The sequence below is a fragment of the Billgrantia montanilacus genome, assembly GCF_003336675.1.
Taxonomy (GTDB): domain Bacteria; phylum Pseudomonadota; class Gammaproteobacteria; order Pseudomonadales; family Halomonadaceae; genus Halomonas; species Halomonas montanilacus.
This window is the reverse complement of the sequence record NZ_QPII01000009.1, coordinates 1-115,343: the sequence shown is the minus strand read 5'-3', so window position 1 is coordinate 115,343 and position 115,343 is coordinate 1. Positions and strand designations below refer to the sequence as shown.

Annotated in this window: 103 protein-coding genes (1 of these 103 running past the window's edge); 63 read left to right on the top strand and 40 right to left on the bottom strand. The window is 64.7% G+C overall.

All coding sequences use genetic code 11. The features are described 5' to 3' along the window. The 7 genes from typA to DU505_RS13285 form a co-directional block, all read left to right on the top strand. A protein-coding gene (typA, locus tag DU505_RS13315; RefSeq protein WP_114479479.1) for a translational GTPase TypA crosses the window boundary here: on the top strand, nt 1-1,660 show its 3' portion. It extends 188 nt beyond the left edge of the window; only the last 1,660 of its 1,848 coding nucleotides appear in the window; its start codon lies off the left edge, out of view; it ends in the stop codon at nt 1,658-1,660. Nucleotides 1,661-1,828: 168 nt separating this feature from the next. After that, nucleotides 1,829-2,155 carry a hypothetical protein gene (locus DU505_RS13310; RefSeq protein ID WP_114479478.1) on the top strand — a complete coding sequence of 109 codons (327 nt, stop codon included), beginning with the start codon at nt 1,829-1,831 and terminating at the stop codon, nt 2,153-2,155. 173 nt (nt 2,156-2,328) lie between these two features. Beyond that, nucleotides 2,329-3,774 (top strand): sodium-dependent transporter, encoded by a 1,446-nt coding sequence (locus DU505_RS13305; protein ID WP_114479477.1) that lies wholly within the window; start codon nt 2,329-2,331, stop codon nt 3,772-3,774. A gap of 134 nt (nt 3,775-3,908) precedes the next feature. Continuing rightward, nucleotides 3,909-4,679 carry an ABC transporter ATP-binding protein gene (locus tag DU505_RS13300; protein WP_114479476.1) on the top strand — a complete coding sequence of 257 codons (771 nt, stop codon included), beginning with the start codon at nt 3,909-3,911 and terminating at the stop codon, nt 4,677-4,679. A 115-nt stretch (nt 4,680-4,794) separates the two neighbouring features. Further along, nucleotides 4,795-5,499 (top strand): ABC transporter ATP-binding protein, encoded by a 705-nt coding sequence (locus DU505_RS13295; RefSeq protein WP_114479475.1) that lies wholly within the window; start codon nt 4,795-4,797, stop codon nt 5,497-5,499. A gap of 27 nt (nt 5,500-5,526) precedes the next feature. Further along, a complete protein-coding gene (locus DU505_RS13290) occupies nt 5,527-6,531 on the top strand; it encodes a branched-chain amino acid ABC transporter permease (protein WP_114479474.1) in 1,005 nt (334 codons plus the stop codon). Continuing rightward, nucleotides 6,531-7,832: a branched-chain amino acid ABC transporter permease gene (locus tag DU505_RS13285; RefSeq protein ID WP_114479473.1), complete on the top strand. Its 1,302-nt coding sequence runs from the start codon at nt 6,531-6,533 to the stop codon at nt 7,830-7,832. Before DU505_RS13290 ends, DU505_RS13285 begins: the two co-directional genes overlap by 1 nt. 90 nt (nt 7,833-7,922) lie before the next feature. On the opposite strand, the gene DU505_RS13280 is transcribed toward DU505_RS13285, so the two are convergent. Continuing rightward, complete coding sequence (locus tag DU505_RS13280; RefSeq protein ID WP_114479472.1) at nt 7,923-9,128, bottom strand: ABC transporter substrate-binding protein; 1,206 nt, start codon at nt 9,126-9,128, stop codon at nt 7,923-7,925. 238 nt (nt 9,129-9,366) lie between these two features. Here DU505_RS13280 and DU505_RS13275 point away from each other — a divergent pair, with 238 nt between their 5' ends. Next, the gene (locus tag DU505_RS13275; RefSeq protein WP_114479471.1) at nt 9,367-10,140 is read left to right on the top strand and encodes a dienelactone hydrolase family protein; all 774 of its coding nucleotides are present in this window, start codon (nt 9,367-9,369) and stop codon (nt 10,138-10,140) included. Beyond that, entirely contained in the window at nt 10,137-11,201 is a 1,065-nt protein-coding gene (locus DU505_RS13270) for a C45 family autoproteolytic acyltransferase/hydrolase (protein ID WP_114479470.1), read from the top strand. The genes DU505_RS13275 and DU505_RS13270 overlap by 4 nt, the downstream gene beginning before the upstream one ends. 88 nt (nt 11,202-11,289) lie before the next feature. Here the strand turns inward: DU505_RS13270 and DU505_RS13265 are convergent, their stop codons facing one another. After that, complete coding sequence (locus DU505_RS13265) at nt 11,290-11,547, bottom strand: hypothetical protein (RefSeq protein WP_114479469.1); 258 nt, start codon at nt 11,545-11,547, stop codon at nt 11,290-11,292. A 186-nt stretch (nt 11,548-11,733) separates the two neighbouring features. Between DU505_RS13265 and DU505_RS13260 the strand changes: the two genes are divergently transcribed. Beyond that, nucleotides 11,734-12,099, top strand: coding sequence for a DUF6746 family protein (locus DU505_RS13260; protein WP_114479468.1), 366 nt, complete (start codon nt 11,734-11,736; stop codon nt 12,097-12,099). Nucleotides 12,100-12,128: 29 nt separating this feature from the next. Here DU505_RS13260 and DU505_RS13255 read toward each other — a convergent pair whose 3' ends face one another. Continuing rightward, on the bottom strand, nt 12,129-12,719 hold the full coding sequence (locus tag DU505_RS13255) for a DUF4202 domain-containing protein (RefSeq protein WP_114479467.1): 591 nt from the start codon (nt 12,717-12,719) through the stop codon (nt 12,129-12,131). Between the two features lie 159 nt (nt 12,720-12,878). On the opposite strand from DU505_RS13255, the gene DU505_RS13250 reads away from it, so the two are divergent. After that, on the top strand, nt 12,879-13,271 hold the full coding sequence (locus tag DU505_RS13250; RefSeq protein ID WP_114479466.1) for a DUF6746 family protein: 393 nt from the start codon (nt 12,879-12,881) through the stop codon (nt 13,269-13,271). 127 nt (nt 13,272-13,398) lie between these two features. On the opposite strand, the gene DU505_RS13245 is transcribed toward DU505_RS13250, so the two are convergent. After that, nucleotides 13,399-14,622 carry a YbfB/YjiJ family MFS transporter gene (locus DU505_RS13245; RefSeq protein WP_181872825.1) on the bottom strand — a complete coding sequence of 408 codons (1,224 nt, stop codon included), beginning with the start codon at nt 14,620-14,622 and terminating at the stop codon, nt 13,399-13,401. A 408-nt stretch (nt 14,623-15,030) separates the two neighbouring features. Here DU505_RS13245 and DU505_RS13240 point away from each other — a divergent pair, with 408 nt between their 5' ends. Then, nucleotides 15,031-16,041, top strand: a complete 1,011-nt coding sequence (locus DU505_RS13240) for an aldo/keto reductase (protein ID WP_114479465.1) — start codon at nt 15,031-15,033, stop codon at nt 16,039-16,041. 31 nt (nt 16,042-16,072) lie between these two features. On the opposite strand, the gene DU505_RS13235 is transcribed toward DU505_RS13240, so the two are convergent. Together DU505_RS13235 and DU505_RS13230 are read right to left on the bottom strand one after the other, a co-directional pair. Next, a complete protein-coding gene (locus tag DU505_RS13235; protein WP_114479464.1) occupies nt 16,073-16,666 on the bottom strand; it encodes a malonic semialdehyde reductase in 594 nt (197 codons plus the stop codon). Between the two features lie 62 nt (nt 16,667-16,728). Beyond that, complete coding sequence (locus DU505_RS13230; RefSeq protein ID WP_181872824.1) at nt 16,729-17,763, bottom strand: LacI family DNA-binding transcriptional regulator; 1,035 nt, start codon at nt 17,761-17,763, stop codon at nt 16,729-16,731. A 109-nt stretch (nt 17,764-17,872) separates the two neighbouring features. On the opposite strand from DU505_RS13230, the gene DU505_RS13225 reads away from it, so the two are divergent. The 17 genes from DU505_RS13225 (at nt 17,873) to DU505_RS13150 (ending at nt 36,179) form a co-directional block, all read left to right on the top strand. Continuing rightward, complete coding sequence (locus tag DU505_RS13225) at nt 17,873-18,877, top strand: TRAP transporter substrate-binding protein (RefSeq protein WP_114479462.1); 1,005 nt, start codon at nt 17,873-17,875, stop codon at nt 18,875-18,877. Nucleotides 18,878-18,880: 3 nt separating this feature from the next. Next, entirely contained in the window at nt 18,881-19,378 is a 498-nt protein-coding gene (locus tag DU505_RS13220; RefSeq protein WP_114479461.1) for a TRAP transporter small permease, read from the top strand. Further along, the gene (locus tag DU505_RS13215; RefSeq protein WP_114479460.1) at nt 19,375-20,652 is read left to right on the top strand and encodes a TRAP transporter large permease; all 1,278 of its coding nucleotides are present in this window, start codon (nt 19,375-19,377) and stop codon (nt 20,650-20,652) included. The genes DU505_RS13220 and DU505_RS13215 overlap by 4 nt, the downstream gene beginning before the upstream one ends. 6 nt (nt 20,653-20,658) lie before the next feature. Beyond that, entirely contained in the window at nt 20,659-21,204 is a 546-nt protein-coding gene (locus DU505_RS13210) for a VOC family protein (protein ID WP_114479459.1), read from the top strand. After that, entirely contained in the window at nt 21,201-22,448 is a 1,248-nt protein-coding gene (locus tag DU505_RS13205) for a RuBisCO large subunit C-terminal-like domain-containing protein (protein WP_114479458.1), read from the top strand. The genes DU505_RS13210 and DU505_RS13205 overlap by 4 nt, the downstream gene beginning before the upstream one ends. A 2-nt stretch (nt 22,449-22,450) precedes the next feature. Beyond that, on the top strand, nt 22,451-23,662 hold the full coding sequence (locus DU505_RS13200; RefSeq protein ID WP_114479457.1) for a four-carbon acid sugar kinase family protein: 1,212 nt from the start codon (nt 22,451-22,453) through the stop codon (nt 23,660-23,662). 89 nt (nt 23,663-23,751) lie between these two features. Continuing rightward, complete coding sequence (locus tag DU505_RS13195) at nt 23,752-24,420, top strand: hypothetical protein (RefSeq protein ID WP_114479551.1); 669 nt, start codon at nt 23,752-23,754, stop codon at nt 24,418-24,420. A 147-nt stretch (nt 24,421-24,567) separates the two neighbouring features. Continuing rightward, nucleotides 24,568-25,455: a metal ABC transporter permease gene (locus DU505_RS13190; protein WP_114479456.1), complete on the top strand. Its 888-nt coding sequence runs from the start codon at nt 24,568-24,570 to the stop codon at nt 25,453-25,455. A gap of 74 nt (nt 25,456-25,529) precedes the next feature. Continuing rightward, nucleotides 25,530-25,685 (top strand): hypothetical protein, encoded by a 156-nt coding sequence (locus tag DU505_RS22590; RefSeq protein WP_181872823.1) that lies wholly within the window; start codon nt 25,530-25,532, stop codon nt 25,683-25,685. Further along, the gene (locus DU505_RS13185; RefSeq protein WP_114479455.1) at nt 25,685-26,422 is read left to right on the top strand and encodes a metal ABC transporter ATP-binding protein; all 738 of its coding nucleotides are present in this window, start codon (nt 25,685-25,687) and stop codon (nt 26,420-26,422) included. The genes DU505_RS22590 and DU505_RS13185 overlap by 1 nt, the downstream gene beginning before the upstream one ends. Continuing rightward, nucleotides 26,416-27,306, top strand: a complete 891-nt coding sequence (locus DU505_RS13180) for a metal ABC transporter permease (RefSeq protein ID WP_114479454.1) — start codon at nt 26,416-26,418, stop codon at nt 27,304-27,306. The genes DU505_RS13185 and DU505_RS13180 overlap by 7 nt, the downstream gene beginning before the upstream one ends. 41 nt (nt 27,307-27,347) lie before the next feature. Then, nucleotides 27,348-28,514: a metal ABC transporter solute-binding protein, Zn/Mn family gene (locus DU505_RS13175; RefSeq protein WP_114479453.1), complete on the top strand. Its 1,167-nt coding sequence runs from the start codon at nt 27,348-27,350 to the stop codon at nt 28,512-28,514. Nucleotides 28,515-29,050: 536 nt separating this feature from the next. Then, nucleotides 29,051-30,274: an ABC transporter substrate-binding protein gene (locus DU505_RS13170; protein ID WP_114479452.1), complete on the top strand. Its 1,224-nt coding sequence runs from the start codon at nt 29,051-29,053 to the stop codon at nt 30,272-30,274. 213 nt (nt 30,275-30,487) lie between these two features. Beyond that, on the top strand, nt 30,488-32,056 hold the full coding sequence (locus tag DU505_RS13165) for a fatty acyl-CoA synthetase (protein WP_220250714.1): 1,569 nt from the start codon (nt 30,488-30,490) through the stop codon (nt 32,054-32,056). Between the two features lie 2 nt (nt 32,057-32,058). After that, nucleotides 32,059-33,219, top strand: a complete 1,161-nt coding sequence (locus DU505_RS13160) for an acyl-CoA dehydrogenase family protein (RefSeq protein WP_114479450.1) — start codon at nt 32,059-32,061, stop codon at nt 33,217-33,219. Between the two features lie 36 nt (nt 33,220-33,255). Then, a complete protein-coding gene (gene bktB / locus DU505_RS13155) occupies nt 33,256-34,446 on the top strand; it encodes a beta-ketothiolase BktB (protein ID WP_114479449.1) in 1,191 nt (396 codons plus the stop codon). 80 nt (nt 34,447-34,526) lie between these two features. Beyond that, nucleotides 34,527-36,179 carry a fatty acid--CoA ligase gene (locus DU505_RS13150; RefSeq protein ID WP_114479448.1) on the top strand — a complete coding sequence of 551 codons (1,653 nt, stop codon included), beginning with the start codon at nt 34,527-34,529 and terminating at the stop codon, nt 36,177-36,179. 20 nt (nt 36,180-36,199) lie between these two features. On the opposite strand, the gene DU505_RS13145 is transcribed toward DU505_RS13150, so the two are convergent. Then, nucleotides 36,200-37,219, bottom strand: a complete 1,020-nt coding sequence (locus tag DU505_RS13145) for an AraC family transcriptional regulator (protein ID WP_114479447.1) — start codon at nt 37,217-37,219, stop codon at nt 36,200-36,202. 123 nt (nt 37,220-37,342) lie between these two features. Between DU505_RS13145 and DU505_RS13140 the strand changes: the two genes are divergently transcribed. From DU505_RS13140 to DU505_RS13115, 6 genes are all read left to right on the top strand, one after another. Then, a complete protein-coding gene (locus tag DU505_RS13140; protein ID WP_114479446.1) occupies nt 37,343-38,026 on the top strand; it encodes an ABC transporter ATP-binding protein in 684 nt (227 codons plus the stop codon). After that, nucleotides 38,026-40,527, top strand: coding sequence for an FtsX-like permease family protein (locus DU505_RS13135; protein WP_114479445.1), 2,502 nt, complete (start codon nt 38,026-38,028; stop codon nt 40,525-40,527). Before DU505_RS13140 ends, DU505_RS13135 begins: the two co-directional genes overlap by 1 nt. Beyond that, nucleotides 40,524-41,726, top strand: coding sequence for a lipocalin-like domain-containing protein (locus DU505_RS13130; RefSeq protein ID WP_114479444.1), 1,203 nt, complete (start codon nt 40,524-40,526; stop codon nt 41,724-41,726). Before DU505_RS13135 ends, DU505_RS13130 begins: the two co-directional genes overlap by 4 nt. A 19-nt stretch (nt 41,727-41,745) precedes the next feature. Beyond that, the gene (locus DU505_RS13125) at nt 41,746-42,645 is read left to right on the top strand and encodes a LysR family transcriptional regulator (RefSeq protein ID WP_114479443.1); all 900 of its coding nucleotides are present in this window, start codon (nt 41,746-41,748) and stop codon (nt 42,643-42,645) included. A gap of 135 nt (nt 42,646-42,780) precedes the next feature. Then, on the top strand, nt 42,781-43,203 hold the full coding sequence (locus DU505_RS13120) for a DoxX family protein (protein ID WP_114479442.1): 423 nt from the start codon (nt 42,781-42,783) through the stop codon (nt 43,201-43,203). Nucleotides 43,204-43,267: 64 nt separating this feature from the next. Next, complete coding sequence (locus tag DU505_RS13115; protein WP_114479441.1) at nt 43,268-44,005, top strand: DODA-type extradiol aromatic ring-opening family dioxygenase; 738 nt, start codon at nt 43,268-43,270, stop codon at nt 44,003-44,005. Between the two features lie 90 nt (nt 44,006-44,095). Here DU505_RS13115 and gloA read toward each other — a convergent pair whose 3' ends face one another. Then, complete coding sequence (gene gloA, locus DU505_RS13110; RefSeq protein WP_114479440.1) at nt 44,096-44,644, bottom strand: lactoylglutathione lyase; 549 nt, start codon at nt 44,642-44,644, stop codon at nt 44,096-44,098. 301 nt (nt 44,645-44,945) lie between these two features. On the opposite strand from gloA, the gene DU505_RS13105 reads away from it, so the two are divergent. Together DU505_RS13105 and thiE are read left to right on the top strand one after the other, a co-directional pair. Then, nucleotides 44,946-45,377, top strand: coding sequence for a C40 family peptidase (locus tag DU505_RS13105; protein WP_245947943.1), 432 nt, complete (start codon nt 44,946-44,948; stop codon nt 45,375-45,377). Between the two features lie 56 nt (nt 45,378-45,433). Continuing rightward, the gene (thiE, locus tag DU505_RS13100) at nt 45,434-46,048 is read left to right on the top strand and encodes a thiamine phosphate synthase (protein ID WP_114479549.1); all 615 of its coding nucleotides are present in this window, start codon (nt 45,434-45,436) and stop codon (nt 46,046-46,048) included. A 337-nt stretch (nt 46,049-46,385) separates the two neighbouring features. Here thiE and mntR read toward each other — a convergent pair whose 3' ends face one another. After that, complete coding sequence (mntR, locus tag DU505_RS13095) at nt 46,386-46,868, bottom strand: manganese-binding transcriptional regulator MntR (protein WP_114479548.1); 483 nt, start codon at nt 46,866-46,868, stop codon at nt 46,386-46,388. 165 nt (nt 46,869-47,033) lie between these two features. On the opposite strand from mntR, the gene DU505_RS13090 reads away from it, so the two are divergent. From DU505_RS13090 to DU505_RS13080, 3 genes are read left to right on the top strand one after another with little or no spacing between them, the layout of a single operon-like run. Further along, complete coding sequence (locus DU505_RS13090; protein ID WP_114479439.1) at nt 47,034-47,963, top strand: metal ABC transporter solute-binding protein, Zn/Mn family; 930 nt, start codon at nt 47,034-47,036, stop codon at nt 47,961-47,963. Further along, on the top strand, nt 47,956-48,744 hold the full coding sequence (locus tag DU505_RS13085) for a metal ABC transporter ATP-binding protein (protein WP_114479547.1): 789 nt from the start codon (nt 47,956-47,958) through the stop codon (nt 48,742-48,744). Before DU505_RS13090 ends, DU505_RS13085 begins: the two co-directional genes overlap by 8 nt. A 43-nt stretch (nt 48,745-48,787) precedes the next feature. Beyond that, nucleotides 48,788-49,660: a metal ABC transporter permease gene (locus DU505_RS13080; protein ID WP_181872826.1), complete on the top strand. Its 873-nt coding sequence runs from the start codon at nt 48,788-48,790 to the stop codon at nt 49,658-49,660. On the opposite strand, the gene DU505_RS13075 is transcribed toward DU505_RS13080, so the two are convergent. Then, nucleotides 49,657-50,532 carry a DMT family transporter gene (locus tag DU505_RS13075; protein WP_114479437.1) on the bottom strand — a complete coding sequence of 292 codons (876 nt, stop codon included), beginning with the start codon at nt 50,530-50,532 and terminating at the stop codon, nt 49,657-49,659. The two genes, DU505_RS13080 and DU505_RS13075, sit on opposite strands and share 4 nt — an antisense overlap. Before the next feature lie 419 nt (nt 50,533-50,951). Between DU505_RS13075 and DU505_RS13070 the strand changes: the two genes are divergently transcribed. The 5 genes from DU505_RS13070 to DU505_RS13050 are packed head-to-tail and all read left to right on the top strand — an operon-like array spanning nt 50,952 to nt 56,475. Then, nucleotides 50,952-51,596, top strand: a complete 645-nt coding sequence (locus DU505_RS13070; RefSeq protein WP_114479436.1) for a DUF1826 domain-containing protein — start codon at nt 50,952-50,954, stop codon at nt 51,594-51,596. 55 nt (nt 51,597-51,651) lie between these two features. Continuing rightward, a complete protein-coding gene (locus DU505_RS13065; RefSeq protein ID WP_114479435.1) occupies nt 51,652-53,238 on the top strand; it encodes an ABC transporter substrate-binding protein in 1,587 nt (528 codons plus the stop codon). Beyond that, nucleotides 53,235-54,218, top strand: a complete 984-nt coding sequence (locus DU505_RS13060) for an ABC transporter permease (RefSeq protein ID WP_220250706.1) — start codon at nt 53,235-53,237, stop codon at nt 54,216-54,218. The genes DU505_RS13065 and DU505_RS13060 overlap by 4 nt, the downstream gene beginning before the upstream one ends. Further along, a complete protein-coding gene (locus DU505_RS13055) occupies nt 54,215-55,042 on the top strand; it encodes an ABC transporter permease (RefSeq protein WP_114479434.1) in 828 nt (275 codons plus the stop codon). Before DU505_RS13060 ends, DU505_RS13055 begins: the two co-directional genes overlap by 4 nt. Beyond that, a complete protein-coding gene (locus tag DU505_RS13050) occupies nt 55,039-56,475 on the top strand; it encodes an ABC transporter ATP-binding protein (protein ID WP_114479433.1) in 1,437 nt (478 codons plus the stop codon). The genes DU505_RS13055 and DU505_RS13050 overlap by 4 nt, the downstream gene beginning before the upstream one ends. 85 nt (nt 56,476-56,560) lie before the next feature. On the opposite strand, the gene DU505_RS13045 is transcribed toward DU505_RS13050, so the two are convergent. From DU505_RS13045 to dksA, 3 genes are all read right to left on the bottom strand, one after another. Then, the gene (locus DU505_RS13045) at nt 56,561-57,880 is read right to left on the bottom strand and encodes a D-alanyl-D-alanine carboxypeptidase (protein ID WP_114479432.1); all 1,320 of its coding nucleotides are present in this window, start codon (nt 57,878-57,880) and stop codon (nt 56,561-56,563) included. 176 nt (nt 57,881-58,056) lie between these two features. Next, nucleotides 58,057-59,277: a zinc metallochaperone GTPase ZigA gene (zigA, locus tag DU505_RS13040; protein WP_114479431.1), complete on the bottom strand. Its 1,221-nt coding sequence runs from the start codon at nt 59,275-59,277 to the stop codon at nt 58,057-58,059. Further along, entirely contained in the window at nt 59,277-59,705 is a 429-nt protein-coding gene (gene dksA / locus DU505_RS13035) for an RNA polymerase-binding protein DksA (RefSeq protein ID WP_114479430.1), read from the bottom strand. Before dksA ends, zigA begins: the two co-directional genes overlap by 1 nt. A gap of 283 nt (nt 59,706-59,988) precedes the next feature. Here dksA and DU505_RS13030 point away from each other — a divergent pair, with 283 nt between their 5' ends. The 7 genes from DU505_RS13030 to DU505_RS13000 all read left to right on the top strand — a co-directional run bounded on the left by DU505_RS13030 (nt 59,989) and on the right by DU505_RS13000 (nt 70,755). Next, entirely contained in the window at nt 59,989-60,507 is a 519-nt protein-coding gene (locus tag DU505_RS13030) for an Hcp family type VI secretion system effector (RefSeq protein WP_066448323.1), read from the top strand. A gap of 239 nt (nt 60,508-60,746) precedes the next feature. Beyond that, complete coding sequence (locus DU505_RS13025) at nt 60,747-62,948, top strand: type VI secretion system Vgr family protein (protein WP_114479429.1); 2,202 nt, start codon at nt 60,747-60,749, stop codon at nt 62,946-62,948. After that, nucleotides 62,945-63,820, top strand: coding sequence for a DUF4123 domain-containing protein (locus tag DU505_RS13020; protein WP_114479428.1), 876 nt, complete (start codon nt 62,945-62,947; stop codon nt 63,818-63,820). The genes DU505_RS13025 and DU505_RS13020 overlap by 4 nt, the downstream gene beginning before the upstream one ends. Further along, nucleotides 63,817-67,437: a toxin VasX gene (locus tag DU505_RS13015; protein ID WP_114479427.1), complete on the top strand. Its 3,621-nt coding sequence runs from the start codon at nt 63,817-63,819 to the stop codon at nt 67,435-67,437. Before DU505_RS13020 ends, DU505_RS13015 begins: the two co-directional genes overlap by 4 nt. A gap of 154 nt (nt 67,438-67,591) precedes the next feature. After that, on the top strand, nt 67,592-68,440 hold the full coding sequence (locus DU505_RS13010; protein WP_220250691.1) for a YihY/virulence factor BrkB family protein: 849 nt from the start codon (nt 67,592-67,594) through the stop codon (nt 68,438-68,440). Nucleotides 68,441-69,048: 608 nt separating this feature from the next. Continuing rightward, a protein-coding gene (locus DU505_RS13005; RefSeq protein WP_114479425.1) for an IS3 family transposase occupies nt 69,049-70,229 on the top strand; the annotation gives its coding sequence in 2 pieces (ribosomal slippage) (nt 69,049-69,345 and nt 69,348-70,229; 1,179 coding nt in all). Between the two features lie 97 nt (nt 70,230-70,326). Beyond that, nucleotides 70,327-70,755 (top strand): hypothetical protein, encoded by a 429-nt coding sequence (locus tag DU505_RS13000; protein WP_114479424.1) that lies wholly within the window; start codon nt 70,327-70,329, stop codon nt 70,753-70,755. 33 nt (nt 70,756-70,788) lie between these two features. On the opposite strand, the gene DU505_RS12995 is transcribed toward DU505_RS13000, so the two are convergent. From DU505_RS12995 to DU505_RS12980, 4 genes are all read right to left on the bottom strand, one after another. Then, entirely contained in the window at nt 70,789-71,592 is an 804-nt protein-coding gene (locus DU505_RS12995) for an ABC transporter ATP-binding protein (protein WP_114479423.1), read from the bottom strand. Next, nucleotides 71,589-72,722, bottom strand: a complete 1,134-nt coding sequence (locus DU505_RS12990; RefSeq protein WP_114479422.1) for a FecCD family ABC transporter permease — start codon at nt 72,720-72,722, stop codon at nt 71,589-71,591. The genes DU505_RS12995 and DU505_RS12990 overlap by 4 nt, the downstream gene beginning before the upstream one ends. Nucleotides 72,723-72,899: 177 nt before the next feature. Next, on the bottom strand, nt 72,900-73,868 hold the full coding sequence (locus DU505_RS12985) for a FecCD family ABC transporter permease (RefSeq protein WP_114479545.1): 969 nt from the start codon (nt 73,866-73,868) through the stop codon (nt 72,900-72,902). Nucleotides 73,869-73,921: 53 nt separating this feature from the next. After that, on the bottom strand, nt 73,922-74,857 hold the full coding sequence (locus tag DU505_RS12980; RefSeq protein WP_422667028.1) for an ABC transporter substrate-binding protein: 936 nt from the start codon (nt 74,855-74,857) through the stop codon (nt 73,922-73,924). Nucleotides 74,858-75,110: 253 nt separating this feature from the next. On the opposite strand from DU505_RS12980, the gene DU505_RS12975 reads away from it, so the two are divergent. Further along, nucleotides 75,111-76,103, top strand: a complete 993-nt coding sequence (locus tag DU505_RS12975) for a LysR family transcriptional regulator (protein WP_114479421.1) — start codon at nt 75,111-75,113, stop codon at nt 76,101-76,103. A gap of 81 nt (nt 76,104-76,184) precedes the next feature. Further along, nucleotides 76,185-78,377, top strand: coding sequence for a TonB-dependent receptor domain-containing protein (locus DU505_RS12970; protein WP_114479420.1), 2,193 nt, complete (start codon nt 76,185-76,187; stop codon nt 78,375-78,377). 55 nt (nt 78,378-78,432) lie between these two features. Here the strand turns inward: DU505_RS12970 and DU505_RS12965 are convergent, their stop codons facing one another. From DU505_RS12965 to DU505_RS12935, 7 genes are all read right to left on the bottom strand, one after another. Next, nucleotides 78,433-78,867, bottom strand: a complete 435-nt coding sequence (locus tag DU505_RS12965) for a hypothetical protein (RefSeq protein WP_114479419.1) — start codon at nt 78,865-78,867, stop codon at nt 78,433-78,435. Between the two features lie 87 nt (nt 78,868-78,954). Then, nucleotides 78,955-79,716: a sulfite exporter TauE/SafE family protein gene (locus DU505_RS12960; RefSeq protein WP_114479418.1), complete on the bottom strand. Its 762-nt coding sequence runs from the start codon at nt 79,714-79,716 to the stop codon at nt 78,955-78,957. A gap of 13 nt (nt 79,717-79,729) precedes the next feature. Then, nucleotides 79,730-80,779, bottom strand: a complete 1,050-nt coding sequence (locus DU505_RS12955; RefSeq protein ID WP_114479417.1) for an ABC transporter ATP-binding protein — start codon at nt 80,777-80,779, stop codon at nt 79,730-79,732. Next, the gene (locus DU505_RS12950) at nt 80,769-81,899 is read right to left on the bottom strand and encodes an ABC transporter ATP-binding protein (protein ID WP_245947939.1); all 1,131 of its coding nucleotides are present in this window, start codon (nt 81,897-81,899) and stop codon (nt 80,769-80,771) included. The genes DU505_RS12955 and DU505_RS12950 overlap by 11 nt, the downstream gene beginning before the upstream one ends. After that, the gene (locus DU505_RS12945) at nt 81,871-82,836 is read right to left on the bottom strand and encodes an ABC transporter permease (RefSeq protein WP_114479415.1); all 966 of its coding nucleotides are present in this window, start codon (nt 82,834-82,836) and stop codon (nt 81,871-81,873) included. Before DU505_RS12945 ends, DU505_RS12950 begins: the two co-directional genes overlap by 29 nt. Then, complete coding sequence (locus tag DU505_RS12940; protein WP_114479414.1) at nt 82,833-83,813, bottom strand: ABC transporter permease; 981 nt, start codon at nt 83,811-83,813, stop codon at nt 82,833-82,835. Before DU505_RS12940 ends, DU505_RS12945 begins: the two co-directional genes overlap by 4 nt. 203 nt (nt 83,814-84,016) lie before the next feature. Continuing rightward, nucleotides 84,017-85,597, bottom strand: coding sequence for an ABC transporter substrate-binding protein (locus DU505_RS12935; RefSeq protein ID WP_114479413.1), 1,581 nt, complete (start codon nt 85,595-85,597; stop codon nt 84,017-84,019). A gap of 217 nt (nt 85,598-85,814) precedes the next feature. Here DU505_RS12935 and DU505_RS12930 point away from each other — a divergent pair, with 217 nt between their 5' ends. From DU505_RS12930 to DU505_RS12920, 3 genes are all read left to right on the top strand, one after another. Beyond that, the gene (locus DU505_RS12930) at nt 85,815-86,273 is read left to right on the top strand and encodes a thioesterase family protein (RefSeq protein WP_114479412.1); all 459 of its coding nucleotides are present in this window, start codon (nt 85,815-85,817) and stop codon (nt 86,271-86,273) included. A 152-nt stretch (nt 86,274-86,425) separates the two neighbouring features. Then, complete coding sequence (locus DU505_RS12925; RefSeq protein WP_114479411.1) at nt 86,426-88,477, top strand: NADH:flavin oxidoreductase; 2,052 nt, start codon at nt 86,426-86,428, stop codon at nt 88,475-88,477. 33 nt (nt 88,478-88,510) lie between these two features. Next, nucleotides 88,511-89,179, top strand: a complete 669-nt coding sequence (locus DU505_RS12920) for a TetR/AcrR family transcriptional regulator (protein WP_114479410.1) — start codon at nt 88,511-88,513, stop codon at nt 89,177-89,179. Here DU505_RS12920 and DU505_RS12915 read toward each other — a convergent pair. The 11 genes from DU505_RS12915 to DU505_RS12865 form a co-directional block, all read right to left on the bottom strand. Then, nucleotides 89,148-91,205: a prolyl oligopeptidase family serine peptidase gene (locus DU505_RS12915; protein WP_281271460.1), complete on the bottom strand. Its 2,058-nt coding sequence runs from the start codon at nt 91,203-91,205 to the stop codon at nt 89,148-89,150. The two genes, DU505_RS12920 and DU505_RS12915, sit on opposite strands and share 32 nt — an antisense overlap. Nucleotides 91,206-91,280: 75 nt before the next feature. Beyond that, nucleotides 91,281-91,685: a putative zinc-binding protein gene (locus tag DU505_RS12910; protein ID WP_114479408.1), complete on the bottom strand. Its 405-nt coding sequence runs from the start codon at nt 91,683-91,685 to the stop codon at nt 91,281-91,283. A gap of 43 nt (nt 91,686-91,728) precedes the next feature. Further along, on the bottom strand, nt 91,729-92,472 hold the full coding sequence (locus DU505_RS12905) for a Crp/Fnr family transcriptional regulator (RefSeq protein ID WP_114479407.1): 744 nt from the start codon (nt 92,470-92,472) through the stop codon (nt 91,729-91,731). Beyond that, nucleotides 92,432-93,673 (bottom strand): molybdopterin molybdotransferase MoeA, encoded by a 1,242-nt coding sequence (locus DU505_RS12900; protein ID WP_114479406.1) that lies wholly within the window; start codon nt 93,671-93,673, stop codon nt 92,432-92,434. Before DU505_RS12900 ends, DU505_RS12905 begins: the two co-directional genes overlap by 41 nt. Beyond that, entirely contained in the window at nt 93,670-94,254 is a 585-nt protein-coding gene (gene moaB, locus DU505_RS12895) for a molybdenum cofactor biosynthesis protein B (RefSeq protein WP_114479405.1), read from the bottom strand. The genes DU505_RS12900 and moaB overlap by 4 nt, the downstream gene beginning before the upstream one ends. Before the next feature lie 10 nt (nt 94,255-94,264). Further along, the gene (locus tag DU505_RS12890; protein WP_114479404.1) at nt 94,265-95,086 is read right to left on the bottom strand and encodes a peptidylprolyl isomerase; all 822 of its coding nucleotides are present in this window, start codon (nt 95,084-95,086) and stop codon (nt 94,265-94,267) included. Nucleotides 95,087-95,377: 291 nt separating this feature from the next. Further along, entirely contained in the window at nt 95,378-96,070 is a 693-nt protein-coding gene (narI, locus tag DU505_RS12885) for a respiratory nitrate reductase subunit gamma (RefSeq protein ID WP_114479403.1), read from the bottom strand. Nucleotides 96,071-96,083: 13 nt separating this feature from the next. Further along, the gene (narJ, locus tag DU505_RS12880; RefSeq protein ID WP_114479402.1) at nt 96,084-96,866 is read right to left on the bottom strand and encodes a nitrate reductase molybdenum cofactor assembly chaperone; all 783 of its coding nucleotides are present in this window, start codon (nt 96,864-96,866) and stop codon (nt 96,084-96,086) included. Beyond that, nucleotides 96,859-98,436 carry a nitrate reductase subunit beta gene (gene narH / locus DU505_RS12875; RefSeq protein WP_114479401.1) on the bottom strand — a complete coding sequence of 526 codons (1,578 nt, stop codon included), beginning with the start codon at nt 98,434-98,436 and terminating at the stop codon, nt 96,859-96,861. Before narH ends, narJ begins: the two co-directional genes overlap by 8 nt. Further along, nucleotides 98,433-102,197: a nitrate reductase subunit alpha gene (locus DU505_RS12870; protein ID WP_114479400.1), complete on the bottom strand. Its 3,765-nt coding sequence runs from the start codon at nt 102,195-102,197 to the stop codon at nt 98,433-98,435. The genes narH and DU505_RS12870 overlap by 4 nt, the downstream gene beginning before the upstream one ends. A gap of 207 nt (nt 102,198-102,404) precedes the next feature. Further along, on the bottom strand, nt 102,405-103,682 hold the full coding sequence (locus tag DU505_RS12865; RefSeq protein ID WP_114479399.1) for an MFS transporter: 1,278 nt from the start codon (nt 103,680-103,682) through the stop codon (nt 102,405-102,407). A 182-nt stretch (nt 103,683-103,864) separates the two neighbouring features. On the opposite strand from DU505_RS12865, the gene DU505_RS12860 reads away from it, so the two are divergent. From DU505_RS12860 to DU505_RS12835, 6 genes are all read left to right on the top strand, one after another. Then, on the top strand, nt 103,865-105,757 hold the full coding sequence (locus tag DU505_RS12860) for a histidine kinase (RefSeq protein ID WP_114479398.1): 1,893 nt from the start codon (nt 103,865-103,867) through the stop codon (nt 105,755-105,757). 5 nt (nt 105,758-105,762) lie between these two features. Continuing rightward, the gene (narL, locus tag DU505_RS12855) at nt 105,763-106,431 is read left to right on the top strand and encodes a two-component system response regulator NarL (RefSeq protein ID WP_114479397.1); all 669 of its coding nucleotides are present in this window, start codon (nt 105,763-105,765) and stop codon (nt 106,429-106,431) included. Between the two features lie 286 nt (nt 106,432-106,717). Beyond that, on the top strand, nt 106,718-108,352 hold the full coding sequence (locus tag DU505_RS12850; RefSeq protein ID WP_114479396.1) for an MFS transporter: 1,635 nt from the start codon (nt 106,718-106,720) through the stop codon (nt 108,350-108,352). 69 nt (nt 108,353-108,421) lie between these two features. After that, on the top strand, nt 108,422-108,880 hold the full coding sequence (locus DU505_RS12845; RefSeq protein WP_114479395.1) for a universal stress protein: 459 nt from the start codon (nt 108,422-108,424) through the stop codon (nt 108,878-108,880). Nucleotides 108,881-108,953: 73 nt separating this feature from the next. Then, nucleotides 108,954-110,462, top strand: coding sequence for an MFS transporter (locus tag DU505_RS12840; protein ID WP_114479394.1), 1,509 nt, complete (start codon nt 108,954-108,956; stop codon nt 110,460-110,462). A gap of 103 nt (nt 110,463-110,565) precedes the next feature. Beyond that, complete coding sequence (locus DU505_RS12835; protein WP_114479393.1) at nt 110,566-111,849, top strand: MFS transporter; 1,284 nt, start codon at nt 110,566-110,568, stop codon at nt 111,847-111,849. 128 nt (nt 111,850-111,977) lie between these two features. On the opposite strand, the gene DU505_RS12830 is transcribed toward DU505_RS12835, so the two are convergent. The 5 genes from DU505_RS12830 to DU505_RS23115 form a co-directional block, all read right to left on the bottom strand. After that, nucleotides 111,978-112,397, bottom strand: coding sequence for a hypothetical protein (locus DU505_RS12830; RefSeq protein ID WP_147273080.1), 420 nt, complete (start codon nt 112,395-112,397; stop codon nt 111,978-111,980). Continuing rightward, nucleotides 112,372-112,590, bottom strand: coding sequence for a hypothetical protein (locus DU505_RS12825; protein WP_147273079.1), 219 nt, complete (start codon nt 112,588-112,590; stop codon nt 112,372-112,374). The genes DU505_RS12830 and DU505_RS12825 overlap by 26 nt, the downstream gene beginning before the upstream one ends. A gap of 496 nt (nt 112,591-113,086) precedes the next feature. Next, nucleotides 113,087-113,389 (bottom strand): hypothetical protein, encoded by a 303-nt coding sequence (locus DU505_RS22375; RefSeq protein ID WP_147273078.1) that lies wholly within the window; start codon nt 113,387-113,389, stop codon nt 113,087-113,089. Nucleotides 113,390-113,851: 462 nt separating this feature from the next. Continuing rightward, nucleotides 113,852-115,249, bottom strand: a complete 1,398-nt coding sequence (locus DU505_RS12820; protein ID WP_114479390.1) for a DUF637 domain-containing protein — start codon at nt 115,247-115,249, stop codon at nt 113,852-113,854. 1 nt (nt 115,250) lies between these two features. Then, complete coding sequence (locus DU505_RS23115) at nt 115,251-115,343, bottom strand: integrase core domain-containing protein (protein WP_422667005.1); 93 nt, start codon at nt 115,341-115,343, stop codon at nt 115,251-115,253.

The following is a 115,343-nucleotide window of genomic DNA, read 5'->3' as shown; positions in this document are numbered from 1 at the left end:
CCTGGCCAAGAACACCGCGATTCGCTGGCAGGCGCCCAATGCCGATCAGGTCTACCACATCAATATCGTGGACACGCCGGGGCACGCCGACTTCGGTGGCGAGGTCGAGCGCGTCATGTCCATGGTCGACTCGGTACTGCTGCTGGTGGACGCCGTCGACGGCCCCATGCCCCAGACCCGCTTCGTGACCCAGAAGGCCTTCGCCCAGGGTCTCAAGCCGATCGTGGTGGTCAACAAGATCGACCGCCCCGGCGCGCGCCCCGATTGGGTCATCGACCAGATCTTCGACCTGTTCGACAACCTTGGCGCCACCGATGAGCAGCTCGACTTCCCGATCATCTACTGCTCGGCGCTCAACGGCATCGCCGGCCTGGACCCGGAAGAGCTGGCCGACGACATGACGCCGATGCTGCAATCCATCGTCGACATCGTCGAACCACCCAAGGTCGAACTGGACGGCCCGTTCCAGATGCAGATCTCGGCACTCGACTACAACAGCTATGTCGGCGTCATCGGCCTTGGCCGCATCAAGCGCGGCAGCGTGCGCCCCAACCAGCAGATCACCGTGATCAGCACCGACGGCACCACCCGCAAGGGCAAGATCGGCCAGGTGATGACCCACATGGGCCTGGAGCGCGTACAGACCGAGCAGGCCGATGCCGGCGATATCGTCTGCATCACGGGCATCGACAACCTGTCGATCTCCGACACCCTGTGCGACCAGGCCGCCGTCGAGGCACTGCCGCCGCTGTCGGTGGACGAGCCCACGGTCTCCATGACCTTCCAGGTCAACGACTCGCCATTCGCCGGCCGCGACGGCAAGTACGTCACCAGCCGCAACATCAAGGAGCGTCTCGACCAGGAGCTGATCCACAATGTGGCGCTGCGCGTCGAGCCGGGCGAAACCCCCGAGAAGTTCAAGGTGTCCGGCCGCGGCGAGCTGCACCTGTCGGTGCTGATCGAGACCATGCGCCGCGAGGGCTTCGAGCTGGCTGTCGGCCGCCCCGAGGTGATCATCAAGGAGATCGACGGCGTCAAGCAGGAGCCGTACGAAGAGGTGATCATCGACTGCGAGGAGCAGCACCAGGGCGCCGTCATGGAGGAGCTCGGCTATCGCAAGGGCGAGCTGACCAACATGAACCCCGACGGCAAGGGCCGTGTGCGCCTGGACTTCATGATTCCGGCACGGGGCCTGATCGGCTTCCGCGGCCAGTTCCTGACCCTGACCTCGGGCACCGGCATCCTCACCAGCCGCTTCGACCACTACGGCCCGCTGAAGCCCGATGCCTCCATCGAGCGGCGCAACGGCGTGCTGGTCTCCATGGTCGACGGCAAGGCCCTGGCCTATGCGCTCTATGCCCTGCAGGAGCGCGGCAAGCTGATCATCGACCACGCCACCGAGGTCTATGAAGGCATGCTGGTCGGCATCAACAACCGCGCCAGCGACATGGTGGTCAACCCCACCAAGGGCAAGAAGCTCGACAACATGCGCTCCACCGGCAACGACGAGAACATCGTCCTCACCCCGCCGGTGAAATTCTCGCTGGAGCAGGCCATCGAGTTTCTCGACTCCGACGAGCTGGTCGAGATCACGCCCAACCATATTCGCCTGCGCAAGAAATTCCTCAAGGAAAACGAGCGCAAGCGCGCCAAGAAGTAAGCGCTACTCGCCCAGTCCAACGACACCCGCCCCTTCGGCGGGTGTCGTTGTATGGTGCGAGCGACTTGGCCGTCGTCATGGCAACTCACGCGCGATTTGCATAGAGTGCTGTGCTTCTCCACGGCCATGGCTACCCTTGGAGACATCACCACTCAAGGAGAGACGATCATGCACAGACACGTGGAATGGGACGACCCCGGCAGCGCCAGCGTGGAACGGCACTTCGAGCAACACCCCACCGGGCGCTCCGACCCCGGGCCCGGCGACATTCTCTCGGCCCGCTACCAGGGGCTGGTGGTGCGGATCCGGGTCGACGCCTATGTCGACGGCACCAGCATCGGCGAGGTCGTGGCGTTGATCGAACCCGGTACCGGCGCGCGGCGCAAGCTGGCCGGCAAGCTGGCCAAGGGCGACATCGTGCGGCTGCCGGACGCAAGCCGCGCCTTCGAGCCCACCGGCGGCGAAAAGGCCGATGAGGACGAGGACCACACATGATCGGCAGCCCCCGTCATCAGCCGGGGCCAACGCAACCTTAACGCAACACCTCTGGCCAGAACGCTGGGTTCTGTCGCACAGTGTACGCGCCGTCCAGCGCCCATCTACCGGTGCGGTGACGGACGGCCATCAAAGACGGCCCACAAGGCCATGACCCGATCCTCGGAACCGCAATGAGCACGCACAACGTCTGGACACACAAGGGCACCTTCCTGCTGGCCGCGGTCGGCTCGGCAGTGGGTCTCGGCAATCTATGGCGCTTTCCCTACCTGGCCGGCGAAAACGGCGGCGGTGCCTTCATCCTCGTTTATGCGCTGACCATCTTTGCCGTCGGTATTCCCATCCTGATCGGCGAGACCATGCTCGGCCGTGCCAGCCGACGCAGCCCCATCATGGGCATGCGTCACCTGACCAGGACGCACAACACGTCGCGAGCCTGGGAATCCATCGGCTGGCTGGGCGCCGCCTCGGCCTTCCTGATCCTGAGCTTCTACTCGGTCATCGCCGGCTGGGCGATCCACTACACGGGGCAGATGTTCACCGGCTCGCTGGTCGGCGCCGACGCCGACACCATCGCTGCCAGCTTCGACGCCCTGCTCGCCTCCCCGGGGCTGCTCACCCTCTACCACACCCTGTTCATCATCGCCTCGGGGCTGATCGTCGGCATGGGAATCCACAGGGGCCTCGAAAACGGTCTGCGCATCATGATGCCGTCGCTGTTCGTCATCCTGCTGGTGGTGCTTGGCTACGGCATCGCCAATGGTGACTTCGGGGCCGCGGTCAGCTTCCTGTTCACCTTCGATATCGGCGCCCTGAGCCTCGAAGGCTGGCTCCAGGCGATGGGCCAGTCGTTCTTCACCCTGAGCCTCGGCATGGGCGCGATCATGGCCTACGGCGCCTACATGTCCAGCGAGGTTTCGCTGACCCGCACCGCCTTTGCCATCGCCATCGTCGACACCGCCGTGGCCATGGTTGCCGGCCTTGCCATCTTCTCGCTGGTGTTCGGCGCCGGCCTCGATGCCGCCGCCGGCCCCGGGCTGATGTTCGTGTCACTGCCGCTGGCGTTCGCCGAGATGCCGTTCGGCGCCCTGGTGGGCGGGGTCTTCTTCATCCTGGTGCTGGGTGCGGCGATCAGTTCCTCGATCTCGTTGATCGAGCCGGTGGCCGCCTTCCTGGTCGAGCGCTTCGACATGACTCGCCCCCAGGCGGTATTCGGCATGGTGACGGCAAGCTGGGCCATGGGCCTCCTCACGGTCGTGAGCTTCAATATCTGGGCCGAGGGGACGATCTTCCATGCCCTGTTCGGCCGCAGCGCCTTCGACTTCATCGAGCTGCTGACCAATATCTTCATGCCGCTGGGCGGGCTGTTGATCGCACTGTTCGCCGGCTGGGCGTTGACCCACTCCGAGGTCATGAAAGAGATGCGCACCAGCGAGACATGGTTCACTATCTGGCGCTTCCTGGTGCGCTTCGTGGCGCCGGCGGCGGTGGCCTTCGTCTTCCTGCGGAGCATTCCGCAGATCGAAGGCTACCTGATCCCCACCGTGGGCGCCCTGGTGATCGTCGGCGCCTTTGCCGCCGGCCGCACTTTCCTGGCCGACAGCACCCAGGAGACGTAACGCAGGCAGCCGCCGCCCTCGAGGCGGCGGCCTCACTATTCAGTGTGTCACTGCAAGCTGCCCTCGGGCGCTGCGGGGCACCATAACAAGACTCCGGCAGCCATCGGACTCCGGATAAACGGGGCGCAACCAACATGCCAGCCATTATCGACGTCAGGCACGTCCACAAGGCCTTCGGTGGCCTGAGAGTCATCAACGACTGCTCCATACAGGTGGAAGAAGGCTCCATCACCGGGCTGATCGGCCCCAATGGGGCCGGCAAGTCCACCCTGTTCAACATCATCGCCGGCGCCCTGCCGCTGGACAGCGGCCAGGTCCTGCTCGACGGCGAGGACATCACCAACCGTCCGGCCAACGAGCTGTTCCACAAGGGGCTGCTGCGCACCTTCCAGATCGCCCACGAATTCTCCCAGATGACCGCGCTGGAGAACCTGATGATGGTGCCGCCCCAGCAGGCCGGCGAGAGCCTCTTCAGCGCCTGGCTGAAGCCGGGGATGGTACGCGGCCAGGAGGCCGATGTGCGCCGACGTGCCCTGGAGGTGATCGACTTCATCGGCCTGCATCACGTGCGCAACGAGCTGGCCGGCAACCTCTCCGGCGGTCAGAAGAAACTCCTCGAACTCGGCCGAACCATGATGACCAATGCCCGGGTGGTGCTGCTCGACGAGATCGCCGCCGGGGTCAACCGCACCCTGCTGGGCGACCTGATCAGCAATATCGAGCGGCTCAATCGAGAGATGGGCTACACCTTCCTGGTCATCGAGCACGACATGGACATGATCGCCCGGCTGTGCGACCCGGTGATCGTGCTGGCCCAGGGCAGTGTGATGGTCGAGGGCAGCATCGAGGAAATCCAGAACAACCCGCAGGTGATCGAGGCCTACTTTGGTTCCAACGTAGCCTGAGGGGTTCAAACGTCGCCTGAGTGGTGCCGCGGCGCCTGAACCACTGCCCATCCCGCCTGGTTACAGCAAGATGGGTTACAAGAAGAACAGCAACGACTAGCGCAGAGAATCCAAGATGCCACTACTCGAAGCACGCGATGTGCACGGCGGCTATGGCGGCATGAACATCCTCAACGGGGTGAACATGACCATCGAAGCCGACGAGATCGGCGTGATCGTCGGCCCCAACGGAGCCGGCAAGTCGACCATGCTCAAGGCCATTTTTGGCCTGCTTACCGTCAACCAGGGCGAGATCCTGCTGCGCGGGGAGCCGATCCATAACCTGCCGCCCAACAAGCTGGTGCAGAAGGGCATGGGGTTCATTCCCCAGGAGAAGAACGTCTTCCCCAGCCTCACGGTGAAGGAAAACCTGGAGATGGGGGCCTTCCTCAAGCCGAACAACGTCAAGCGCATGCTCGACAAGGTCTACGGTTTCTTCCCGCCGCTGTACGAGAAGCGCCATCAGCCCGCCGGCGAACTCTCCGGCGGCCAGCGCCAGATGGTGGCCATGGGCCGGGCGCTGATGGCAGAACCCGAGGTACTGCTGCTCGACGAGCCCACCGCTGGCCTCTCCCCGCTCTACATGAACGAGATCTTCGAGCGGGTGAAGGAGATCAATGCCGCCGGTGTCGGCATCCTGATGGTGGAGCAGAACGCCAAGCAGGCGCTCGCCATCGCCGACAAGGGCTTTGTACTGGCCGCCGGCCAGAACCGTTTCACCGATACCGGCGCAGCGCTGCTAGCCGACCCGGACGTCGCCAAGAGCTTCCTCGGCGGCTAGCCCAGCCAGTACCTGGAGAACAATGACGTGAATGAACTGGTTTTCTTCATCAACAACGTGGTGGTCGCCGGCAGCGTGACCGGCTCGATCTACGCCATCGGTGCCATCGGCGTGACGCTGGTGTTCAGCATCATGCGCTTCGCCCACTTCGCCCATGCCGACATGATGACCTTCGGCGCCTTCATGGTGCTGCTGCTGACCATGGCCTTCCCGGGGGTCGGTGCTGCGGTCGGCCTGCCCACCGCGGTGGTCATGCTGCCGCTGGCCATGGCGCTTACCGCGCTGCTGGCCGTGGGAATCGACAAGGCCTTCTACAAGCCGCTGCGGGCCCACGGAGTCAAGCCCATCGTGCTGGTCATCGCGTCCCTTGGTGTCACGCTGATCCTGCAGGGCCTGATTCGCCTGTTCGCCGGCACCAGTTCCCAGAGCCTCTATATCGCCGAGCGCAAGGAGATCTACCGGCTTGACCTGCCCTTCGAACTGGCCACGCGCCCTGTCATCGTCACCGAGCCGCAGGTCATCCTCTTCATCCTCACCATCGCCTCGGTCGTGGGGCTGCACCTGTTCCTCAACCGCTCGCGGCTGGGCAAGGCGATGCGTGCCATGTCCGACAACCCGGACCTGGCCCGCGCCTCGGGCATCAACACCAACACCATCGTGGCGGTGACCTGGGTGATCGCCGGCGGGCTGGCGGCCATTGCCGGCACCCTGCTGTCGCTGGATGTCACCTTCAAGCCCGACCTCAGCTTCTTCCTGCTGCTGCCGATCTTCGCCGCGGCCATCGTCGGCGGCGTGGGCCACCCCTACGGCGCCATCGCCGGTGGCTTCGTGGTCGGTTTCGCCGAGACCCTGGCAGTGTTCAACTGGACGGTGCTGCTTCGCCCGATCCAGCACCAATTCCCGGCGTGGCTGGAACTGCCCCACAACCTCGCCTTCGTCGGCACCGAGTACAAGATCGTGGTGCCCTTCTTCATCCTGGTGGCCATCCTGGTGTGGCGCCCCACCGGCCTGTTCAAGGGTAAGGTGATCTGATGACTACGAATCGTCCCGACACCGTAGCCGCGCCGTCGCGTTTCCCGATGCGCGAGGTCGTTCTCTTCGCCGCCCTGCTGGTGGCCATCCTGGGTGTCTATGGCGTCATGGGCACCGCCTACAGCACCCGCATGCTGGTGGAGGCCTCCTGCTACGCCATCCTGGCCCTGGGCCTCACCATCCAGTGGGGCTATGCCGGTCAGTTCAATGCCGGCGTCATGGGCTTCGTCGCCATCGGCGGCTTCGCCGCAATGTTCTTCAGCGTGCCGGTCAACGACGACTTCTGGGGCACCGAGCTGCCCGGCGAGCTGGGCCGTGTGCTGCTCTATCTAGTGGCCTCGATCGTGCTGGTGGTTGGCGCCACCCGGCTCGATCGCATCGGCGTGCCGAAGAGGCTGCGCACGGTCATCGCCGTGATCCTGGCGGTGGTGCTCTATCTGGTCGTCATCAGCATGCTGCGCGGGGTCACCAGCGAGATCCAGTCCCGGGCCGGCTTCGTCGGCGGCCTGGGCCTGCCGGCCTGGACCGGCTGGATCGTCGGCGGCGCGCTGGCCGGCGGCATCGGCTATTACATCGGGCGTATCTGCCTGGGCCTGCGCAGCGACTACCTGGCCATTGCCACCCTGGGCATCGCCGAGATCATCAAGGCGTTCCTCAAGAACTCCGACTGGCTGACCCGTGGCACCGCCACCGTCTCGCCGCTGCCCTGGCCCACACCTGGGCCTGCCGAGCTGGGCTTCACCCTGGCCCGGGCGATTTACCTGTCGGTCACGGCGGTGATGATCGCGGTCATCTTCTTCCTGCTGCACCGTGCCTACCATGCCCCCTGGGGCCGCATGATCCGCGCTATCCGCGACAACGAGGTCTCAGCCGCGGCCATGGGCAAGGACATCAACAAGCGGCGCCTGGAGATCTTCGTGCTGGGCTGTGTCCTGATGGGCATCGGCGGCGGCGCGCTGGCCTCGTTCAACAGCCTGTTCGACCCCCAGGGCTACCTGCCGCTCAACCACACCTTCCTGGTGCTGGTGATGGTGATCCTCGGCGGCCCCGGCAACAACCTGGGCACCATCTTCGGCGCCGTGGCGGTCTATATCATCTGGCTGATGTCGGAGCCACTGGCGCTGTTCCTGATGAACCTGGCGGTAATGTTCGGCGAAGGCGTTTTCGGCTGGGATGCCCCCGCCAACCTCTCCAGCCGGGCACTTCAGGCGCGTGTGCTGGTGATCGGCCTGTTGATCACCCTGGTACTGCGCTTCGCCCCGCAGGGGTTGTTGCCAGAGAAGGTCAAGCACCACGGATAGAAACACTGATTTATTGCTGCGCTCGATATCCAATGAAAAAGCCCCGAGGAGAGTATCCCTCGGGGCTTTTCGCTGTGCCTTGCTAGCGTCTTAGAGGTCGACCTGCCCCTTGCCGACGAAGGCGCCGTCTTCCACCACCATCTCGACCACGACGCCCGGCACGTCGCCGGCCTCGTCGAACTCGTGACGGCCGGACGCGCCCTCGTAGTTGATCTCGGTACCGGCGGCGATCAGCTCCACGGCCTTCTCCCACTCGCCGGGCAGGATCACTTCGCCGGGCTCGCTGGAAACGCTGCGCAGTGCCTCGGAAAGCCCTTCACGCTCGGCGCTGCCGTTCTGCTCGATGGCCAGCGCCAGCAGGAAGGCGGCGTCGTAGGCCTGGGCGGCGAAGACCGCACTGGGGTCGAAGCCCGCTTCCTCGGCGGCCTGGTTGAAGAGCTCGGTACCCGGCAGGTCCGGGCTGCCCGGGCGCGTGGCGATCATGCCCTCGAGGACATCGGCACCCACCGCCTCGACCAGCGAAGACCCCACCATACCGTCGGCGCCGGCGTACTGGGTGAACATGCCACTCTCGTAGGCCTGACGCAGCACGGTCTGGCCGGAGCCATCGGCGTAGGCCAGCACCACCAGTGTCTCGGCCCCGCTGCCGGAGAGCGAGCCCAGCTCGGAGCGGTAGTCGGCGCGGCCATCCTCGTGGGCCAGGTTCTCGGCGACGACACCGCCGCCGGCCTCGAAGGCCGCGACGAAGGCATCGGCCAGGCCGCGACCGTAGTCGTTGTTGACGAAGGTCACCGCGACCTCATCGAAGCCCTTTTCGAGCATCAGCTTGGCCAGGATCTCGCCCTGGAAAGCGTCCGACGGTACGGTACGGAACACCAGGTCGTTGTCGTCCAGCTCGGAGACCGCCGGCGCCGTGGAGGCCGGTGACACCATCACCACGCCGCCGGGGATGCCGGCATTGTTGGCCGCCGCAATGGTCGCCCCGGTACACAGCGCCCCCACGATGGCGGTGACTTCTTCGGTGTTGACCATGCGGTCCGCCGCATTGGAGGCCGCCGAGGCGTCGCTGCAGGTGGTATCCGCATTGGGCATCGACAGGGTCTGGCCGCCCAGGATGCCGCCCTGGTCATTGATCTGCTGGACCGCCAGCTGGGCACCCTCGAAGATCGGCGGCGTCAGACTCTCGATCGGGCCCGTGAAGCCCCCCAGAAAACCGATCTTCACTTCAGCCTGCGCCGCACCGACGAATGCCAGGCTGGATGCTGCAACGGCCATCGCCAAAACGCGTTTTTTCATGGTTGTTCTTCTCACTCTGGTTGCGAAAAAAGTGCACCCCCTAAATCTGGAAGGATCGGCGCCAAAACACAAGCCTTACTGCCAACGTTAGCGACAATCGATATGCGGCCAACCCCCTGATCACAAGGGCGAATTGCCACCTGCTCGAGAGGGCACAATTCAACGTTGGCGGCACGTCGTCCCTTGGCGTGCCTATACTGAAGGGTCCGAACCATGCCCACCCGACAGGAGCCTTCCCATGTGGCCCGCACCCTCTTCCCTCCTGGCAGGCAGCCTGCCGCTACTGGTCGGCCTTGGCCTTGCCACCAGCGCCCACGCCTTCACCCCGTCCGGCAGCGATATCGTCTATGACGTCGACGACGAAAGCTTCGAAGGCTATCTCGCCACTGCCGACGGCGAATCCCGCGGCACGGTACTGATCATCCATGACTGGAACGGCCTGGACGACTACGAACGCCAGCGCGCCGACATGCTCGCCGCCGAGGGCTACGACGCCTTCGCCGTCGACCTCTTCGGCCAGGGCAACCGACCCGAGTCGACCGAGGACCGCCAGGCCGCCACCCGTGCGCTCTACAGCGACCGCGAACGCATGCGTAGCCTGACCCTGGCCGGCCTGGCCGAAGCGCGGGAGCAGGGTGCCGCCGAGACGAGCGTGATCATGGGCTACTGCTTCGGTGGCGCCGTGGCCCTGGAGATCGCCCGCTCCGGCGAGGCCGACGCGGTCGCCGGCTACACCAGCTTTCACGGCAGCCTCGGCACACCGGAAGAGCAGACGTGGCCCGCCGACGTCCCCCAGCTGCTGATCGCCCACGGCGGTGCCGACAGCTCCGTCACCATGGGCGATGTCGCCACCCTGACCGAAGAGCTGGAGGCCGTCGAGGCCACCTACGAGATCCAGGTTTACTCCGGTGCACCCCACGGTTTCACCGTGTTCGGCGACGACCGCTACCAGGAACGCGCCGACGAACGCTCCTGGGCCGCCTTCCTGGTCCTGCTCGAGGAGGTGCTGTGACCCAGCCCAGCCACGCCCTGGCCGTGACCCGGCTCTCGGGCAGCCGGCATGACATCGGCACTGGCCATGGCCGCATTCATGCCCGGCTCATTCAGCACAGCCTGGCGGTCTACGCCCAGCTGTTTCACGACTTCGTCGGTATCCGCTGGCAAGAGGCCCGCCAGGAAGCCGTGCGCTTCCAGGCCATGATCGAGCGGGGATTTCCCGCCATCCTCGAGGAGATGGCGGGCATCGCCGAAGGCGCCGGGGTCGATGTCACCGACATTCTCACCCTCAACTGCCGCAGCGAGATCGCGCTGACCCGCGCCAGCGGCGGCTGCTCGGCCTTCTCGCTACAGAGACAGGGCCGCCAGTGGCTGGCCCAGAACTGGGACTGGCGCACCGACCAGCTGCACAACGTGGTGGTCCTGCATATCGAAGGTCCCGGCACCGTGCCGCTGGTCAGCGTCGGCGAAGCGGGCATGGTCGGCAAGGTGGGCATGAACGCCAACGGTATCGGTGTATGCCTCAACGCCATCCGCTCGCAGACCTGCGGCGACGGGCTGCCGATCCACGTGGCGCTGCGCAAGATACTGGAAAGCCCCGACTGGGAGAGCGCCCTGGACGTGGCCCGTAACGACCGGGTCTGCTCACCGGCCCACTTCCTGCTCGCCGCAGGCGACGGCCGGGCCATGGGGCTAGAGGTGCAGCCCGGCGAGCCCGGCCGGCTCACACCGCAGGACGGCATCGTCACCCACACCAACCATCTCTACGCCGACGGCTGCCAGGTCCAGGACTTCCCCCGCATCGACTCGCAGCCCCGGCTGCAGCGGCTCGACACCCTGCTGCACGACGAGCTGGCCGCCGACAGCGACGTGGACGAGGCCACCCTGTTCGACATCCTCAGCGACCACCACAACGCCCCGCTGTCGATCTGCCGCCACTTCAACCCCGACCAGCCGCCCGACGAACGCATGGAAACCCTGTTCGCCGTGGTCATGGACCTGGGCGAACGCCGCCTGACCCTGCGCCACGGCAAGCCCTGCGAAACCACCGATAGCCTGACCCTTTCCCTGGCCTGACCCACCCACTCGAGAGACCATCTTGCAGCGCATGAGGCAATGAACAGGGGCAATGAATCGGGGCAATGAATGGAGCCAGAGCGCGGTGTCAGCGCCCCTTGCGGGGCTGGCCGAGGTCATCCAGCTCACTCTTCAGATACTGCTCCGTGGTCCGCAGAAAGCGGCGACGGAGCAGGTCGTGGAAGGCCTCTTCGCGTCGCAACGACATCAGCACCGTCTCCTCCTCGGAGGTTTCCAGCGACTTTTGCGTCGCTTCCCGGGCCAGCCGCACCGAGCCCGACGACGCATCAAAGACATGCAGGTTGGGGGGCACGTCCCCGAGGGTGGAATGGATGCGGTACGGCATGGCAACCTCCGATAAAATCAATTAATGATAACCATTATCATTAATAGCTGGAAATCTAGTCGCCGCAATGATCCGTGTCAATTCCTACGAAGAAAAATCATTCTCATTAGCAAAGAGACTTGCTGACAGGATAGCGCGCTGATACAACTTTAATGCGTATCATTCTCAACCATTGGAGCCATCAACATGAAATCCCTGCTTCCTGCCCTAGTGGCCAGCCTGCTGATCGCCTCGGCCTCTGCCGATTCCAGCACCGACCATTTCAAGGGCGAGCCTGCCGATACCCTGAGCCTGGCCGTGGCCAACTTCTCCGAATACAACCAGCAGTTGGCTGACCTGCTCGGCCAGGACGAGCTGAGCATGGAGGATCTCGGCACCATCCACGAACTCTCTTATACCTTGGAGAATGCGCTGCAGAAGATTAACGAGGAAGCGGACGCGATGGCAGTCGACCTGGAAGAGGTGCACTTGGGTTCCGAGACCGGGGACTTCGAACGCGTGCAGAGCCATGGCACTGACTATCTGGAAGCGGCCCAGACGCTGGTACCGTAAACCCACCGCCGAGGGCGCCGCCGGTAACTTCAGCCGGCGAGCGCCTCCTCCACCAGCCCTCTCGCCTCATCGCTCATCGGCAGCTCAAGCGCGAGCTCATGAGCCTTCGGCGACATCTTCTTCCAGGTCATCTGCACGATGCGGATCAGGTGATCGTGGTCGATCTGCTTCGAGAAATCGCCGAAGTAGTTCTCCAGAAACACCAGGCAAGCGCAATCCTCCACCGCCTGGGCGCCCGGATCGCGGCCCAGGCCCTGCTTGCGGACCATCTGCGCCACCCGCGCCGCATCCTCCGGCGAATAGCCGCACGCCTCCATCACCCGCGCCGTGGTCTCGCCAGCCCGCTTGCCCTGGTCGCGACGCCAGGTCAGATACCCCACCCGGCCCTCCGGATACTCACTGCGGGGCACCTGCCAGCGCTGCATATGCTGCGAACGCACCGCCAGCTGCGTCAGCTCATCTGCCGCCGGTACCACCCGCTCCAACCAGTCACTCATGCGCCCCGCATGCCACAGCTCCATCGGCAGCGACTTCCCCTCGACCTCCACCCGGCGAGGATCCTCCGCATGCAAGGCATCGAGCTCGGCGATGGTGTGCTGAAACGGCGTTTGATCTGACATGGGAAAGTCCTTGTAAGTCATTATTGCCACAGCATACCGCATACGCGCACGTCGCCGATAATCCGGCTGCCTTTCGAAAACCCTTCGGAAATCAACTTGTAAGGCACAGAGTTTCAACTAACTTAGGATATGTAATCAACGCCATGGAGAGGTAAGCCTATGAAACCTATTATTTTAAGCCTTCTTCTCGCCCTGCTGACCCTCGGCATCGCCCACGCCGAGGAAGAGCAGGAAAACGCGCTCATCGAGCAGCTCGAAGAGGCCGAGGGGCAACCCATGGATACCCTGCAAGAGGCCATGGATGCCCTGGAGCTGCGCAACGACCTGCTAGGCGTGCTGCTCGAGAAGGAAGAGCTGACGGACGACGATTTGGCCATTATCCAACAGCTCACCGACACCATCGAGAACGCGCTGGCGAAGATCGATGAAGAGGTCGACACCATGAAGGGTCAGGTGCAGGAGGTTAGCGAAGGCGCCGACGGCCAGGATCAGCAACGCGTGCGCGAGAGCGGCAAGGACTATCTGGAGCGGATCAATACGCTGATGCAGTAAGGCAGGAGAAACAACCTGCCACCAGCGAGCATCCCGGCGGGGCACCCTCCGCCGGGATGCTCGCTGGCAGTAACTTTACCCGCATGCAAACCGCGCAAGCCCCAGTGCTCCACTGAGCCTAGGTTGCTTATTCAGCCGCAGCCATCTTCGCCTCGGCATCCAGCCGCTGGGCCGTCTGATCCACCTGGCGCAGCCAGGCGAGCAACACCGCACCCAGCGCCACGAAACCGCCGGCCAACCACAAGCCGATGCCATAGTGGCCCGTGGCCTCGGCGAGCATGCCGGTCAACGCCGGGGCGATAATCTGCGCCGCGCCATAGGCCAGGGTCATGCGGCCCATCAGCCGGGCCGGGCTCTGCGGGTAGAGCCTGCCGGCCATGGTCAGCACCAGGCTCACGCACCCTAGGAAAGTGCCGCCGTAAAGCACGGCGCTGAGCAGCACGACGGCCAGGCTGCTGGTCATCGCCGGCAGGACGATACCGATCACCTGCAGGGCCATGGCGGCGATCAAGGCACCCAGGTAACCGATGCGCCGGGCGACCAGGTCCCACAGCATCACCGTCGGCGCGGCCGCCAACCCCACCAGAGCAAAGGTCCAGTTTCCGGCGCCGGCCAGCAACGGCTCACGCTCCACAATGGCGACAATGAACGTGGCACTGATCACGTAGCCGTAACCAGCGCAGAAGTAAGCAGCCAGCATCAGGCGCATGAAAGTGCCGCTGGGCGGCATGGCCTGCCGCTGAGTGCCACCAGCGGCACCCGCCACCGGCTTCACCGGACGCGGCAACCAACGCCAGGCCGGTACCAGTAACACCAGGGCCAGGGCCGTGAAGCCCAACCACTGCGCCTGCCAGCCCAGGGCGAAGCGCAACATCAGCTCCACCGCCAGGGCCGCCACCAGAATTCCGATGCCAAGCCCAGCGAAGTGGATACCCAGTTCGCCACGCTGCCGGTGGCTGATCAGCCAGTGCAGGATCAAGCCGGAAGCCAGCAACATCGCACCACTGCTGGAAAACCCCGCCACAAAACGCATCGCCGCCCATAGCCAGAAGCTCTCGGTCAAGGCCATGCCGGCGGTAGACAACACCGCCAGCACCAGGGTGACCCGGTAGAGGGTGTCCTTGAGCCGAATGCTATGGATCGAGGCAGCCACCAAGGCACCCAGCATGTAACCCGCGTAGTTGAGGGCAGCCAGCCACCCGCCCTGGGCATCGCTCAGCCAGGTCTGCTGCTGCATCACCGGCAGCAACGGCGTATAGGCGAAGCGCGCCACACCGATGCAGAGAATCTGGCTGAACACCCCGGCCAACAGCACCCGATAGCGCGGAGAAAGGTCGATCAACATAGCCATGCCTGGCTCTCCCGAAAGCGGCGGTGATGCTCAAGGCTCGTACTATAACCCTTAGCAACCTAACAGACCCTGCAATAAGAAAATTGCCGTTGGAGGCGTTTCAGCTCTCACTAGACCAAATAATGCCGCTACATACGAAAAAACAGGCTGTTGCAGGCAGCTTCAGCTCACGACCACAGACCAACCCTGCCACCACATAAGAGAAATACGCTGTTGGAGGCAGCTTTAGCTCGCGACCGCGGTGTTACCTAACCTTGATGATGAACACCAACAGCACGGCTCCTCGCTGACGCACCTCACGGCCAACCGATGGTGGCCATTGCTAACTAGCAGCCCCCCAACCTTGCGACCCCCCACCCGCCCTCGGCATGATGGCAGGCACTGCCCCTGCCACCCACAAGGATTCCCATGTCGACTCTCTTTGTTCGCCTGAAGGACGTTGCTTCGCCCCCCATCGGCCTGGGTTGCATGAACCTCTCCCATGGCTACGGCAGCCCCGTTCCCGAGCCCGAGGCAATTCGTGCCCTGGATGAGGCCTTCGACATGGGCTATCGCCACTTCGATACCGCGACGCTTTACGGGGCGACGGCCAACGAGAAGGTGGTGGGCCAGGCCCTTGCGGGCAAGCGCAACCAGGTGATGCTGGCCAGCAAGTGCGGATTGGCCATCGACCCTGAGCTGGGCAAGCGGGTGATCGACGGGCGCCCCGAGACGCTCAAGCGGCAGTGCGAGGCGAGCCTGCAGCGCCTGCGTACCGATCACCTGGACCTCTACTACCTGCATCGCCTGGACCGCCAGGTGCCCATCGAGGAGAGCGTCGGTGCGCTGGGGCGGCTGGTAGATGAAGGCAAGATCGGCGCCATCGGGCTCTCGGAGATATCCGCGGCCACGCTGCGCCGCGCGGTGGCCGAGCGCCCCATCGCAGCGGTGCAGTCGGAGTATTCCCTGTGGACCCGCAACCCCGAGATCGCGCTGAGCGCGGCCTGCCGGGAGGCGGGCACGGCCCTTGTGGCGTTCAGCCCCCTGGGCAGGGGCTTTCTGGCAGGCGCCGTCAGGAATTCTGAACGCCTGGAGGAGAACGACATGCGGCGAGGCTTGCCGCGCTTCAGCGCCGAGAACCTGCCGCGCAACCTGCGCCAGCTGGAGAAGCTCGAGGCCCTGGCCGACGAGCTGGGCGTGACCACCGGCCAGCTGGCCCTGGCCTGGCTCAGGGCCAAGGGGGACGACGTGATACCGATTCCCGGCTCCCGCTCGATCACCCACATGCGCGAGAACCTGGCGGCGGGAACGCTCGACCTGGACTCGGCGACCGTCGCCCGGCTGAACGCCATGATGACGCCGGACCAGGTAGCCGGCGACCGCTACAGTGCGGAGCAGCAGGCGGATGTCGATACCGAGGAATTCGAGCCGCAGGATTAGTCGAGGCGTGGCAGGGGCCTGCTGACCGGGCTCACACCACTTCCGCCACTTCGTCGAACGTTAATCTCGGGCCCCGGGGTCGCAGGCTCTCGGAGTCGCCGACGCCAAGGTTGACCAGGAAGTTGCTCCTGTAGCGGCCGTCGGGGAAGAACTCGGCGTCGACCATGGCGTTGTCGAAGCCGCTCATGGGCCCCACGTCGAGCCCCAGCATGCGGGCGGCGATTATCAGGTAGGCACCCTGCAGGGTGCCGTTGCGCCAAGCCGTTTCGCTGGCCGTGTCGGGATTGGCCTCGAAGCGTTCCCGTGCGTTGGGCGAATTGGGAAACTCCGTCGGCAGGTGCGCGTAGAAACGGGTGTCGATGGCCACGATCACGGTGGTGCCGGCCTGGTAGGTCTTGTCGCGGTTGGCTTCGGAAAGCGCCGGCAGCAGCCGCGACTTGGCCTCGACGCTGGTTACGAACACATAGCGCGACGGCTGGCAGTTCATGGAGGTCGGGCCCCACTTCAGCAGGTCGTAGAGACGGCGCAGGAGTGCCTCGTCAATGGGCTCATTGCGAAAGCCGTAGTGGGTACGCGCTTCACGGAAGGCAACATCGAGCGCGGTATCGTCGAGCGGCGGTCGCATTGGGGTCTCCTGCTGCAATGGGGTTGCTGTCCCTGGCCGTGCCTGGAAGCGGTCGCCTCGTATCACATGACATGACGCGCCGCGGGCAGGTTCTCGGAGAAGTAGATTTCCATGGCCACCGGGGCCAAGTCGGTCTGTTCGCCTGTCGCCGCGGCAATGGCTCGCGAGTAGATCAGATCGGGACTCTGGGTGATGACGGCATCCATCGTTCCATCAAGCAGCATGCTACGAGTGTCGGGCGTGAGTCCATGACCTATGAAGCAGATATCGGCGGCACGCCGGGTTTCGCACAATGCTCGCCCGATCCCATCCGACGCACCGCCCACGTTGTAGATGCCCACGATATCGGGATGCTCTTCCAGAAGACGGCAGGTGTTCTGGTAGTTCTCGTCGCGGTTGTCGTGCCCCTCGTGCGGGCCGATCACACCCAGGTAAGGGAAGCTCGCCTCCGTCAGGGCCAGGAACCCCATCTCGCGTTCCATGTGGGCACGATAGGCCCGGCTCGCCGCAATGAGCGCCAGCTTGCCCGAGGTGACATGACAGAACCGCCCCATGATCTGGGCGGCGGTGCGCCCCGCAGCGAAGTTGTCGATACCGAGATAGAGATGCCGGTTCGAGCTTGGCAGGTCCGAAATGATGGTGATGATGCGTTTTCCCGCCATCACGAGTTCGTCGATGGCCTGCCTCACCCGTGGATGATCGATGGCCATGAATACCACCGTGTCCGCGCTCCTTCCGTAGCGCCTCAACGCCTGTGCCAACGCATCAGGATTGAAGCTTTCGATGAAGTGGCTCCTGACCTTGACCGGCCCCGGCGACAAGGCAGCCAGTTCGCGCACGCGTGTACTGAGCCCCGTTAGGTAGGGGTTCGTCCCCCTGGGCAGTAGAAAGACCACCTTGGCAAAGCGCGGGCCGAGCCGTTTGCTCAACTCCTCCTCGTCCATGTAACCGATGTGAACGGCCGCTTCGAGCACCCGCCGCAGCGTGGCCTCGCGCACGCCAGAGCGACGATTCAGAACCCGATCCACCGTCGCCGTCGATACCCCTGCCATGGCGGCAATATCCGGTATCAATGGTCGCTTTCCATCAAAAACCATCAAAAAGTCCTCATTGCCTCTTCGGAGGATCCTGCCCTAGCCTTGAGAATCGTAGGGCACGAACATCATTACCTACAAATAAATAAAAAAACATCATCCGGAGAACGTCATGCTTAACAATATCTACAAGCTCGGCCGCCTGACGGTCGTTGCGGGCGCGCTGGCCATGAGCGTTGGCACGGCGACGGCCCAGGAAGTCACCCTGCGCTACGGCCACATGCATACGCCGAACTCGATCGCCGGCATGCAGGCCGAGTGGCTGGCCGAGGCCATCACCGAGAAGACCAACGGCGAAGTCGCGGTGGATATCTTCCCCAATTCGCAGCTCGGCAAGCTTCAAGAGCTGGCCGAAGCGGTAGCGACGGGATCGATCGCCATCTCCCACAACACGGCTGGCGCGATCGGCTCGCTCTATCCGCCCTTTGCCGCGTTCGATACGCCCTACCTGTACCGCGATATCGACCACTTGATGGCGGTAATGGATGTGGATTCGCCCGTGATGCAGGAGCTCAACGAGGGCCTGGTGGACGCTTCCGGGGTGCGCTTGCTCTATGCCTTCTACTTCGGCACCCGCCACCTGACGACCAATCAGGAGATCAAGTCGCCGGACGATCTCGAAGGCGTCAAGATTCGGTCCATTCCCTTCCCGATCTACATGGCCACCGTCGAAGGTATGGGCGCGGTTCCCGTTCCCGTGGATTGGGCCGAAGTGCCCACGGCACTGGCAACCGGCGTGGTCGAAGGCCAGGAGAACCCCGTCAACGTGGTCGTCACCTCGAAGCTGAATGAAGTGCAAAGCCACATGATGCTGACCGGCCATATCAGCGCCGCCCAGGTCATCGTCATGAACGACGATACGTGGCAGTCGCTGTCGCCCGAGCATCGGGACGCCATCACCGAAGCCGCCGCCGAGGTTCGCGAGCGCGCCACGGCCGCCATGCTGGAGGCGGAGGCCGAGGACTTCGCCTCCCTGCGTGAAGCGGGCATGCACATCGTCGGCCCCGAGGATGGCCTGGATATCGAGGCGTTCCGCACCCGCGTGAGTGATCGTATTGCCGAGGAGTTCACCGCGCAGTACGGCGAGTTGTACGAGCAGATTGCGGCCGTTGACTGAGCCATGAACGAGTACAAGCCGATTGTCGGGCGGGCGGTCACCTGGCTGACGCAAGCCTGCCTTGGGGTGGCGATGGTACTGCTGGTCCTCATAGCCGTGCTGATCGTGACACAGGTCGTGGCACGCAACCTGTTCGACACTGGCCTGCCAAGGGTTGACGAGGCCGCCCGCTTTGCCGGCATCGCCATGGTCTATCTTGCCGCCCCGTTTCTGCTGCTGCGCGGCCAGCACGTGGCGGTCACGCTACTGGTGGAACTGCTGCCTCGGCTGGGGCGCAGGCTCTGCCTGGTGGTGGGCGAACTGGCAACGCTGGGGTTCTGCGTTCTGACGCTGTACGGCTTCTATCGCTTCCTGCTGCGCGCGGGGCGCTTCGCCACACCGGCCATGGGCATGCCGAACCTGTGGTTCTACATGCCCGCGCTGGTTGGGCTGATCTTTCTCGCGGTGGTGGCCGCCTACCGCCTCGGTCTGTTGGCGTCGGGCAGGGAGGTCGAGGAATGACCGTTACCCTGCTCATGCTGTTCGCCCTGGGCCTGCTCATCGGCGCCCCGGTGGCCGTCAGCCTTGGCCTCTCGGCGGGGCTCGTCATCCTGATTCACGACCTGCCAGTCACGGTACTCGCCCAGCGGGCCGTGAATACCCTCGACAGTTCGCCGCTGCTGGCGGTACCGCTGTTCATACTCGCCGCCTCGCTGCTGGGGGCGACAGGTGTCACGACCCATCTCTTCGACCTGCTGCGCATGCTCGTGGGGCGAATCCGCGGCGGCATGGCCCACGTGAACGTGCTGGTCAGCCTGATATTTTCCGGCATGTCGGGGGCAGCGCTGGCGGATATCGGCGCGCTCGGCGGCATCCAGATCCGCCAGATGGAACACCAGGGCTACAGCCGACGCTTCGCCTCGGGCGTTACCATCGCGGCGGCCACCATCGGCCCCATCTTTCCGCCCTCCATTCCGCTGATCATCTTCGCCACGGCCGCCGAGGTGTCGACCATCCGCGCCCTGCTGGCAGGCGTAGTGCCCGCTCTCGTGGTGGCCTTGGCACTGATGATCCAGATCGCGGTGATGGCACGCCGTCATGACCTGCCGCGCGACGACATCCGGCCCACCCTGCCCGCCATTCGGCGCAAGGCGTGGATTTCGCTGCCTGCGCTGCTCGCGCCCGTGCTGCTCGTTGGCGGCATGATCAGCGGCTTCTTCGGCCCCACCGAAGCGGCCGGGGTGACGGTGGCCTATGCCGTGTTGATCGGGTTGCTGATCTATCGCTCGCTCACCCTGGAGGGCTTTATCGGCTGCACGCGCGACACGGTGCTGGCCACGGCCAACGTGCTGTTCGTCGTAGCGGCGGCGGCGCTCTTCGCCTGGGTATTGACGATGGACCGGGTACCGGCACGGGCCGGGGCATGGCTGCTGGAGGTGTCGGAAAACCCGCTGGTCCTGCTGCTGATCCTCAATCTGCTGCTGCTGGTGGTCGGCATGTTCCTGGAGGCCATCGTGGCCATCCTGATCATTGCGCCCATCGTCACCCCGGCGCTACTGCAGGCAGGCGTTCCGCCCGAGCAGTTGGGTGTGGTCTTCGTGCTCAACCTGATGCTCGGGTTACTGACACCCCCGGTGGGAATGAGCCTCTACATGGTCTCGATCATCACCAAGATGCCGCTGCAGTCGGTCATCCGCGGCGTCGCCCCTTTCTACCTTTCCCTTTTCGCAGCCCTTGCGCTGGTAACGCTGGTTCCCGGCCTTTCCACCTGGTTGCCCAACCTTGTCATGAAGTGAGATTCCATGAGCAGACATCTCGGCGCCATCCGCCAACTAGGGTACGTGGTAACGGATATCGAGGAAGCGATGGACCATTGGTCCCGGGTCATGGGCGTTGGCCCCTTCTTCTATAACCCGCGCGTGCCGATCGAGAACTACACCTACGAGGGGCAGCGGTACGAGGTTCACAACTCGGTCGCCCTGGCCAACTCGGGATTCATCCAGGTCGAGCTGATCCAGACGCGTAACGATGCGCCCTCGATGTATCGCGACTTCCTCCAGGCAGGGCGTACCGGGCTCCAGCACGTGGCCTTCTGGACCGAAGAGTACGATACCGACCTGGCCGCCATGGAAGCCCAGGGGTTTAACGTCAAGATGAGTGGCGAGGTCGGCGAGAACGGTCGTTTCGCCTATTTCGACCGCGAGCATCATCCCGGCACGGTGATCGAACTTTCCGAAGTACGTGGCCCCAAGGGCGACATGTTCCGCCTGATACGCGAGGCCTCGCAGGATTGGGATGGCAGCAACCCGGTTCGTCCCTTCCCTTCGCTCGACAGGGGCAGCGCATGATTCGTGCCGCCTATCTCGTGGAAACCCCGCTTGATCCTCGAGCGGTCGCGGAAATGATGGCCGGGGAGCAGAGTTCGGGGACTTTCGTGCGCGTCGAAGGTGAAACCGAGGCGCTGCGAACGCGATTCGGTGCCCGCGTGGTCAGCGTCGAGGTGATCGACGAACGCGACCGGCCCAGCCTGCACAGCGCCTACCTGGAGCGCAAGCGCGTCTCGGGCCCGTGGCAGCGCGTAGCGGTGGAGATCGACTACCCCGAGGAGAACGTTGGCCTCAACCTGCCCAACCTGGCAGCAACGGTGGCCGGCAATCTCTTCGACCTGGGCGAGGTGACCGGGCTACGTCTCACCGGGCTGACCCTGCGCCCCGAGTACCGGGACCGCTATTTGCTGCCCAGCCTGGGCGTGGCCGGCACGCGCGCGGCGCTTGGCGTTCAGGAGAGACCGCTGTTCGGCACCATTCTCAAGCCCAATATCGGCCTTTCCCCCGAGGAGACCGCCGATCTCGTCGAGCGGCTGTGCGAGGCGGGGGTCGACTTCATCAAGGATGACGAGATCGCCGGCAACCATCCCCATGCCCCCGTGCGCGAGCGGATCAGCGCGGTGATGGCGCGGGTGCGCTGCTGGCGGCAACGCAGCGGCCGCGACGTGATGGTGGCTTTCAACATCTCCGACGAAGTGGATGCCATGCGCGGCCATGCCGACCATGTCGAAGCGGAGGGTGGCACCTGCGTGATGGCCAGCCTCAACTGGTGCGGGCTCTCGGCGATGCAGAGCCTGCGCGCCTCGACGCCGCTGGCCATTCACGGGCATCGCAACGGTTTTGGTGCCTTCGCTCGTCACCCGGCGCTGGGAATCGATTTCTCCGCCTACCAGGTACTGTACCGGCTGGCGGGAATCGACCATCTGCATGTCCACGGCATGGGCGGCAAGTTTGCCGACCTGACCGAGGAAGTGGCCCACGCGGCGAAGCTCTCGCTGCAGCCGCTCGGGCATTCGGACGATCGGGTGATGCCGGTGTTCTCTTCCGGGCAGTGGGCGGGCACCTTGCCGACGACGCTGATGGAAACCGGCAGCGCCGACTTCATGTTCCTGGCCGGCGGCGGCATCCTGGCCCATCCCGATGGAGCTGCTGCGGGAGTCAGAAGCCTGCGAGAAGCCTGGGACGCCATTCAGGCCGGCGAAGCGCTGGAAGCTCCCGGTCGGCCTGCACTTGCCGCCGCGCTCGACTTCTTCGGAGCGCGCTAGGCATGCGCTATGTATTCGTTGCGGATGACTTCACCGGGGCGTCCGATACGCTCGCCACGCTGAGCCGGGCGGGCCTGAGGACACGGCTCTACCTGGCCCCACCCACCCTGGCTGAAGTGCGCGACCTCGACGCCTTCGGCATCGCGACGGCAGCCCGCAGCATGGAACAGGACGCCTTGGCCGCGACTATGGGGCATCTCGCCGAAGCCCTGAAACCCCATGCGCCAGAGGTCATCCATCTCAAGGTCTGCTCAACCTTCGATAGCAGCATTGAGGTTGGCAACATCGCCACTGCCATGAACGCGCTGACCAAAGGCTTGGGCCCTGCCACCACGGTCATCCTGGGGGGCCAGCCAAGCCTCGGCCGCTACTGCCTGTTCGGTAACCTGTTCGCCAAGGGGGGCGATGGCAACGTTCACCGGATCGACCGCCACCCCGTCATGCGGGATCACCCCGTCACGCCAATGCGTGAAGCCGACCTGCGTCGCCATTTCGCCGCCCTGGGGCTGCCGAACCTGGCGCTTTTCGATCTCCTGGCACTGCGCAGCGGCGGCATACTGCCCGGCAACCCGGTGCTGTGTGACGTGCTGGACGAAAGCGACCTGCAACTGCTCAAGGATCGGCTGAAACACTCTCCGTTCCCCCAACTCTGGGTCGGGTCCAGCAGCGTGGCCGAGACCTGCTTTCTCGAAGCTTCTCCACCACAGTTGCCGGATACCTTGCCCGGCCCCCTGCTGGTGTTCGTCGGCAGCCGTTCGCCCATGACCGCTGCCCAGGTGGCAGCCGCCACCGGGTTTGCCAAGGTCATCATTCCCGCCAGCTCCCTCGCGCACCAGCCTGACGAACTCTATCGACAGCTCCGCGAACTCCTGGCTTCGGGCCGTCATGTGCTGGCGGTGCTCGACGAAGACCTGGGCCACGGCCTGTCGCCTGCAGGCATGGCGCAGCGCTCTGCCGACCTGCTGGCCCGCCTGATGGCCGAGCATGGCGCCGGCACGGTGCTGGTGGCGGGCGGCGACACCTCAAGCCTGGCCATTCACGCCCTCGCCCCGCGCAGCATCGACTATACGGGACAGCTGTCGCCGGGCGTCGCCATCTGCTGCGCACACTTCGCGGATGGCAGCCGGCTACCCGTCATTCTCAAGGGCGGCCAGATGGGCGAAGTCGACCTGTTCAGCAAGATTCGAGCCATGGTCCAACAGGACCCACTATGATATGACGACCAGCCCAGCTTGTTGCCAGGGAGAGGTGGCCCAAGCCGGCTGGAACGCTAGGCTCGTTTCGCCCACTCATGGAGACCATCATGCCCCGGAATCGACGCTTCACCTGCCTGCTTGCCTTGCTGCTAGGCATCGTCCTTGCCGCTCCCGTCCTGGCCCAGCAGCCCGTCCAGGAATTTCAGGCCTACGAAGACGCTCTGGCTAGAGGCGAGCGACACGCCAACTATTGGCAATACGGCTGGGCGGGGGTGTATGCCACCTCACTGGCTGTGAACGCTTATCAGGCCAGCGAGGCGAGCGATCGCGACGACCGCTATGACGCCCGGGTGGGCGTGGTGAAGTCGGCCCTGGCGCTGGGCGGCACGCTGATGGATCGCCAGCCACACCCACAGGCCTACCGCGAGCTGCGTGATGGCGATCAGGATATCGACCGGGCCCGGCGGCTGATGCAGTCGGTGGCCGATGAGGAACGTCGCCGCCGCAGCCTGGAAGCCCGGCTGGGCTCGCTCGCCGTGAACATGGCCTCGGGGCTGCTGATCGGTGTGGGCGACGGGCGCGGGCGCGACGGGGCGATCAACTTCGCCACCGGCATGCTGATCAGCGAACTGCAGCTGCAGACCCAGCCGCGCCAGGCCACGGTAGCGATCAACCGCTTCCAGCCGGCCCGGGTGTCAGTGGGTGACATGCACCTGAAAGGCGAATACGCCCTGCTGGTGACGCCGAATCAGGTCGGGGTGGCGCTGCGCTACTGATTACGCCGAGCCAGGGCGAGAGGACCTCGCCCGTGGATTGCTAGTGAACGGCCTTTCAGACGGAGTTCCTTGCACATCATCGTCGAACTGATTATTGTTATGTTATAACATATCTATAGATTCCTGTTTTCATCACTAGAGAGCCCGATGATCGATTCACTACTCTGGTGGGTCACCTCGCCGCTGGACTACGCCTTCATGCGCCGAGCGCTGGTGGCCTGCCTGGCGCTGTCGCTGACCGCCCCCATCCTCGGCGTATTGCTGATGCTTCGCGGCATGAGCCTGATGGGCGAGGCGCTCTCCCATGCGATTCTGCCCGGCGTGGCAGTGGCCTTCATGCTGGCGGGCTTCTCGCTGCCGCTGATGATGCTGGGTGGCGTGGCGGCTGGGCTTGTCACCGTGGCCACGGCCAGCAGCGTGACCCTGTTCAGCGGCCTGAAGGAGGACGCCGCCATGGCCAGCCTGTTTCTCGTGGCCATGGCCGCCGGGGTCATGATCATTTCGCTCTCGGGCAGCGCCCTGGACCTGGGGCATGTGCTGTTCGGCTCGGTACTCGCCGTCGACGGCCGCACCCTGCTGCTGGTCTGCCTGGTCAGCAGCCTGGTCCTCGTTGGCCTGGCCATCAGCTTCCGGGCGCTGGTGATGGAGTGCCTGGACCCGCAGTTCCTGACGCTTCAGGGCAGGCACGCCGGCTGGATCCATGGGCTGTTCATGTGCCTGGTGGTGCTCAGCCTGGTGGTGGGCTTCCAGTCCCTGGGTACGCTGATGGCCGCCGGCCTGATGCTGCTGCCGGCGGCCACGGCGCGCTACTGGAGCCGGCGCCTGGAGGGAATGATCGCCATCGCCATCGGCTGGGCAGTGACCTGCAGCATCACGGGGCTGCTGGTTTCCTATCACGCCGGACTTCCCACCGGGCCCACCATCGTTCTGCTGACGGGCGCGGGCTATGCGCTCTCCGTGCTGGTCGGGCCCTGCAATGGAATGCTGTCTCGCCTGCGCACGCCGCACCGGGTTTTGAGTCACGAAAAACGGTGAGGCCCCTCCCCGCCGGCCGGCATATTTGTTATGTTATATCCTAGTTTATCTTATCGCGCCGAGAGGCCAACCCCATGGCACATCGCTCACGTTCACATCGACACCGCCAGGAAGGGCCTTGCCATTTCTCGCTGATGTCGCTTTCCGCCACGCGCCGCCTGCTGCTGGCCACCGCACCGCTGGCCGCGCTCTGGCTCGCCGTCTCCTGGGCGGCAGGGTGGTGGGGCTGATGGAGCAGGAAGCCAACTCACGGCTGCAGCTGCACAACCTGCAGCTGGCCCAGGCCAACCGCACCGTGCTCGAGCACGTGGATGGCCGCTTTCGCGACGGCGCCATCACCGCACTGGTCGGCGCCAACGGCACCGGCAAGAGCACGCTGATCCAGGGGGTCATGGGCATGCTCAAGCCAGTCGCCGGCCGCGTGGCGTGCTCGGTGCCCAGGGAGCGCCGCGCCTGGCTGCCGCAGCAACTGGCACTGGACCTCACCTTCCCCATGAGCGTGGAAGAGCTGGTCATGACCGGCAGCTGGCCGAGCCATGGGGCGCTGACCGGGTACTGCGCCCACCACTATCGTCGCGGCCGCGAGGTCATGGCTCGCCTGGGTATTTCGCACCTGGCGCACCGCCCGCTGGGCGAACTCTCCGGCGGCCAGCGCCAGCGCGCCCTGATCGGCCGCACCCTGATGCAGGAAGCGGAGCTGCTGCTGCTCGACGAGCCCTTCGCCAACGTCGATAGCGAAACCGTGGACGTGCTGATGACGGTGCTGCGCGACATGGCCGCCAGTGGCGCTACCCTGATCGTGGTGCTGCACGACATGGAGCAGCTCTCACGCCTCGCCGACGAGGTAGTAGTGCTGGCCAACGGCCACGCCCACTGGACCTCGCCCCAGGCGATTCTCGAGGGCCAGGCCCCCATTGCCGGCACCGCCCGTCTGACGCTGGGTATCCCGGGGGTCAGCACATGCTAGCGCTGCTCTACGAGTGGCTGATCGCTCCCTTCGATTACGGCTTCATGCGGCGCGCCGCGGTGGGCGGCCTGGCCCTGTCGCTGGCGGCCCCCCCCATGGGGGTGTTCCTCATGCTGCGGGGCATGAGCCTGATCGGCGATGCCATGGCCCATGCCATCTTGCCCGGCGTCGCGCTGGGCTTCCTGCTCGCCGGCTTCTCGCTTCCGATCATGAGCCTTGGCGGCGTGCTCTCGGGGCTGCTGGTAGCCATGCTGGCGGGTAGCGTGTCGCAGATGACCGGCCACCGGGAAGACTCCGCCATGGCCAGCTTCTTCCTCATTTCGCTGGCGGCCGGGGTGATGCTCGTCTCGCTGGGCGGCAGCAGCGTCGATCTGACCCATGTGCTGTTTGGTTCGATCCTCGCGGTGAACACCACCGCCCTGATACTGATCGCAGCGATCAGCAGCGTGATCGTGATCACCCTGGCGCTGATCTTCCGCGCCCTGGTGGTGGAGTGCCTCGACCCGCTGTTCCTGCGCGGCCAGGGCATGCATGGCGGCCTGGTTCACGGCATCTTCCTCGGCCTGGTGGTGCTCAACCTGACCGCCGGCTTCCAGACCCTGGGCACCTTGATGGCTGTGGGCCTGATGATGCTGCCGGCCACCACCGCGCGCTTCTGGAGCAAGCGCCTGGAAGGGCTGATCGGTATCGCCATCGTGCTGGCCATGATTGCCAGTACCGGCGGGCTGCTGCTGTCGTATCACCTCAGCATTCCCTCGGGCCCCGCCATCATCCTGCTGGCCGGCGTGGGCTACATACTCTCCGCCCTGTTCGGCCGCCATCACAGCCTGACTGCGCGCTTGCGCCGACGCGCGGCACCGCTGGGGGCTCCCGAGCCTCACTGACCGCTACATAGAACACCGACAACAGACCAAGGAGCTCTCGCATGCGTACTATCAAGCCCTCCGCCCTGATGATTGGCGCCACGGCCATGCTCGCCCTGCCGGCCGCCTTCGCCGCCGAGCGCGTACAGGTCGTTACCAGCTTCAGCATCCTGGCCGATATGGTCGAGAACGTCGGTGGCGAGCACGTCGAGGTGACCTCCCTGGTCGGCCCCGACAGTGATGCCCATGTCTTCTCACCCAGCCCGCGTGACGCCCGGAACCTGGCCGATGCGGACCTGGTGGTATTCAACGGACTGCTCTTCGAGGGCTGGATGGAGCGCCTGATCGACTCCAGCGACTATGCCGGCCCGCTGGTGACCGCCACCGACGGTATCGACAAGCTGGATTATCATGGCCATGAGCATGACCAGGCACATGGCCATGACGATCATGATGACCATGGGCATGACGATCATGGGCACGATCACGACGACCATGATGACCATGGACATGACGATCATGGGCACGATCACGATGACCACGATGACCACGATGACCACGATGACCACGGTCATGATGACAGTGGTCATGACGATCACGACCATGGCGAACAGGACCCCCATGGCTGGCAGGACCTCGCCATGGGCCAGGTCTATGTCGGCAATATCCTCGAGGGGCTGATCGAGGCGGATCCGGACAACGAAGCCGCCTACCGCGAGAACGCCGACCGCTACATCAACGACATGCAGGCCACCGATGACGAAATTCGTCAGCTGCTGGGTGATATTCCCGCCTCCACCAGCGTGATCACCGGCCACGACTCCTTCGGCTACTTCGCCAACGCCTACGGCGTGCGCTTCCTCTCGCCAGTGGGGCTCTCCACCGAGGCCGAGCCCAGTGCCGCCGACATGGCGCGGCTGATCGACGTGATTCGCGAGCAGAACGTCAAGGCACTGTTCCACGAGAACATGACCAGCCCGGCAATCATCAACCAGCTGTCGGAAGAGGCCGGCCTGCCCATCGCCGGCACCCTCTATGCCGACGCCCTGGCGGCGGAAGGCGACGCGAGCACCTACCTCGGCATGATGCGTCACAACGCCCAGGTGCTGCATGACGCCCTGGCCAAGCAGGGCCATGATGATCATGGGCATGACGACAGCCATGACGATCATGGACATGACCAAGACGACGATCACGGCCATGACGACGACCATGGCCACAGCCATTGACCGGACGATACCAAGCGCGCCGCTAGCGGCAGCGTAACCCACAGCGAGGGCGCCAATGGCGCCCTCGCTGCTTTACGGGCTTGCTGGCCCGTATCCTCTCTTCGAACAGCGGTTTTTCCCACCTGCCATCCGCCCTGCTGAGGCAGGAAACACCTGGCATGATCTGTAACGCCGAACCTCCCCCGCCTCAATGACCACTCTATCGCCGCATCCTTTATCCTATTGATTTAAATCTATTATCTTTAAATGCAGCCGAGCTGGCCACGGCTCTCACCTCTATGACCAAAGTCTTAGCTCTTTCAAGCCATCTGATAATTGGCACGAAATGCAAAAAGTGTGGCGCGATGCGTAAAACCACGACGCGGGTTTCCTCCTACCATGAAACAGCGTCGCGACCAGTGGAAATGACACCGTCCACAGCCGGCCAACACCTTACGCACAAAAGTTCACACGGAAACACACAGGTTATCCACAGCTTGAATCCAGCGCCGTCGATTACCGGCGGCTCGTACAACAACAACTCACAAGGCAACAGAATGCACGCTACCCAACGCTTCGCCATGGGCGTAATCGCCGCCTCCGTCATGCTCGCCGGCCACGCCGGTGCTGCCGAGATCACCGACAACGAGATTCGCATCGGCTACCTGGCCGACATGTCGGGCCCCTATCGCGACCCCATCGGCCCCCAGGGACTGGATGCCATCCAGATGGCCATCGAAGACGTGGGCGGCAGCGTGGCCGGCGCGAGCATCGAGGTCTTCAGCGCCGACGACCGCAACAGCCCCGACGTGGGCTCGAGCATCGTTCGCGAATGGATCGACGAGCGTAATGTCGACATGGTCACCGGGCTGGTGGCTTCCTCCGTCACACTGGCCGCCGTGCGGCTGCTGGAAGAGGAGAACCGCCTGGGGCTGGTCAACGGTGCTGTCTCCTCCGGTGTGACCAATGAGAGCTGTTCGCCCAACCATATCCACTGGGTCTACGACACCTGGGCCATGTCCAACGGTACCGCCAAGGCGATCACCCAGGAGGGCCATGAGAACTGGTACCTGCTCAGCGCCGATTACTCCTTCGGCCACGCCCTGGAGGGCGACGTGGAGCGCGTCGTCACCGAGAACGGCGGCACCATCGTGGGCAAGGCGCGCCACCCCTTCCCCACCAGCGACTTCTCGTCGTTCCTGCTGCAGGCCCAGGCATCGGGCGCCGATGTGATCGCGCTCAACAACGCCGGTGCCGACACCATCAACGCCATCACCACCGCCGGTGAGTTCGGCATCACCCAGGCGGGGCAGATACTTGCCGGCATGGTGCTGTTCAGTACCGACGTGCGCAGCATCGGACTCGAGGCCGCCCAGGGGCTACAGTTCACCAAGGCGTGGTACTACGACCTGAACGACGAGACTCGCGCCTGGGCCGAACGTTTCCGCGAACGCACCGGCAGCATGCCGACCATGGTCCACGCAGGGCTCTACTCCAGCACGCTGCACTATCTCCAGGCCGTGGACGCCATCGGCACCGACGAGGCCCAGGCGGTACGCCAGCAGATGGCCGATACCCCGATCAACGATATCTTCGCCACCGATGGCTATATCCGCGAGGACGGCCGCATGGTCCACGACATGTACCTGGTGGAGGTGAAGTCGCCGGAAGCGTCGCAGGACGAGGACGACCTGTTCCGGATCGTGCGTACCATCCCGGCCGAGGAAGCCTTCCGCCCGCTCTCCGAGAGTCAGTGTCACCTGGTTAACAACGATGCCTGAGCGCCGTGACCGGAGATGTGACATGAGCGTTTCTCGCCCTGGTTCACCGCCGCGTGCCAGCGCCTCCTTGCTGTGGGTGCTCTGCGCCGATGAATCTTCCAGGCCCCCGGCTGAAGCCGGGGGAAGCGCCGAGGCATCGTCACGACGGCTGAACCGCCCAGCCCCAGCCGACGTTTCGATAAGACAAACGATGCCTGAGACGTACAGGAACCGATGAACATGACAACGACAACATCATCACGCATCCAGCAGAACACCATCGGTGCCGCCCTGAGCCGCAGCGCCCGCAAGCACCCAGCCAGGCTGGCACTAGCCTTCGATGAGCGCCGCTGGCACTACGCCGAACTCGACCGGGCGGTAAATCGGGTCGCCAACCGACTCCTCGCGGCGGGGCTATCTCCCGGCGATCGCCTGGCGGTGTACGGCAAGAATTCCGACGCCTACGTGATCGCCTGGCTGGCGGCCACCCGCGCCGGCCTGGTGCACGTGCCGATCAACTTCGCCCTGAGCGCCGACGAGCTGCGCTATATCCTTGAGCAGTCCGGCGCAGCCGGGCTGCTCAGCGACCTGAGCCTGGCCGACAACGTGACAAGAGCGAGCGAAGGGCTCGGACTCACGCTTTCAGGCACCCTGCATGCCGATGAGGAACAAGGCTTCGACGTGCTGCAGCTAGCCCTCGACAGAGACAGTGCCGAGAGCGACGACAGCAAGCCGGACGTGGCCGTGGAAGGGGCCAGCCTGGCCCAGTTGCTCTACACATCGGGCACCACCGCGGCACCCAAGGCGGCGATGATGACCCACCAGGCGCTGCTCGCCGAGTACATGGCCTGCATGGTGGAACTCGACATCAAGGGCGACGAGCCGATGCTGGCGGCCCTGCCGCTCTATCACTCGGCGCAGATGCATGTGTTCCTGATGCCGGCCCTGCTGCTCGGCGCCCCGGTGCATCTGCGCTCAGCGCCGCTGCCCGACGACTGCCTGACGCAGATCGCCAGTGAAGGCATCGTCTCCTTCTTCGCCCCGCCCACGGTGTGGATCAGCCTGCTGCGCCACCCCGACTTCGACAGCCACGACCTGAGCCGACTGAAGAAGGCGTATTACGGTGCCTCTATCATGCCGGTATCGGTGGTGGAAGAACTGCAGCAGCGCATTCCCGGCGTGGGGCTATACAACTGCTACGGCCAGAGCGAGATCGCCCCGCTGGCCACCGTGCTGCGCCCTGAGGAGCATGTGGCACGGCCGGCCTCGGCGGGTCGCCCCATCCTCACGGTGGAGACGCGCATCGTCGACCTGGAGATGAACGACGTGCCACCCGGCGAGCACGGTGAGATCGTGCACCGCTCGCCCCAATTGCTCACCGGTTACTGGGACAAGCCGGAGATGACCGAGGAAGCCTTCGCCGGCGGCTGGTTCCACTCCGGCGACGTAGGCTACTTCGACGAGGGGGGCTATCTCTACATCGTCGACCGCATCAAGGACGTCATCAATACCGGCGGGATCGTGGTGGCCAGCCGCGAAGTGGAGGAAGGGCTGTTCAAGCACCCTGCCGTCTCCGAAGTGGCCGTGGTGGGCCTGCCCGATGCCAAGTGGATCGAGGCGATCACCGCCGTGGTGGTGCTAAAGGAGGGATTTGACGTGAGCGAGGAGGAGCTGATCGCCCACGCCAGGGGCCTGATGGCGCCCTACAAGGTGCCCAAGTGGATCCTCTTCGCCGACGCCCTGCCCAAGAGCACCGCGGGCAAGATCCTCAAGCGCCAACTGAGAAAGGAGCTTCACCCCTGACCATGAGCACACCCGACGATGACATGACCGCCCTGTTCCACGACATGATTCGGCGCTGCCTGGAGCAGGAGGTCGCCCCCTACTACGAAGCGTGGGAAGAGCAGGGAGATATGCCGCGCTCGCTGTGGCACAAGCTCGGCGAGGCCGGGCTGCTGGGCATCGACCTGCCGGAGGAGGTCGGCGGCAGCGGCGCCGACTTCGCCATCACGCAGTTCGCCCTGGAGGAGATCTCGCGCCAGGGGTTCGGCGGGCTGGCCAGCGCTTACAACATCCACGCCAATATCGTCATGCCCTACCTGCTGCATGTGGGTACCCCGGCACAGCAGGAGAGGTGGCTGCCGGCCATGGCCCGGGGCGAGGCCATCGGCGCCATCGCCATGACCGAACCCAATGCGGGCAGCGACCTGGCGGCGATGAAGACCCGGGCCCGCCGTACCGACGAGGGCTGGCGGCTCGACGGCGCCAAGATCTTCATCACCAACGGTCAGGTGGCGGATATGGTGATCGTCTGCGCCAAGACCGACACTGGCGCCGGGGCCAAGGGGGTGTCGCTGTTCCTGGTCGACACCTCGCTCCCGGGGTTTTCCCGGGGCAAGCCGATCAAGAAGATCGGCCAGCACGCCAGCGATACCGCCGAGCTGTTCTTCGATCAACTGCAGCTGCCCGCCGACGCCCTGCTCGGCGACGAGGGCGCCGGTTTCCGCTACCTGATGCAGGAGCTGCCCCGCGAACGCCTGGGGGTTGGTGCCCAGGCACTCGGCGCCATGGAGGGCGCCCTGGCGCTGACCCTGGACTACGTCAAGGAGCGCCGCGCCTTCGGCCAGGCCGTGGGGGACTTCCAGAACACCCGCTTCACCCTGGCCGAGGTGCGCGCCAAGATCGACATGGGCCGTGCTTACTTCGAACACTGCGTGGCCAAGTATCGACGCGGCGAGATGAGCAGCACCGACGCCGCCATCCTCAAGCTCGAGCTCAGCGAGATGCAGTGCCGCAATATCGATGCCTGCCTGCAGCTCTTCGGTGGCTACGGTTACACCCGGGAGTATCCGATCTCGCGTTTCTATGTGGATGCGCGAATCCAGACCATCTACGCAGGCACCTCGGAAATCATGAAGGAGGTGATCGCGCGCTCGCTGCTCGGCAGGGGTACCACGCCGGGCTGACGCCGGGCCCGGAATCCGTCATTCAGGAGACAGACCATGCTATTCGACTCAGTCGTCATTCTCGACGGCGCCCGCACCGCCATCGGCAGCTTCGGCGGCAGCCTGGCCGGCCTCGCCCCCCATGAGATGGGCAGCATCACCGCCCGCGAGGCGATCCGCCGTGCCGGCATCGAGGCCGATGCCATCGACCATTCGGTGTACGGGCACATCATCACCACCGGCCCCCAGGATGCCTATCTGGCCCGTCATATCGCCCTGGAGGCCGGGGTGCCCGAGGGTGCCGCGGCATTCAACGTCAATCGCCTGTGCGGCTCCGGCGTGCAGGCGCTGCTCTCCGCCGCCCAGCAGATCGCCCTGGGCGACAGCCATCTCGCCCTGGCGGGGGGCGCCGAATCGATGAGCCGCGGCGCCTACCTGCTGCCGCCACAGGCCCGCAACGGCCTGCGCATGGGTCACGCCAGCGTCACCGACCTGACCCTGGGCATTCTCAGCGACCCCTTCGGCAGCGGCCACATGGGCGTCACCGCCGAGAACATCGCCAGCCGCTTCGGCCTGACCCGCGAGGAGGTCGACCAGTTCGCCCTGGAGAGCCACCACAAGGCCGCCCACGCCATTGCCGAGGGCCGCTTCGACGGCCAGATCGTGCCGGTCACGGTGCGCGAGGGCAAGGCCGAGCGCCAGTTCGACCGCGACGAGCACGTGCGCGACGGCGTGACCCTGGCCGACCTGGGCAAGCTCAAGCCCGCCTTCCACAAGGAGGGGCTGGTCACCGCCGGCAACGCCTCGGGCCTCAACGACGGCGCCGCCAGCCTGGTGCTGGCACAGGCCGACGAGGCCAGCCGACGTGGTCTGACGCCCCGGGCGCGGATCATCGCCGGTACGGTCGCCGGGGTCGAGCCCTCGCTGATGGGTCTGGGGCCGATTCCCGCGGTGAAGCGCTGCCTGGCCCAGGCCGGGCTCACCATCGGCGACATCGACGTGATCGAATCCAACGAAGCTTTCGCCGCCCAGGCCTTGGCGGTGGCCCGGGAGCTCGACCTCCCCCTCGAACGCCTCAATCCCAACGGCGGCGCCGTAGGCCTCGGCCATCCGGTCGGCGCCACCGGGGCGATCCTGGTACTCAAGGCACTGGCCGAGCTGGAGCGTACCGGCGGCCGCTACGGGCTGATTACCCTGTGCATCGGCGGCGGCCAGGGCATTGCGCTACTCATCGAGCGCCAACGCTGAAGCCATCTTTGAAGCCATCTCTTACGCCATCGCTGAGCGACAGGCGAAGCCTGGACGGAAACAACGACAAGGAGCCGCACATGAACAGCGTCACACCCAAGATCCTGCCCGCCACGCCTTCGGCCACCAACCCGCCGCTGCTGATCGGCGACCTGCTCGACTCCGGCGTGCGCATGGCCGGGGACAACCAGATCGTCTACCGCGACCTCTCCCGCCACGACTATCGCCGCTTCCGCGAGAGGGTCCATCAGCTCGCCCACCTGCTGTCGGCCCAGGGCGTCAAGGCCGGCGACGTGGTGGCGGTGCTCGACTGGGACAGCCATCGCTACCTGGAGGCGTTCTTCGCCATTCCCATGATCGGCGCGGTGCTGCATACCGTGAACGTGCGCCTGGCGCCGGAGCAGATCCACTACACCATGGAGCACGCCGAGGACGACTTCGTGCTGGTGCACGAGGACTTCGTGGCACTGCTCGAGCCGCTGGCCGACAAACTGCCGCGCATTCGTGGCTACCTGCTGTGCCAGGACGCTCCCTCGTCAGTGGTGAGCTCGCTGAACCTGGCCGGAGAGTACGAGGCGCTGCTGGCCGAGCAGCCACGCCACTACGACTTTCCCACCTTCGATGAAAACGCCGTCGCCACGCTGTTCTACACCACCGGCACCACCGGCAACCCCAAGGGGGTATTCTTCACCCATCGCCAGTTGGTACTGCACACCCTGGCCGAGGCCAGCACCTTCCAGACCCCGGGCTTCGAGCTGCTCAACCGCGACAAGGTGTACATGCCGATCACCCCCATGTTCCACGTCCACGCCTGGGGTGTGCCCTATACCGCCACGCTGATGGGCGCCACCCAGGTCTACCCCGGGCGCTACGAGCCGGAGATGCTGGTCAAGTTGCTGGTCGGCGAGAAGGTCGACTTCTCCCACTGCGTGCCCACCCTGCTCAACATGGTGGTCGGTGCCGATGCCATCGCTTCGGGCAAGGTCGACCTCAGTGGCTGGAAGGTGCTGGTGGGCGGCAGCCCCTTGACCCAGCCGCTGTGCCGCAAGGCGTGGGAGCTGGGCATCGACACCCGTAGCGCCTACGGCATGTCCGAGACCTGCCCGCTGCTCACCGCCGACATCCTGCCCCGGGACATCGACCAGGCCGACTTCGAGGCCCAGCTGCCCTGGCGCTGCAAGGCGGGTGTCGCGGTACCGCTGGTCAGTCTCGAAGTGGTCGACGAGGACGGCAACCCGCTGCCCCAGGACGGCGAGAGCATCGGTGAGGTACGGGTGCGGGCGCCCTGGCTGACCCAGAGCTACTACAAGGAGGAGACCCGCAGCGAGGAACTGTGGCGCGATGGCTGGCTGCACACCGGCGACGTGGCGGCCCTGGACGAGCGCGGCTTCCTGCAGATCCGCGACCGCATCAAGGACGTGATCAAGACCGGCGGCGAATGGGTATCGTCGCTGGACCTGGAGAACCTGATCGGACAGTACCCCGGGATCTCCGAGGTGGCGGTGATCGGCGTCGCCGACGAGCAGTGGGGGGAGCGCCCCGCGGCCCTGGTGGTGGCCAGCGACCTCAACCATCCGCCCGAGTCGCAGCAGGTTAAGGCGTTTCTCCAGCAGTTCGTCGACCAGGGCAAGATCAACCGCTGGGCGATTCCCTCGTTCATCCGCTTCGTCGACGAGATTCCCAAGACCAGCGTGGGCAAGCTCGACAAGAAGCGCATTCGCCAGGAGGTCTGAGCTCGGTATTTCCGGCCGGCTCAGGCGCCTCTGTCCGCCGGCGACAGCAGCGCCCGCCGATAGGCGGCGGGCGAGTTGCCCGTCCACGACTTGAAGGCGCGACTGAAGCAGGCCAGGTCGCGGAATCCCAGCTCGTCGGCAATGGCCAGTAGCGGCCGCTCGCTGCGAGTCAGCGCCTGGATCGCGAAGTCGCGCCGGAACTCGTCCTTCACCGCCTGGAAGTGGGTGCCCTCGTCCGTCAGCCGGCGCGCCAGGGTACGCACCGACATGTGAAGCGCCCGTGCCACGTCGTGGACCGAGCCCGAGGAAGCCAGGTGGTGCGAGAGATGCTCGCGCACCCGATGCGAGACCAGGCGATCGGCGAAGGAGACATAGAACCAGTCGGCCGGCGCCCGGCGCAGGAAGGCGCCCAGGTGCTTCTTGGTCTGGCGGATCGGTTGGTCCAGCAGGGCCTGGTCGAAGTAGATGGCGGTCTGGGACCGCTCGAAGCTCACCTTCCCCGGGTAGAAGTAGAGATAATCGGCGCTATGGGCCGGCTGGGCATAGGCGCACTCCATCATGACCGGCGGGATCTTGCGGGCGATCATCCACGAGGCGATGCCGTGGAACAGCTTGAGCATCAGCTCATGGACGAGAATACGGCTGCCCGCCGGCGGCCGATGCTCCACCAGCGCGACCCGGGCCAGATCGTCCTCGACGCTGTACTCGTAGCCGAAGTCATCCAGCACGATACGGAAGAACAGCGTGTAGCGGTGCAACGCCACCTTCAGCGTCGGCGCCTCCAGCACGCTGAGGCAGAGCAGCTTGAGCGTGCCGCCCCGCAGCGGCCGGGCGAAGAAGCCCGGCGTCTCGTCATCGTACTCGTTCACCAGCAAGCGGTAGAGGGTGGCGAACTGCTCCACCGTGACACGCCCATGGGGTGCCGCGAGCAGAAACGGCGATATCCCCGCACGCTCGAGATAGCTCCCACGGGCACGTTCCACGACGGGAACGCCGTGAAACAGCTCGTTGACGAAATGCATGGATACCGTGACGGTCACACTCCACTCCCTCTGGGTTCGGTCCGGCGACAACAGGTCATGCCGTCATGGTAAGTTATTCGCTGCCTTGGTCGACTGTCCTGCGATCATGGCATCATCGCCACCGCCCCTACGGGAGCCGCCATGCTCGAATTCCGCCAGGTCCACAAGTCCTACGCGACACCCCAGGGACCGCTTCAGGTGCTGGACGGCATCGACTTGCGGCTCGACGCCGGAGAGAGCCTGGCGCTGATGGGCGAATCCGGCAGCGGCAAGTCGACCCTGCTGCACCTGGCGGCGGGGCTCGACCTGCCGGATACCGGCGAAGTGACAGTCGCCGGCCAGGCTGTCTCTTCACTGGACGAGCCCGCCCGGGCCCGGCTGCGCCGCGACACGCTTGGCCTGGTGTTCCAGCAGTTTCACCTGGTGCCGAGCCTGAACGTTGGCGACAACCTGCGCCTGCAGGCCAGGCTTGCGCGGCGAGACGATGTCGAGTGGGCGGCCCACCTGATCGAACGGCTCGGCCTTGCCGGCATGGAGAAGCGCTACCCGGAACAGCTCTCCGGTGGCCAGCAGCAGCGCCTCGCCATCGGTCGCGCCCTCGCGCCTCGCCCCGCCCTGCTGCTCGCCGACGAGCCCACCGGCAATCTGGACGAAACCAGTGCCGACGAGGTGCTAGGCCTGTTGCTCTCGCTGGTGAGCGAAGTCGGGAGCGCCCTGCTGTTGGTGACCCACAGCCATCAGGTGGCCGCGCCGCTAGACCGCTGCCTGCGGCTGACCCACGGCCGGCTCGACCCCGTCGATGAACGAGAGGCGAGCCGTCGCTGATGTTCACCACCCTGATCACCCTGCTTTCCCACTACAAGCGCCATCCGGGCCAGCTCGCCATGCTGCTGCTGGGCCTGTGGGTGGCCAGTGCCCTATGGAGCGGCGTACAGGCGATCAACGCCTCGGCCCGCGACAGCTACGCCCGCGCCGAGGCGTTGTTCACCACCGGGCTCGACCGCCTGGAGCGCCGCGACGGCCAACCCTTGACCCGGGATGACTACCTGCGCCTGCGCCGCGCAGGGCTGCCGGTGTCGCCGCTGCTGGAGGGCACGTTGGAGGCCCCTGACGGCACCCGGCTGACGGTAATCGGCATCGAGCCCTTCACCCTGCCCGGCGACAATGCCTTCGCCACCGCCGGCAGCACCAGTGAGCTGGCGGCGTTCCTCACCCCGCCGTGGCAGACCCGCGTGGCCCCGGACACCCTGCCCGCCCTGGGCATTGCGGATCGCCAGGCGCCAGGCGACGAACCACGCCTGACCGACGAACGGCGGCTGCCACCGCTTGTGCTGGCGCCTTCGCTGCCCCCCGATACCCTGGTGATGGATATCGCCGCGGCGTCGATGCTGCTCGACAGCGGCGAGACGCTGTCACGGCTGGTCACCGCTTCCAACGCCCTTGATGAAGCCCCGCCTGGCCTGGTGCTGACCCGGGCGACCACGCTGGCCTCGCCGGGGCAGCTCACCGAAAGCTTCCACCTCAACCTCACCGCCATGGCGCTGCTGGCGCTGGTGGTGGGGCTGTTCATCGTTCAGGCGGCGCTGGGCCTGGCGCTGGAGCAGCGCCTGACCATGCTGCGCACGCTACGGGCGCTGGGCGTCTCTGGGCGACGCCTGGTGGGGCTGCTGGCCCTGGAGCTGTTGCTGCTGGGCATCATCGGTGCCCTGGCCGGCATCGTCAGCGGCGTGTGGCTGGCACGGTTACTGCTGCCGGACGTGGCCGCCACCCTGGGCAGCCTCTATGGTGCCGGCGTGACCGCCGAACTCAGCCTGCCCTGGCACTATTGGGTTGGCGGGGTCGCCGTCACCCTGGGCGGGCTCTTCCTGGCCGGCGCCGGGGTGCTGTGGCGTGCCGCCCGGCTCAGCGTGCTGGGGCTCGGCCAGGCCCAGGCCTGGCGGGCGGGCTTCCGGCGCCAGCTCACCTACATGACTCTGGCCGGCGCCCTGGTGGCCTCGATCGGCCTGGCCCTGTGGGCCTGGCTCGCCGGGCAGCCGCCAGGAGAAGGGCTGCTGGCCGGTTTCGGCCTGATGGCAGCACTGCTGCTGGCCAGCGCCCTGTGGCTACCGCCGCTGCTGGCGGCTCTGCTCGCCGGCCTGGAACGGTTGGTGCGCCGCCGTCCGCTGGCCCAGTGGGCTCTGGCCGACCTGCAGCTCCAGCTGCCGCGGCTGTCGCTGGCCATGATGGCGCTGCTGATCGCGCTCTCCGCCAACCTGGGTGTGAGCAGCATGGTCGGCGGCTTCCGCCTCACCTTCCTCGACTGGCTGGAGCAGCGCCTGGTCGCCGACCTCTACCTGCGCCCGCCGGCGGAGCAGTTCGAAGAGATCGAAACCTGGCTCGGCGAACGCCGCGAGGTGGCCGAACGGCTGCCCACTCGCCGCACCGAGGCCACCCTGTACGAGGTCGAGCGCAACGGCAGCACGCGGGGCCTGGCGTTGCCGACCAACCTCTACGGTATCACCCCCGGTGACGCCTTGATGCCGAGCTGGCCGCTGCTGGATACCCTGGCGGGCCGTGACGCCGCCTGGCAGGCCTTCCGCGACGGCGAGGCCTTCATCAACGAGCAGCTCGCAATCGGCGAGGGGCTGGCCCCTGGCGACCGGCTGACCCTGGGTGCCCCCCAGGGCCGGGAGCAGGTCACCGTGGTGGCGGTCTATCCCGACTACGGCAACACCCAAGGTGAGGTGCTGTTCGCCACTGCCCAGTTGGCCAGCCGCTTCGGCGCACCGCCGGGCTCCATCGGCATCGTGCTGGCACCCGGCGCCGACGAAGCGGCCCTGGGACAGGCGCTGACCCGGCGCTTCGGCCTGGGCAGCGACAGCCTGGTGGACCAGCGCGAGGTGAAGCGCATCGCCACCGGCATCTTCGAGCGTACCTTCACCATCACCCGGGCGCTGAGTGCGCTGACCCTAGGGGTGGCGGCTCTGGCGCTGCTGGCCAGCCTGCTGGCCCAGGCCCGGGAGCGACGTCGCCAGCTGGCGCCGCTCTGGGCGCTGGGGGTCCCGCGGTCCCAGCTGGTCCGAATACAGCTGAGCCAGCTCGGCGCCGCCGCCCTGGTGACCGGCGCCCTGGCGATACCCCTGGGTATCGTCCTCGCCCTGGGCCTGGTGGCGGTGATCAATGTCGCCGCCTTCGGCTGGCGCCTGCCGCTGTTCCTGTTCCCCGGCGAGATCGCCCTGACCCTGGCCACCGCCGTGGCCGTCGCCCTGCTGGCGACTGCCCTGCCCGCCATCACCCTATGGCGCACCCCACCCCGGGCGCTGCTGGCCGAGGAGGCAAACACATGAGTGCCACCAGGCTGGTCGCGACAGGGCTGACGCTGCTGTGGCTTGCCGGCTGCGACACCGAGCGGGATGACGCAGCCCCCGGCGAGCCCGCCGGCTTCGCCGGGCTGGGTGAGGAGGCCGGCGACTTCGCCCAGGCCCATGAGGGAATCACCCTGCGTTTTCCCGAGGACCACGCCGCCCACCCGGACTATCGCATCGAGTGGTGGTACCTCACCGCCAACCTGGAGGACGACAGCGGCGAACCGCTGGGCCTGCAGTGGACGCTATTTCGCCAGGCGATCACTTCACCGGAGGAGCGCCCCGCCCCCACGCCTTGGGCCGCCGACCAGCTGTGGATGGCGCATATGGCGGTCTCCCGCGGCGAGACCCATCGGGTGGCGGAGCGCTTCGCTCGAAGCCACTCCGCCGACGAACTCGATGACCGGGATGGCCAGGCCGGGGCCAGGGCGCAGCCTTTCCGGGCCTGGATCGACCACTGGCAGTTGGCCAGCCATATAGAAACATCAGACGAAACGACAGGCGAGGCGACCGAGGCAGACACCTTCGCCGAACTGGAACTGACGGCACATCAGGACGACGAGCACGGCGGCTTCGGCTATGCGCTGACCCTTACCGCCGAAGGGCCGTTGGTGCTGCACGGCCTGGAGGGGTTCAGCCAGAAATCCGCCGACGGCCAGGGCTCGATGTCCTCTGGCTCGATGTACTACAGCCAGCCTTTCTGGCGCGTCGAAGGGGAGGTCGCCCTGGATGGAGAGAGCCGCACGGTAAGCGGGCGCGGCTGGCTCGACCGGGAGTGGAGCAGCCAGCTGCTGGGGGCAGAGCAGCGCGGCTGGGACTGGTTCTCGCTGCATCTGGAGAGCGGCCACAAGCTGATGGCCTTCCAGCTGCGTGGCGGCGGCGCTGACGGCGGTGACTACCGCTCCGGCACCTGGATCGCCCCCGACGGCGAGCCCACCGCGCTGGCGCCGGATGAGATCGACATGACACCGCTGGAAACCCGCCGCGTGGCGGGGCGCGACGTGCCGACCCACTGGCGCCTGGCAATCCCCCGCGCCGGGCTGGACCTGTCCATCGAGGCCCCCCATGCCGAGCGCTGGATGGACACCAGCGTGCCCTACTGGGAAGGCGAAGTGGTCGCCCGCGATGCCGATAGCGGCGAGAATCGAGGCGTCGGCTACCTGGAGATGACCGGCTATTGACGCAACGTGAGGAGAGACCATGAACCTGCTGGACGCCATGAGCGCCTACGTACGCGTCGCCGAACTCGGCAGTTACACCCGTGCCGCGGAGGCGCTGGACCTGTCGCGCACACGGGTCTCGCGGCTGGTCATGGAGCTCGAGAGCCACCTGGGCGTGCGACTGCTGCAACGCACGACCCGGCGCCTGCATCTCACCGAAGCCGGGGAGAGCTACCTCGCCCGCGCCCAGGGCATCCTGCAGTCGCTGGAAGAGGCCGAGGCCGAGCTGGGCGCTGGCAGCACCGAGGTCTGCGGCCGGCTGCGGGTCAACGGCCCGATGTCCTTCGGCACGCGTTTTCTCTCACCGCTGATCACCCGCTTCATGCTGGCGCACCCGGCACTCCAGGTCCGCCTCGACCTCAACGATCGCCGCGTGGACCTGCTGGAAGAGGGCTACGACCTGGCGATTCGCATCGGCGAACTGCCCGACTCCAGCCTGGTGGCGCGCCCCCTGGCCCGCTGCCGCCTGCTGCTGTGCGCTTCACCCGAGTACCTGGCGCGCTTTGGCAAACCGGCCACCCTGGCGGAGCTGGCCGAGCACCGCTGCCTGCGCTATCGCACGGCCAGCGGCAGCGAATGGCAGTTCGGCGGCCTTCGCCTGGCGGTACAGGGCCCCCTGGAGAGCAACAACGGCGATGTGCTGACCCAGGCCGCCGAGGCCGGGCTGGGTATCGCCCACCAGCCGAGTTTCCTGGTCACCGAGAGCATCAGGAGCGGGCGCCTGGTGCCGCTGCTGATCGAGGAGGCCAGCGTGACGATAGGCATCTACGGGGTCTATCCCGCGAGGCGCCATCTGCCGGCCAAGGTCGAGCGGCTGCTCGACTTCCTGGCCGAGGCCTGGGGGGATCCGCCGATCTGGGAGCGGGAGCTGGGCCTGTAGGCGACACCGATTGTCACAGTAACCGCAACAGTGATGTGCAATAGTTGCAGATTATCTCCTCATCGGGCTCGGATAGAGTGACAGCCATCGAAGCACAACTGGCCCCTACAACGTCCCCCGACGGAGATCACGACCATGACCACTCAAGCCATTCAGTTGACCCATACCGACACCCTGCAGGCACATGCCACCGCCCTGCTGCGCCTCTCGCTGGGCGTCATGACCCTGGCCCATGGCCTGCTCAAGGTGTTCGTCTTCACCGTGCCCGGCACCGTCGGCTATTTCGAATCGCTCGGCCTCCCCGGCTTCATCGCCTACCTGACCATCTTTGCCGAAATCGGCGGTGGCCTGGCCCTGCTGTTCGGCGTCTATACGCGCTGGGTAAGCCTGGCCTTGATTCCGGTGCTGCTCGGCGCCGCCTGGGTGCATGCCGGAAACGGCTGGGTCTTCTCCAACCCGGGTGGCGGCTGGGAGTATCCTGTGTTCTGGGCCATCGCCCTGCTGGTGCAGGCCGGCCTGGGCAGCGGTAGCCTCGTCGTCAACCGTCGCTTCGCCTGAGCCCCTCGAGCCACCCTGCGCCTGCCCGTCCCGGGCAGGCGCCCCCGTTCACAGGAGCTTCGCCATGCAACCCAGCCTGTTTATTTCCCACGGCTCTCCCATGCTCGCCCTGACACCGGGGCCGGCCCACGACTTCCTGCGCGAGTTCGGCCAGTCGCTGCGGCCGCAGGCGGTGGTGGTGGTCTCGGCCCACTGGGAGAGTGACCGGCTGCTGGTGAGCACCAGCGCTCACCCGGAGACCATCCACGACTTCGGCGGCTTTCCGCGGGAACTCTACGAGTGCCAGTACCCCGCCCCCGGCGAGCCGGAGCTGGCCAGGCGCCTGGCCCGGGAGCTCAATGCCGTGCCGGTGGAGCGCGGCCTGGATCACGGCGCCTGGGTGCCGCTCTCGCTGATGTTCCCCGAGGCGAACATCCCGGTGGTGTCGCTGTCGCTGCCCACCACCTGGTCCAACGCCGAGCTGGTCGAACTGGGCGAGAAGCTCGCCGCGCTGCGCGAGGAGAACGTGCTGGTGATCGGTTCAGGCAGCCTGACCCATAACCTGAGCGAGATGCAGGTGCAGGGCACGCCGATGCCACCCTGGGTTGGCGAGTTCATCGACTGGGTGCACGAGAAGCTGACCACTGCCGACCGCAATGCCCTGCTCGCCTGGGAGCAGGCCCCCCACGCCCGCGAGAACCACCCCACCCCTGAGCACTTCCAGCCGCTGCTGGTGGCGCTGGGCGCCGGCGGCCCGGCACAGCGCCTGCAACACAGCGTCGAGCACGGCGTGCTGGCGATGGATGTCTATGCCTTCGCCTGAGTGCGCCCATACCAAGCATCATCCTGCCTCATCAAACAGCAGCACCGCACTTCCGTCGGGGGAGTGTGGTGCTTCGCTCTTCACCGACACTCATTGATCCAGCGGCGTCTCACCCAGCCCGGCCAGGCGATCTGCCTGGACCACCTCGATCCAGTAGCCGTCCGCGTCCTTGACGAAGACCACGTCCTTCATCTTGCCCTGCCCCGAGCGCTTGATGAATTCAACGTCGTTGGCATCGAACCAGGCCTCGGCGGCATCGAGGTTGGGCACCGAAAAGCAGATATGCCCGAAGCCCTGGGGTTCGGCATTGCCGTCATGGTAGGCGAAATCGGCCTGATCCTCGGTGCCCCAGTTATGGGTCAGTTCCAGCAGGCCCTTCTGGCTGAAGGTCCAGACGGTACGCTCGCCCTTCTCCTCCGGCACCTGCTCCTCCTCTTCCAGCCTGGCCAGGAAGTAGAGCGAGAAGCCCAGCTCCTCGAAGTCGAGGCGGCGCAGTACGCTCATGCCGAAGACACGGGTATAGAACGCCAGCGACCGTTCCGGGTCCTTGACCCGCAGCATGGTGTGATTGAGACGAAAACCGAGGGTGTCCCCCGTGGGCATCTTTACGCCGGGGTGCTGCTCGCCCTTGAAGTTCATGGCCACTCTCCCTTGTCGCTGCCTGATCACTGGGTTGTAAAGAAGATGATGATGCGCCGCCCGGGATATTTCCAGCCTCTCGCTACATGGCACCACTGTATTGCACGCTCGGACCGGCATTCATCCCGCGCGTTCAGGGATTCTCGCCAAGCACGTACGGTTCGAGCTAAAGTAGGAAACAGGATTTGCGAAGAGTAACAGGACGATGCAGCGAGTGGGGTGGTTCGAGCCGATGGCAATAGCAGGCAGTTCCCGACCGTGTCATGGGCAGGGGCGGCTGGTCGCTCTACTGCTGACGCTGATGCTGCTTGCCGGCTGCGCCAGCCGCGACCTGGCAACCCAGGACCCGCGCCCGGGTGAAGGCTTGTCCATCGAACGAGCCCTGATCCTGGCCACGGCGGAGGGTGCCCTGGGGACCCCCTATCGCTTCGGCGGCAACTCTCCGGAAGGGCTCGACTGCTCCGGGCTCGTCGAGCTTGCCTACCGTTCCGCCGGGATCCCGGTGCCGCGTACCGCCGACGACCAGTTCCGCACGCTTCCCGAGGCGCGCCAGGCGCGGCCGGGGGACCTGTTGTTCTTCGGCGATCGCCGCAAGGCCACCCATGTCGGCATCTACCGCGGCGACGGTCAGATGATCCACGCCCCCGGCAGCGGCCGAAAGGTGGTCAGCGTTCCGCTCGACGTGGCCTACTGGCAGGATCGATTCCTGGGTGCCGCCAGCCCTGCCCCCTGACGCCTTGCCTGCGAGCAGGTATGATCCAGGCCCGACCATTCATTCCGGTGAAGCCTATGCGCGTCGACCTGACCTTATACCTTGTAACCGACCCCCGGCTTTGCGCACGGCACGGCCTGGTGGAAACCGTCGTGGCGGCGGTACGCGGTGGCGTGACACTGGTGCAACTACGCGACAAGCAGGCCAGCGACGACGAGCTGATCGATCAGGCGCGGCGCCTGAAGGCGGCCCTCGCCGGTAGCGGCGTGCCGCTGATCGTCAATGACCGGCTGGATGTGGCGCTCGCCAGTCAGGCGGATGGGCTCCATTTGGGCCAGGACGATGGCGACGTGGCCGTGGCGCGCCAGGCAATGGGCGAACAGGCCATCCTCGGGCTCTCGGTGCAGAACCTCGAACAGATGGCACGCCTGGACTCGGGCCCACTGGACTACCTGGGGCTGGGGCCGGTCTTCGCCACCACGACGAAACAGAACCATGCCCGGCCGCTGGGCTTCGACAGACTGGCCGCGCTGGTCGCGGCTAGCCCGCTGCCGGCGGTGGCCATCGGCGGGCTGCAGGCCGAGCATGCCGCCCGGGTGCGTGCCACCGGCGCCCGCGGAGCCGCAGTGGTTTCGGCAATCTGCGGCCAGCCCGACCCGGAAGTGGCCGCGCGAGCGTTCTTTGACGTTTGAATAAAGGTATTCCTGATTACTCACCTTGATCAGCCATCGGGCCAATCTTGAGCCACACTGAAAGAGTTCGGATGGTCAAGACGTTATAAATCGTCCTCCCTTAGCGATTTTCTCCACCAACGTTGCCACGCCGCTGTCGGAGTAGCTTCAGCTCACGACTGGAGGCCGCAGGCCTCCCGGCGGTGTTGCCGGTATTCGCGAGAACAACCAACCTTTCAGCCTCCGCCGAGGCGCCTATCGGCGCCAGTCGCGATGGGGACTCGGAGCGCCGAGCCGAGCGCTCCAACAGCGGCATTCTCCACCAACGTTGCCACGCCGCTGTCGGAGTAGCTTCAGCTCAGGAGCCTCCGCGCTCCTGCTCGCGCGAAAACCGCTGCATGATATCCAGGGTTTCCTGGCTGACATGGTGCTCCATGCCCTCGGCATCGATTCGCGCCGTGTGATCGCTGACGCCCAGGGCACGCAGGAACTTCAGCACGATGGCATGACGCTGGTGCGACATGGCCGCCATCGCCTCTCCCTTCTCGGTCAAGAAAAGTGAGCGATAGGGCTTGCTGGAAACCAGCCCCAGAGACTTCAGCCGGGTCACCGTCTTCGAGACCGTGGCCTGGCTGACTCCCATTCGCGCCGCGATATCCGTCGAGCGCGCCTCACCCTGGTGCTTCAGCAGGTCGGCGATCAGCTCCACATAATCCTCGAGCAGCTCGGTTTCATGGGCATTGCGCACGGCTGCGTACTGCTGCGCATGCTGGTCGCTGGGCGGCAGGGCATCCGCCTTGCAAAGGCGATACGGCGTCACATCGTTCGGGGAGTTGGTCATCGCGCCAATATAGCCAATGTGCTCATAGGGCAGCAATAGAAGCCCGATAGAGATTTCCTACTACCTAATAAGTTAACCTTGGCTAAAATATTAGCTATGCGCTCACAAACTCGCTGCAACGTAACAACTGACCATCAACGGTCAGACACCAGAGGAGAGTGCCCGATGCCAGCCCCCAGAGGCTTCACGCTACTCAGCGCCCTTACGTTAGCGCTGTCGACCACAGCGCTGTCGATCACGACGACACAGGCCGCCGAGACCCCGCTCAGGGTGGCCGCCACCTTCTCGGTGCTGGGCGACCTGGTTCGCGAGGTCGCGGGCGAGGACGCCCAGGTCGACGTGCTGACCCCGGTGGGCGCGGAGGTGCATGAGTGGGAGCTGGTTCCGAGCAACTTCATCACGCTCGAGCAAGCCGACGTGGTGTTCTACAACGGTTACGGCCTCGAGCAGTGGATTGGCCAGGTCAACGCAACGGTAAGCGAGGGCGTCCCGGTGGTCGCTCTGGCAGAGCTGAGCGGCTATCCCACCCAGCCGATCGCCACCGGTGACTTCGCCGGCGAGGCCGATCCGCACCTGTGGATGGACCCGCGCGCCGCCGCCGCATACGCTCAGGTGATCGCCGACACGCTCGCCGAGGCGCGGCCAGCCGCTGCCGAGGCTTTCCAGGCACGCGCCGAGGCGCTGGTTGACTCGCTACATGCGCTGTTCGATGAACTGACGGAAGCCCTCGCAGCCATTCCCGAGGAGAAGCGCCTGCTCATTTCCAGTGAAGCGGCCTTCCTCTACTTCGCCGACGCCTTCGGTTTCGAGCACGACGGCATCTGGGGCAACAATGCCGAGGAAGAGGGCTCGCCGCGCCAGATCATGCGCATTGTCGACATGATCGAGGAAAAGCAGCCGGCCGCACTCTTCTGGGAGAGCACCATCTCCGACCGCCATGTCCGCAGCGTGGCCGACGAAACCCAGGTGAAGATCGCCGGCCCCCTCTACGTCGACTCCCTCAGTGAGCCGGACGGCGACGCACCGGACTACGCCGGCATGCTGCGCCACAACGGCCGGCTGCTGGGCGATACCCTGGGTGATGGGCATGACTGATTCAATTCCGGCACTTCAGGCAACGCGGCTCTATGCGGCCTACCACCAGCATCCCGTGCTGGAGGACATCACCTTGACGCTGCCTCAAGGGCAGTGGACGGCCATCATCGGCCCCAACGGCGCCGGGAAATCGAGCCTGCTGAATCTTGTCATCGGCAGTCTCTCGCCGCTGCGCGGCGAACTGCGGATCCTCGGCGACAGCCCCGCTGCACAGCGCAGGGCCGGCAACATCGCCTACATGGCCCAGCATGAGAACATGGAGTGGGATTTTCCCATTTCGGTTCGCGAGACGGTGCTGACCGGCCGCTACGGCCTGATGCGCGAAGATCCACTATGGCAGCGTCTGCTGCCCCGGCATTGGGCCAACCCCAGCCACCGGCAGGCCGCAGAGGCCGCCCTCGAGGCCGTCGACATGGCGGATCATGCAACGCGTCCCATCGGTGAGCTCTCCGGCGGACAGAAGAAGCGCGTGATGCTGGCTCGCGCCCTGGCTCAGAAAGCCAAGATCCTGCTGCTCGACGAACCCTTGGCCGGAGTCGACCCACCCAGCGAAGCCCTGATTCTCGCGACACTCGAGCGTGAGCGCAGCAACGGGCACACCGTCATCATGGTGACCCATGACATGCCCAGCGCGCGGCGCCATGCCGACAACGTCCTGCTGATCAACCGCACCCTCATCGGCATGGGATCGCCTGGCGAAATGCTCAGCGACACCATGCTGGCTCGCCTGGCGGTCGGTACGCCCGACGCCAGGCACGGAGGCGTGCGTGTTGCCGCTTGAAGCCCTGGCCACCGGCGTCATCGACGCCTTGATTGCCCTGCTGATGATGGCGGTCAGTCTGCTCCCCGAACCTCTGGCGGCTCCCTTCGAGTACCGCTTCATGCAGCGCGCCTTGCTCACCTCGGTACTGGTGGGGGCCATCTGCGGACTACTCTCATGCTACGTGGTTCTAAAGCGCTGGTCGCTGCTGGGCGACGCCATCTCCCATGCGGTACTGCCAGGGGTGGCCATCGCCTACCTGTTGGGCTGGCCGTTCTTCATCGGCGCCTTCATCACCGGCGCGCTGACTTCGCTGGGCATCGGCGCCCTCGAACGCCATACGCGCATCAAGGCGGATGCCGCCATGGGCTTGATGTTCACCGCCGCTTTCGCGCTGGGCATCGTGATCATCAGCAAGATTGCCACCAGCACCCACCTGATGCATATCCTCTTCGGCAACGTGCTGGGCGTGCAGACCACGGCGCTAATACTGACACTGGTGGCCAGCCTGGTGGCCGTGCTGGCCATCTGGCTCGCCTATCGGCCGTTGCTTCTCTATACCTTCGATCCGCAGCAGGCCCAGGCTCTGGGCTTCAATACCAGCCTCATTCACTACGGCCTGATCTTGCTGCTGACGCTGACGATCGTCGCCAGCCTGGAAACCGTGGGCATCATCCTGGTGGTGGCGATGCTGATCACCCCCGGCGCCACGGCCCACCTGCTCACCGACCGCTTCCCCACCATGCTGGCGATCTCGGTCAGCGTCGGCGTGATTTCCGCCGTGGTGGGGCTGGTGCTCTCGGTATCGCTGGATGTCGCCTCGGGCGGCGCCATCGTGCTGGTGGCCTCGAGCCTGTTCCTTATCGCACTGCTGGCGGCCCCCAAGCATGGACTGGTGGCACGCCACTGGCGGCGCTGGCGATTGAATCGTGTTTAAGAAGTAGGCCGCCGCTTCAGGGTCGTGCGGCGATCGTGATAGGCGATCGCCAGGCCACTGCCGATAATCAGCGTACTGCCGACGAACACCCAGACATCCGGCATTTCACCCCAGAACCACCAGCCCAGCAGCACCGCCCAAAGCATGGCCGTGTAGTCGAAGGGCGCGGCAATGGCCGCCGGGGCAAAACGAAATGCCAGGGTGATGAAGGCCGTGGCCCCCACGCCGATGATCCCCGCCCCGAGAAAACCCAGCCAATGCCAGGGGTGCGGCGTCTGCCACACCCAGGGTAGCGCCAGGGCAGTCAGCACCATCGGCACCAGTGTCATGTAGAACACCATCGCCCAGAGGTGCTCGCGGGCACCATAACGCCGCGCGGTGATCATCATCAGCGCATAGAAGACGGCCGCCGCCAGCAGCGCCAGCGCCCCCGGATGAAAGGCGTCACCGCCGGGGCGCACCACCACCAGCACCCCCACGAAGCCCAGCAGCGACGCTGCCATCACCGGCGGGTCGATCTTCTCGCCCAGCAGCGGTACCGAGAGCAGCGTGACGAACAGCGGAGCGACGAAGGCGATGGCAGTCGCCTCGGCAAGGGGCAGCAGCGTCAGGCCGAGCACGAAGAAGAACATGGTGCCGGTGTAGATCAGGCCGCGCACCAGGTGCACCCCGGGGCGACGAGTGCGAAGCTTGGTGAGCCCACCGCCGAAGTGGGCCAGCACGGCGATAAGCGGCAGCGAGACCAGGGTGCGGAAGAAGATGATCTGCAGCGGCGAGTGCACCTCGCCCAGCCACTTGGCGATGGCATCGCCAATGGCCAGGCACAGCACACCCATACACATGCACAGGATGCCCTTCAACGACGGCGTCATGGCGACCTCCCCCTATGCCGAATCCCGGCGACCCAAAAAACCACCCCGCCGACCGTAAGGGTCGGCGGGGCTTGTTGATTAACAACCTAATGGCTGGCGCAGACCACGGCAAGTGCGGCGCCCCAAAATGGCGCATTCGACCATGCAGAGGTCGAGGTGTGACTGGAACAGTGTCGTGGGGAAAAACCTGTCGCGGAGAGAGTCGCGGAGAGAATAGTCATGCCCAATACGTTATGTTATAACGAATCATTCTCAACGTTCAGCCAGCTACCGTAGTCGTTGCTTCAACCTCGTTACCTCAACCCCATCGTTCAAAACATTGCTACAAACCCATGGCTTCGATCACCTCCCTAAGGTTCCACATCAAGGGGTCATTCGCAGCACAAATGATATGTTATATTGTTACAAAAGGAGGCGAGATGCTGCCCCGTACCACCGCTGACACCTCCACGCACTGGGCCTTCGGCCAGGACATCGAGGTACTGCCCCGCATCTTCGACGATGACATTACCCTGGCGGTGATGGAGCGCCGGCTCGACTCGGCCCTGACCCTGGCCGTGCGGGCTCAGCTCGGCCACCAGCGCGGCCTCGAATGGCACTGGCGCGGCGCACCGGGCCAGGCCATGCAGGAGGACCTGACGCGTCGATTGCCCGCCCCAGAGGCCGGTGAAGCGCTGGTGAAGGATATCGGCACCATCGCCGAGGCCATGGCCTACCTGTTCTCGACCGACACCATCGGCATTCGCCTGCGCACCCTCGACGGCGCCATGTGTCCGCGTTTCCACGTCGATAACCTGCCGGTGCGTCTGGTGAGTACCTATGCCGGCCCGGCCAGCGAGTGGCTACCCGAATATGCAGTCAACCGGGCGGGGCTCGGCGCCCCGCGTCCGGACAAACCCGATGTCGTTGCCGACCCTGGCGCCATTCGACAGATTGGCGTAGGCGACCTGGCCCTGCTGAAAGGCTGCGGCTGGGTCGGCAACGAAGAGCGCGGCCTGGTGCACCGCAGCCCTCAGCCCGCCATGGGCGAGCGCCGCCTGTTGCTGGCGCTGGACCCGGGCTGACACGCCTGCGCCGCCTATCGTCTGTCACATCAAACCACGCAAGGAAGATCCTGCGATGCCACTGCTCCGTCGTTTCCAGTCCCACCGTTCCCAGCCCACCCGCTCTCTGCTCTCTGGCTCCCTGGTCTCTGGTTCCCTGCTCCTGGGCCTTGCCCTGCTGCCCCTGTCCGCAGCCGCCGACCGAACGCTCTCCGTGGTAGCCCCCTGGGAGATCACCGGCGCCGATCCGTCGACCTCAGGTTATGTGTATGCGCGCATGCGCGTTGCCGAGACGCTGGTCGACACCGACGCCGACGGTCAGCCGGCGCCGGGCCTGGCCGCCTCCTGGCAGGCCAGCGACGATGGCCTGACCTGGCGCTTCGCCCTGCGTGAAGGTATCAGCTTCCACGACGGCAGCCCGCTGACGGCGGAAGCGGCAGCCACGAGCCTTCAGCACGCCCTGGCCAAGCCGGGCATTCTCGACTCGGCGCCCATCACGGCCATCGAGGCCGAGGGCAACGAGGTGGTGATCGAGCTAGAGAGCCCCTTCGCGCCGCTGCCGGCCCTGCTTGCCCATTCCACCACCCTGATCCTCGCCCCAAACGCCTTTGATGACGAAGGGCGGGTCACCCAGGCCATCGGCACCGGCCCCTATCGAGTGGAAACCGTGGCCCCCCCACAGCGGCTCGACGTTGAGCACTTCGACGACTATTGGGGCGAGGCACCTGCCATCGAAAGGGCCAGCTACCTGGCGATGGGTCGCGGCGAGACCCGCGCGCTGATGGCCGAGAGCGGCGATGCCGACGTGGTGTTCACCCTCGACCCGGCGAGCCGTGCACGGCTGGCACGCCATGATCGTCTCGCGCTGCATGCCGAACCGCTGCCGCGCACCATCGTGTTCAAGGTCAATGCCGAACACCCCTTCCTTGAAGATACACGCGCTCGGCAGGCGCTGAGCCTGGCCATCGACCGTGAAGGTATCGCCGCCGGCCTGCTGCGTGACCCCGAAGCCGCTGCGGCCGAACTGTTTCCGGCGAGCCTCGGCCCCTGGCATCTCGGCCTGGACGCCAGCGAGGCGCAAGACGTGGAGCGCGCCCGTGAGCTGCTCGCCGAGCTGGGTTGGGAGGCCAATGGCAGCGGCATGCTCGAGCGCGACGGTAAGCCTTTCGAGTTGACCCTGCGTACCTTCTCCGACCGCCCCGAGCTGCCGCTGGTGGCCACCGCCCTGCAGGATCAGTGGCGCGAGATCGGCGTCGCACTCGAGGTCGACGTAGGCAACGCCAGCGGGATCCCCTCCGGCCACCACGACGGTAGCCTGGAACTGGGCCTGATGGCGCGCAACTACGGCCTGGTGCCCGACCCGCTCGGCACCCTGCTCGACGACTTCGGCACCGACCCCGAGGGCATGGGCGGTGACTGGGGCGCCATGGGCTGGCGCGACGACGACCTGGCTTCCTGGCTCGACACCCTGCGCCAGGAAGCCAATCCCGATGCCCGCACCGAGCTGGCAGGGCAGGTGGCGCGGCGCTTGAACGAAGCCATGCCGGTCGTGCCCGTGGCCTGGTACCAGCAGACCGCAGCAGTCAACGTCGAGCTGGAAGGCTTCTCCATCGATCCGCTGGAGCGCAGCTATCGTATCGACGAGCTGAGGTGGAGCGAATGAGTGTAGCGCTGGCATCACGGACGACCCCGCGCTGGACTGTCGGCCTGGGCGGCCTGCTGCTGCAACGTCTGTTCCAGGCCGGGCTGGTGGCGTGGATGGTCGGCACCCTGACCTTCGTGCTGACCCGTTCGCTGCCAGGCGACATGGCCTACCGCATCGCCGCCGGTCGCTACGGTCACGACATGGTCAATACCAGTGCCGCCGAGTCGGTGCGCGCCGAGCTGGCGCTGGACCAGCCCGCGCTGACCGCCTACTTCGGCTGGCTGTGGGATCTGGTGCAGTTCGACCTGGGCCGTTCGCTGGTCAGCGGCGAGCCGGTGATAACCGAGCTGTGGCATCAGCTCGGCCACTCCCTGGGCCTGGCGGCCATGGCCGTGCTGCTCTCGCTGCTGCTGGGCCCACCGCTGGGGCTGATCGCCGGGCTCAAGCCCAATGGCTGGCTGGATCGCGTGAGCGAAGTGGCGGCCAGCGTGCTGCGCGCCCTGCCCCCCTTCGCCGTGGGCCTGCTGCTGATCCTGATCTTCTCGGTGTCGCTGGGTTGGCTGCCCGCCGCCGGCCATGGCCGCACCGCGCATGGCGTACTTCCAGCGCTGACCCTGGCGCTGGCACTGGCCGCCATCTCCAGCCGGGTGGCGCGTAACGCCATGGCCGACGTGTCGCAGTCGGCCTACTACGCCTTCTCGCGCACCAAGGGACTGAACGAGCGCCTCAGTTTCCTGCGCCACGGCCTGCGCAACGCCGCGGTACCGGTGGTCGCCTACCTCGGCGTGCAGTTCGTCTACCTGATCGAAGGCGTGGTGGTGGTCGAGACGCTGTTCGCCTGGCCCGGCATCGGCCACGCCCTGGTGCACGCCATCGTCGCCCGCGACGTGCCGATGATCCAGGGCACCGCCCTGGTCATGGGGCTGATGTTCGTCGCGCTCAATACCGTGGTAGACCTGCTCTGCCACTGGCTCGACCCCAGGAGGCGTAGCGCATGAAAGCTCTTGCCTCGACTCCCGCTCGTCGCTGGACACTGCCGACGCTCAACGGCCGCCAGCGGCTCGGCGCCCTGCTGCTCGCGCTACTGCTCGCCTTCGCCTGGCTGGTTCCCTGGCTCAATGAGGCCGACCCCGCGCGACAGCAACTGACCCGCATCCTTCAGCTGCCGTCGCTTGCCGAGCCCCTCGGCACAGACCACCTGGGCCGTAGCCTGCTGGCGCGGCTGGCATCCGCCGTGCAGCTCTCGTTCGGCATGGCCCTGCTCAGCGTGGCCAGTGCCGCCGTACCGGGCGTGTTTTTCGGCGTCATCGCCGGCTGGCACGGCGGCTGGCTCGACCGCGTGCTGGGCAGCCTGGCCGATGCCTGCCTGGCCCTGCCCGGCCTGCTGCTGGTGCTGCTGCTGGTGGCCATCGCCCCGGGTAACTTCTGGGCACTCTATGTGGGTATCTCGCTGGTACTATGGATCGAGTACTTCCGCGTGGTACGCGCCCGCACCCGGGTGCTGGTGGCCTCGCCGCAGCTCGAGGCGAGCCGCCTGCTCGGCTTTGGCCCGTTCTACCTGTTCCGTCGCCATTTATGGCCGGAGCTCGCCCCGCAGGTACTCACGCTGGCCGCCTTCGGCGCCGCCAGCGCCATTCTTGCCATGGCCGCGCTGGGCTTCGTCAGCGTCGGGCTACGACCGCCCACCGCCGAGCTGGGGCTGATGATGATCGAACTGCTGCCCTACTACCACGAGGCGCCCTGGGCCATGGCCCAACCGATCGTCGTGCTGTTCGTGCTGGTATTGAGCCTGAACCTGCTGGCCGGAAGGGATCCGAGATGAGTCCATACTTACTTCAAGCCGAGGGTGTGACGATCCGGGGCGAGGGCGTCACGATTGCGCCGTTCTCCTGCTCGCTCGAAGCCGGCGGCCGACTGACCCTGCTCGGTGAAACCGGCTCGGGCAAGAGCCTGATCGCCCAGGCCATCATGGGCACCCTGCCGAGAGGGCTTGCCGCCCGTGGCCAGCTTGTCATCGATGGCGAGGACTTCGATGCCGCCGATGCCACGTCGCGCCGCGCGCTGTGGGGCCACCGCCTGGCGCTGCTGCCCCAGGAACCCTGGCATGCCCTTGACCCGACGATGCGCTCCGTTTCCCAGGTCGCCGAGAGCCACCGCCACGTGGCCGGACGCGACCGTCGCGCCGCCCTCCAGGCCGCCTGGGCCGACCTGGCCGAGCTGGGCCTGGCCGAAGCGGGCGGCAAGCTACCCGGCGAACTCAGCGGCGGCATGGCGCAGCGCGTGGCCTTTGCCGCCGCCAGTGCCGGCGGCGCGCCCATCGTGATCGCCGACGAACCCACCAAGGGCCTCGACGCGCCGCGGCGCAATGCGGTGGTCGAATTGCTGGCGCGAACGCCCGAGGCCGGCGGCGCACTGCTCACCATCACCCACGACATCGACGTGGCCCGCCGGCTGGGCGGCGAAGTGGTCATCCTGCGTCAGGGCCAGGTTGTCGAGCGCGGCCCGGCCCAACAAGTGCTCGCTCACCCACAGAGCGAGTACGGCCAACGGCTGCTGGATGCCGAGCCCAGCCGCTGGCCGCGCCCGCAGCCGCTGGGCGAGCGCCAGGCGCCTGTCGTGAGCGCCAGTGGCCTGGCCAAGAGCCGCGGCGGACGCGAGCTGTTCCGCAATCTTTCTCTCGAGGTCAGCCCCGGCGAGATCGTCGGCGTGGTCGGTCCTGCCGGCTGCGGCAAGAGCACCCTGGGGGACATGCTGCTGGGCGTGATGCATGCCGACAGTGGTGAGATTCACCGGGCAACGGGGCACCCACTCGGCTTCCAGAAGCTCTATCAGGACCCGCCGGCGGCTTTCTCCGCGCACTGGCGGCTGGCTCGCCTGCTCGACGACCTGGTACACCGCCACCGCCTGGATCGTGCTGCCATCGCACCGCTGATGGCGCGCCTGGGGCTCGACGAGAATCTGCTGGGGCGGCGCCCCGGCGAGATCTCGGGTGGCGAGCTGCAGCGCTTCGCCATCCTGCGCGTACTGCTGCTCGAGCCGTGCTTCCTGTTCGCCGACGAGCCCACTTCGCGCCTCGACCCCATCACCCAGCGACAGACGCTCGAACTGCTGGTGGAGCTGGCCCGCGAGCGGCGCTGTGGTGTGATGCTGGTGAGCCACGACCCGGCGCTGATCGAACGGATCTGCGACAAGCGGATCTCACTGGGGGGCCCCGCGAGCGTGACAAAGCAGGAGCGGGACCCCGCCATGGCCTGAAGCGTCGTTCCATAACTACGCCAGGCTCAAACGACCGACGCCCCGCAAGAGCGGGGCGTCGGTACGATCGGCCAGTGGTTACGGCTCAGTAGTGGGCGACTACCATGCAATCCATGCCGGTGGCACGCAGGCTACGGCAGGCGCTGTGTGCGTCGTTCTCCTGCAGGTCGACCAGTCGGGCGCGGAAGACGCGTCTATCGTCCTGGGACTCGGCCACAGAGACGCGCACGTCGCGCAGCTGGCTGGCCAACTGATCGGCTGCCCGTGACGCCAGGCTGCGAGCCTGGTCGGCGTTGTTGAACGCACCGACCTGTACCGCCCAGGCACCACTCGTTCGCGGCGAATCGGCCCGGGCGATCAGGTCACGGATCGGATCGTCGGCTGAGCCCATCTCGATGCCCATCTCGGACTGAAAGGTCGAACCTGGTCCTGCCTCGATCGTCTGCAGGGTGTCGTTGAATGATGCGCTTTGCTGAGCCGTGGCCAACTGCGCTGCCGGAGCGGAAGAGGCTGGCCGGGCAGTCGACAGGTCCATGCTATCGCCCAGGACATCGGCCTGGGCGATCCAGTCGCCCCGCTGCAGCATGCTGAGACGCGCATAGCCGCGGTCGAGCAGGTCAGCCATATGAGCATCGCGAGAGGCAGCGGTGAACCCTCCCATCACGACCGACACCACCCGACGATTATCGCGTATCGCCGATGTCGCCACGTTGAAGCCGGAGGCCCGAATGAAGCCCGTCTTCAACCCGTCGGCACCGGGATAGCTGCCGAGCAGGCGGTTGTGACCGGTGATGGTCTGCCCATTCCAGGTGAATCGGGTCTGGGAGAAATAATGATAATACTGGGGAAAGTCCTGCATCAGCCGAATCGACAAGGTGGCCATGTCGCGGGCAGTCGTCGTCTGACCGGCGTCAGGCAGGCCGTTTGGGTTGCGGAAAGTGGTCCGTGGCATGCCCAACTGCCGCGCCTTGTCGGTCATCATGCGACCGAAGCTTGCCTCGCTGCCGCCAAGCGCCTCGGCCACCACTACTGCCACGTCATTGGCAGAGCGGATTATCAGCGCCTGGATGGCGGTCTCCACGGGAAGGGTCGAACCGGCCCTGACATAGAGCTTCGAAGCCTGCCTGGAGGCTGCATAGCTGGAGACCGACAAGGGCGAATAAAGAGTCAGCCTTCCATCCTCGATAGCCTCGAACAGCAGGTAGAGCGTCATCATCTTGGTCAATGAGGCCGGATAACGGGTCGCATCGGCGTTCGCTGAGTGCAAGACGTCGCCACTCTCGACGTCGATCACGATAGCCGCATAGCGGGGGTTGGCCTGGGCCGTTTTCGCCGTGAGCAGCAACAAGCTGGCCAGCAGCACAAAGACGGCTACCCCGAGGTAGTGTCGGTAGGAGGAGGACATGGCAGATACCTCTAGTTCCCTTGGTTATTCCCTGCGGCCGTTTTTTCATCAGGCCTTGCCCCAGTATGGACAGGAATCGTCGGCTTTACAGCCAGAAAAGCGACGTTTCCAGGCGGCATACCGTTTTATGATTCAACGCAAGTCCGCCCCCGGCCCTTCCGCTACGCCTGCCAATCTCACTCCCAGGCAGGAAAAGGGTCCGGCAGCGATGCCCAGGCCGGCTTGCCAGCCAGCAGCTCTTCCTCGCTGACCAGGCACTCGTCCAGCGCCTGTCGAATGCGCACTTCGTCCAGATACTGGCCGATGAAGACCAGCTCCTGGCGCATGTCACCGAAGGGCTCCTGCCACTTTTCCATGATATAGCCGCGGTATTCCGGGTCGTCCGGCCAGCGTGACTCGGGGACGGCCTTCCAGAACATCCCGGCGTAGCCGTAGTGGGCGATGCCCCCCGCCTGGCTCCACTGGCCGGCAAACTGCGGCCGGGTCGCCAGCCAGAAGAAGCCCTTCGAGCGGAGCAGCCGTCCACCGAACCAGTCGCCATGAACCAGATCGAAGAACTTCTGTGGATGAAAGGGTCGCCGGGCGTGGTAGGCAAAGCTCGAGATACCGTACTCCTCGGTTTCCGGCACATGGTCTCCGCGCATCTCCTTGAGCCAGCCCGGAGCAAGCTGCGCCCGCTCGAAGCTGAAGCGACCGGTGTCGAGCACTCTGTCGAGCGACACCTGGCCATTGGCCATGGCAATCAGCTCGGCGTCGGGGTTGAGCGACCGCAGCACCGCCTTCAGCTCGTCCAGCTGCGCCTCATCGATCAGGTCGGTCTTGCTGATCAGAAGCACGTCGCAGAACTCGATCTGGTCGACCAGCAGGTCGGCCACGTTGCGCTCGTCCTCCTCGCCCAGGCTTTCGCCGGCTTCGATCAGCGATTTCGCCTCATGGTATTGTGTCAGGAAGTTGGCCCCATCGACCACGGTAACCAGGGTATCCAACCGCGCAACGCTGGAAAGGCTCTGCCCTGACTCGTCCTCGAAGGTGAAGGTCTCGGCCACCGGCAGCGGCTCGGAAATGCCCGTTGACTCGATCACCAGATAGTCGAAACGGCCTTCGGCGGCCAAGCGCCCGACCTCGATCAACAGATCCTCCCGCAGGGTGCAGCAGATACAACCGTTGCTCATCTCGACCAGCCGCTCCTCGGAGCGATTGAGCGCAACGTCTCCCTCACCCTCCGGCGTGCCACGCACCAGGGCCGCATCGATATTGACCTCGCTCATGTCATTGACGATCACCGCTACCCGGCGGCCCTCGCGATTGGCCAGGATATGATTGAGCAGGGTCGTCTTGCCGGCCCCAAGGAAGCCGGAAAGAACCGTGACGGGCAGGGTCGCTGAAGGGGCTTGCATCACGCTTCTCCTCGGAATTTGCTGAAATGGTGTTCGCGTTGCTCCTGACGCTCCTTGGCCTCCAGGCATAGTTCCGCAGTAGGGCGCAGCAATAGCCGCCCGAGCCCGATGGGCTGGCCGGTCTCCTCGCAATAGCCGTAGTCGCCCTCCTCGATGCGTCGCAGCGCCTTGGCGATCTTGCGCAGCAGCCGAGTCTCGCGGTCAGCCTGACGTAGCAGCAGCCGCAACTCCTCCTCTACCGCGGCACGGTCGAGGTCGTCGCCACTGCGCTCGTTGTCGGCAATGGCCTTGCGCACTTCTTCCAGATGCGTTTCCACCTCGGCTCGCTCAGCCAGTAAGCGACCTTGGAAGAAGGCCAGCTGCTCGTCGTTCATGTATGACGTTTCTGGCATGGCCAGCAGTCGCTGTGCCTCTGGGTCGGCCTGCATGGTCACTCTCTTCATCAACATTAATGTTATAACATAACAAATCCATTGCCACGCAGCCACAGCGATTTACGCCCATTCGCCGCCAGGAGGAATCAAGCAACTTCTTGCCCGATGGGCGAAATCTTGCCCAGCCTGGGCAACTTATTGCCTAACTTAAATTAAAAGCAATACAGCAGAAATCTTCAACCAATTGTTTTTCTTTGAATTAATGAATATCGGCACGCTATCTGCCCCTACAGTACCGTCCATCGGACATTCATTCACATCGTCAAGGAGCAGACTCATGCCGACACCTTGTTATATCAGCATCGAAGGCCAGACCCAGGGCAACATCACCGCTGGCGCCTTCACCCCGGATTCCGTGGGCAACATCTACGTGGAAGGCCACGAAGACGAGATGCTGGTCCAGGAATTCAAGCACGTCGTGACCGTGCCCACCGACCCGCAGTCCGGCCAGCCTTCCGGCCAGCGCGCGCACAAGCCGTTCATCTTCACCGTGGCCCTGAACAAGGCCGTACCGCTGATGTACAACGCCCTGGCTTCCGGCGAAATGCTGCCCAACGTCGAGCTGAAGTGGTACCGCACCTCGGTGGAAGGCAAGCAGGAGCACTTCTTCACCACCAGCCTGACCGACGCCACCATCGTCGACATCAACCTGCGCATGCCGCACGCCCAGGACATGAACACGGCGGAATTCACTCAGCTGATGGACGTCTCCCTGGCCTACCGCAAGATCGATTGGGAACACACCGTTGCCGGCACCTCCGGTTCCGACGACTGGCGCGCCCCGATCGAAGGCTAAGGAAGCCCTAAGCCCTTCGATAACGCCCCGCCCGCCTGGGCGGGGCGTTACGCAGCCGGCGTCGTGATGCCAGCGCTTGTTATCGAGCGCTGGCATCACGGCGTGTAAGCCATCGCTGACACTTCCTGTCAACCATTGCCCTCAGCGACCGGTTCACCCTTGCCATACCAGGGGCCTCGCGTAATCTGCTGATGCAATGGATTGCCGCGCATTCGTCTTCCAGGAGGGGAGCCTTCACCATGGCCAATCAGACCGGTCTTCAGTTCACACTTGCCCTCGCCGGGGCCGACGATCTCGACCTGGCCGTGGTCGACTTCACGCTGACCGAGACGCTCTCCCAGCCCTTCCATCTGGCGGTCAACCTCGCCAGCCGCGACCCGGACCTCGCCCCCGAGGCCTTCCTCGACCGTGAGCTGAGTTTGACGATCTGGCAGGACGGCGAGGTCCTGCGCCGGGTCCACGGTATCGCCACCGCCTTCGGCCGCGGCGACCGAGGACACCGCCGCACCTTCTATTCGCTGACCCTCCAGCCGGCACTGTGGCGTCTGTCGCTGCGTCACAACTCGCGCATCTTCCAGAACGTCTCGCCGCTGACCATCATCAACACCCTGTGCGACGAGCGCGGCATCACCGACGTGGCCTTCGCCGCCACCCGCGAACCCGCCGAGCGCGAATACTGCGTGCAGTACCGCGAGACCGACCTGGCCTTTATCCAGCGCCTGGCCGCCGAAGAGGGGCTGTTTTACTTTCACGAGTTCTTCGAAACAGGCGAAGACAGTCCTGGCGGCGTCCACCGCCTGGTCTTCGCCGACGCCCCCCAGGTGCTGGCCAGCCTGGGCGAGCGCACCTATCACGGCCGCGCCGGCGGCACGCCGCCGCTGCGCCATGTGCGCAAGCTTAAACAGGTCTCCCGGGTCCGCCCCGCCTCGGCCATGCTCAAGGACTACTCCTTCAAGCAGCCGGCCTATTCACAGTTACATCAGGCGCAACTTCATGAACAGATGGCGGAAGGGCTGGAGGCGCATGGCCAGCGAGCAGGCGTTGATAAAGAGTACGAACATTACGACTACCCCGGCCGCTACAAGGCCGACGCCTCCGGCGAGGCCTTCACCCGCATCCGCCTGGAACACCTGCGCCACGATGCGCTGACCGCCGAGGCCGAGAGCGACCTGCCCGAGCTCGCCCCCGGCCATCGCTTTGTACTCACCGACCACGATGCCGAGCGCCTCAACCGCGACTGGCAGGTGGTCTCGGTGGTGCATCACGGCAGGCAGCCCCAGGCGCTGCAGGAGGACGCCGTGGGCGTCACCGCCAGTGACCGCCAGGGCATCGGTGGCAACGACAGCACCCGCTACCACAACGAGCTGCTGCTCACCCCCGCCGACACCGCCTGGCGCCCCGAGCCCGACCCCAAGCCCCGCGTCGACGGCCCCCAGGTCGCCTTCGTGGTCGGCCCCGAGGGCGAGGAGATCCACTGCGACGAGCACGGCCGGGTCAAGGTGCAGTTCCCCTGGGACCGCTACGCCGAGCCTGATACCGCCGGGGCTGGCGGCGAAGCCGCTGTAAACGGAGCCAGTGCCTGGCTGAGAGTGAGCCAGGGCTGGGCCGGTGGCGGCTACGGCAGCATCGCGATTCCCAGGATCGGGCACGAGGTCATCGTCTCATTTCTCGAAGGCGATCCGGATCAGCCGCTGATCACCGGGCGCACCTACCACGCGGTGAACACCCCGCCCTACGCCCTGCCCGAGCACAAGACCCGCACCGTGCTCCGCACCCAGAGCCACAAGGGCGATGGCTTCAACGAACTGCGCTTCGAGGACGAAGCCGAGCGGGAACAGATCTGGCTGCACGCCCAGAAGGACCTGGAGCTGCTGACCAACCACGACCGCACCGAGGAGATCGGCAACGACAGTTTCCTCACCGTGCACAACGACCGCATTGGCGAGGTCCACGCCGACGAGCACCATACCGTGCGCGGCAACTACCATGAGCAGACCGACGCCAACCAGCACCTGATCGTGCAGGGCAGCCTGCATGTGAAGGCCGGCCAGGCCTGGCTCAGTGAATGCGGCCGCGAGCTGCACATCAAGGCCGGCCACAAGGTGGTGCTCGAAGCCGGCAGCGAACTGACGCTGAACGCCGGCGGCAGCTTCCTCAAGCTCGACGGCGGCGGCGTGACCCTGGCCGGCCCCAACGTCAAGATCAACGCCGGTGGCAGCCCCGGCTCGGGCAGTGGACAGGCCGTGGAAGCGCCGCTGCTGCCGGGCCGGGCAGTGCCGGAGGTGCATGAGGACGTGACTCTGGGGCCAATTTTCGGACACCGCCTGGAGCAGGCCATGGTCACGCACGCCCCCTTGGTAGAGCCCTGCCAGAAGCCGTCCAATGGGGGCCCCTGCCCACTTGGTGAAGCTTGTCCCTGTGAACCGGGAGCTCGTGCATGAGCGAAGTCACGCAGGCCTCTACCCTCACAGCGCTAGTTGCAACACAGACCGGCGAGCGCTATTGGCTGGTGGTGGAACAACAGAGCGAAACGCTCAGACAGCTTTATACGCTGGACTCGACGCCTGATGTCGCTTGGCTGTTCGATGAGACCCGCTATGCCTCGGCCCGCGATGTCAGCCCATTAGTAGTGGCTACGCAGCCCGGCACAGCACTATGGAATGCCTACGTCGAAGGCCAGGGTGCGGCCCCGCTTGCGGGTATCGCCGTGGCAAGCTCCGCCGAACGCGATGTCATGCTGAGCCATCTGCGTCATCGTCTGGATGCCATATTCTATGGCAGCCGGCGTGGCCTGCTGCGCTATTACGATCCTTGGGTGGCAGCTCATCTCTTCGCGGACGCTTCATCCTCGCTCTGGCTGGGTCCCCTTTCCGCGCTGTTCTGGTACGGCGGTACTTTTCATCAACGAGCCCACCATGGCGCCGCCTGGTATGCCTGCCGGCCGGCTTCGACAGCCGCGATGACGCCAATAAGCGATACGGGCGATCCGCTCAGCCTTTCGCCCAACCAGGAAGAGAGTCTCGAAGCGTTCATGGCCCAGTACCCGCTATGGCAGCGCCTGGGCAGAGACGCAGGGCTCGATGAGCACTCCGCAGAGCATGCCCAGCGTTTCGTAGCGGCTCTCAACGAAGCCCAGCGCTTGTCGATACCCGAGCACGACATTTCCGATTTCGTGCTCCTGCGTTTCGAACACTACCAGGCACCGTTGCCTGACGATGTGGATAAACATCCGGCGGAGGCAAGACTGGCGACGCTCCAACGACATTTCCATATCAGGGAAGAGAATACGACCATCGGGAGAGACCGGGCATGAGCAACGGTACATTGGGCAACACCGCTTGCGAAGGCGAACAGCTCATCATTCAGGTCATGGGCAAGGATCATCCACCCGGGCACAAGATGGTCATCGTCGACCAATACCGTGGCGAGCCAATAACAGAGTTCGGCGAGCCTGAAACCGAAGACCTGCCGTCCCCAGCCAGCGTGCTGCACAAATGGCGCTGGCAGGGCTACCAGCGCGTCAATGCCCAGTTGCATATCGACAGCGAGAACGGTGAGCCCATCCGGTTGCCGCTACTGGAATGGCTCAACAAGAACAACCGCAAACCCAGGATGCAGGACAACGTCATCCAGCCGGTACTGCCGATGGCGTTGTGGCAAGGTTTAGGACGAAATGAGCGGCACGCCCTGCCGCTGCGCCCCGGCTATCTCTACATATTCCATGGCGACAAGCTATGGCGGGAGATCCAGGCCTCAGCCAATGCCGAGACCGGACAGTTGGAGTTTCGCGACATCGACTTGGCCGCTCATCGCGACGACAACGATCGTTACCAGGACGATCGCCGACCCGCTGCCGGTATCACTTTGGAAGAAATCTGGCTGCCCCACCGGGCCAACGAACGCTACATCGATGGCGGTGTCCGGATTGCCTACTCCGAAGTGCAGTGGTCAGCTGCTCGAATCAATTACCTTCAAGCAGATACCCATGCCCAGCGTACACGCTGCCACTCCATCAACCTATCAAGCGCCAACAACTTCGCCTCACCGGGACGGCTGTATATGCTCTCCCAGGAAGAACCCCAGCGCTTGCGTATTGGCCTGGCCGAGCAGCATGCCGCCACTCCGAACGCCCTAGTTCAGGATCTGGCTGGCGACTATCTGACCCAACTGCGCAGTCAGGCGGCAGCGGAACTCAGACAGTTCGACTCAGGGGATTCGGCCCGCGCCGCCGCCGATGAAGGCATGCGCGCCGGTAACGGCCATGGAGAGCAGGCATCGCCCCTCTATTTACAGGCGTCCGCCCGTTGCCAGGTGCTGAAAGAGCGCACGACCCAGGGCGAAGCCGATGCGGAAGACGCCAACATCCTTTGGGAGGGACTGGGTGAGGCGGAGGATTGCCTTGCCGCCGCACGGGAGCGAGAGATCCCCGGGCTCATACTGGTGGATACGCTGTTCGAGATGCGCCACAGCTTGCACGGCTGTCGAGCAAGCCTAGAGTATCTCCAACTGATTCCTGCCCTGGCCGCCCAGGATGAGTTTTACGAATGCGCCGCCCTGGTCAACCAGACCATCCTGCGCCGCCACGACCATAGCGGCCAAGCAAATGCACTGCACCGCTTTGCCGACAAGGCCGATCTGAGCGATTCGAGTAAACTGCAGCGCATCCTGCGCAGGGCCCAGAGAGAGCTGGCTCGCAACCAGCTCGAGGCCTATCAAAGTCGGCTCCATGGATCGCTGCTCAGTCGTGAAGGCAATGCGGTACTGGCCGACCTGTTCAGCTTGGAAGGCCATGACTATCTCGGTGCTTATGCGCTTACAGCCGACCTGCTCGAGGCGCTGCGTGATGCCCCGGGCCATGCCGACCCCCTGCATGACGAACCGCCCACTTCGCCCACCCGGCCGCAGCGCTACCTAGTCGATGTGTTGCGAGACGGCAGCAGTTACTCGCTACACGCCATGCTATTTCCCAGCAACGAGGAGACACCGCTCAACGTGCCGCTCGTGCTGCCGGATGAAGAGGAAAACCCAGGCGACGGCCGTGTACGCCTCAAGGCGTTAGCTCAGCAGGCGGAACAGGAATTCCCCAACAAGGAGGACGATCTCCAACTCCACGAGACTGCCTACCTGGCAGCGATAGGCAGCGCCGAGGGCTTCACTTACAGCGCAGAGCTGAAGCGCTGGGGCGGCGTGGTGGACCTCGTGTTCGGCCGCCTCGCCGAGCAAGCCAACCTGCTGTTCGAAGAGAGTGCACGCCAGGCCATCGCTTTGCCAGCCGCACGCTTGGCACGAGTCGGCTTTCCGGAGCTGTTCGGAAAAATCACGGGTACCGCGCGCGGCAACGTGCGCGAGGACATGGTCATACTCGGCGTTCGCGATTCTCGCGGCCAGCTCTACAACGGCCTGACGGAGCACGAGCGCAGCGCCAGCCGCCAGGGGGCACAAGGCCAGGCGCGCCAGAGCTTCGAAGGCGCCGTACGCCAGGCAACGGGCAGGACGTTGACGCCCAGCCAGGCAAGAGGGATGGCAGCGCTTTCAGCCGCTGCCAACGAGCCGCATTTGATGGTGCTTGTGGCCGAGGCCGACTCCGAAGCGGCCAGACTGTCCCGCCGTGCGCGCATGCAGGTAGGTGTGGCAGGCGCCTCTGATATGATACGCCTACCGTATGTGATTGCGGCATTTGAGCTGTTTAACTTAAGACAAGAAGCAAGAAAATTTAGTGATTATGAGTCTGCAAGAAACCTTGCGGGTGCATTAAGTGGATTCGTTGATTTAACAATTGCTCTATCGAAAGGAATTGAGTTTTATGGAAAACGACACGAGACTCTAAGTCAGCTACGTTCCAGTGTCCTCAGCCGGCATCTGCCATTGGGGGATGCCTTAATGCGTTCCCAGTCCATCTTGTTAGCAAGAGCCGGAAGCCAGCTCAAAAGTACCATTACCATTGTTAATCTCGCAGGAGTTATTGCGGGTGCAGCTAGTACCGTACTGCTAGCCTGGGATGCCTGGACACGCTTTCAGCATGGCAATGTCGGGGCTAGCATCGCGCTAAGTATCGCCTCGATCAGTACCGCAGTGGTGGCCGGCTCGGCACTGATCAAGACCAGCCCGCTGTGGCTGGGCCTGGGCCCGGTGGGATGGATCGCTCTCGGTCTTTCCCTTGCAGCGGTTGCAATGTCTATTTGGCTGACCGATAACGAAATCGAAGAGTGGCTGCGTCTGGGCCCCTTCGGTAATAACGAACGCTATCCATGGCGCCAGGTTCCGACCGAATCGTTCGACCGTCTTGTTAGCCTGTTTGCCAATATCCGTATTCGCATTGAGCCGATCGGCCTGGCCACCGCTGAATCCATCGCGCAGGATTCCGAACAGCGCCCCGCCATCGGCCTGCTCAGCCCCAGCCGTTCTATGGAATATGTGGATCGCCTGATGGCCCAGGAAACTCTGTCCCAGTCCACAGGTCCAGTCGCCAATACCCGAGTGGTGGTCCAGAGCAACCTGCCGGGGCTGGCACCGGGCTGGAATCAGGTCGCCAAGTTTCGCTTCCAGGTCGTCACCGAGCGCAAGCATGAGTACCGCAAAGATGGCTATTCCGAGTGGTTGAGGGAAGAGAGCAGCATAGGTGGTCCCGTAGAACCGCTCTTCGAGCGAGCCACCACCGACGGCAGGGAGTATTATTTCCAGGTGCCCGGCCAGGCAACTCAACCAGGGGGCCGCTGGGGTTCGGATCGTCGTACTACCCATCACCTCAGAGTCAGGGTGCAATGGAGCAAAGAGCCGACCAATTACGTTATGCTGCCGCGCGTCTTGCCGGCTCCAGCACCGACCGAGACGAGCAGTGGCGACCCGCTCGTTCCCGATTTCGAGCGTACCGATCGCCCCTACTGGGCCGATGAAACGACCCATCGCAACAAAGAGGTAACCAATGGCTGATATGCAGCCCATCAGCTACAGCGCGGGCGCTCACACCGCGGAGCTTGTGCAGCAACCGCGCCAAGCCGAGAGCGAACACTCGCGTCGGTTCCGTATGTCAGCCGCCAGCGGTCAGCGCCTGCCCCATCGCTGCCCCACGGCGGGGATGTTCCCCATGCGCGAACTGCAGAAAATGGGACCAGCCAAGCTGCGTGAATATGAAAGTATGCCGGGGCATACGCCCCGCCCGCCAGACCGCCCAGAGCATCCCTTACGCTGGGATGAGGAGTGCTTGCGCTTTACCAGCCAGACCAAGCGCAATTTTTTCTTTGGAATAATTCGCGCTGCGGGCATGGTTGGCTTAGGCATGGTTATTTTTGCAGGGATAGGTTTATCTATTCTTTTTGCATTAATGTCTGCCGGCGGCAGCCAAATTGGCTATAGTCATTTTTTGGCGCTGGGCAAAACAACTTCTATTTTAAGTCTGTTTTTTTTAGCCCTGTGGGGGGGAGCATCCCTCATCTATCGCCTTTTCCCCAATTTTGCCGCCGGCTACCAGCCCGGCCCAATGTGGGAACTTAATCGGCGTACCGGTATGGTCACTGTCTATGCCAACCCCGCCAAGAGGAGCACCGCTTGGCGGGTAGCGCACCAGCTTCCTTTCCATGAGTTCGATTGTTACCTACAGAGCACGCCGAGCCACCAAGGCCTGCCACAATTCAACCTGAGTCTGGCCCACTACCGCCATGAAGCTTATGTAACGCTGGTGGGAGTCTTCGGTGCCTCTAGCACCCATGAGGAGCAGCGCGCCGCCTGGGATATGGTGCAGCGCTATATGGATACCTCACAGCCATTACCCGATACCCCGCTGTGGGAGGAGTTTCGCCCCCTCGACCCTACTACGCTGGCGCACGATCAACAGACCGGTCGCCCGCCCCGCTACTGGCGTGATATGGATGAGGAAACCTTCCAGCAGAAGGTGCACGAGCATCAGGACAGGCTGAATGCGTTCTATCGCGGCTAAAGAGTACCGGTGAATCGATGGCTAACATGACGCCGATCACTTATGGCTCCGAGGCCTATATCGCGGAGCTTGCCCAGCCCCCGCGCCAAGCTGCAAGCGAACACTCGCGTCGGTTCCGTATGTCGGCCACCAGCGGCCAGCGCCTGCCCCTTAGCTGCCCCACGGTTGATTTGGCGCCCACGGCTCGAGGGCTGGAAATAGTCCCGCCTAAGCAACTACGCCATATTGACAGCCAATCTGGGCACACAGCCCGGCCGGCAGACCGACCAACCCATCTGGTTCGGATGGATGAAGAGTGTCTTCGTTATACTAGCCAAACCAAGCGAAATTCTTATATTGGAGTTATCAAAGCCTTTGGTACCATAGGGCTATTGTGGATATTGCCAATCAGTATTTTAGGCACAATAGCAATGGCTATATCGCACTCACAAAACCAGAATATTGAAACATACTGGAGTGCATTTATAAACTATAGCGTCTGGAACATTGTCTTATTCATATTTTCTTTTTCACTAGTTCTATGGGGGATAACAAGCTGTCTCTATCGGTTTTGGACTTCCCCCACCCCAGTGGACACGCATCGATAACTCCCAGATAGGAGAGAACCGATGCCCGAGATGATCACGGGGAAGAAAACGCAACGCTATAGCACCGAGTTCAAAGTCAAGGCAGTGGAATGGAGCCACCAGGCCCACCGGAGCGTCAAAGGCGTTGCCGAAGCGCTGGATATTCACCCCTTCATGCTGTCACGCTGGCGAAAGGAATACCGAGAGGGACAGTTCGCCATGAAACGGGTCAAGAAAGCCCCAGCTGATGCTAAGCAGAAGATCCAGGAGCAGGATGAAGTCGCCCGCCTGAAGCGCCGCGTATCGGAGCTTGAGGAGGAGAACGACATCCTAAAAAAGTTTCAACGTTTTCAGGCAGAGGAACGACGGAAGCGTTCCGGTTCGTCTGGAAACACCGAGGACAGCACGAGGTAAAGGCGCTGTGTCGCCACCTGAACATCTCTCGGTCTGGCTACTACGCCTGGGCAAACCGGAAGCCCAGCCAGAGAGCCGCTGAAAATGCAGACCTGCTGTTGAAGGTCCGCAGAGTCTACAACGCCAGCAAGGGCCGTTATGGCAGTCCCCGGGTCTATCAGGCCCTGCGCCGAGAAGGTCTTGTGGTGGGTGAGAACCGGGTGGCCAGACTGATGAGGGAGTGGGGTATGAAGGCCCGAGTCACGCGTGTCTATCGCCGCCTGAGCAAACGTCGGGATGACCTGAAAGCCCTGCCAAATTACCGGCTCGAGGCCAAAAAGCCGGTTGCGGTAAACCAGCAGTGGAGCAGCGACGTCACCTACATCAAGTTGGGTAAAAAATACGTGTTTCTGGCGGTGGTACTGGATCTATTCTCACGTCGAATCATCAGCTGGCGATTGGGAGAGAGTCTGAGCGCAGACTTTGCCCGAGGCACCCTGCGAGAGGCCTTCACAAGCCGGAATCCAGCCCCTGACCTGCTGTTCCATACGGATCGCGGCATCGAGTACCGGGCTCACAAGACCCAGGCGCTGCTGAATCATCACCGGGTACGGCACAGCATGAACCGTCCGGGACAATGCACTGATAATGCCGAAGTGGAGTCGTTTTTCAAAACGCTGAAGGGAGAATTGCTCCATGCCACGAGCTTCATGACGTTGCGTCAGTTACGAAAACATATCAGGGGCTATATTGATGGCTACTATAACAGCCATCGGCTGCACAGTGGCCTTGGTTACCGGACTCCGATAGAGTTCGAGGAGATTAACTGATGGGGCGTGTCCACTGTTCTGGGGGAAGTCCATTTTCCCCAATTTTGCGTCCGGCTATCAGCCCGGCCCCATGTGGGAACTCAATCGGAGTACAGGCATGGTTACTGTCTTCGCCAATCCCGCGAAGAAAGATACCGCCTGGCAAGTAGCGCACCAACTTCCCTTCCATGAGTTCGATTGCTATCTGCAGAGTACTCCGAGTCATCAGGGCCTGCCGCAGTTCAATCTGAGCCTGGCCCACTACCGCGAGGAATCGCATGTGGCGCTGGTGGGCATGTTTGGCGCCACTAGCAGCCATGTGGAGCAGCGCGCCGCCTGGGATATGGTGCAGCGCTATATGGATACCTCCCAACCGCTGCCTGACACACCTGTCTTCGAAATGTATCGTGAGCTCGACCCCACTACGCTGTCGCACGATCAACGCGCCGGTCGCCCGCCCCGCTACTGGCGCGATATGGACGACGAAACCTTCCATCAGAAGGTGCACGAGCATCAGGACAAGCTCAATGCGTTCTATCGTAGCTGAGGGCACCGGAGCCTTACCTGCCCACCCTTATCCTTAAGCTGTTTCACACCGCCTCGCCCGCCTTACATTGGCCAGCAGCAGGCTGCCGGTGGCGGGGTCGGGTATCAACGTGCAGTCGATATCGTAGAGCTGGCGTACCAGGTCGGTGGTGACGACCTCGCCCGGAGGGCCCGCGGCCACCAGTTGGCCGCTGTGCAGCGCCAGCAAGTGGTCGGCGTAGCGGCAAGCGCTGGCGAGGTCGTGGAGTACCATCACCACGGTACGCCCGCCGGCGGCGAGCCTTCGCACCAGTTCGAAGACTTCGATCTGGTGGCCCAGGTCCAGCGCCGAGGTCGGTTCGTCGAGCAGCAACAATGGCGTTTGCTGGGCGATGGTCATGGCGATCCAGGCGCGCTGGCGCTGGCCGCCGGAGAGCGTGTCCAAGGTACGTTCTGATAATTCCACCACATCCGCCGCCACAAGGGCCTCGCGTACCACCTCCTGATCCTCGGCCGACCATTGCCGCAGCCAGCCCTGGTGAGGCTGGCGACCGAAGCGCACCAGTTCGGCGACGGTGAGCCCCTCCGGGGCGACCGCCTCCTGTGGCAGCAGGGCCAGGCGGCGCGCCAGTTCGCGTACCGGGAGCTGTTGGATGTCCTTGCCGTCGAGCAGTACCGCCCCCTGGCTGGGGGCATGCAGCCTGGCCAGGCCGGCCAACAGGGTGGACTTGCCGCAGCCGTTGGGCCCGACGATGGCGGTGACCTGCCCCGCCGGTAACGCCAGTGCCAGGTCGTCGATGATCGTCGCGCGACCGTAACGCAGCGTCAGGTTGCGGGTGGCGAGTTCGTGTCGGGTCATGCCAGGTTCCTCGAGGCCGGTCTCAGCAGTATCCACAGCAGCCAGGGGCCGCCCACCACGGAGGTGACGATGCCCACCGGGATCTCGATGGGAGCGAGCAGCACTCTGCCTGCCAGGTCGGCCAGCACCATCACCAGCGCCCCGGCCAGCGCCGAGGCAACCACCGGCACGCCCCGCGGCGAGGAGAGCGAGCGGGCGATCTCGGGGCCGATCAAGCCGACCAGCCCCACCGGGCCGGCCACCGCGACCGCCAGGCCGGTGAGCAGTACCGAGACCACTAGCACCTGCCAGCGCCGCCGCGCGACATGGATGCCGAGCGTGGTGGCCACGGCATCGGAAAAGCGCAGTAGCGAAAGTGAGCGGGTCAGCCCTAGCGCGGCGGCAAGGCCGACCGCCAGCCCTATGGCGAGCAGTGTGACGGCACCGGCCGGCCGGGCATTGAGCGAGCCGACGGTCCAGGGATAGGCGGCATTGGCGGTGTCGATGGCGACCTTGGCCAGCAGCAGTTGGGTAATAGCGCCAAACACGGCGCCGACGCCTATGCCGGCGATGATGAAGCGATAGCCGCGGGTACCGCCGCCTGCCGCCAGGCCGAAGGTGATTGCCGCGGCGGTAGCCGCCCCCGCCAGGGCCATGGCGGGGGGCGCCAGGGAAACGCCAAGGCCGACCACGGAGGCCACGGCAAAGGCGGTGGCGCCGTTGTCGATCCCGATGATACCCGGCGTGGCCAGGCGGTTGCGTGCCAAGGTCTGCATCAAGCAGCCGGCCACACCAAAGGCGGCACCGGTCAGGCAGGCGGCGACAAGCCGCGGCAGGCGCAGCTCCTGCACCAGGAACACGGCCATCATCTCGCCGCGTCCGACGAGGGCCGGCAGCACCGCCCGAGGCGCCAGGCCGCTGCTACCCATGGCGAGATAGGCAAGTGACGCCGCCATCAGCGCTGCCAGCAGAAGCAGGCAGGCCGTGAAAGCGCGCCGGTCGATCAACAGGCTGCAGGGCACGGCATCGCCAGGGGGCAGCCAAGCCAGGCGCCAATGCCCCGCCGGCGCGGCTATGCCGGCTTCCCCATCATCGCGACCCTCGGCGGCACGCTGCCGGACCTGGCTTTCGACGGGTGCTTCACAGCGCATGAGGCGTTTCTCCCTTTCCCATTTCATATCGCCTAGAGGCTTCGTCTGAAAAGTCGGCGAGCGAAGGTCAGACAAGGAAAAAATCAGCGAAAAGACGGAGTTTACGGGGTGTAAATGAGTACTTTGAGCTTATTTTTAACGCCGTATGGCCAAGCGCAGGCACTTTTCAGACGAAGCCTAAAGCGTTGACATACGGCGCGCCCGCACCACGGCGACCAGCACCGGCGCGCCGCACAGTGCGGTGAGCACACCCAGTGGCAGCTCGGAGGGTGCCACCAGCAAACGGGAGATAATATCTGCCGTGATCACCATCAGCGGCCCCAGCGGCAGGCACAGCCATAGCGTACGGCGGATATCGGGGCCGGCCAGGGCTCGGGCCGCAAACGGCACCACCAGACCCACGAAGGCGATGGGACCGGCCGTGGCGGTGGCGGCACCCACCAGTAGCGCCACGGCCACGATGACCAGCAGCCGAATCAAGCCGGGGCGATGCCCCAGGCCACTGGCGACCCGCTCACCCAGCGACAGCGCGGCCAGCGGGCGTGCCACGGCAAGAATCAGCGCAACCGCCACCAGCAGGCTGGGCATGAGGGCGACAAGATGCTCGAGCCGGCGCCCGGCCAGGCTGCCCACGATCCAGAAACGGATCTCGTCGGCGGCGCGCTGGTCGAACAGCAGCAGCAGCGAGGTGAGCGAGAGGAGCAGGCCCGTCAGGGCGGCACCGGCCAGCACCAGCCGGACCGGGTCGTTGCCGGCACCGCTTACCCGAGCCACACCAAGTACGCAGAGACAGCCCGCCATGGCGCCGAACTGCGCCACACCGATCCGCATCGTCGTTGCCGTGGCACCAAGCACCAACGCCAGCGCCACGGCAAAGGCGGCGCCAGCGCTGACACCTAGGAGCCCCGGCTCGGCCAGGGGATTGCGGGTCACCGCCTGCAGCAGGGCGCCAGCCACGCCAAGCGCCATGCCGACCACCAGGCCAACCAGGGTGCGCGGCAGGCGCAGCGATTCCAGCACGAACCTGGCTTCCGGGTCGCTCTGCCCTATGAGCATGGCCCAGGCCCGGGCCGGACCGACATCGCCGGCGCCCAGCAGCAGGCTCGCCAGGCAGACCAGTACCAACAAGACCGACAGACCCGCCATCGCTCTATAGAGCCGGCGGTCCGGGAGCAGGCCCGAGTGCTGCATTGCCAACATCAGGGTGACAGCGCGGCGTCTAGCTGGTCGAGGATGGCCTGGGCCGCCAGCGGGCCGGTGGCGCTCGTCCACAGCTGGCCGTCGACCGGCACGACCCGGTCGCGGGCGACCACATCGAGCCGCGCAAAGGCCGGCGACGCCTTGGCGGCCTCCAGCGCCTCGCGCCCCTCTTCATTGAGGGTTGCCAGGAACAGCCAGTCGGCATCGACGCGGGAAAGGTTCTCGAAGCTGAGCGGGTCACTGTGCGGCACGCCCTCACGCACCAGGCCGGCATCGTGAATCGCCACACCGGCGGCGCGCAGCAGCCCGGCGGTGAACAGCGCTTCGGACATGACCATGGGCCCTTGCGGCATCCAGCGCACCAGCACGGCGCTGGGTCGCTCGTCGGCCGCCATGCGCTCGGCAAGCTCTGCCGCGCGGGCGTCGACGTCATCCAGCGCCGCTTCGCCTTCCGCCTCGCGTCCCAGGGCCTGGGCAAACAGGCGCGTCTCGCTGCGCCAGGCTTCGGGATCAAGCCCTTCGTTCCGGGGTACGACGGTAGGCGCCATGCGCGAAAGCAGCCGATACTGCGCCTCAGCCAGCTGTGGCGGGGCCAGGATCAGGTCCGGCTCGAGGGCGAGCACGGCCTCGAGGTTGATCTCGCGCACTACCCCGACGATGGCGATATCGTCGAAGTGTGGCGCCAGGTAACGCGCCACGTTGTCACCACCACGGGTGGTGACGGCACCCAGCGGGGTAACTCCGGTCGCCACCGCCACATCCAGGGCTCCCTCATGGAGGGTGACCACACGCTGCGGCGCTTCCGGCACCGTCACCACGCCATAGGCGGTTTCCACGCTACGCTCGGCCCAGGCCGACAGCGGCATCAGCGCGAGCATGGCAACGGCCAGCAAGGTGCCACCCATCACCTTGTCGCAGAATCGCCCAGTTCCCATTCGAAGCCTCCTCGTAGCAGACCAACATTTAATGCGAATTATTATCACAAGCTACCCAGCCACACCTCCATGCAACGATGCGTTGCCGGAGGTGCAACGACCCGCAGGGTAGATCAATCTTAACAAGAATCGTTTTCATTAGATATGCCACCGGGTACACTGTTGCTCGTGTTGCAACGTTCACTTGTTTGCAAGGCAAACCGATTTTACAACGTGCAACGACTTTTCTACGTGCACCTACGCGGGGATTGCCATGTACGCTCTCGACGAGCTGCTCGCCTTCGATCATGTCATGCGCTCCGGCAGCCTGACCCGCAGCGCCCGTACCCTTGACCTGGCCAAGTCGACGCTGAGCCGACGTATCTCCCAGCTCGAGCGCCAGCTGGGTCAGCCACTGCTGCGTCGTCAATCGAATCGGCTCCTGCCCACCGAGGCGGGCCAGCTCTTTCATGCCTACTGCCGCCAGATTCTCGAGCTCGCCAAACAGGGCCGACAGGCGCTGGACGAGCTGAGCGAGGAAGTCAGTGGTGAGTTGCATGTGGCCACGCACAATGCCCTGGCGCGCAGCTGGTTGTCTAAGTCGCTGGCAGCGTTCATGGATTGCCATCCCGGAATACGTCTCACGCTGCAGACCTCTGCCTCGCCCCCTCTATCCGCCGACAGCCAGGCAGTGACCGTATGGCTGGGAGAGGTGCCTGGCTGCGAGCTGCGCCAGGAAGTCCTCGGCTGGCTCGATCGAGGCCTGTACGGCCACCCCGACTATTTCGCTAGTTGCGGCGAGCCACGACATCCTCGTGAGCTGCCCCGTCACGCCTGGATCGACCTGTTGGGCGAAACCGAACAGGGGCTTACGCTCACCCATCCGGCCCGGGGGGAGTTTCACTTCCAGCCACCGGATTCGCGCTTTCGTGTCGATCAGCACATCCTGCATGGCGATGCGATCGCCCGGGGCCATGGCCTCGGCATGATGCCTGTATGGCTGGCGACCATGCGAGAGCGCGCCCACCCCGGCTCCCTGGTTCGCTGCCTGCCGGAGTGGAGCGCCGCCCCCGTTCCCGTGACACTGCTTTACGCTTTCGGCCCTCGACCTCGCCGCGTCACCGCGCTGCTCGAGTGCCTGCGCCAGTCCGTGCCATCCGAGTGGCGCCCTGCCGGGCGCAGCCAAGCTCACTGCGGCTCCCCGGCCGAATCCCGCCAGCTGGGCGTTGCGGATACCGCAACGAATCGTTGTGGCTTCTCCCACTGAACAAAGGAGACTTTCCGCAATAGAATCACCTGCGTTTGATAATCAATATCATTTACTCGTTTCATTCCAGCAGGTGACCCCATGTCCTCCATCCGTCGCACCGCACTAGCTATCGCGATCGCCAGTACGCCTTTCCCATTTGTCGCCCAGGCGCAGGACTCTGCCCGTCTCGACAGCATCGTCATCACCGCCGCCGGCTTCGAGCAGGCGCTCAACGACGCACCTGCCAGCATTTCCGTCGTCACCCGGGAAGCGCTGGAGCGCCAGCGCTATTCGAACATCGCCGAAGCGATCAAGGATGTGCCCGGCGTGGACGTGCGCTCGGGAACCGGCAAGACCGGCGGGTTGAACATAGGCATCCGCGGGATGCCGAGCGATTACACGTTGATACTCATTGACGGCCGCCGGCAGAACACCTCGGGAAGTGTGACGCCCAACGGCTTCGGCGAGACCTCGACCAGCTTCATGCCACCGTTGTCGGCCATCGAACGCATCGAGGTGATCCGCGGTCCGATGTCGACCCTGTATGGCTCCGACGCCATGGGTGGCGTGATCAATATCATCACCCGCCCCGTCAGCGATACCTGGACAGGCAGCGTCTCGGTGGATACGACCTTCCAGCAGGGCCGGGACGCGGGCAATTCACAGGGCATCAATCTCTATACCTCCGGGCCGCTGATCGATGACCGCCTCGGCCTGCAGCTGCGTGGCCGGCTGTTCGATCGCGACGCCTCCGAGCGCATGATTCCCGACAGCGCCGGTCGCGATCCGCGCCCCACCGAGGCTCGCATCTACTCGATTGGCGGTCGCTTGACGCTGCGTGCCGACGACAGCAACTCGGTCTGGCTGGATGCGGAGCGCGCGAGCCAGACCTACGCCAACGACGATTGCCGCCTCGGCACGCTGGACGGAACCAACCGCGCCACCTGCGCCCCTGAGCCCGGTCAGTTCTGGGGGTATGAAGATGAGCTGCGCTTCAACCGCGACCAGATTGCCCTCGGCCATACCGGCCGCTTCGCGGCAGGGACGCTGGAAAGCAGCGTTACGCACAACACCACCGAGACTCTCGGCCGTACCCTGCCGGCGGGTAGCGCACCGGAATACGGCTACGAGGCCCAGGGGGGCGAGCCGCGCCTGCTGGAAAACCGAGATATCGTCTTCGACACCAAGCTCACCCTGCCGATCGATGCCCATATGGTGACCCTGGGCGGCCAGTACATCGACGCGAAGCTGGAGGATGGCGCGGCCGGTAATCAGGCCTTCGAACAGCAGAGCTGGGCGCTGTTCAGCGAGGACGAGTGGTGGCTGCGCGACGACCTGGCGCTGACCCTGGGTGGGCGCTATGAGCACCACGATGCCTTCGGCGGCCACTTCAGCCCCCGCGGCTACCTGGTGTGGAACACCACCGACCGCTGGACGCTCAAGGGTGGCGTGAGCCGCGGCTACAAGACACCGACGCTCAACCAGCTGCATGACGGCATCACCGGCTTCACCAATCAGGGGGAGACGATCACCATCGGCTCGCCCGATCTCGAACCCGAGAAGAGCACCAACTACGAACTCGGCGCCATCTACGACAACCTGGATGGCTTGACGATCAGCGGCACCGCCTTCTACAACCGCTTTACCGATCGCATCGCCGATGGGGCGGAAACTCCCAACTGCCTGCACCCGGACGGCAACGTCCCCGGCTGTATCAGCGTGGGCAACTTCTCCCAGCAGACCGGCTTTTCTCAGTTGATCAATATCGACGAAGCGGAAACCCGGGGCATCGAGCTGGAGGCACGCTATCGCCTCGCTCCCGCCTGGGAAGTCCGCGGCGGCTATACCTACACCGATACCGAGATCACCTCCGGCGAGGAGGAGGGCATGCTGCTCACCAACACGCCCAAGCACAAGCTCACCGCCAGCCTGGGCTGGGATGTGACCAACAGGCTCAACGCCACACTCGAGGGTGAGTACTACTCCTCACGAGAGCGCTTCACCGACGGCATACCGGAGAGCGGACAGAACCTGGCGATGTACGAGCAGGTGGGCAACAAGCTGGATGGCTACGAGCTGTTCCACCTGCGCACCACCTATCGCTTCACCGACCAGGTACGCCTGACCGGCACGATCCACAACCTGCTCGACAAGGACTTCGGCGCGGCCGACAGCTACAAATGGCAAGGCGATACCTACCAGGCCTATCGCTTTACCCAGACAGGCCGTGCCACCGATGGCGTCGCCCTGGACGGCCGCAGCTTCTGGCTCTCTGCTACCTACGAGTTCTGACCGTAACAACTAGGCTCGCGTCTCGATCGCTTGCCCCGGCCTGGCCGGGGCTTTTTCATTCCCCTGCGTCATCGTCGACCGTTAACAGCACCGAATAACGATAGTCACGCTCCAGGAAGCCGAAGGGGGTGGTCCTTGCATGTGGCGTGGTTACCCGCAGATACCAGGCGCCTGCCTCCAGGCGACGCTCGATCCTGAAGTTACTGTCGGTACCGCTGATCCAATCGCGCTCCACGAGCTCCCCGTTGGCATCGAGCAATTGCCCTGCGGGCGATATCACACTCGTCTCCCCGGGAAAGGTCTGGCTTTCCAGCACCACGCGAGCGGGGGCTTCCAAGGTAAAGGTGAAGTAACGCTGCCCTGGCGTCATGACCTCGAAGGGACGATCGGGCCTGAGCTCGATGGCAAGATCGCGTGGGTCGCCGGTGCCGGCACAGGCGGTCAACAGCAGCAGCAAGCTCAGTAGCAGTAAACCCGTGACGCGCGTCATGACAGACTCCTTCCTCAGCACGAACAGTGCGCTGTGCTCTTCCATCGGCGCACGCGCAATACGCAGGCTCCCGGATAAGCCTGACCTTCAGCCTAACGCCAACAGCCGCTCCGCGCCCAGCCAGATCAGCCGCAGGGCGAGCAGGGTGAGGGTCCACTTGAAGAGGAAATCGAAGCGATGATCGGTCACGCGATGCAGTAGCCGCAGCCCCGCCCAGGTGCCCACCACGCCGGCCACCACCATGGCCAGGATCAGCCAGAGCCAGTCGCGGAAGACAAAGCCGGCGAAGCCGAAGACGAAGGCTTTGGTGAGGTGCTGCAGCGTCATGCAGGTGGCGAAGGTGGCCACCCGCGGCAGCCGCTCGGCGATGCCCTGCTTGATGAAGGAGGCCACCAGCGGACCGCTGGCCCCCACCAGGCTGGAGAGCAGCGTCGTCACCGCACCGGCGACCACGGTACCCGTGCGCCCCACCGCCCGATGGGGCAGACCCGGCCCCCAGCAGGAGTAGAGCACAAAGGCGGCAATGCAGAGTTCCAGCACGCCTGGCGGCAGGCGCACCAGCAGCCAGGCCGCCACCAGCGCACCCACGACCACGCCGGGCAGGAAGGCGGCAATCACGGGCATCCGGATATGACGCCGGGTCATCACCGCCCTGCCACCGTTGGAGCCGAGCTGAACCATGCCGTGCACCGGAATCAGCGCCGTGGCCGGCATCACCTGGGCCATGACAATGATCAGCAGCGTACCGCCACCGATGCCGGCCGCGGCGGAGAGCGCCGAGGTCAGTGCCGACAGCGCCACCAGCCCCAGGTTCAGCCCGCCCGACAGCGGCGAGAGCAGCTCCAGCATCAGTCGCGCCGTCTCACTCGATGCGTCCCTCCTCGACGCCGTGGCAGGCCACTTCGCTGCCGTCGTCACGGGCGATCAGCAGCGGCACCTCCGCCTTGCAGCGCGCGTTGGCATGGGGGCAGCGCGGATGGAAGGCACAGCCCGAGGGCGGATGTACCGGATTGGGCACCTCGCCCTGGATCATGGTGCGCTCCTTGCCGACCCCTTCCAGCGACGGCACCGCGGCCAGCAGCATCTTCGAATAGGGATGATGCGGGTTGCCGAAGAGCTGGTCGGAGGGAGCGATCTCGGCGATACGACCCAGGTACATCACCGCAATACGGTCCGACATGTGCTTGACCACCGCCATGTCGTGGCTGATGAACAGGTAGGTCAGGCCGTACTCGTCCTGCAGGTCGCGCATCAGGTTGAGGATCTGCGCCTGCACCGAGACATCCAGCGCCGAGGTGGGCTCGTCGCAGATCATGAACTCCGGCTCGTTGGAGAGCGCCCGGGCGATTGAGATGCGCTGGCGCTGGCCGCCGGAGAACTCGTGGGGGTAGCGCAGCGCATCCATGGGGGACATGCCCACCTGTTCGAGCAGCTCACCCACGCGACGGCGGCGATCGGCGCTGCTCATCTCGGGGCGGAAGAAACGCAGCGGTTCGCCGATGATAGTGCCCACCCGCCACAACGGATTGAGGCTGGCGTAAGGGTCCTGGAAGATCATCTGGAAACGCTTGCGCAGGCTGGCCGCCTGGCGGCCGGTCCGTTGGGCCAGGTCGCTGATGTCCTCACCGTCGAACACAAGGCTACCCCGGGTCAGACCGTAAAGCCCCACCACCAGCCGGGCCACCGTGGACTTGCCGCAGCCGGACTCGCCGACCAGGGCCACCGTCTCGCCGCGGCGGATGGAGAAGCTCACCCCATCCACTGCCTTGAGCGACAGCTTCTCGCTGCGTTCGATCACTCGATTGAGCCAGGGCTTGGAGACGTCGAAGTGGCGCGCCAGGTCCCGGGCCTCCAGAAGGATGTCGCCACTCGCCGGTGACGGCTGCTGCTTGATGGCCGTGTCAGCGCACATGGGCATGCTCCTGTGTGTCGTTCTCGTCGAGCTCGGGAAGCGGGTCAACGGGGTCGTGCAGCCAGCAGGCGGCCTGTCCGGCCCCCGCCGGCATCAGGTCGGGCCGTTCGCTACGGCAGCGGTCCTGGGCGTGGGGGCAGCGCGGATTGAAGGGGCAGCCCTCAGGAATCGCCGCAAGACGCGGCATGGAGCCCTCGATCTGGTAAAGCCGTTCGAGCCTCTTATCGATACCCGGGATCGATGCCATCAAGCCCTTGGTATAGGGGTGCTGAGGATTGCTCACCACCTCGTTCACCGGGCCGATCTCGATCAGTCGGCCGGCATACATCACCGCCACACGGTCGGCGGTCTCGGCGATGACCCCCATGTCGTGGGTAACCAGCATGACCGCGGTACCGTGGTCGGCGCAGAGCCGCTTGAGCAAGGCGAGTATCTGCGCCTGCACCGAGACATCCAGCGCCGTGGTAGGCTCATCGGCAATGATGAACTCGGGCCGCGCCGCCAGAGCCAGGGCAATCACCACGCGCTGACGCATGCCACCGGAGAACTGGTGCGGATAGCTGCTCAGCCGTTCTTCCGCCGCGGGGATGCCCACCTCCCTCAGCAGCTTCAACGCCTCCTCTCGGGCCTGCTTCTCGTTCATCGGCAGGTGCGTGCGGATGGTCTCGATCAGCTGATCGCCGATCGAGAACAGCGGATTGAGGCTGGTCAGCGGATCCTGGAAGATCATGCCGATATGGCGACCCCGCAGTGGTACGAAGTCCTCCTCCGCCAAGTCGTCGATGCGCTTTCCGGTAAGATAAACCTGGCCATCGGCGATACGACCCGGCGGCTCCAGCAGCTGTATCACGGCGTTACCGGTCATCGACTTGCCGGCACCGGATTCACCCACCACACCCAGCACCTCGCCGGGGGCGATATCGAAGGAGACGTCGTCCAGCGCCACCAGGGTGCCGTGACGGGTGGGAAACTCCACCCGCATGTGACGTACGCTGAGTACCGGCTCTTGCGCAAGCGCCGCCTCGCCGTGCTTGTGGCTCGCCGTGGGGACGCTCTGTTCACCTGGGCCGGTATGGGTAACGGCGCCTTTCTTATCGGAGCTTGGGGTTGAGGATGTCACGCAACCAATCTCCCAGCAGGTTGACGGAGAGCGCCAGCATCAGCAGCGCCACCCCGGGGAAGAGCAGGATCCACCACTCTCCCGAGAACATGTAATCCTGGCCGACCCGGATCAGGGTCCCCAGGCTCGGCTGGGTGGCCGGCATGCCGACCCCCAGGAAGGACAGCGTGGCTTCGGCAATGATCGCCAGCGCCAGGCCGATGGTGCCGATGACCAGCACCGGTCGCATCACGTTGGGCAGGATGTGCTGGAACAGCAGCTTGCGCGCCGGCAAACCGATCACTCGCGCCGCCTGTACGTACTCCTTGTTCTTCTCGACCATGGTCGCCCCGCGCACCGCCCTGGCGTACTGCACCCAGTCGGAGAGTCCGATAGCGATGATCAAGACGATGATCGCCACCTCGGCGTGCATCGAGCGCGGCAGGAAACCGCGGATCACGCCGAAGATCAGCAGTGCCATGAGGATCGACGGGAAAGTCAGCTGCACGTCGGCGATGCGCATGATCAGAGCATCGCGCCAGCCGCCGCGAAAGCCCGCCATCAGGCCCAGGGCGGTACCTAGCGCCAGGGCGAAGATCACCGCCGCAAAGCCCACCAGCAGCGAGATGCGTGAGCCGTAGAGAATCGCCGAGAAGACATCCCGACCCTGGCTGTCGCTGCCCAGCAGGTAGAAGTTGCCAGTGAAGTCCGACGTCGTCAGCGGCGGCGTGAAGGCGTCGATCAGCTCCAGCTGGCGCGGATCGAAGGGGTTCTGCGGCGCGATCCAGGGCGCAAACAGCGCCGCGGCGAACATGATCAGCGTCACCAGGGTGGCCACGATGACCACCGGCTGGTTCTTCCAGGAATGGACGATATCGCTGTCGAGGAAGGTTCTCAGCTTGCCCGGCGGCTTGAGCACGGCGGGGGTCGGGTCGGCGCGTTGGAGTTCCTGGCTCATTTGCCACCTCCCTGCGCGCGCAGGCGCGGATCGACGGCGTAGTAGAGCAGGTCCACCACCAGGTTGATGATCACGAACACCAGCGCGATCATCATCAGGTAGGCGGCCATCACCGGCACGTCGACGAAGCGCACGGCGGTGATGAACAGCGCACCGACACCGGGCCACTGGAACACCGTCTCGGTGATGATGGCGAAGGCGATGATGGTGCCGAGCTGCAGGCCGATGATGGTAATCACCGGGATCAGCGTGTTCTTCAGCGCGTGGCGCAGGTTGACCACCCGATCCGACAGCCCCCGGGCCCGGGCGAACTTGATGTAGTCGGTGCTGAGCACCTCGAGCATTTCGGCGCGCACCAGGCGCATGATCAGGGTCAGCTGGAACAGCCCCAGGGTGATCGCCGGCAGGATCAGCGAGCGCAGCCCGCTCGTGGTCAGCAGGCCGGTGGTCCACCAGTCGCCGATACGCACCGTTTGCCCCCTGCCGAAGGCGGGCAGCCAGCCCAGCTCCACGGCAAACAGATAGATCAGCAGTACACCGATCAGGAAGGTCGGCAGCGACACGCCGATCAGCGAGGCGGTCATGATGAAACGCGACAGCCAGCTACGGCGGCGCAGGGCAGTGTAGATGCCCAGGCCGATACCCATGACCACGGCGAAGATCGCCGAGATCGTGGCCAGCTCCAGGGTCGCCGGGAGACGCTCCAGGATCAGGTCGGTCACCGGCCGCGCCGAGCGATAGGAAATGCCGAATTCAAACTGGGCGGCATTGACGATGAAACGATAGAACTGCACTACCACCGGCTGGTCGAGGCCCAGGCGCCCCCGCAGCTCGGCACGGTCGGCCGCGGTGGCCTCCTGGCCAAGCATGTTGAGCACCGGATCGCCGACGTAGTGGAACAGCGAGAACGAGATGAGCGCGACCACGAACATCACGAAGATGGCCTGCAGTACGCGCTGGATCAGAAACGCTAGCATGGGATTACCACTGCAACGAGGCCCCCGCCTGCTTTTGGCAAACGGGAGCTTTTTATGGCGATAAAGAGACTGCGGATTTATGTCGCGAGCGACGCTAGGCTGGTCGCCGCCGGAGCGCAGGAACCGGAGTGTAGCCTGCTACATGAGGATTCCGAGCACCGCCGGCGACCAGGATAACGAGCGCAGCAATAAATCAGTGTCTCTTAATTGAATTTCAGATACTTAAAATGCGGCGTATTCTCACTCTGCACCTTGAAGTCGATATCGTCGCGCATCGACCAGGTCAGCATCTGGTGGTGGATCGGGATGTAGACGATCTCGTCATGCACGATCTGCCATGCCTCTGCGATCATCTCGTTGCGCGCATCCTCGTTGGTCTCCTGGCCCATGGCCACGGTCAGCTCGTCCACCCGCTCATCGGAGTAGCCGGTGAAGTTCCAGCTGCCGCGGTCGTCCTCCTTGGTGTGGTAGAGGTAGTTGAAGACGTACTCGGAGTCCATCGTCGGCACGCCCCAGCCCAGCATGTAGAAGTCATACTCGCCACGGGCCAGCTCGGCGAAGTGCAGCGAGCGGGTCTGGGCCACCAGGTCCACGGTGATCCCGATACGCGCGAGCATGCTGACCACTGCCTGGCAGATCTGCTCGTCATTGACGTAGCGGTCGTTGGGGCACTGCAAGGTGACGCGGAAGCCGTCGCCGTATCCGGCCTCTGCCATCAGCTCCTGGGCACGGTCGAGGTCGGCGGGCAGTACCACGTCCATCTCTTCGGTGTAGCCGTTGACGAAGGGCGGGGCGATCATGCCGGCGGGCTCGGAGTTGCCGCGCATCACCGCCGTCTGGATGGTGGTGGCGTCCACCGCCAGGTTGATGGCCTCGCGCACGCGACGGTCGGCAAAGGGATTGTCGTCGGTATCGGCGGTCTCAAGGGTTGCCGCTCCCATCTGCATGCCAAGGAAGATGGTGCGGTTTTCCGCGCCCTGCTCGTTCTTGAGGCCATCGGCACTGCCCAGGCGCTCGATGTCCTGCACCGGGGTTTCCTGCAGGAAGTCGACCTCACCGGAGAGCAGCGCCGCCACGCGGGTAGAAGCCGACTCGATGGGCGTGAACACAAGCCGCGAGATCTCCATTGGATAGTGGTCGATGCCCCAGTACTCATCATTGCGCACGAACTCGGTGCGCACGTCGGGCTCGCGGCTCTCGACGCGGAAGGGGCCGGTGCCGTTGGCGTTGCGCACGGCGTAGGTCTCTTCGCCCGCCGCATAGTTCTGCGGCTCCTCGACGCCATGCTCCTCGGCCCATTCACGGCTCATGATGAACAGGTTGGTGAGGTTGTTGGGCAGCAGCGGGTTGGGTTCGTGGGTCACCACCTCGACGGTAAAGTCGTCGGCCGCGCGAACCTCGGAGATGGAGGTCAGGAGGCCACGCATGTCGGCATGCTCGTGGCGGGCGCGGTTGAGCGAGAACACCACGTCTTCGGCGGTCAGCGCCTGGCCCTCGTGGAAGGTCACGCCTTCGCGGATCTTGAACACCCAGACGGTGGGCTCGTCCTCCTTGACGTGCCATTCGGTCGCCAGGCCCGGCTGGTACTCTACGTCCATGTCCTGATAGAGCAAGGTATCGAAGATCTGGTGGTTGACCGAGTGGGTCGGCCCCTCGTTCTGGGAGTGGGGATCCATGGTCAGACTGTCCGCGGAGCGAGTCCAGCGCAGGGTCTCTGCATTGGCGGCAGTCGCCAGCATGGCACCGATCACGGCGCTAGCCAGTAAGGTCTTCTTGAGCAGCATCTTGTTATTCCTCAATCGAGCGTTTGTTAGGCGTTAGCCCTGATAGTGTTCTCCCATACCTTAGTCAATAATGCCAGCTTCGCACTGAGCGAGGCTTTCAGCGCTATTTTGACTATCGACAGTTGCATTTTTTCCAAAGCGGTCATTACCTGGTCGGAACGCCTCGATCGGCACAGAAAAAGCCTGACATCGACGACACCCATTCAGGGGAAATGAAATGGTACTGCTGGAGATTCGAGTCGCCCCCGAGTGGGTCGACTATAACGGCCATATGAACGACGCCGAATACGCCAGGGTCTTCTCCCTGGCGGTGGAGGCGCTGATGGACAGGATCGGCCTCGACGAAAAAGGTCGGACACTACAAGGGCTTACGATCTATACCCTGGAAACCCACCTCTGCTACCGGCGGGAGGCCCACGAGGGTCAGCAGCTGGCCGTGGACATCACCCTGCTGGACCGCGACGCCAAGCGGCTGCATGTGTTCTTCTCCATGCACGATGGCCAGAGCGAGCTGCTGGCCACCAGCGAGCAGATGCTGATGGGCATCGACCAGCAGAGCGGGCGCTCGGCGGCGTTTCCGGAACCGGTGGTCGGGGCCATCGCCGCCCTGCCCCGAGCCGAACCGGACGCCTGGCCGGCAGCGGCCGGACGTCGTATCGGCATCAGGCGGCGCTGAGATGAGTACGCGCCGATGAGAGAAGGGTGGCCGCAAGCCTCGTCGCAAGATGGTCTTCATCGTCCGCCTTAGACATCGATGAACATATTATTGACACCTATGTACATCCATCACTACTGTTGTGAGACAAACAACAAGATGGAGGCCTGGCCATGGCCAACGATCCGCTGCTGCAGCCCTTCCAGCTCAAGCATCTCACGCTGAAGAACCGGCTCATGATGACGTCCCACGAGCCCGCCTACCCCGAGGAGGGGATGCCCAAGGCGCTTTATCGTGAGTATCACGTCGAGCGGGCCCGGGCCGGTCTCGGCCTGACCATGACTGCAGGATCAGCAGCGGTAGCCAAGGACAGCCCCCCGGTGTTCAACAACATCCTGGCTTACAAGGACGAGGTGGTGCCCTGGATGCGTGAGCTCACTGACGCCTGCCATGAGCACGGCACCGCGGTGATGATCCAGCTGACGCATCTGGGTCGGCGTACCCGCTGGGACAAGGGCGACTGGCTACCGGCGGTATCGGCTTCTCATCGCCGCGAGGCTTCACACCGCGCCTTTCCCAAGCAGGTCGAGGAGTGGGACATCGAGCGCCTGATCCGTGACTACGCCGATGCCGCCGAGCGCATGCACGCCGCCGGCCTCGACGGCATCGAGCTGCAGGCCTACGGCCACCTGATGGATCAGTTCTGGTCACCGCTGACCAACACCCTCGAAGCGCCTTACGGGGGCGATCTGGAAAACCGGCTGCGTTTCACCTTCGACGTGCTGCGGGCCATTCGCCAGCGGGTCGGCGAGACGTTCATCGTCGGGGTGCGATATACCGGCGACGAGATGCTGCCGGGCGGTCTCACGGCCGGCGACGGGATGGCGATCTCGCGGCGCCTGAAGGAGAGCGGCCTGGTCGACTTCCTCAATGTGATCCGCGGGCATATCGACACCGACGCCGGGCTCACCGACGTGATTCCCATCCAGGGCATGCCCAGCGCCCCGCACCTGGACTTCGCCGGCGAGATCAGGCGCCAGGTGGACTTCCCCACCTTCCATGGCGCCAAGATCCAGGACGTCGCCACCGCGCGCCATGCCATCGCCTCGGGCAAGGTCGACATGATCGGCATGACCCGTGCCCACATGGCCGACCCGCACATCGTGCGCAAGATCATGGAAGGCCGCGAGGAAGAGATCCGCCCCTGCGTCGGCGCCAACTACTGCCTCGACCGCATCTACCAGGGCGGCGCCGCCTACTGCATCCACAACGCCGCCACCGGGCGCGAAACTACCATGCCCCACACCATCCCCACGGCCGCGAAAAAGCGCCGGGTGGTGATCGTCGGCGCCGGCCCCGCGGGGCTTGAGGCCGCCCGGGTCGCTGGCGAACGGGGCCATGAGGTAGTCGTGCTGGAAGCCGCCAGCGATGCCGGCGGGCAGGTGCGCCTCACGGCGCAGAGCAAGCGCCGCCGCGAGATGATGGGCATCGTCGACTGGCGCCTTGCGCGCTGCGAGGCGCTCGGCGTCGAGATCCGCTACAACGTCTGGGCCGAGGTCGAGGAGGTGCTCGCCGAGAAGCCGGATGTGGTGATCGTGGCCACCGGCGGCTATCCCATGGAGGACCAGCCCGAGGTCGGGCACGATCTGGTGGTCAACACCTGGGACATCCTTTCCGGCCACGTGGCGCCGGGAAGCCGGGTATTGCTGTTCGACGATGCCGGCGATCATGCCGCCCTGCAGGCGGCGGAAGTCATCGCTGCCACCGGGGCCGAGCTCGAAATCATGACGCCGGACCGCTCCTTCTCGGCGGAGATCATGGCCATGAACCTGGTGCCCTACATGCGCGCCCTGCAGCGCCCCAACGTCACCTTCACCCCCACCTACCGGCTGAAGTCCGTACAGCGGGGAGAAGGAGAGCTGCTTGCCAGGATAACCAGCGACTATGCCGTTCAGGATCAGTTGGACCTGGACCAGGAGCGGCGCATCGACCAGGTGGTGGTCAACTACGGCATCACACCGATGGCCGACGTCTACTTCGATCTGAAGCCACATTCCAGCAACGGCGGCGAAGTGAACTACGACGATTTGATCGCCGGCCAGCCCCAGGCGGTTGTCCGTAACCCGGACGGCAGCTTCCAGCTGTTCCGCATCGGCGACGCCGTCGAGTCACGGAATACCCATGCGGCGATCTATGACGCCCTGCGGCTGGTGAAGGATATATAGTGGCCGGGCACCCGAAACAGCGAGACCCTCTCGATGCCGACAGGTAGTAACAGCGACACCAAATGGAAAGGCTCCCGCGAAGCCTGGCTCGACGCCGCCTTCGAGCTGCTGCTCGACTCCGGTGTGGATAGCGTGCGGATCCTGCCGCTGGCCAAGCGGCTCGACGTCTCGCGCACCAGCTTCTACTGGTTCTTCAAGGATCGCGAGGCGCTGCTGGACGCCCTGGTCGAGCGCTGGCGGGAAAAGAACACCCAGGGCCTGGTGCGGCAGACCGAGGCTTACGCCGAGAGCATTACCGAGGCGATCCTCAACGTCTTCGACTGCTGGCTGGACCCCGCGCTCTTCGACTCCCAGCTGGAGTTTGCGATGCGCAGCTGGGCACTGCAGTCGGACGAGGTATCAAGGGAGATCGATACCGCGGACGAAACGCGCATCGACGCGCTGACGCGGATGTTCGAGCGCTACGGCTTTGAACCGCTGGCCGCCAACGTGCGCGGCCGCACCATCTACCTCACCCAGATTGGCTACATCTCGATGAAAACCCAGGAGGCGCTCGAGGTGCGCATGCAGCGCATCCCCGCCTACGTGGAGATCTTCACCGGGCAGGCGCCGCAGCTCCGCGAACTGCAGCGCTTCCAGGCCCGGCATGGTCATGCGCCGAAGCCATCCTCTAGCCCATCAATTGCTGCCCGAGAAAGCTGAACGTCAGCGCCTGCATGTGGGCGCGCTGGCGGTTGTCAGCCGCACCGCCGTGGCCGCCTTCGATGTTCTCGTAATAGAGCACCTCGTGCCCCTGCTCGCACATGCGCGCCATCATCTTGCGTGCGTGGCCCGGGTGGACGCGGTCGTCGCGAGTGCTGGTCATCAGCAGCATGGGTGGGTAATCGGCCGCGAGGTCGAGGTTGTGATAGGGCGAGACATCGCGCAGGAAGGCATCCCAGTCGTCGCCGTCGGGGTCGCCGTACTCGGCCATCCACGAGGCGCCGGCCAGCAGCAAGTGATAGCGGCGCATGTCGAGCAGCGGCACCTGGCATACCACGGCGCCCAGCAGCTGCGGGTAGCGTGTCAGCATGTTACCCACCAGCAGGCCGCCGTTGGAGCCACCCTGAATGCCCAGCCGCTGCGGCGAGGTGACGCCGCGCTCGATCAGATCTTCTGCCACGGCAGCGAAATCCTCGAAGGCCTTGTGGCGCTTCTCGCGCAGCGCCGCCTGGTGCCAGCGCGGGCCGTACTCGCCGCCGCCGCGAATGTTGGCCACGACGTAGACGCCGCCGCGGCTGAGCCAGGCGCGCCCCACGCCGGGGCTGTAGCCGGGCAGCAGCGGCACCTCGAAGCCGCCGTAGCCGTAGAGCAGCGTCGGGTGATCGCCGCTCGGCTCGAGATCACGCCGCGCCACCTGGAAATAGGGCACCGGCGTGCCGTCCTGGCTGGTGGCGAAGTGCTGGGTCACCTCGAGGCCCTCGGCATCGAACAGCGTCGGGGCCTGCTTGAGCGTCTCGAGCTCCTCGCCGACCCGGCCGTGCAGCAGCGTGGTCGGCGTCAGGTAGTCGCTGACGATGAGAAAGACATCGTCGCTCTCCTCGTCGTCCACCGCGCTAACGCTGACGCTACCCAGCGCCGGCGCGCCCACCAGCGGCTCGGGCTGCCACCGCCCCGCTTCCGGCGTCAGCACATGGAGCCGGTGCTTGACGTCGTCGAGCACGTTGAGGATCAGGTGATGGCGGGTCCAGGTGGCGTCCGAGAGCGAGGTGCGCTCGGTGGGGGTGAACAGCACGCGAAAGTCGCGCTCGCCCGCCATGAAGGCGTCGAAGTCGGCGATCAGCAGGGCGCCGGCGGGATAGGTGGTCCCATTCAGCTCCCAGGGTTCGCGCAGTTCCACGATTAGCCACTCGCGATGCACCTGCTTGTGAGCCGAGTTGGGCACCTCGATGCGGCGCAGGGTGTCGTCGGCCTCGCGCAGGTAGAGCTCGTTGTCGTAGAAGGCCCGGGCGCGGCTAACGAAGTCTCGCTCGAAACCCGGCGTGGAATCATGGGCGGCACCCACCGCCATGTCGTCGGGCTCGGCCTCGAAGACCGTCTCGGCTTCGGAAAGCGGCGTGCCGCGCCGCCATTGCTTGACGATGCGCGGGTAGCCGGAGCGGGTCATCGAGCCTTCGCCGAAGTCGGTCTGAGCGTAGACGGTATCGTGGTCGATCCAGCCCAGGCTGCCCTTGGCCTCGGGGCGATAAAAGCCATTCTGGACCCAGCGCTTCTCCACCAGGTCGAACTCGCGAGTGACGTCGGCATCGGCGCCACCGCGGGAGAGCGACACCAGGCAGTGGCGCCAAGGCTCATCGGGCGAGGTGGGTCGCAGGCAGTGGGCGCCGTGCCACACCCAGTTCTCGTCCTCCTCGGCGTTGAGCGCATCGAGGTCGATCAGCACCTCCCAATCAGGTCGCGCCTTGCGGTACTCCTCGAGGGTGGTGCGCCGCCACAGCCCGCGGGGGTGGTCGCGGTCCTGCCAGAAGTTGTAGAAGTGCTCGCCGCGCTTGACCACGAAGGGGATGCGGTCGTCGGCCTCGAGGATCGCCTGCAGATCGTCACGCAGCTCGGCGAAGCCTTCTGAATCGGCCAGCCGCGCCTGGCTGTCGGCGTTGCGCGCCTCCACCCAGGCCAGGGCCTGCTCGCCCTCCACTTCTTCCAACCAGAGATGGGGGTCATGCTCGTTGTGCGGGGCAGCCATGCGGATCTCCTGGTGGGCATTGGATGCCCACCAAGCTAGCCGGCCAGGGGCTCAATGGCAACGAGGCCCAACCAGCCCCTGTTAGCTGCGCTCAGCGGCGGGAATCGTCTCCATCGGCAGCCGGGCAATCAGCTCACCGACCTGGTCGGCGACCTCGTTAATGATCTCGCTGCCGTAGCTCTGCCCGCGCCGCTTGCGAAACCCCTGCTCATAGAGCTTCACGTGTTCGGTGGCAGTAACGCCGGCGTTGGCCAGGCAGTGGGTGACGCAGTGCATCTGACAGCCGTCGATGGCGACGATGGGGCGCCCGGAGCGGGCGGTCTTCACCAGGCCGGGCACGCCGCCGCCCACACCGGCGATGCAGGACATCTCCGCCACCCCGGTGTGGTCAAGCGACAGGGCAACGTCGTTGGCCAGCTGCGCCACGTCGGAGCAGCCGGAACAGGAGTAGACCAGGGTGCGAGGTTTTCTAGCGGTTCGGGACATGAATCCTCCCCTTATTGCAACGCGCCGCCCCGCGCCGGCGACGTCAGTCGTCGGCCAGCATGGCGTCGCGCAGCTTCTGCTCGTCGAGCACCACCAGGCGCTGGCGGTCGATGCTGATGACACCGCCGTCGCGCAGCTTGGCCAGCAGCCGCGAGAGGGTCTCCGGCGTCATCGCCAACTGGGCGGCGAGCCAGCGCTTGGGTATGGAGAGACGCACCACCCGCGGCGATTTCGAGCGACCGGCGGGCAACTGACGCAGGATGTAGCTGACAAGCCGCGACATGGCATCGGCCTGGGTCAACAGGGCCAGGTCCTCGAGGCGCTCGGTGAGCTCCAGGGCCAGACGGCTCATGAATTCGGCGCGACAGGCGGGCTGGCGATCCATGATGTCACGACAGCGCTGGGCCGGTATGGCCAGTACATGGGTACGGCGCAGCGCTTCCGCCGAGTAGAGGTAGACGCCGGCACTGGAGACCATGCTCAGCTCGCCCAGGGTGCCGCCGCGCTCCACGCAGCGAATGGTGGCGAGGCGACCGTCGCCAGCGGAACGCGCCAGGCGCACGGCGCCGTTGATGACGATATAGAGCCAGTGGGCCGGGGCATCTTGCCGAAACAGCCATTCACGGGTCTTCAAGGCGCGGAGCTCCGAGTCCTCCAGCAGCGAGGTCACCTCGTTCTCGTCGAGCTCACCCAACCAGGGCACGCCGTGTACCAGCTCGCGAAGCTGCTTGGGCTTGAACAGCAGGTCAGTCGACGAACTGTCCGGCGGGCAGATAGGGGTATTCATGACCTTCCTCCACGTCGGTATCGGCGGCCATCATCAGATAGCCGTGTGCCTGGCTGGCTGCCCGCAGCATGTGCGACCCCTGCCCGCCAGCAAGAAAGGCTACCGGAAGGCCACCTTGCCAGTCGAGCACTACCCGCAACAGCTCACGCCGGCCATGGTTTCCGCGCCGCGAAAAGCCGGCACGAACATTGAACTGCTGCAATGGCCCGACGGCGCGCCCCTGGCGCCCCTGGACGAAGGGCCTGGCCAGTAGCTGCCACCCCACCAGCGACGCCACCGGATTTCCCGGCAGGGCGATGAGCGGCACCCCTTCCGGCGACCCATCGTCCAGGAAGCCGAAGGCGACGGGCTTGCCCGGCTTGATCGCCACGCCGTGGAACACCAGCCCGCCCAGCGCCTCGAGTACCGGCCGCACATGGTCCTCCTCGCCCACCGACACGCCGCCGGTGCAGATCACCAGGTCGGCACTATCGCGGGTAACGACGAAGGCCTCATGCAGCGCTTCCGCCGTATCGCCGATGATCCCCAGGTCGAGCACCTCGCAGCCCTGCTGCTCGAGAAGCGCCCTGAGCATGACGCGATTGCTGTTGTAGACCTGCCCCGCCAGGCAAGGCTCGCCGGGCTCGATCAGCTCGTCACCGGTGGAGATCAGCGCCACCGTCAGGCGCGGCAGTACCGGAACCTCGGCTATGCCTTGACTCGCCAGCATGGCAAGGGCCGCTGGGTTCAGGGTTGCTCCGGACGGCAGCAGCGCATCGCCGGCACGGTACTCCTCGCCCCGGCGGCGGATATTCGCCCCCGGCTTCGCCTCGCCGCTGACGTGCATGCGGCCCTCGCCATCCAGCGTGACCCGCTCCTGGGGAATCACGCAGTCGGCACCCGTAGGCACCGGTGCACCGGTAAAGATGCGCGCGCAGCCCCCTTCGGGCAGCGCCGAGACCGCGGCACCCGCCGGCACCCGCAGCACGACGGGCAGGCCCCGTTCACCGAGTTCTGCCAGGCACAGGGCATAGCCGTCCATCGCGCTGTTGTCGATGCTCGGCATGTCCAGGCGAGCGACCAGGTGGCGCGACAGCACCCTGCCGACGGCCTGGTCGAGCGCCACGAATTCTTCGCCGCGGATCGGCTCGGCGGCGGCGATCATCCGCGCCCTGGCGACTTCCAGGTCGAGCAGGCCCTTGGCAAGAGTGGCACAGGTCATACACGCGCTCCTTGACCATGGTCAGGCACTTTCGGTAACTCCCGAGAGCCACATGCCTGCTGCTCAGGCATGACCATGGCGACAAAATTGCACGGCCGGGTGCGCGCATCGAGCTGGCTTTCGAGAATGCCGTCCCAGGCGGTGGCGCAGGCCTTGGGCGAACCGGGCATGGCGAAGATCAGCGTGCGGTTGGCCACGCCACCCACCGCCCGCGATTGGACGGTCGAGGTACCGATGCTCTCGAAGGAGAGCTGGCGGAACAGCTCGCCGTAGCCATCCACCGAGCGGTCGAAGAGCGGCATCAGCGCTTCCGGCGTGGTATCCCGAGTGGTGAATCCCGTGCCCCCGTTGACCAGGATCACCTGGATATCCTCGCGTACCACCCACTTCGAGACGACCGCGCGGATGCGGTAGATATCGTCGGGCACGATGCGACGTTCCACCAGCGCATGGCCCGCCTCGGACAGGCGCTCGCTGAGCAGGTCGCCGCTGCCGTCGCGGTCGAAGCCACGCGTATCGGACACGGTCAGCACGGCGATGCCGAGCGGTGCGAAGGGGGTATCGGCGTGAACATGGGCCATGGAATCTCTCCTATTGCATCAAGCTGCCGGCGGCATCATCGTCGAGCTCTACTCCTTCGACACCGATCTCGGTTTCCAGCGCCAACAGGTAGTGGCGAAGGGCGCGTCGCGTGGCCTGCTCACGCAGGTTGTGGCGCACACGGTCGACGACCTGCTCGAAGGGCAGCGGCTGACCCTCGGCACGCTGGTCGATCAGGATCACGTGCCAGCCATAGCGCGAGGCCAGCGGCCGCTCATGGAGCCCTTCGGGGAGGTGCTGCAGGGCACGGTCCAGTTCACCAACGGTCTGTCCCGGTGCCAGCCAGCCCAGCTCGCCGCCCTCCTCCTTCGACGGACACGCCGAGTGGCGCATGGCGAACTCGGTGAAGCGCTCGGGGATGGTCTCCAGCTCCGCGATCAGCGACTCGCCCAGGCGGTACTGGGTGTCGCGGGCCGGCGCATCGTCCGGCGCCGCCGCCAGCAGGATGTGACGAACCGCCAGCCGGGTCGGTTCGCTGAAGCGCTCCGGCGCGGCGTCGAAAAAGCGCCGGCAGTCGGCCTCCGAGGGTTCCGGCACCTCCAGCTCCTGCTCCAGCAGGCTGGCGATGGCGGCGTCGTTGTCGCCTTCCTCGGCCTCGTCGGCCGCCACCAGGCCCAGCACGGCGGCGCGCTGGAGCAGCAGCTCGCGTACCACCAGGGCCCGGGCGGCCTGAAGCTGCGCCTCGCCGGCATTGGCCGCGGGGTGGTACTGCATCTCCCGGGCGATGCTCTCCTCGTCGATGGCCTTGCCGCCGACCCTGATGGGCGGCGGTGTGACGCGGCCCGGCAGCTGTTCGATCTCGATCATTTGCATGTCATTCACCTCAATAATCTTGCCGGAGCAGAGCCGGGGACCAGGTTTCCGAGGAGGCACTGTGAATCCTTCCCTGGACGCTACTTTTTCCATCCCTGGAAAAAGACCTCCTCGTCCACCTGTCCCCGGCCCGCTCGGTGGTGCCATTATTCGCGAAGCTGAGCGAGCGATGGTCAGCCCGTTCGGAGCAGTGCTCCTCACCCATGGCGAAGGACCTCCTCTTCGGCTTGCCCCCGGCGCCCCTCACGGGAGACTTCGAGATTGCGAAGCCGAAGCGCAGCCAGCTTGTGCTCAACCCCGGCGGCGAACCAGCTGGTAGCGCCTGGTGATATAGCCGAACGGTACGCTCCAGACATGCACCAGTCGCGAGAACGGGAACAGCAGGATGATGGTCAGGCCGACGAAGATGTGCAGCTTGTAGATCCAGGAGACCTCTTCCATGTAGTAGGCGGCGCCGCCGCCGAAGAAGACGATCGCCTGGGCCCAGCTGGCCAGGGTGACCATCATCTCGCCGTCCATGTGGCCCAGGGAGAAGAGGATAGTGAGCATTCCCAGCGCCGCCTGGAACACGATCAGGCCGAGGATGGCGGTATCCATGGTGCTCGATGAGGCCCGAACCCGGACGTTGGTGAGGCGGCGATGCAGCAGCATGCCGCCGCCCACCACGCACATGGCGCCGGCGATGCCGCCCACCACGATGGCGAGAAGCTGCTTGGTGCCGGCGTCCAGGAACCGGCCGTACATCCAGTGCGGCGTCAGCATGCCGAACAGGTGGCCGAAGAAGATCACGATGATGCCGACATGGAAGAGGTTGCTGGCCAGGCGCATGTTCTTCGACGACAGCATCTGGCTGGAGCCGGTCTTCCAGGTGAACTGGCCATGGTCGTAGCGCATCAGGCTGCCGATCAGGAAGACGGTGCCGACGAGGTACGGGTAGTAGCCGTAGATCAGGTGATTGAGATAGGTGGAAATGGCGTCAAACATGACAGTTCTCCTGTTAACGACCGCTCACGCGAGGCGCATCCGCCCCGGGTGACATGATCCGTACCGGCTGGCTCTGGGTCTCGCGCTTGCGCTCGGCCAGACGGCGCCCTTCGGCGGACTGCAGCGCGCAGTCCTCATCGGACTTGGCGGAAAAGCGCACCGCCTCCTCTTCCCACACCGCATCCAGCGCCTCGGGGGTGTCGTCACGACTCTCCCCCACCACGGTCTCGCGCTGGGCTTCCACCTCCGCCTCGGCGCCGATCATCGCAAGCAGAGCGCGCATCACCAGGGCGTGGTCGGCGCCGCGCTCCTCCAGCCGCGCCGCCAGCAGCGCCAGGATGTGACGTATCTCGCCAAGCCAGCGGCCAATCTCGGCCTCGCTGCGGGTGGAGAGATACTCGAGGAACAGCGGCAGATAGTCCGGCAGTTCCCGGGCATCCAGCTCGAAGCCGGCTTCCTGGTACTCGTTCATCAGGTCGACCATGGCCTGGCCGCGGTCACGGGATTCTCCGTGGACATGCTCGAACAGCAGCAGCGAGTGGGCGCGGCCCTTGTCGAACAGCGCCACGTACTCTGACTGGAGTTCCAGCAGGTCGCCCTCACTGATGCGCTGGCACCAGCTCATCAGGTCGCCGCGCAGCGCTGACGTCAGGCGGCGCTCGACATAAAGCGCCTCGATCAGTTCATCCACAGCGCCTTGCAGCGCCTCGGTGGGGTAGTCCAGCAGGCGGGCCAGCACGCGCAGGCTGCGCATGCCAGGCTCGGACTGGGGTAACTGGAGTGCCGCATCAGCCATGTTGCTTCTCCTTGGCAGGCGTCTTCCCGGCCTTGGCCTTGGGATCGAAGACGTCCACCGGCTTGACCAGTGAAGTGGTCTGGGAACGACCGTTGAACAGGCTCGGCTTGCTCTCGCCGTGGCAACCGTCGCCGAAGCTGAAGCCGCAGCCGCCGCGCTCGGGGAAGGCTTCGGTGGCCATCTCGCGGTGGCTGGTGGGAATCACGAAGCGATCCTCGTAGTTGGCGATGGCGAGATAGCGATACATCTCCTCCACCTGCGCCTCGGAGAGGCCCACGGCGTCGAGCACGTCGGTATCGTGCTTGCCTTCCACGTGCCGGTTGCGCATGAAGACACGCATCGCCATCAGCCGCTTGAGCGCCAGCACCACGGGCTCCTCCTCACCGGCGGTGAGCATGTTGGCGAGATACCGCACCGGGATCCGCAGCGATTCGATCTTGGGCAGCACGCCGTCGTACTCGATCTTTCCAGCCTCGGCGGCGGACTGGATCGGCGACAGGGGCGGCACGTACCAGACCATCGGCAGGGTGCGGTATTCCGGGTGCAGCGGCAGCGCCAGCCCCCAGTCCATGGCCATCTTGTAGACCGGCGACGCCTGGGCGGCCTTGATGACGTTGTCGGTGATGCCGTCCCGCTTGGCCTGGGCGATCACTTCCGGGTCGTTGGGGTCCAGGAAGATCTCGCGCTGACGGTGGTAGAGGTCGCGCTCGTCCGGCGAGCTTGCCACTTCCTCGATGCGGTCGGCGTCATAGAGCAGCACGCCGAGATAGCGGATGCGGCCCACGCAGGTCTCGGAGCACACGGTCGGCATGCCCGCCTCGATGCGCGGGTAGCAGAAGATGCACTTCTCGGACTTGCCGGTCTTCCAGTTGTAGTAGATCTTCTTGTACGGGCAGCCGGAGATGCACATCCGCCAGCCGCGGCACTTGTCCTGGTCGATCAGGACGATGCCGTCCTCTTCCCGCTTGTAGATCGCGCCGCTGGGGCACGAGGCCACGCAGGTGGGGTTCAAGCAGTGCTCGCACAGGCGCGGCAGGTACATCATGAAGGTGTTTTCGAACTGGCCGTAGATGTCGGCCTGGATCTTCTCGAAGTTGGAGTCCTTGCGCCGCTTGGCGAACTCGGTGCCGAGGATCTCCTCCCAGTTGGGACCCCATTCGATCTTCTTCATGCGTTCACCGGAGACCAGCGAGCGCGGACGCGCCACCGGCTGGTGATCGGCCTGCTTGGCGGTATGCAGGTGCTCGTAGTCGAAGTCGAACGGCTCGTAGTAGTCGTCGAGCTCGGGCAGGTCGGGGTTGGCGAAGATGTTCGCCAGCACCCGCCACTTGCCGCCGATGCGCGGCTCGATCTTGCCATCGGCACGGCGCAGCCAGCCGCCCTTCCACTTCTTCTGGTTCTCCCACTCCTTCGGATAACCGATGCCGGGCTTGGTCTCGACATTGTTGAACCAGGCGTATTCCATGCCTTCACGGCTGGTCCAGACGTTCTTGCAGGTGATCGAGCAGGTGTGACAGCCGATGCACTTGTCGAGGTTGAGGACCATGCCTACCTGGGAACGAATCTTCATTTCACGGCCTCCTGAACGCTGTCGTTGCCTTCGCCGTCGAGCCAGTCGATTCTCTTCATCTTGCGTATCAGGACGAATTCATCGCGGTTGGAGCCAACGGTTCCGTAGTAGTTGAAGCTGTAAGAGAGCTGCGCGTAGCCGCCGATCATGTGGGTCGGCTTGGGGCAGACCCGGGTCACGGAGTTGTGCATGCCGCCGCGGGTCTTGGTGACCTCGGAGCCCGGCACGTTCACGTTGCGCTCCTGGGCGTGGTACATCATCACCATGCCGGCCTTGACCCGCTGGCTGACGATGGCCCGCGCAGTGATGGCGCCGTTGGCGTTGTAGAGCTCGATCCAGTCGTTGTCCTCGATGCCGATTTCCTGGGCATCGGTCTCCGACATCCACACCACCGGGCCACCGCGGTTCAGCGTCAGCATCAGCAGGTTGTCGCTGTAGGTGGAGTGGATGCCCCACTTCTGGTGCGGGGTGATCCAGTTCAGCGCCTTGGCCGGATAGCCGTTGTCCTCGGGCAGGTCGAACCCGGTGACCGTCTTGGTGTTGATCGGCGGACGGTAGACCAGCAGGCTCTCGCCGAAGGCGCGCATCCAGGGGTGATCCTGGTAGAACTGCTGGCGGCCGCTGACGGTGCGCCACGGAATCATCTCGTGGACGTTGGTGTAGCCGGCGTTGTAGGAAACGTGCTCGTCCTCCAAGCCGGACCAGGTCGGGCTCGAGATGATCTTGCGCGGCTGGGCGACCACGTCGCGGAAGCGGATCTTCTCCTCCTGCTTGGGCCTCGCCAGGTGAGTGTGGTCGCGGCCGGTGATCTTGGACAGTGCGTCCCAGGCCTTGACCGCCACATGGCCGTTGGTCTCCGGCGCCAGGGTCAGGATCATCTCGGCGGCATCGATGGCCGTCTCGATCTGCGGGCGTCCCTTGTGCGGTCCGTCCAGCTTGCAGTGGTTGAGCTTGCCGAGCAGCTCGACCTCGCTATCGGTGTTCCAGGCGATACCCTTGCCGCCATTGCCGATGCTCTCCAGCAGCGGTCCCACGGAGGTGAAGCGCTCGTAGGTTTCGGGATAGTTGCGCTTGACCTCGATCAGCGCCGGCATGGTCTTGCCGGGGATCATCTCGCACTCGCCCTTCTTCCAGTCCTTTACCTCGACCTGGGCCAGCTCGGCGGGAGAGTCGTGCTGGTGCGGCAGGGTGACCAGGTCGGTCTCCTCGCCCAGGTGGCCCACGCAGACCTTCGAGAAGGCCTTGGCGATGCCCTTGTAGATGTCCCAGTCGCTGCGCGACTCCCACGCCGGGTCGGTGGCCGCGGTCAGCGGGTGGATGAACGGGTGCATGTCCGAGGTGTTGAGGTCGTCCTTCTCGTACCAGGTGGCCGTGGGCAGCACGATATCCGAGTAGAGGCAGGTGGAGGACATGCGGAAGTCCAGCGTGACCACCAGGTCGAGCTTGCCTTCCGGCGCCTCGTCATGCCACTTCACTTCCTGCGGCTTCTGGCCGCCGAAATCACCCAGGTCCTTGCCCTGGATACCGTGGCGGGTGCCCAGCAGGTACTTGAGCATGTACTCGTGGCCCTTGCCCGAGCTTCCCAGCAGGTTGGAGCGCCAGATGAACATGTTGCGCGGGAAGTTCTGGGCGTTGTCCGGATCTTCCGCAGCAAACGCCAGCTCGCCGCTCTTGAGCTGCTGTACCGCGTAGTCCTTGGTGGACATGCCGGCGGCTTCCGCGGCCTTGGCCAGGCGCAGCGGGTTGGTGCCGAGCTGCGGCGCGGAGGGTAGCCAACCCATGCGCTCGGAGCGCACGTTGAAGTCGATCAGGCTGCCGGGGTAGTCCTCGGCCTTGGCCAGCGGCGACAGGATCTCCTTGATCTCGAGCTTTTCGTAGCGCCACTGGGAGGAGTGGTTGTAGAAGAACGAGGTGGAGTTCATGTGGCGCGGCGGGCGCTGCCAGTCGAGGCCGAAGGCCAGCGGGGTCCAGCCGGTCTGCGGGCGCAGCTTCTCCTGTCCCACGTAGTGGGCCCAGCCGCCGCCGCTCTGACCGATACAGCCGCACATGACCAACATGTTGATCAGGCCGCGGTAATTCATGTCCATGTGGTACCAGTGGTTCATCGCCGCACCGACGATGATCATGGAGCGACCCTGGGTCTTGTCGGCATTGTCGGCGAACTCACGGGCGATGCGGGCGACCTGCTCGGCGGGCACGCCGGTGATCTTCTCCTGCCAGGCCGGAGTGTAGGGGCGGATCTGGTCGTAGGACGTGGCGCCGTCGTCCTCGCCCTCTTTTCCGAAGCCGCGGTCGATGCCGTAGTTGGCGCACATCAGGTCGAACACGGTCACCGCCAGCACGTCGCTGCCGTCGGCCTTCTTCAGGCGCTTGACGGGCAGGCTGTGGAACAGCAGCTCGTTGCCGGCCACGTGGTCGAAGTGCTCGTGGGTGATACCGCCGAAGTAGGGGAAGGCGACCCGGGCCACGTCGTCATGGTGCTCGGCCAGGGACAGCAGCGGCTTGATCTCGGCGCCTTCGGCATCGAGTGACTCGAGGTTCCACTTGCCCACCTCATCCCCGGTCTCGCCCCAGCGAAAACCGATGGAGCCGCGCGGCACAACCAACTGGTCGCGGGTCTCGTCCCAGGCGACGGTCTTCCACTCCGGATTGTTGTCCTGGCCCAAGCTCGCCTCGAAGTCGCTGGCGCGCATCTGGCGGCCGGGGGCGTAGCTGCCGTCCTCACGGGGCTCCAGCTCGACCAGGAAGGGCATGTCGGAGTACTGGCGCACGTACTCGGTGAAGTAGGCGCTGGGGTTGTCGAGGTGGAACTCCTTGAGGATCACGTGGCCCATGGCCATGCCGAGCGCGGCGTCGGTGCCCTGCTTGACCGACAGCCATTCGTCGGTGAGCTTGGAGACCTCGGCGTAGTCCGGGGTGATGGAGACAGTCTTGGTGCCCTTATAGCGCACTTCGGTGAAGAAGTGGGCGTCCGGGGTACGGGTCTGGGGCACGTTGGAACCCCAGGCGATGATGTAGCCGGAGTTGTACCAGTCGGCCGATTCCGGCACGTCGGTCTGCTCGCCCCAGGTCTGGGGGCTGGCCGGCGGCAGGTCGCAGTACCAGTCGTAGAAGCTCATGCAGACGCCGCCGATCAGCGACAGGTAGCGGCTGCCCGCGGCGTAGCTGACCATGGACATGGCGGGGATCGGCGAGAAGCCGAGGATGCGGTCCGGGCCGTACTGCTTGGCGGTGTAGACGTTGGAGGCGGCGATCAGCTCGTTGAGCTCGTCCCAGTTGGCCCGCACGAAGCCGCCCATGCCGCGGGCCCGCTTGTACAGCTTGGTCTTGGCCGGGTCCTCGACGATGGAGGCCCAGGCGTCGACCGGATCCGGTTTCTCCTTGAGGGCGTCGCGCCACAGCTTGAGCAGCGGCTTGCGGACCAGCGGGTACTTGAGGCGGTTGGCGCTGTACATGTACCAGGAGTAGCTGGCGCCACGCGGGCAGCCCCGTGGCTCGTGGTTGGGCAGGTCAGGACGGGTGCGCGGGTAATCGGTCTGCTGGGTCTCCCAGGTGACCAGGCCGTTCTTGACGTAGATCTTCCAGCTGCAGGAGCCGGTGCAGTTCACGCCATGGGTGCTGCGCACGACCTTGTCGTGCTGCCAGCGCTGACGGTAGCTGTCTTCCCAGCCCCGGGACTCGTCACGGGCCTCGCCATGCTCGTTGGCGAAGGGCTCGCGCGCCTTGCGGAAGAAATTCAGCCGATCTAAGAAGTGACTCATGGTCGTCTCCAGGCTCCTTGAAGTGATACGTGGCCCCTGGGCCACCTCGTCTGCCGTGCCGCGCTGTGTGGGTCACAGACCGCCCGACAGGCAAGTTCATGGAGAGGATTCTGGAGGAACGACAAGCGGATTACTGCCCGGTTACCTCCATATACACCCCAACTACCCACAAGGTGATAGGCACCCGAAAGAAAGGGGATAAGACCGTCAGGAAGGGGTACGGGAAGCGGGGTCCCAGAGCATGACCAGCATGCACAGCGCCAGCGCGGCGTAGAGGAACATGAAGCCGGCGGTACGCAGGCCGATCCACTCGTTGCCGAACACGAACATCAGCGGCAGCAGCGCAGCGAAGAGCCCACCCAGGGCCAGCGCCAGCCCACCAGCCCGCGACATATCATGGCCATGGTCGCGGTGCAGCAGGCACATCAGGCTGCCCTTGCCAATGCCCATGGCCAGCCCCATCACCGCCAGGAGACCGACGAAGCCCCACAGGGGCATGGAGAAGTGCAGGGCCAGGTCACCGTGGACGCCATGGATCTGCATGGAGAAGTCGGGGTAGGAGAGCAGGAACAGGCAGGCCATCACGCAGGCGCTGACCCACCAGCGCAGGTCGCGGAAATCGCGTCGATCGGCCAGGGCGCCTCCCACGATCTGCCCCAGGCCACCCGGCAGGGTAAACAGCAAGGCCCAGAGTGCCGCGCTCTTCAGCGGCAGCTGGTACTGGGCCGCCAGGTAAGCGGGCAGCCATAGCGCCAGCGCCACGAAGGCGCCGTAGAAGAAGCTGTAGTAGAGGGCCAGGCGCCAGACGGCCGGTGCGGGCAAGCCATCGTGCCACCGCCCCGCAGTCGGTGGTGGAGCCTCGTCGAGGACATCCGGCTCGGGCAACTCGGCGGGCGACTCATCCTCGGCGAACAGCCACAGCAGTCCCGCCACCAGCAGTATCGGCAGCAGAAAGAGCTTCGGTGCCATGGGCCAGCCGTAGGCCTGGCTGATCAGCGGCAACAGGAAATAGGTGAGGCCGGCACCCAGCATGCCGGCGCCATAGAGCCCCAGCGCCAGGCCGGCGTGGCGGCGCGGGCAGAGCGCGGAGACGTAGACCAGGCCCGCCGCCAATGAGCCTGCGCCCAACCCCAGGCCGGCCCCCGCCAGCAGGAAGTCGCCATACTCCCGGGAATGGGCGATGCCCCACAGGAAGGGGCAGATCAGCAGCAGGCAACCGATCATCACCCGTCGGCCGCCGACACGATCCGCCAGGGCCGCCAAGGGCAGGGCGGCCAGTGCACCGGTGAGCATCGGCATGGCCAGCAGCACGGCAAACTGCACCTCGCCGAAATTCAGCGCACTCTTCAACTCGACGCCAAGCACGGCGAAGATGGTCCAGCTGGCGAACACCAGCGCGAAGGCAAGGGGCGACAGCAGCACGACCACCAGCGAACGATAGTCGTCCTGCAGGCCCGTCGCGGGGGCTTTTCCGGCAGGCATCATGAACGGTGGGTCCGAGGGAGTGGTCCAACGAATTCTCGGCACCCTGGCCCACAGCGTCAAAAGGGCAAGCGAGGTACCCCTTCAGGGGGAGCCGGCGCTACCTAATAGGGTAAGATGCAGTGCCTACCCTCTGGGTTATAGTGAATGCCCACCCCACAACGCTCCGGAGACCGCATCTGGCGATGAAACTGCTGCAACGCTCCCTGGTGGCCCGAATCGTGGCTTCGCTGCTGGCGATCAGTGCCATGGCGCTGATCAGTATCGTAGTGACCATGGCGGTTGCCGGAGGCAGCCGAGGCGACGCCGCGGCCATCAACGTGGCGGGCTCGCTGCGCATGAATACCTATCAGATCGTCGCCGCCCTGCAGCGCTACGAGCGGACACCCTCGATGGATCATCAGGCCGCCGTGTACGTGCTCAAGCGTCGCTTCGAGGAGCGGCTGGCCAGCAACGAACTGACCGGGGCGATTCCCGTCTCCGAGGCCCATGAGCTGCGTCGTCAGTATCGCCTCGTGCTGTCTCGCTGGCACAACGAGCTGGCCCCCGAGGTGCGCGAGGCCGTAGCCAATCAGTACGTGCGTGTTGACCCGCTCAATCGGGCTCTTGACGGCCTGGTGGGCGAGATCGACTCCATGGTCAACCAGCTCGAGCAGAACACCGAAGCCAAGATTCGCCTGCTCAGCGCGCTGCAGATCCTGTTCCTGGGCTTGACCGCCGTGGTACTGATCATTGCCCTCTACGATATTCGCCACAACCTGGTGGCGCCGCTGCGCCAGCTGATGGTACTGGCCCGGGAAGCCGCACGGCGCAATTTTTCCCAGCGCACCCGGCTCAGCGGCAGCGACGAACTGGCGATGCTCGGCCGCACCTTCGATACCATGGCGGAGCAGCTGGCCTCGAGCTATGCCGAGCTGGAAGAGCGGGTGGCCGACAAGACCCAGGAGCTGGAGCGCAGCAGCCAGGTCATGCAGGTACTGCACGATGGCAGCCGCTGGCTCTACGGCGGTGGCAACGACCTCTGTACCAGCGCCGCCCCCATGCTTCGCCAGGTCGAGCAGCTGCTGGAGATCGGCCCCATCCGGCTGTTGCTCAATAACCCCCATGACAACCGTCAGATTCCGATCCTCGCCACCCGCTCCGCCCGTCGCCCCGAATATTGCCGCGACCATGGCTGTCACGCCTGTCTGATTGATCCGAACCCCATGCGGCTGAGAGATACCGAAGGGGGGGAGTGCCTGCTGCTGCCGGTGAGCGTGGGCGAGGAGATGCTGGGTACTCTGGAGATCTGGCACCCCAAGGGCCAGCGCCTTTCCCATAGCGTACGCCGCCTGCTCAACGCCCTGGCCGACCAGCTGGCCACGGCAGTCTACCTGCAGCGCCGCATCGAGGAGGAGCAGCAGGTCTCGTTGATGAACGAACGCACCATCATCGCCCGGGAACTGCACGACTCCCTGGCCCAATCGCTCTCCTACCTCAAGATGCAGGTGGCCCGGCTGGAGCGCATGCAGAGCAAGGAGGCCCCCCGGGAAACCCAGGCGGCGGTATTCGACGAGTTGCGTACCGGCCTCAACAGCGCCTATCGCCAGCTGCGCGAGCTGCTTACCACCTTCCGTCTCAAGCTTGAAGGACCCGGCCTGCAGTCGGCCCTTCATCAGACCACGGCAGAGTTCTCCGATCGCATGGGGGCCATGGTGGAATTGTACTACGACGTGCCGCCCCACCTGCTCAATCCCAATGAGGAGATCCATGTCCTGCAGATCGCCAGGGAGGCCTTGAGCAATATCCACAAGCACGCCCAGGCACACTGGGCCGCCGTCACGGTGCGCTTCCAGGAAGCCCGCATCGAACTGCGCATCGAGGACGACGGCGTTGGCCTGGCAAACGATGAGTCCCCGCCCATGCACTATGGGCTCATCATCATGCGCGACCGGGCAAACACCCTGGGCGGCGAACTGACGCTGAGCAACCGCGCCGAGGGGGGCACCCGGGTCGAGCTCACCTTCACCCCGCAGACGGCGCGCCTGATCACCCGGCAGCCGTTGCCGAACGCCATCACTCAAGAGAACGGAAACTGAACGATATGGGCCAGCCAATCAACGAGACCCCCGCCAGTATCCTGATCATCGACGACCATCCACTGTTACGCCGCGGCGTGGCCCAACTGCTGGAGCTGGAGGATGATCTGGCGCTGGTCGGCGATACCGGCGAGCCTGAGGAGGGCGTGCGCCTGGCCATCGAGCTGGATCCCGACATGATACTGCTCGACCTCAACATGCCGGGCATGGACGGTATCCAGACACTCAAGGCACTGCGCGAGGAGGGCTTCGCCGGACGGGTGGTGATGTTCACCGTTTCCGACCATGAAGAGGACCTGGTCGCCGCCCTGCGCGGCGGTGCCGATGGCTACCTGCTCAAGGACATGGAACCCGAAGAGATGGTGCGCCAGCTGCGCCAGGTGGCCCTGGGCCGCATGGTGGTGAGCGAAAGCCTTACCGCCCTGCTCGCCGAGGCGCTGCGCAACCAGCGCTCGGCACCGGCTACCCCCGACATTCACAGCCTGACCCAGCGCGAGCGCGAGATCCTGCGCGAACTGGCCGCCGGGCTCTCCAACAAGCTGATCGCCCGCAAGCTCGACATCACCGAGGGCACCGTCAAGGTGCACGTCAAGCACCTGCTGAAGAAGCTCAACCTGCGTTCGCGAGTCGAAGCGGCGGTTTGGGCGGTGCAAGAAGGAATCGAGGGCAGGTAGGAGGGGATAGGTAACCTCGGTTCTGTGTGGATACCTCCAAAGACTTCCAGGCGCCGGCAAGGCGCCTTTTTGTTTACCCTCTCTTTTACAAGCGCTCGAAGAAACAAGGAGTTACTTCAATACCACTGCTACCCCTCAAGTGGTATTTCCCTGATTTTTCTCCGTTTTCCGCCAGTTTCGCCGCCCTTACGCGCGGCGTATCTTTGCGCCATACGAACCTGAATTGATCCCGGTCAGGCCAGTGGTCGCAAGCCGGGGTCAGCGGAGCCACCTAGGGGAAATCACCATGGCCAAGACAGATGCCGATATCGGGGGGGGCGTGACGACGCCCGGCAAGACGAACGGCGATATCGAACACTGGGATATCGAGAACGACGAATTCTGGGAGCGCAGCGGCAAGAAGATCGCCAACCGCAACCTGTGGATCTCCATCCCCAGCCTGTTGATGGGCTTCGCCGTCTGGATGATGTGGGGCATGATCACCACTCAGATGCAGAGTCTGGGCTTTCCATTCAGTGTCGACCAGCTCTTCATGCTGACCGCTATTGCCGGTCTGGCGGGCGCCACGCTGCGTATTCCTGCCTCGTTCATGATCCGTATCGCCGGCGGGCGCAACACTGTCTTCCTGACCACGGCATTGCTGATGATCCCCGCCCTCGGCACCGGCGTGGCACTGATGAACCCGGGCACACCGTTCTGGGTGTTCCAGGCACTGGCGCTGCTATCGGGTATCGGCGGCGGTAACTTTGCCGCCTCGATGAGCAATATCTCGACCTTCTACCCCAAGAAGCAGCAGGGCTATGCCCTGGGCATGAACGCCGGCCTGGGCAACTTCGGTGTCACCACCATGCAGATCCTGATTCCGCTGGTGATGACCGTTGGCATCTTCGGTGCCATTGCCGGTACTCCGATGGAGCTGCAGAGTTCCAGCGGCACCCTGATCGGGCGTATCGAAGCGGGCACCGAGACCTGGATCCAGAACGCCGGTTTCGTCTGGCTGGTATTCCTGATTCCGCTGGCCTTCGCCGGCTGGTTCGGCATGAACAACCTGCGCCCCATCACCCCCAATCCCGGCACGCCGATGCAGGCCTTCGGCAAGATTCTTGGGCTCTATGGCGTCGGCATCATCGCCACCATCATGGGCATCCTGACACTACAGTGGCTTGGCATGTGGGTCGCTCTCCCAGTCACCATCCTGCTGACCCTGGGACTGCTGCGGCTGATTCCCGGTGAGATCAAGCCCAACATTCAGAAGCAGTTTTCCATCTTCTCCAACAAGCACACCTGGTCGATGACGGTGCTCTATATCCTGACCTTCGGCTCCTTCATCGGCTTCTCCGCCGCCCTGCCGCTCTCGATCAACGTCATCTTCGGCAACATGATGGAAGTGGCCGCCGACGGCAGCGTGACACGCGTGGTTAACCCCGAGGGGCCCAGCGCTCTGACCTGGGCCTGGATCGGCCCCTTCGTCGGCGCCCTGATTCGTCCTATCGGCGGCTGGGTCTCCGACAAGGTGGGCGGCTCCATCGTCACCCAGGTCATCTCTGTCGTGATGGTCGTGGCCTCCGCCGTCACCGGCTACGTGATGATGCTGGCCTACAACTCCACCGACCCGAACAGCTATTTTGCCCTGTTCATGCTGCTGTTCGTGATCCTGTTCGCCGCCAGCGGCATCGGCAACGGCTCCACCTTCCGCAGCATCGGCGTGATTTTCGATGCCCAGCAGAAGGGCCCCGTGCTGGGCTGGACCTCCGCCGTAGCAGGCTATGGCGCCTTCATTGCTCCCGTGGTGATGGGCACCCAGATCCGTGCCGGCACACCCGAACTCGCCATGTATGGCTTCGCGATCTTCTACGCCATGTGCCTGGTGATCAACTGGTGGTTCTACCTGCGCCCCAACGCCTACGTCAAGAACCCCTGATGCGGTTACCTGTGCTCCGGAAAAAATTCCGGAGCACACCCCCTACCTTGCCTTCTCCGGAGGGATGCCATGAAAGTCATGATCGCTTATGACGGCTCGCGAAACGCCAAGTTGGCCCTGGCCCAGACCGTCAGCCTGTTTCGCTGCAACGCCCCCACCCTGGTACTGATCGGCGTGGCGGAAAACCCTCGCGATGCCACCGATGCCAACGAGGACCTGTTCCAGCAGGAGTACGAAGAGCTGAAGGCGGCCCTGCAGGAGGGTGTCGACTTTGCCACCCGCGAGGAGTTCGATGTCGACTGGGTCCTGGCCGAGGGCGACCCGCGCAAGATGATCCTGCGCGCCACCCAGAAGCATCAACCCGACGTACTGGTCATCGCCCGCCACAGCAACAAGCCCGACGGCGGCATCATCGCCCAGTCGCTGAGCTACTTCGTCGACGAACTCGACTACATGACCTTCGGCAAAGTCAGCTCCTTCCTGGCCCGGCGCGTCGAGTGTCCGCTGTTGATACTGCCCAGCCCATGAGCCGGATACTGCCGCCATTCACCCCTGCCGTCCCTCATCGCTGTCACTTTTTCACTTCCAGGATGATACGACCATGAAAGTATCCGCCGTCTTCAAGGTTCGCAGTCCTGAGATCAGGGCCCTTCACCTGACCTGGATCGCTTTCTTCATCACCTTCTACGTCTGGTTCAACATGGCGCCGCTGGCATCGAGCATGCTGAAGAGCGTCGACTGGCTGACCCGGGACGACATCCGCCTCTTCGCCATCGCCAACGTGGCCCTGACCATCCCGGCGCGCATCATCGTCGGCATGGCCCTGGACCGCTTCGGCCCGCGCCGGGTGTTCTCGGTACTGATGGTCAGTATGTCGATTCCGGCGCTGGTATTCGCCTTCGGCAACACCATGTCGCAGCTGCTTGTCTCGCGGCTGGTGCTCAGTTCCATCGGCGCCAGCTTCGTGGTCGGCATTCACATGACCGCGCTCTGGTTCAAGCCCAAGGACATCGGGTTCGCCGAGGGCTTCTATGCCGGCTGGGGCAACTTCGGCTCCGCCGCCGCCGCCATGACCCTGCCCACCATCGCCATAACCCTATTCGGCGGTGAAGACGGCTGGCGCTGGGCCATCGCCCAGAGCGCCGTCGTCATGGCCGCCTACGGGATCTACTACTGGTTCGCCATCACCGATGGCCCCGATGCCCGCGCACACCGCAAGCCGCGCAAGGCCATGGCCATGGAAGTCAGCACCTGGGGCGACATGCTCAAGCTGATCGTCTGGACCATCCCGCTGGTGGGCTGCCTGGGCATCCTGGTGTGGCGCATCCAGAACATGGGCTACATGTCGGTGACCGCCGCCGTGATCTGCTACCTGGCCATCGTCGCCGTGATCATCTATCAGGTCGTGCAGATCCTGCGGGTCAACGTGCCGATCCTGAAGAAGGGGGTACCGGAAGACGACAGGTACCCGTTCAGCAGCGTCGCCGCCCTCAACAGCACCTACTTCGCCAACTTCGGCGCCGAGCTGGCGGTGGTCTCCATGCTGCCGATGTTCTTCGAGGAAACCTGGGGGCTGAATGCCGCCACGGCGGGCATGATCGCCGCCTCATTCGCCTTCGTGAATCTGGTGGCGCGCCCCATGGGCGGCCTGGTATCGGACCGCATGGGCAACCGCCGCTTCGTGATGCTCAGCTACATGTTCGGCATCGGCATCGGCTTCGTGCTGATGGGTATGCTCAACGCCAGCTGGCCGTTGATCATCGCTATCGCCATCACCATCTTCACCTCCTTCTTCGTCCAGGGGGCAGAGGGTGCCACCTTCGGTATCATCCCCTCGATCAAGCGCCGCATCACCGGCCAGATCTCGGGCATGGCCGGCGCCTACGGCAACGTGGGGGCGGTGGTCTACCTGACCATCTTCACCTTCGTCACTCCCACCCAGTTCTTCTACATCATCGCCGGGGGCGCGTTCATCAGTTGGCTGATCTGCCTGATCTGGCTGAAGGAGCCGGAGGGCGCGTTCGACGAGGAGTACTACGTCTCCTCCGTCGACCGCATGATCGAGGAGCAGGAGCTGGCCAAGGCACAGGCCAAACTGCAGCAGGGTTAATCCGCCTGTCCCGAGGGGTGGTCGCCAAGGCGACCGCTGCCTTTGGGCTTTCCTGCTCAAGACGCAGGCAGTGAGACAACCGCCCCTTCATATGGGAGATTCCATGGCTTCGCCGCGCTTCAAGCAGTACTCGGTACTGACCGCCAACACCTTCGCCTTCACCATGTGCTTCATGGTATGGACCATGTTCGGCGAGATCGGCGTGCCCATTGCCGAGGAGCTGGGGCTGAGCGATACCCAGTTCGGCATCCTGGCCGCCGTTCCCATCCTGACCGGCTCGCTGGTGCGGCTACCGCTGGGCGCCATGACCGACCGCATTGGCGGCCGTCCCGTCTTCATGGCGCTGATGCTGGCCACGGTGCCGGCAATCTGGGCGGTGCAGTTCGCCACCCAGTACTGGCAACTGCTGATGCTGGGTGCCGTGATCGGCCTCGCCGGCGGCGGCTTCTCGGTGGGTATCACCTATACCGCCAAGTGGTTCGAACGCGATCGCCAGGGCCTGGCCATGGGTATCTTTGGCGCCGGCAACGCCGGTGCCGCCGTGACCAAGTTCGTCGCCCCCACGGTGATCATCGTGCTCGGCTGGCAGGCGGTGCCCAACCTGTACGCGGCGATCATGCTGATCACGGCCCTGATCTTCTGGTTCTTCACCTTCTCGGACCCGAGCCACCGCAATGCCAACCGCCCCACCCTGCGCGAGCAGGTCGCCGTGCTCAACGACCCCAAGGTGTGGAAGTACTGCCAGTACTACTCGGTGGTCTTCGGCGGCTATGTGGGCGTCTCGCTGTGGCTGACCCGCTACTACATGCACGAATACGGCATGGGCATACAGCTCGCCGCCCTGATCGCCACCATCTTCGTGCTGCCGTCGGGTGTCATCCGCGCCTTCGGCGGCTGGCTCTCCGATCGCTTCGGCGCCCATGCCGTGACCTGGTCCTGCATGTGGGCCAGCCTGGTCGCGCTGTTCATCATGTCCTATCCCCATACCCAGTACGCCGTGCAGCAGGTCGACGGCTCCCGGCTGGAGTTCAGCTTCGGCATTCCCATCTGGCTGTTCACTTTCGCCCTGTTCGTGGTGGGCATCGCCTGGGGTATCGGCAAGGCCTCGGTGTTCAAGTACCTGTCGGACGAGTACGACCGCAACCTGGGCCTCGTTTCCGGCATCGTCGGGCTGGCCGGCGGCGTGGGGGGCTTCCTGCTGCCGATCCTGTTCGGTCTGCTGGTGGACTTTACCGGCGTGGCAACCTCGGTGTGGATGCTCTGCTTCGGCGTGACCCTGGTCTCGATCGTCTGGATGTGGTGGACCGAGCGGCGGGCTCCGGTCTTCACCCGCGATGAGCACCACCAGGCCACGGTCATCGGCAAGCCGGCAGCAGAGGCCGATTGATTCGTTCGATACCGGGGCAAGGCAGCTGAGCCCTACCGGGCTCCATCATAGGGCGGCGGCTTCGGTCGCCGCTTTTTTCAGCACACAGCTGAGGGTTGCCGATGCAAAGCACCGGCTACCGAAACAGGTCAGGCTTCGCTAATCATCTGCTGATTTCTCGGATATATCTTGTTCTCGAACTCTCGCATGCAAGAATCCGCAGCGGCTCTGAGTTCCTGCTTGAGTCGTTCGGCACCGTTTGCCAATAGTTCAGCACGGCTCGGTGAGTCATCGGTTTTTTCCGGCGACCTTCTACAATGGGCCTCGGCTACTGTCTGCATCGACCGCGTATCGATCACCTTGAGCCTCGCGGCATATGCCACTTGATAGGTTCTCATGGCGGAGGGATAGTAGGAAAAGCCCCAGCCCAAGGTTTCAATATCTACCAGCAAGTCGCTGGCCGCATAGTCTCTTGACAGCCCTGCCACCCCCGTTTCCTTGGTAACGAATCCATTTTCATCAACTTGCTCTATCCCAAGCCGCTCAGCAAGCTGATGCTGCCAAGCCACTGCTTATATGGCCAGCCGGATCCTCGATCTCGTTCTCTTCAACGATGTTGTTCCCTGCTATCATCATCGCTGCAGCGCCCACCAGCCCGCCCACCATGGCTTTCCCTGCTGTCATGGCAAGAAAATTCGGCTTCTCACGACTGGACATCGTGATCGAGGCCGGTGACGTCTGCTCTACCTTATCGGTATCCATGGGTACAGTTTTGGTACTAGCACAGCCAACCAACATGAAACCCAAGAAAAATGTTGTGATCCCTTAGTACATCTCACTGCCTTTATAAAAAAATGTGTTCCACACCCTTAGCCGGGGTGTGACAAGGAGTGCCAGAGACACTCAATCCTGCCTCCCCTGAGAATTACCCCACTGGACATGCTCTGATGGTGGTAAGGAGCCAACCCCCCGCCCATGCGGAAGAAATGCTAAGTGTTAGCGATTCATATAGGTGCCCCTGCTTGGCTTACGTTAGTTTTCTTTTCGGCCATAGCGACGAAAACTTTAATGATTCAGCCAAAAAATAACCACAGGGAATTTCGCAATCGTAGTAGTTCGCTCGAAGGTATCGACGGACAATATTCCGTATTGAGCAATAAGAACTATCGAATCCCGTAGGAATAGAGGCGCTGCCGCACTGCAGGTAAACACCACCGCCCCTCAGGAAATGAAAACACCCGCACCATCACTACACAATTCAAAAAAAATAAAAGAACATTGCCATATACCCCACGACAGCAAAGGCCATTACCCCTCCTCGAACAGCTTTCCCATCTTCTGGAGTAGCACCTCCAGGCCATATTGTTTTATCATACAAATAAGCTACTATTGCTTGCCAAAACATCCAATGCCCAGCCAAAGCACCAAAAAAAGTCGACCACGCCCCCCAATAATGCCATACCGAATACACGACAGGAACTATAGCCAACACCCACACTACAAAGCCTCGGTAGCGGTTCCTGGTTCTCAGCCAAGCCGAGTCAAGATTATTACTGTCCATCAGCTGGACTCATTAAGCTTTCTCCATTTTCTATCACAGCATCCCACCTTCCAGTTAAATCTATTGCTGCAGCCATTCTCCTTGCCGCAGATGCAGGCAGTCCTCTTGCCTGGACATATTGCTCAAAACCAGCGACCAAGGCCTCTTTAGAAGCCGCATGTGCAGCTTCTTCTCTTAGGTACCCTTCATATAAGCTAAGGCCAGTAGCACCGACCGATAAACCCAACCCAACTGGCGCCGAAGCTACTACAACACCAAATGTTGCCAATCGGCCAGTGTCACTTACTGCCTTGGCATCTATCGCCCTCGTCCATGCCTGGGCTCCTGGATCACTGTAATCGACGTTGGCGCCCTGCGCATTACACTCCGCCGTTCCGCATGGAAAATGCGGGACATGATAGATCTTCCCATCCACGACATAACTGACCGTGTAGCGCCCTTCTTCGTCAAGTGGCCGCCCGGTCAAGCGATCCCTCGGTTGGCCTGGCGCGACTTCTTCCGCCGGGAGTCGAAATAGTTGGTGTCTATGTCGGCAAGGTCGTGCAGATCAACGATGGTATTGGCACCCCGGCCTTCACCCAAGCCTTCGTTGTGCATGCCACGCATCGCCTGCTCGATCTCTTCCAGGGTAAAGCGCCCCTCGCTCTGATCCGCCAAGTCCCTTGCCAGCTTACGCTCTTCGGAATGCAGCTGCCGGTTGTAGCTCTCCACCTGGCCAGCAATGAAGGCGCCGTTGTTGACGTCGCCGCCGCTGAGTTCCGCCGCGACGATGCCCACCAGCTGAGCGATGGTGTTGCTCAGTTCCGGATTGGCGCGACCGTTCTCGACGAGATGATGGACGAGCGCTTCGCTGGCGCCCGCGGCCAAGGCGCCAGTGCGGAAATCGCCGCCCATGGCTTCGGCGACACTGCCCCCGACCAGGGCATGCAGGGCGATCTTTTGTGGACTGCCATTGTCCCAGCGGTTGTCGAAGGCGCCGTCGCCCACAGCATTGAACAGCACACCGCTGACGACGTGGTGCACGGCGTTCTCGAGGCTGTCGCCGAGATGGTTCCGGTAGCTGCCGCCTTCCACGGCGCTGCGAATGCCTGCATCGATAACGACCTGGGTGGCTCGCTGCCCGGCGAAGCGGGCGATGTCGCTCCCTTGGCCAAAGCCGAGGTTGAGGTTATTGGTGGCACCGGTGGTGGGGTTGGTCTGCGTTCCCCAGTAGTGATCGGTCATGCCGCGGGTGGCACCGGCCGTCAGGGCGGCGGTGGCCGCGCCGCGCAGGCTGTCGCTGGAGAAGGTGTCGCCGAGGGCGGTACCCAGGTCGCCGCGATTGTTGATCAGGCTGACCGCGCCGGTGCCGGCCAGTGAACCCGCGCCTGCGCTGACCATGCTGGCGGCCACGCCAGCTTCAGCCAGCCCCAGCAAGCCGGAGGCCGCCGGGCCGGCCCAGGCGGCGGCGACGATGGCCACCGCCAGCGCTGCGCATGCTCCAAGCCCGGATTGCTCGTAATCCCAGCTGTCGTGGAAGGCCTTGACCTGCCGCCAGTCGACGTCGCCGCGCTGTTCCATCTCTTGCAGCCAGGCGAGGTCGGGGTTGGCGGCGACCATGGCGTCGATGGTGCGGGTAATGCTATGGCGATCGATCTCCTGAACGTCGATGTGGATGCCTTCAGCGGCCTGGATGATGAGGTCGCCCTGGGCCACGAGTTCGCTCTGGCGCAGCGTTTCACGGGTGAAGCCTTCGCCGGAGGCGGATTGCCAGGCGAAGCTGCTCTTGCTGCGCTCGTGGGATTCGGTGTGCACGTCGCTGGCGGTTTCGAAGCGGATGGTGCCGCCGCTTTGTGTAATGACCCCCTGGTTTCTGCACACCCTACGCCACTAATGCGGGGTGTGCTCGGGGTGCCACATAGCCCAAAGACTGATGCGGCCGTTCTTCGTTGTAGTACCGGATCCAGTGGTTGAT

Excerpts from the sequence above, each read along its gene's own strand:
- DU505_RS12955 (WP_114479417.1), bottom strand. The coding sequence starts at position 80,779 with ATGTGCGCTGACACGGCCATCAAGCAGCAGCCGTCACCGGCGAGTGGC.
- DU505_RS13025 (WP_114479429.1), top strand. The coding sequence starts at position 60,747 with ATGGCCAATCAGACCGGTCTTCAGTTCACACTTGCCCTCGCCGGGGCC.
- DU505_RS13215 (WP_114479460.1), top strand. The coding sequence starts at position 19,375 with ATGACCGTTACCCTGCTCATGCTGTTCGCCCTGGGCCTGCTCATCGGC.
- narH (WP_114479401.1), bottom strand. The coding sequence starts at position 98,436 with ATGAAGATTCGTTCCCAGGTAGGCATGGTCCTCAACCTCGACAAGTGC.
- DU505_RS13175 (WP_114479453.1), top strand. The coding sequence starts at position 27,348 with ATGCGTACTATCAAGCCCTCCGCCCTGATGATTGGCGCCACGGCCATG.
- DU505_RS12920 (WP_114479410.1), top strand. The coding sequence starts at position 88,511 with ATGCCGACAGGTAGTAACAGCGACACCAAATGGAAAGGCTCCCGCGAA.
- DU505_RS13295 (WP_114479475.1), top strand. The coding sequence starts at position 4,795 with ATGCCACTACTCGAAGCACGCGATGTGCACGGCGGCTATGGCGGCATG.
- bktB (WP_114479449.1), top strand. The coding sequence starts at position 33,256 with ATGCTATTCGACTCAGTCGTCATTCTCGACGGCGCCCGCACCGCCATC.
- DU505_RS13090 (WP_114479439.1), top strand. The coding sequence starts at position 47,034 with ATGCCAGCCCCCAGAGGCTTCACGCTACTCAGCGCCCTTACGTTAGCG.
- DU505_RS12995 (WP_114479423.1), bottom strand. The coding sequence starts at position 71,592 with ATGACCCGACACGAACTCGCCACCCGCAACCTGACGCTGCGTTACGGT.
- DU505_RS12940 (WP_114479414.1), bottom strand. The coding sequence starts at position 83,813 with ATGCTAGCGTTTCTGATCCAGCGCGTACTGCAGGCCATCTTCGTGATG.
- DU505_RS13220 (WP_114479461.1), top strand. The coding sequence starts at position 18,881 with ATGAACGAGTACAAGCCGATTGTCGGGCGGGCGGTCACCTGGCTGACG.
- DU505_RS13105 (WP_245947943.1), top strand. The coding sequence starts at position 44,946 with ATGCTGCTTGCCGGCTGCGCCAGCCGCGACCTGGCAACCCAGGACCCG.
- DU505_RS13225 (WP_114479462.1), top strand. The coding sequence starts at position 17,873 with ATGCTTAACAATATCTACAAGCTCGGCCGCCTGACGGTCGTTGCGGGC.
- DU505_RS12840 (WP_114479394.1), top strand. The coding sequence starts at position 108,954 with ATGAAAGTATCCGCCGTCTTCAAGGTTCGCAGTCCTGAGATCAGGGCC.
- DU505_RS13235 (WP_114479464.1), bottom strand. The coding sequence starts at position 16,666 with ATGCGACCGCCGCTCGACGATACCGCGCTCGATGTTGCCTTCCGTGAA.
- mntR (WP_114479548.1), bottom strand. The coding sequence starts at position 46,868 with ATGACCAACTCCCCGAACGATGTGACGCCGTATCGCCTTTGCAAGGCG.
- DU505_RS13275 (WP_114479471.1), top strand. The coding sequence starts at position 9,367 with ATGTGGCCCGCACCCTCTTCCCTCCTGGCAGGCAGCCTGCCGCTACTG.
- DU505_RS13310 (WP_114479478.1), top strand. The coding sequence starts at position 1,829 with ATGCACAGACACGTGGAATGGGACGACCCCGGCAGCGCCAGCGTGGAA.
- zigA (WP_114479431.1), bottom strand. The coding sequence starts at position 59,277 with ATGCAAGCCCCTTCAGCGACCCTGCCCGTCACGGTTCTTTCCGGCTTC.
- thiE (WP_114479549.1), top strand. The coding sequence starts at position 45,434 with ATGCGCGTCGACCTGACCTTATACCTTGTAACCGACCCCCGGCTTTGC.
- DU505_RS13045 (WP_114479432.1), bottom strand. The coding sequence starts at position 57,880 with ATGTCCTCCTCCTACCGACACTACCTCGGGGTAGCCGTCTTTGTGCTG.
- DU505_RS13120 (WP_114479442.1), top strand. The coding sequence starts at position 42,781 with ATGACCACTCAAGCCATTCAGTTGACCCATACCGACACCCTGCAGGCA.
- DU505_RS12865 (WP_114479399.1), bottom strand. The coding sequence starts at position 103,682 with ATGATGCCTGCCGGAAAAGCCCCCGCGACGGGCCTGCAGGACGACTAT.
- DU505_RS13030 (WP_066448323.1), top strand. The coding sequence starts at position 59,989 with ATGCCGACACCTTGTTATATCAGCATCGAAGGCCAGACCCAGGGCAAC.
- DU505_RS13210 (WP_114479459.1), top strand. The coding sequence starts at position 20,659 with ATGAGCAGACATCTCGGCGCCATCCGCCAACTAGGGTACGTGGTAACG.
- DU505_RS13240 (WP_114479465.1), top strand. The coding sequence starts at position 15,031 with ATGTCGACTCTCTTTGTTCGCCTGAAGGACGTTGCTTCGCCCCCCATC.
- dksA (WP_114479430.1), bottom strand. The coding sequence starts at position 59,705 with ATGCAGGCCGACCCAGAGGCACAGCGACTGCTGGCCATGCCAGAAACG.
- DU505_RS13230 (WP_181872824.1), bottom strand. The coding sequence starts at position 17,763 with ATGGTTTTTGATGGAAAGCGACCATTGATACCGGATATTGCCGCCATG.
- DU505_RS12965 (WP_114479419.1), bottom strand. The coding sequence starts at position 78,867 with ATGACGCGCGTCACGGGTTTACTGCTACTGAGCTTGCTGCTGCTGTTG.
- DU505_RS13115 (WP_114479441.1), top strand. The coding sequence starts at position 43,268 with ATGCAACCCAGCCTGTTTATTTCCCACGGCTCTCCCATGCTCGCCCTG.
- DU505_RS13150 (WP_114479448.1), top strand. The coding sequence starts at position 34,527 with ATGAACAGCGTCACACCCAAGATCCTGCCCGCCACGCCTTCGGCCACC.
- DU505_RS12910 (WP_114479408.1), bottom strand. The coding sequence starts at position 91,685 with ATGTCCCGAACCGCTAGAAAACCTCGCACCCTGGTCTACTCCTGTTCC.
- DU505_RS13070 (WP_114479436.1), top strand. The coding sequence starts at position 50,952 with ATGCTGCCCCGTACCACCGCTGACACCTCCACGCACTGGGCCTTCGGC.
- DU505_RS12850 (WP_114479396.1), top strand. The coding sequence starts at position 106,718 with ATGGCCAAGACAGATGCCGATATCGGGGGGGGCGTGACGACGCCCGGC.
- DU505_RS22375 (WP_147273078.1), bottom strand. The coding sequence starts at position 113,389 with ATGGACAGTAATAATCTTGACTCGGCTTGGCTGAGAACCAGGAACCGC.
- DU505_RS13260 (WP_114479468.1), top strand. The coding sequence starts at position 11,734 with ATGAAATCCCTGCTTCCTGCCCTAGTGGCCAGCCTGCTGATCGCCTCG.
- DU505_RS13245 (WP_181872825.1), bottom strand. The coding sequence starts at position 14,622 with ATGGCTATGTTGATCGACCTTTCTCCGCGCTATCGGGTGCTGTTGGCC.
- DU505_RS13195 (WP_114479551.1), top strand. The coding sequence starts at position 23,752 with ATGCCCCGGAATCGACGCTTCACCTGCCTGCTTGCCTTGCTGCTAGGC.
- DU505_RS13130 (WP_114479444.1), top strand. The coding sequence starts at position 40,524 with ATGAGTGCCACCAGGCTGGTCGCGACAGGGCTGACGCTGCTGTGGCTT.
- DU505_RS13185 (WP_114479455.1), top strand. The coding sequence starts at position 25,685 with ATGGAGCAGGAAGCCAACTCACGGCTGCAGCTGCACAACCTGCAGCTG.
- DU505_RS12890 (WP_114479404.1), bottom strand. The coding sequence starts at position 95,086 with ATGCAAATGATCGAGATCGAACAGCTGCCGGGCCGCGTCACACCGCCG.
- DU505_RS13140 (WP_114479446.1), top strand. The coding sequence starts at position 37,343 with ATGCTCGAATTCCGCCAGGTCCACAAGTCCTACGCGACACCCCAGGGA.
- DU505_RS12980 (WP_422667028.1), bottom strand. The coding sequence starts at position 74,857 with ATGGGAACTGGGCGATTCTGCGACAAGGTGATGGGTGGCACCTTGCTG.
- DU505_RS12985 (WP_114479545.1), bottom strand. The coding sequence starts at position 73,868 with ATGGCGGGTCTGTCGGTCTTGTTGGTACTGGTCTGCCTGGCGAGCCTG.
- narI (WP_114479403.1), bottom strand. The coding sequence starts at position 96,070 with ATGTTTGACGCCATTTCCACCTATCTCAATCACCTGATCTACGGCTAC.
- DU505_RS13160 (WP_114479450.1), top strand. The coding sequence starts at position 32,059 with ATGAGCACACCCGACGATGACATGACCGCCCTGTTCCACGACATGATT.
- DU505_RS13050 (WP_114479433.1), top strand. The coding sequence starts at position 55,039 with ATGAGTCCATACTTACTTCAAGCCGAGGGTGTGACGATCCGGGGCGAG.
- DU505_RS12960 (WP_114479418.1), bottom strand. The coding sequence starts at position 79,716 with ATGCTGGAGCTGCTCTCGCCGCTGTCGGGCGGGCTGAACCTGGGGCTG.
- gloA (WP_114479440.1), bottom strand. The coding sequence starts at position 44,644 with ATGAACTTCAAGGGCGAGCAGCACCCCGGCGTAAAGATGCCCACGGGG.
- DU505_RS12845 (WP_114479395.1), top strand. The coding sequence starts at position 108,422 with ATGAAAGTCATGATCGCTTATGACGGCTCGCGAAACGCCAAGTTGGCC.
- DU505_RS13010 (WP_220250691.1), top strand. The coding sequence starts at position 67,592 with ATGCGCGAACTGCAGAAAATGGGACCAGCCAAGCTGCGTGAATATGAA.
- DU505_RS13265 (WP_114479469.1), bottom strand. The coding sequence starts at position 11,547 with ATGCCGTACCGCATCCATTCCACCCTCGGGGACGTGCCCCCCAACCTG.
- DU505_RS13305 (WP_114479477.1), top strand. The coding sequence starts at position 2,329 with ATGAGCACGCACAACGTCTGGACACACAAGGGCACCTTCCTGCTGGCC.
- moaB (WP_114479405.1), bottom strand. The coding sequence starts at position 94,254 with ATGGCCCATGTTCACGCCGATACCCCCTTCGCACCGCTCGGCATCGCC.
- DU505_RS13280 (WP_114479472.1), bottom strand. The coding sequence starts at position 9,128 with ATGAAAAAACGCGTTTTGGCGATGGCCGTTGCAGCATCCAGCCTGGCA.
- DU505_RS13285 (WP_114479473.1), top strand. The coding sequence starts at position 6,531 with ATGACTACGAATCGTCCCGACACCGTAGCCGCGCCGTCGCGTTTCCCG.
- DU505_RS13060 (WP_220250706.1), top strand. The coding sequence starts at position 53,235 with ATGAGTGTAGCGCTGGCATCACGGACGACCCCGCGCTGGACTGTCGGC.
- DU505_RS12925 (WP_114479411.1), top strand. The coding sequence starts at position 86,426 with ATGGCCAACGATCCGCTGCTGCAGCCCTTCCAGCTCAAGCATCTCACG.
- DU505_RS13170 (WP_114479452.1), top strand. The coding sequence starts at position 29,051 with ATGCACGCTACCCAACGCTTCGCCATGGGCGTAATCGCCGCCTCCGTC.
- DU505_RS13125 (WP_114479443.1), top strand. The coding sequence starts at position 41,746 with ATGAACCTGCTGGACGCCATGAGCGCCTACGTACGCGTCGCCGAACTC.
- DU505_RS12825 (WP_147273079.1), bottom strand. The coding sequence starts at position 112,590 with ATGGATACCGATAAGGTAGAGCAGACGTCACCGGCCTCGATCACGATG.
- narL (WP_114479397.1), top strand. The coding sequence starts at position 105,763 with ATGGGCCAGCCAATCAACGAGACCCCCGCCAGTATCCTGATCATCGAC.
- DU505_RS13255 (WP_114479467.1), bottom strand. The coding sequence starts at position 12,719 with ATGTCAGATCAAACGCCGTTTCAGCACACCATCGCCGAGCTCGATGCC.
- DU505_RS13250 (WP_114479466.1), top strand. The coding sequence starts at position 12,879 with ATGAAACCTATTATTTTAAGCCTTCTTCTCGCCCTGCTGACCCTCGGC.
- DU505_RS13135 (WP_114479445.1), top strand. The coding sequence starts at position 38,026 with ATGTTCACCACCCTGATCACCCTGCTTTCCCACTACAAGCGCCATCCG.
- DU505_RS13065 (WP_114479435.1), top strand. The coding sequence starts at position 51,652 with ATGCCACTGCTCCGTCGTTTCCAGTCCCACCGTTCCCAGCCCACCCGC.
- DU505_RS12990 (WP_114479422.1), bottom strand. The coding sequence starts at position 72,722 with ATGCGCTGTGAAGCACCCGTCGAAAGCCAGGTCCGGCAGCGTGCCGCC.
- DU505_RS12870 (WP_114479400.1), bottom strand. The coding sequence starts at position 102,197 with ATGAGTCACTTCTTAGATCGGCTGAATTTCTTCCGCAAGGCGCGCGAG.
- DU505_RS13165 (WP_220250714.1), top strand. The coding sequence starts at position 30,488 with ATGAACATGACAACGACAACATCATCACGCATCCAGCAGAACACCATC.
- DU505_RS13055 (WP_114479434.1), top strand. The coding sequence starts at position 54,215 with ATGAAAGCTCTTGCCTCGACTCCCGCTCGTCGCTGGACACTGCCGACG.
- DU505_RS13075 (WP_114479437.1), bottom strand. The coding sequence starts at position 50,532 with ATGACGCCGTCGTTGAAGGGCATCCTGTGCATGTGTATGGGTGTGCTG.
- DU505_RS13015 (WP_114479427.1), top strand. The coding sequence starts at position 63,817 with ATGAGCAACGGTACATTGGGCAACACCGCTTGCGAAGGCGAACAGCTC.
- DU505_RS12945 (WP_114479415.1), bottom strand. The coding sequence starts at position 82,836 with ATGAGCCAGGAACTCCAACGCGCCGACCCGACCCCCGCCGTGCTCAAG.
- DU505_RS13080 (WP_181872826.1), top strand. The coding sequence starts at position 48,788 with ATGATGGCGGTCAGTCTGCTCCCCGAACCTCTGGCGGCTCCCTTCGAG.
- DU505_RS12835 (WP_114479393.1), top strand. The coding sequence starts at position 110,566 with ATGGCTTCGCCGCGCTTCAAGCAGTACTCGGTACTGACCGCCAACACC.
- DU505_RS13020 (WP_114479428.1), top strand. The coding sequence starts at position 62,945 with ATGAGCGAAGTCACGCAGGCCTCTACCCTCACAGCGCTAGTTGCAACA.
- DU505_RS13085 (WP_114479547.1), top strand. The coding sequence starts at position 47,956 with ATGACTGATTCAATTCCGGCACTTCAGGCAACGCGGCTCTATGCGGCC.
- DU505_RS12900 (WP_114479406.1), bottom strand. The coding sequence starts at position 93,673 with ATGACCTGTGCCACTCTTGCCAAGGGCCTGCTCGACCTGGAAGTCGCC.
- DU505_RS12930 (WP_114479412.1), top strand. The coding sequence starts at position 85,815 with ATGGTACTGCTGGAGATTCGAGTCGCCCCCGAGTGGGTCGACTATAAC.
- DU505_RS13300 (WP_114479476.1), top strand. The coding sequence starts at position 3,909 with ATGCCAGCCATTATCGACGTCAGGCACGTCCACAAGGCCTTCGGTGGC.
- DU505_RS12935 (WP_114479413.1), bottom strand. The coding sequence starts at position 85,597 with ATGCTGCTCAAGAAGACCTTACTGGCTAGCGCCGTGATCGGTGCCATG.
- DU505_RS13205 (WP_114479458.1), top strand. The coding sequence starts at position 21,201 with ATGATTCGTGCCGCCTATCTCGTGGAAACCCCGCTTGATCCTCGAGCG.
- narJ (WP_114479402.1), bottom strand. The coding sequence starts at position 96,866 with ATGGCTGATGCGGCACTCCAGTTACCCCAGTCCGAGCCTGGCATGCGC.
- DU505_RS12970 (WP_114479420.1), top strand. The coding sequence starts at position 76,185 with ATGTCCTCCATCCGTCGCACCGCACTAGCTATCGCGATCGCCAGTACG.
- DU505_RS13000 (WP_114479424.1), top strand. The coding sequence starts at position 70,327 with ATGGTTACTGTCTTCGCCAATCCCGCGAAGAAAGATACCGCCTGGCAA.
- DU505_RS13180 (WP_114479454.1), top strand. The coding sequence starts at position 26,416 with ATGCTAGCGCTGCTCTACGAGTGGCTGATCGCTCCCTTCGATTACGGC.
- DU505_RS12905 (WP_114479407.1), bottom strand. The coding sequence starts at position 92,472 with ATGAATACCCCTATCTGCCCGCCGGACAGTTCGTCGACTGACCTGCTG.
- DU505_RS12860 (WP_114479398.1), top strand. The coding sequence starts at position 103,865 with ATGAAACTGCTGCAACGCTCCCTGGTGGCCCGAATCGTGGCTTCGCTG.
- DU505_RS22590 (WP_181872823.1), top strand. The coding sequence starts at position 25,530 with ATGGCACATCGCTCACGTTCACATCGACACCGCCAGGAAGGGCCTTGC.
- DU505_RS13200 (WP_114479457.1), top strand. The coding sequence starts at position 22,451 with ATGCGCTATGTATTCGTTGCGGATGACTTCACCGGGGCGTCCGATACG.
- DU505_RS13190 (WP_114479456.1), top strand. The coding sequence starts at position 24,568 with ATGATCGATTCACTACTCTGGTGGGTCACCTCGCCGCTGGACTACGCC.
- DU505_RS12975 (WP_114479421.1), top strand. The coding sequence starts at position 75,111 with ATGTACGCTCTCGACGAGCTGCTCGCCTTCGATCATGTCATGCGCTCC.